Raw genomic sequence first — 112,986 nt, 5'->3', positions numbered from 1 at the left:
GAAACAGCGGGACGTAGTCATTAGAGCGTTCCGGCGTCACGGCAAGGCCGATCCAGGCGAGATATCTGGGATCGAACAAGGATGAGCGAAGCAGGCCGGGTGGCCCGAAATTATCGGTCATCCAGGCGGCAAAGAGCGCGAGCGTGGCGATGAGGGTGAAGGCGAGCGGCAGCCTCAAAAAAACGACGCCGATGAGCGTGAGCACCGCGATACAATGCAGGATGCCGAAATAGATCCACTCGTTCGGCATCGCGATGCGCGTGGCGATCGAGATGAGCGCGGCTGCCGCGGCGATCATGCCGAAGCGCTTCCAGAAGGAGGGCCAGCGAATCTCGGGCGTGCTCGAGAGCACCAGGCTGATGCCGACGATGAAGAGAAAGGTCGTGGCGATTGCCCGGGCATAGATCTTCAGCCAGCCGGTTTCGGCCGTGCCCGGCGCGAGATAGCCCATGAACTCCATGTCCCAGCTGAAATGGTAGCTCGCCATGGCGATCAGCGCGACGCCGCGCGCCGTATCCAATAGGCCGATGCGCGGCGGTTTTGCCGCCGCATCGGTTTCCCTTGCCGGCAATATCATCAAAGTCCCTCGGGCAAATCACGTCCGTCGCTCGACGGCATATCGCGGCGAATAACAGAAAGGTGGAGATTTGATGGCGGGCCAGCATCCATGATTGCCAGTCGCGCCTGCGAGAAAAATTGCCGGCGTGTCAGCACGAAGATGACGATCGCCGTCGTCAGCATGAAGACATAAGGGTTGATGAACCAGCCGAGATAGCCGATCGACAGGAAGATCGCCCTGAGGCCCTCGTTGAAATTGCTGCCGGCAATGACGTTCATGCGGATGACGCGTTCGGCCGCCCGCTCGGCGGCGATGACGTCGCGCTCGGTGTCGCGCATCATCGGGATCGAGCCGAAGAGAATGGTGCAGTAGTTGAACAGCCGGTAGGACCAGCCGAATTTGAAGAAGGCGTAGCCGAAAAGCGCTGCCAGCCCGCCCACCTTCATCTCGAAGACGGCATGGCCCCCATGGAAGACGAAGGGCAGGTCGGCGAAGACGGCGTCGACCTTCTCCGTCGCGCCGAGCAAAGCAAAGCAGCTGCCGATCGCGAAGATCGAGGTCGAGGCAAAGAAGGCGGTGCCGTTCTGCAGGCCGGCCATGATCTGCGTGTCGATCATCTTCAGGTCGCGGCGCAGCGAATTGTAAATCCATTCCCGGCGCCGTTCGGTCATCGCATGGGTCAGGCTGGTGCGTCCGAAGAAGGTGCGGCCGTGCAGCAGCCAGGAATAGCCCATCCAGACAAAGGCAAAGAAGGCCAGAGCGATATAATCCGCCGTCGTCATCAGTGATTCAGTCTCCGCATGAACGCGGCCATTATGCCGCAAGTCGGATTATGCCGCATGGCCGAGTTCGGCGGCTTTACGTGAGCTTTCGGCCATGCGGCAGTTCGGCATAATCGAGCCGTCTGGAAACAACAAGGCTTGGCGGATAGCCGACCGGCATCTTCTGGAACTAACGACAGCAATACGGTCTTCCGTCAGCTTGCGGATTCGGGGCGGCAACCCAAAGAAGGAGAAAAGGACGGCGCTATCCCTCCAGCGCCTCAATCATCCCCACCCGTGTCGCATGCCGGCCGCCCTCGAAACGAGCGGTCAGGAATGCATCCACGATATCGAGCGCCAGCCCTTCGCCCACCACGCGCACGCCAATCGAAAGCATGTTGGCATCGTTGTGCTGGCGGATCATGCGGGCCGAGAATGTGTCTGCGCAGACGCCGCAACGGATTCCCTTTACCTTGTTCGCCGCCATCATGATGCCCTGGCCGGTGCCGCATAGGATGATGCCAAACCGGCAATCGCCGGAGGCGACGAGACGCGCCGCCGCTTCGCAGTGCTGAGGATAATGTGTGCTCTCCGGCGTTGTCGGTCCGATGTCGACCACTATCCAGCCTTGCGCCGTGATATGACCGGCAATAGCCTGTCGGAGTTGAGTGGCGGCGTGGTCGCTGGAGAGGGCGATGCGGTTGGTGGCTGTCATGGAGAAGTGGTCCCGTTTTCCAAAGCAATTTGCCGTCCTGACGATGCACGCTAGCGCCACACCAGTCTAGAGGTGCACGAGCAGGGCGCCGCGTTAACCGCTTGTAAAGTCGTGATGGCCAATTGTTCAGGGCTGAACCTGAACTCCGAATTCAAAAGTGACCCATGAGTCGGCCGGATTACATCCCGAGTCTCGATGGCCTGCGCGGTGTCGCTGCGCTTCTGGTCGTTGGAGCCCATATTGGCCTTATCTTTCCAATCACAGCTCCGCATCTCGTGACGATGGGCGACGAAGCTGTCGGTTTGTTTTTTGCTCTCAGCGGCTTCCTGATGGCTCATCTCTACGGCTCACGGCCGGTCACGAGAGAAAACGTGCTGGATTTTCTTGTGAGCCGCTTTGCCCGCATCTATCCGGTTTATCTGGCGGCCGTCGTTCTCGTGGCGATGCTGTCGAGCTTGCAAAATCTGGATTTTGTTCAGCCGATCGTTAGCGGCACGGATTTTGTGCGTCATATCTTTCTTCTCGGCTCGAGTGGTGTTTTCTGGTCGATACCACCCGAGATCCAATTCTATCTGCTCTTTCCCGTCCTGTGGCTTTGCTTGGCTCAGCCGCACCGCCATAGCGGCATGATTGTGGGCCTCGCCGTGGTCGTCGTCGTTGATGGCCTGGTTGAATTGCCTGGCCCGGGAATCCTGCTCGCCTCCAAGCTCCCGTACTTTCTTTTCGGGGCACTGGCCGGAATGATGCATTCCCACTGGAACAGCTGGATTCCATCTGCCCTCACAGGCATTTTAACACTTTTCCTTCTGGCGGTGTTTTTCACTTACCGGCATATCTTGCCCGGCTTTTCCCCGGAATTTTGGAGCCTGCAAAGTGCGGTGGCCGCGGCCGTCATTGTCGGGCTCGTGGCTCGACAGCCTCCCATCGCTGCCCGTGTCCTGGCAGCCGCACCAGTACGGTTTTTCGGAAAGATCAGTTTTTCACTTTATCTTTTCCATGTCCCCATCATGTTCCTGGCGCGTCTGACTTTTGATGCCTTGATGCCCGAACCGGCGCTCATCATGGTGACGCTTTTCGTTGCGGCAGTCGGGGCATGGTTCATCCACGAGACGATCGAGGTTCCAGGCCGGCGGCTGCTGGTCCAGCTATGGCAGGATAATCGCTCGCGTCTGGTTTGGCGCGAAACTCCGGTCGGCCAAATGGACCGCGCGATCCTCGACCTGCAAGAGGTCGAAAAGCGCCTGCTGAGCGGCGCAACGTCAGCCATGGCCGATCAACGACAAATCTCGACGACGGCTGAATCCTGGGATGGAGCCGACGGCGCGGTCGTTCAAGATAATCGCGACGAGAAGCTTCGCGCATAGCTCAGCTAAGTTCTTGGGCTAGTCCGATGAGAAGCCCTCCAGGCCCGCGGATGTAGCAGAGCCGATAGATGTCTTGATAGTCCACGACTTCGCCGACGAGCTGCGCGCCGCGCTTGCTGAGCCTTTCAAGCGTCTCTTTGATATCGTCAACGGTGAACATGACGCGGAGGTAGCCGAGCGCGTTGACCGGCGCGTTGCGGTGATCTGCGACGACAGGCGGCGTGAGGAAGCGGGAGAGCTCGAGCCGGCTGTGGCCATCCGGTGTGCGCATCATGGCAATCTCGACATGCTGATTGCCCAGTCCAGTGACACGCCCCGCCCATTCTCCTTCGATCGCAGCCCGCCCTTCGAGCTCGAGGCCGAGCTCGCGAAAGAAATCAATCGTCTCTTCGAGGTCATTGACCACGATTCCTACGTTGTCCATCCGTTTGAGCGGCATGTGTCCAATCTCCCAATCTACAAGGTGTCGCCTAGCATCGACGTCAGCAGGACATTGGAAGTCGGAGCAGACTGTCAAGATAAGGCAACCAGTTCTTCCTCCGCCTAGCCTTCATTGAATGCAGCAATGATTGGTAAGGCGGGCCGCTTGGTTTAGCGCACGACCCCGAAAATCGGATTCGATTTTCGGAAAGGATTATGCGCAAGCTCAAAGTGCTAGAGTGTCCTATTGGACGGGTGGCGCTCCAGTGTGCAGTCCGAATGTCGCACCGGCTCCATGCGATGTCGGTGCGCCGCACGGATTCGAAACCGGCCTCGCTTAAGCTTGCATCCTCATCTTCAGAAGGCGCCCCCATGTTTCTCTCGGTATTCGATGTCTTCAAGATTGGTGTCGGGCCGTCGAGCTCACACACGATGGGTCCGATGTCGGCCGCCAACCGGTTTCTCGAGCTGATCCTCTCGAACGAATGGCCGCGGCCGTCATCAGGCGCGCAGGTCACAGCCATCAAGGTCAGCCTGCACGGCTCGCTCGCCCATACCGGTATCGGACACGGCACGGGCAGGGCTGTCATTCTCGGGTTGATGGGCGAGGCGCCCGACAGCGTCGATCCCGACAAGATGGACGGCATCGTCGACACGGTGGAGCGCACCGGCCGCATCACGCCGGATGGGCATCCCGCCTATCAGTTCCAGCCGAAAACCGACTTGGTCTTCGACAAGAAACAGCCATTGCCCGGCCATGCAAACGGCATGGTCTTTTCCGCCTATGACAGGGACGGCCGGCTGCTCGTCAAGCGCATCTACTATTCGGTCGGCGGCGGCTTCGTCGTCACCGACACCGAGCTGGAGCAGATGCGGGCGAAGAAGAACGCGGCTGGCGGCACGCGCGTACCCTATCCCTTCTCCACCGCCAAGCAGATGCTCGAGATGGCGGAGCGCTCCGGCCTGTCGATCGCGCAGATGAAGCGGGCGAACGAAGAAAGCCAGCGCAGCCCCGAGGAGCTCGATCAGGGGCTCGACCGCATCTGGGAGGCGATGCGTTCCTGCATCGAGCGCGGCCTCAAGGTCGAGGGCATCATGCCGGGCGGTCTCAACGTCAAGCGGCGCGCGCGCAGGATTCACGACAAGCTGGAAGAGGAATGGCGCAGCAACCGCATCAACCCGTTGCTCGCCAACGACTGGCTGAGCGTCTATGCGATGGCCGTCAACGAGGAGAATGCAGCCGGCGGGCGGGTCGTCACGGCGCCGACCAACGGCGCGGCCGGCGTCATTCCGGCAACGATCCGCTACTACGAGCATTTCCACGAGGACTGGGACCAAAACGGCATCCGCGACTATCTGCTGACGGCCGCTGCCATCGGCGGGATCATCAAGCACAATGCCTCGATCTCGGGCGCTGAAGTTGGCTGTCAGGGCGAGGTCGGCTCGGCGGCGGCGATGGCTGCCGCAGGCCTTGCCGCCGTCATGGGCGGCACGCCGGAGCAGATCGAGAACGCCGCCGAAATCGCGCTCGAACATCATCTCGGCATGACCTGCGATCCGATCGCAGGCCTCGTGCAGGTTCCCTGCATCGAGCGCAACGCGCTCGGCGCCGTCAAGGCCGTCACGGCGGCCTCGCTTGCCATCAAGGGCGACGGCCAGCATTTCGTGCCGCTCGACGCCTGTATCGAGACGATGCGCCAGACCGGCCACGACATGAGCGAGAAATACAAGGAGACCTCGACCGGAGGTCTTGCGGTTAACGTCGTTGAATGCTGAGTTTGTGGACGCTTGAAGCTTGGTGCTTGACGCTCGCTGCCAAAAGGATTTCAACGGCAGCATGGCATTGCATCTCATCAAACTCTGCGTCGGCGCCGACTCGATCGACGATCTGCGCGAATGGGTGGCGGAACGCTCGCTGCGCGCCATCGCCGCCGGCCTCGAGCCGCATTCGGTGCATACGACGCGCATGGCGCCGAAACGCATGGAGGAGCTGCTTGACGGCGGTTCGCTCTACTGGGTGATCAAGGGGCAGGTGCAGGCGAGGCAGAAGCTGCTCGACATTGAGACCTTCACGGACGGCGAGGGGATTTCACGCTGCCGCCTGATGCTCGGCCCGGAGGTCATCGAGACGGCCGTGCAGCCGAAACGTCCCTTCCAGGGCTGGCGTTATTACACTGAGGACGACGTGCCGCGCGACCTGACAAGCCTTGGCGCCGGCATTGCCGAAATGCCCGCGGACCTTCGCCGCGAACTCACGGACCTTGGCCTGCTCTAATCCCCGAAATCGGAGTCGATTTCCGGAGGGGATCATGCGCGGATAGAAGGTGACAGCGTGCCCTTTCGGGCACGCGGCGCTCTGCAGTTCAGCGCAGGCGCAACTGTACCGGCGCGCTGCCGTCCGGCGAGGTCACATGCAAATGGATGCGGGCTTCGGGCTGAGAGTAACGCCAGGCACGGGCGCCATGGCACAGCAGCAGATTGATGAGATCCCGGGTCTTCGGAGACTTGGCCTTCGGCCGTTGCAGGCCGATCTCGGCAAGGCGCATAGCCGCCTCGTGCAGCGGATGCAGAGATGAGCGCCCTTTGGCCATGCGGCGGTCGGCTGGCACTCCTGGAAAATTCTCATTGATCGCCATTGTTTTCCCCGTACGCAATACTGATCGAGTTCAAGAACGGTGGCCGGAAACGCAAACACCGATTCCGGCCGTCACCAATGCCGCCGGCCATCTTGCAGGCAGCATCGAATAGCTCATTGGGCAGCCGCCCAGCACTTGATGCCGGCCTTCTTCAAGGCCTTGCAGGCGTTGACGGCATCTCGCTGATCGTCGAAGCCGCCAAATCGGGCGCGGTAAAGCTGGTCACCACCAGCGGCGTAGGCGACCGCGAAAGGCTTCGCCGAAGCCAGCGCTCTACCGCCCTTGCTCTTGGCGCTCTCCAGGAGATCCATGGCCATCTGCCGGTTCGGCGAGACGCCGACCTGCACGACCCAACCGCTGGGACCATTGCTGGTTGAAGCGGCGCCAGTCGAAGTCGGAGTGGTCGAGGCGGTGGTGACCTCATCGACCGAGGTGTCGCCCTGTTCCGGCGGCATATAGGCGGGCGCCGGCGTCGGCACGGCAACCGACGCCTGCTGCTTGAAGGTCATGGTCTTGACTTTGGTCGGCGCCGGCATCGGCTGGGCTACCAGCGGATTGTCGGATTTCGACTGAGCGGTCTCGGCATAGGCGACCTCGGTCTCGGCGACCTGATAACGCGTATCCGGCAGCGGGCCTTTGTGCGGCAGGCTGAGATCGGCGGCGGCGGCCGAAACCGGCGGCTGCGCTGCGGTGATGGTCTTTGCGACCTGCTGTTGGGCCATTTGCGGCTGAGCTTTCTGCTGGACCTTCTGCGGCTGGACCGGAGCGGGTGTCTCGATCATCGCCGGGGCAGGGGCTGCCTGGGCAATCAGCACCGACGATCCACCCCGGCTCGATGCCTTCGGCAGATAGGTGGCGATCAGATTGCGCATCTGGGCATCGCGGGCGGGCGTCGAGGCGCCGCCGAGCACGACGCCGACGATCGACTTGCCGTCGACCTGCACCGAGCTCACCAGATTGAAACCGGCAGCGCGGGTGTAACCAGTCTTGATGCCGTCGACGCCGCGCACCGAACCGACCAGGCGGTTATGGCTGCGGATCGTGCGGCTGCCGAACTTGAAGGCGCGGGTGGAGAAATAGCCGTAATATTGCGGGAAATGCTGGCGAAGGGCGATGCCGAGGCGAGCCTGGTCGCGCGCCGTCGTCATCTGCGCCGTATTCGGCAGGCCGTTGGCGTTGCGATAGGTGGTGCGCGTCATGCCAAGCGCATGCGCCTTGGCGGTCATCAGCTGGGCGAAACGATCCTCGCTGCCGCCGCCCAGCATTTCGCCGAGCGCGGTTGCGGCATCATTGGCCGACAGGGTGACGAGACCGAGAATGCCCTGCTCGACGGTGATCGTGCCGCCGGCGCGGACGCCGAGCTTGGTCGGCGCCTGGGCTGCCGCATGAGCGGAGAAGGGGACCGGCGTATCGAGGCGGATGCGGCCCTGCTCCAATGCCTCGAAGGTCATGTAGATGGTCATCATCTTGGTCAGGGAGGCGGGGTATTGCAACCGGTCGGCATTCTCGCTGTAGAGAACGTTGCCGGTCTTGGCGTCGACGACGATGCCTGCATATTTCGAATTCGCCGCTTCTGCGTCGGCATTCACTGAATCGACCAGGACGATCGTGACGGCCACCGAAAGGATCGCCAGCAGCTTTGCCAGAAAGTTGCCGGATCGGGACGATGATACGGAGGAGACTGACCTTGACACTATTCCACTCTTCTCTTGCATTTCAGATATTTGGCATTTCAGATTTTGGCAGGAACCGCACACCTCCCGCCGCACAGCTCGTCTTCTAAAATTACTGGTTGGGCGTTACCAATCCGTTTATGATGAATCGTTTATTTCGCTGTCCGGGGAGCATTTTAGGGACTTGTCGCAGAACGGTTCACAAGACGCGTTTCCACAAAGGTGCGGATAGCGGCATCAATATGTTCCCAGTCGTCGAGATGGCTGCTCGAAAAGCGGTAGAGAACGCTGAGATCCCTGCCGACCTTGATATCGCGCTGACAATCTCCGCTCGCCGCCTTGTCTGGGGCTGAAGGCAAAATGCAGCGCACGACGTAATCCGGCCCGCCCTCGACGGGCGCCGTCAGCAGTACCTCGTCGCCGTAACCCGCATCGGCGCGAAGACGATGCAGCGTCAGCCCGTTGCGGAAGGGCGCGGCCGGTCCTTCGAGCAGATGCGAATAGATCGGTTCCAGCCGCCCGGACATGTCGCGCGACATGGTGCCCTGGGTAACCTGCAGGAAGATCAGCCCGGAGGATTGGGCGACATCGTCGAATCGAAGGTGGTTTTCCTTGCCGTAGCCCTGCATCTCAGGCCAGGCGAGGTAGAGATCGACGCGTTCGGCGGCGCCTTCATGCCTTTGACTCGGAAAGCGGATGGCGTTCTCGGGGAATTTCACGGTGTCGCGGCCGATGGCCAGCATGATTTCAGCCGTGCTGTCGGTGTTGCCGGCAAGCGAGATGTGCCGGCCGAACCAACGGCCGCCGATGCTGATGGCAACTGTCAGGACCGCCAGGACAGCGATCGCCGCCATCGTGCGGAGGAGAAACCCCGTTGAAAAAAGCGGCTGCTCGTCGGGTGCGCTGTGCGCGGCATGGCTCATGGCGGTTCTTCGCGTTTCGGTCCGCCGCAGGAAGAACATGAGCCGCCGGTGCCGATGATGAATCTCATCGTCATGATCGAGCCGGCAAGGTTAACAATTCGCTAAGATGCTGGTGAGGTAAGGCTTTAAAAGAGGGCGAGCCGTTCCCGGGACGGCGGGAACGGCTCTTGGGCACCGGTCGGGGACGGGATGTGGGGACTGACCGGGCCGCAGGCAGCAGCCGGCATTGGCCGGCAGGCTGTTCTTACTTGACGCTACCGACCGCGACAGCGCGGCCGTCCTGAAGCTTCGACCAGCGGGCCGGATCGTCGGCCGACTGGCGCTTCAAATAGGTGTATTCGGTATCCGACCACAGCAGCACCTTGTTGCGCATGTTGTCGAGGATGAAGTCGCCGTGATCGGTGCGAACCGTCAGTACGGCATGGCCTTCGCCATTCGGCTGCAGCACGACGGTGATCAGCGTGTCGGACGGCGAGAAACCGTCGTCGATCAGCATCTTGCGCTTCAGCAGGGCGTAATCCTCGCAATCGCCGACGGTGCGCGGATAGGCCCAGCGCTCCTCGACACCGTAGATCTGCTCGTCCGTCATCGGCTGGATCGTCGAGTTGACGGTGTAGTTGACCTTGAGAATTTCCTTCCAGCGGTCCTCGGTGAGGATGGCCGGTCCGGCATCGCCGCCGACTTCGACACATTCCGTCGGATTCGCCTTGCAGAATTCGTAATGTCCGATCGGCGGGCTGGCATTGCCTGCCAGGGCCATGCTGGCGGGCATCGCCTGTCCCGAACCCGTCATTGCCATCAGGATGGCACCAGCCAGAAGGCCGCCTTTCAGGATATTCGCAGTTGTCATTGCCGTCTCCCCGTAAGTTGAGGTGACAATGGCACAGACGTTTTTATCTCACGGAAAATTACGTAATAGAATTAAAGGCTTAGTTGATTCAAATGCCGATAAAACTTGGCTAAAAACAAACTTGAATGCGACTAAAATTCGATGCGGATTTGTCTCGAATTCGATTAAAATTGTAATCCACGCAACAAGGCTTTCGCCCGTGAAAAGGTTGCGTTGCCGTCCTCATGTTAAGGATTTTCGTTGAGCCGGATAAATTCCAGCGACCGGCCGGTGACGGGCGGTCGACCGTCGACGCCGCCGGAATCGACCGATCCGACCGGTTCAAAAGCGGAATATCGCTCGGATTGCCGATCCTGGCGGAGAAATTATTTTTGCTAGATATCGCGAAATCGATCGGTGGCGGCGACGATCGCCGCGCTCATATCGGGATTTGCGGTGGAATGGGCAGCATGCGGAAGGATGCTGAGTTCGCTTTGCGGCCAGGCGCGGGCGAGTTCCCAGGCAGTGACAAGCGGCGCCTCGATGTCGAACCTTCCCTGCAGCAGGATGCCGGGAATGCCGGTGAGCCGCGTGGCATTCTTCAAAAGTTGGGCGTCCTCCAGCCAGGCGCCGTTGCTGAAGTAGTGGGTGATGATGCGGGCGCGCGTCAGCAAATAGGCGGGGTCGGCCCAGCGGCGCGGCAGGCCTTGGGGATCGGCGAGCAGAATCGAGGCCGCCTCCCAATTATGCCAGTCGCGCGCCGCCTTGAGGCGCGTCTCCGGGTCCGGATCGTTGAGGAGACGATGATAGGCGGCAACCATGTCCTCATCTCGTCCCTGCGTGCCTGGGGGAGCCGCCTGGCGGAAACGGTGCCATTCTTCCGGAAAAAGCGGCGCCATGCCGCGGTTGAGCCAGTCGATTTCCGAGCGCCGGGTGGTGGTCACGCCTGACAGGACGATCGCCGCGACGCGGTCCTGATGGGTTTCGGCATAGGCGAGCGCCAGCGTCGAACCCCAGGAATTGCCGAAAAGAAGCCAGGTGTCAATGCCGAGACAGGCCCGCAGCCGTTCGATATCGGCGACGAGATGCCAGGTGGTGTTGAGGGAGAGATCGGTTTGCGGATCGGCAGCGCTCGGCAGGCTGCGGCCGCAATTGCGCTGATCGAAGAGAATGATTCGGTAGGCATCGGGATCGAAATAGCGCCGCGCCGTGGTCGAACAGCCGGAGCCAGGGCCGCCATGCAGCACCAGCGCCGGGCGGCCCGCCGGATTGCCGCAGGCCTCCCAATAGATCAGGTTGCCGTCGCCCGTATCGAGCAGGCCGTGATCATAGGGTTCGATTTCGGGATAAAGAGCGGACATCGGTGCGCCTGCGGTCGAAGTGGACCTTATCCATCATATTGCTGACCAAGGGAAGACGGGCAAGCGCGGGGCACTCCCGGACGCAAAATCACTGCACAATTTTGGGCGACCTCATTGGGTGCAGATCGGTGTCGCAGCTTGTTCCACTCATAATACTATCTAGCGACTGGGTGGAACGACTTGCGACAGGATTTCGCGCCTGCTTTCCAAAGCCAGATTCGTTGCCGCTTGCAAATCTCTTGCCGTGACGTGCAGGCTTTTCAACACGACCTGACCGGGTGTGCACCGGATCTGGCAATCGCGTTCGGTGGAGTCCGTCGAAAATTGCGCCCCGCCGCGGAATCCCCGGCAAGGCAGCGCCATTTTCCGCGGCTTTTAAAGGAATTCGCGCAGCGTCTCGCGGGACTGGATCGACAGGAATTCGATTGCCACACCTTCGACGAAGTGGCGCACGACGCGACCGCGCATGTTGCCGAGGCGCACCGCCGTTCCGATCGAAGGGCGCATCTCGACGTCGACGGCAGCGCCGGACAGCGAAAGGTCCATGATGCGGCAGGAATAACGCGTGCCGTCCTCGAGCGTCAGCTCGGTCTTCGTGTCGCGTGGCGTCAGACGGTCGTGGCGGCGATCTTCCGGCAGGCCGAGTTCGTGCTTGTTGGCAAGCCAGGTGAGCTGGGCTGCGAGCTTCTCGCGTTTCCGGTCGGTAGCGTTGATCGACATAGTGAAGCCACGGCCATCGATCGTCTGGACATAACCTTCGACGCGGCCGAGATGGTCGATATAGGCGACGACGCGTTCGTTGGCGCGCGGCCGGCCGGGGCAGGTGACGTACATGTCGCCAGGCGACATGTCGATCACCATGCATTCGAATTCCTCGTAGTTCGCAAGCATCAGCCGGCCCTGCATGTTGATGGGCACGCGCTGAAAAACGCCCTGTTCAGGGCGCGGCGCAGGTCGTTGCGTCTGAGCTGGCTGGAACGAGTGCATCAAAGAGCTTCTTCATCAAAATCGCAGAGACCGATCTTTACCCGCAATCCATTAACAGAAGGTTGTTTCGCCCCGTCCCGACATAGCGGAAAACGAGTATATCAAATGTCCTAAAATGGGACCCTCAGCGCGCCTCCACGCTCAGCAGCTGCGACACCATGCGGCGCATGACCTGGCCGAAATGGATACTTTTGCCAGCGACGATCTTGTTGATGGGGCGCAGTTCGGCCGGTGCTGCCTTGGCGAACTTTCCGGGCAGCAAGCGGCTGCGGTCGAGCGCCAGGAATTCGAGCGGTACGATCTCCAGCCAGCTCGCGGCCGCTGCCGGCGCGATCGCGCCGAGCAGCCGGTCGCAGGCGCCGTCCGGCGAACGCAGCGGCATCATGATAATCTCGAAGGAGGCTTGATGACCGACGGTGCTGTAGCCGGTGGCGTTGAACAGGGCCGGCATGGCATGGTCCATGACGCCCATCGCAGTGCGTTCGATGTCCGTGTGCTGACCATTTGCCCAGAGAGACGAAAAACGTTCGCTGCGCAGATCACGCCCGAAGAGATCGCAGATGCGGGTGCCGGCGAGCCGGAAACCGATGTCTCCGCCGTCGCGCCTCTCAAGAATGAACAGATTCTGGAGCAGGTGGGGGACGGCGGAGGGTTCGACCTGTGATTTCAGCGGCGCATCGGCAGCGCCGCGGATACGGTTCCAGTAGTCAAAAATTTCGATGGTCGTTTGCACACGCATTTCACACCAACCTGTCCCATTCCGGAGCATTTTCGGGCAGTCATTGCCCGTACAGACTCTACCTTGCGGATTTCATGCCAAATCACGGCGGTTAAGGTTAAGAGATGGTTTCGGTTGAGATGCAGTGCCTGTCGTGACACTGTCCCGCATCGCTTCGACTTTCGAAGTTCAGCACAACCTGCCCGGGCCCAAGGTCTTTCCTGGAGCTCCCGTCCGCCGCCCGGCACTTCGGGCGGCTTTTTTTTTGACAGGCGCTCCTGTATGGCTGTGGCCTCAACGAGGCGAAACACAGATGAATGAGCAGACGGCCGAGCCGCATAAGGCGCCCGAACCTCCCGAGGTCCAGCCGCCGGCACGGCTACCGCGCGAACCGGTCTTCAACCTTCCACCGGCACTGCTCTTCAGTCTTTGCCTGCTGGCCGTGATTTATGCGGTGCAGGAACTCGTGCTGTCCGACGATGCGCTGAACTGGCTGTTCTTCACCTTCGGCTTCGTTCCCGCCCGTTATGTGATTCCGCTGTCGCAGCAGGGACCGGAGCTGTTCTGGACGCCGGTCACCTATTCGCTGCTGCACGGCAGCGTCCAGCATATCCTCTTCAACGCCTTCTGGCTGATGGCCTTCGGCGCGCCGGTCGTGCGCCGCATCGGGACGCTACGCTTCGCGCTCTTCTGGATTTTTTCCGCCATTGCATCAGCCGCCCTGCACGCGGTCCTGAACTGGGGGGACGTGTCGCTGCTGATCGGGGCATCGGGCGTCATCTCCGGGCTGATGGGCGCCGCCTGCCGATTCGCCTTTCCGGCCGAGCGGCGGCCGATGGCGCCGGCGCATCTCAATGCCCGGCTTTCTATCGTCGAGGCGCTGAAGAGCCGCACCGTCATCATCTTCATGCTGCTCTGGCTGGTCGGCAATGCATTAATTGCAGTCGGCATCCCGCTCGTCGGCGACAGCGACCAGCCGATTGCCTGGGACGCACATATCGGCGGCTTCGTCTTCGGCTTCTTGCTGTTTTCGCTGTTCGATCGGGCGCCGCGCCCGCCTGTGATGGAACCTGCCGGAACGGAGAAGGATGTGTTGCAATCCTGAGCCGGGCAGTGCACGATCTACCTATCCGCGATGGGGGGAGAAACCGCCGCGGATGCCTGTGACAAGTGTTTCACGGACATAGGAGGTTCGAATGACCAGTTCAGTCAAAGCAATCCTCGACCTGAAGGGCAGGGACGTCGTCACCGCCGGGCCGAACACCACCGTCGCCGAGGCGGCCGCCATCCTCAGCAAGAAGAAGATCGGCGCCATCGTCGTCGTCGGCATGGAGAATCGGATTTCGGGGATGTTCACCGAGCGCGACCTCGTGCATGCGATCGCCAAACACGGCAAGGACGGCTTGGACCAGGCGCTGGCCCAGGTCATGACCGCGAAGGTCTACCGCTGCCATGAGGAGACGACCGTCAACGAGCTGATGGAGCTGATGACCAGCCGCCGTTTCCGTCACGTGCCGGTGGAAAGCAATGGCAAGCTTGCAGGCATCATTTCGATCGGCGACGTGGTGAAATCGCGCATTGCCGAAGTCGAGCGTGAGGCCGAGGAAATCAAGGCCTATATCGCCGGCTGAGGTTTTCGCCGGCCATGCTCGACCGATGTCGTTGTCGCAAAACCGCTGCAGGCTTTGGGACGCCCTGCATCAGGGGTGGCTGGCGTAGACTTCCTGCATGCGTTTGATCTCGGGGAGCCGGGCTCTGGCTTCCTCGTAGCCGCGTTCGATCGCCTCGCCAGCCCGGTGGAATTCCGAAAGCCCGATATAGCTGAGACGCGGCTGCAGCGAGATATCAGGCGGGTCGCCGGCAAGGCGGGCGCGGGCAATCCTGTCCTGGATGATGTTGAAGGCCTGCACCATGACGCCGGTCATGCCGAGGCGCGCATAGGGCGCTTCTTCCTGTTTCTGCACTTCCTGGGCTGACAGGCTGGCATTGTGCCGGACGACGGCCGAGCGGCCGTAGAGATCGTAATTGAGATTGACGGCGACGACGAGCGGCTGCTCGTAGGCGCGGCAGACGGAGACGGGGACGGGATTGACCAGCGCGCCGTCGACCAGCGTGCGGTGATTGCTGCGCACCGGCTCGAAAATGCCGGGCAGGGCATAGGAGGCGCGCAGCGCCGTAATCAGCGAACCATTGGCGATCCAGACCTCATGGCCGGTATTGACTTCGGCCGCGACCGCGACGAACGGCCGATCGAGATCCTCGACGTTCAGGCCTTCGAGATGTTCCTGCATGCGCTTGGTCAGCCGCATGCCGCCGAACAGGCCACTGCCGCCGATGGTGAGATCGAGGAGACTTGCGATGCGGCGCATCGTCAGCGAGCGCGCGAAGCTTTCGAGTTCATCGAGTTTGCCGGCGAGATAACAGCCGCCGACCAGCGCGCCGATCGAGGTGCCGGCAATCATGCCGATCTCGACCTTTGCCTCGTCGAGTGCGCGCAGCACACCGATATGGCCCCAGCCGCGGGCGGCGCCGCCGCCGAGCGCGAGCGCGATCTTGATTTTCTTTTGAGGCGCCGGAGGCGGGAGCATATCGAGCGTGGTCGACATGCCGGAACCAGAACCCTCGCCTTCAGAGCTTTGACGATGCAGACTCCAGCTCAACATGGCGCTCTCCCCTCCCAGCAGAACACTTGATTTCCGATAGTGTGCCCGATCAGTTTCCAAATGGTATATAGAAGCGGTTTCTGGCGCAATAAGGAGCAAATGCCGGGAAATTCGGGCTATTTTCCGTAGACATCCTGCGGATCGAAATGAAGCTCGTCGTCAACGATATCAAGCATCGGTTTTCCGTCTCGAAGCGTGATCGTCCGGTAGAAGCAGGAGCGGCGGCCGGTGTGACAGGTGGCGTCGTGACCGGCCACCTCGACCTTCAGCCAGATGGCGTCCTGATCGCAATCGGTGCGGATTTCCTTCACCGTCTGGAGATTGCCCGAGGTCTCGCCCTTCTTCCAGAGCTTGCCGCGCGAACGGCTGAAATAGTGGGCCGTGCCGGTCTGGATGGTCAGCGCCAGTGCCTGGGCATTCATGTGCGCCACCATCAGCAACTCGCCGTCGCCGGCGTCGGTGACGATCGCGGTGATCAGGCCGCGGTCGTCGAAATGCGGCGTGAAATCGCCGGCGTCTTCCAACGCCGACTTGTCCTCGGATGGTTGATTGAAGATCAGTTGACTCATCGCGGCCCTCCTGAGGGAGCCGTATCAGCGGCTCCGCACCATGGTCATGAAACGGGCCTGATCGGCCGGCTCGGTCTTGAACGTTCCCGTAAAGGTGGTCGTCAACGTGGTCGAGCCCTGCTTCTGAACACCCCGCATCGCCATGCACATATGTTCGGCCTCGATCAATACGGCGACACCGCGCGGATGCAGCGTATCGTCGATTGCCCGGGCGATCTGCGCGGTCATCGTTTCCTGCGTCTGCAGGCGGCGGCCATAGATCTCGACGACACGGGCAATCTTCGACAGGCCGAGCACACGCCCGTCCGGCATGTAGGCAACGTGGGCCTTTCCGATGATCGGCACCATGTGGTGTTCGCAATGCGAGTAGAACGGAATATCCTTGACGAGGACCATGTCGTCGTAACCGGCGACCTCCTCGAAGGTGCGGCCGAGCACGTCTTCCGCCGCCATGTCGTAACCGGCAAAAAGCTCGCGGTACGATTTGACGACGCGGGCAGGCGTTTCGAGCAGACCTTCACGCGTCGGGTCGTCACCGGCCCAGCGCAGCAGAACGCGAACGGCTTCCTCCGCCTCCTGCTGGGAGGGGCGATCCGAATCTCGGTTCGTCTGCGGAAAGTTCTTTACGATGGCGTCCATGAACAATGGTCTCCTGGTCCGCACCGCGGACCCATCTGTCGGAATCGCCACTGGTCAATCCCATGCGGGAATTCATGCACCTTTGGCAGGCTCCGGGGCTTTCAGGGCAAGTTCAGCCCGTCCGGCACGGTTTCCCAATCAAACTTACACGAGGCCATTGCATTTTAATGGCCTTCGAACGACATACATATAGGAAGACGGCCATCGTATGTAAGTATCCTCAGACGACACGGTGTGTTTTTTGTTTTGACGACAATAACACCCCTGCAGAGGCCGATCCGCAGCGATTTTGGAGCGGAAATCCAATATGGACGACATCTATAACAGCAAAATCCTCGAATTCGCCGGCAATATTCCGTTGACCGGCACGCTTGATGATGCCGATGCGAGCGCCCAGGCCCATTCCAAGCTCTGCGGCTCGAAGGTGCGGATCTGGCTGAAGATGGACCGCGATACCGTGACCGGTTTTGCTCATGACGTGAAGGCCTGCGCGCTCGGCCAGGCCTCGTCCTCGATCATGGCCCGCCATGTCGTCGGCGCCACGTCGGACGAATTGCGCCAGGCGCGCCAGGACATGCTCGCCATGTTGAAGGCGGATGGGGCGGGGCCCCAGGGACGCTTCGAAGACATGCGCTATCTGCTGCCGGTGCGCGACTACAAGGCCCGCCATGCCTCGACGATGCTGACCTTCGATGCGGTCGTCGATGCGATCGGGCAGATCGAGGCGAAACGGGCGGAAGTTGTCGAGGCATAACGGAGATGTGCGAGTTCTGCGCCCCGCAGGCTGACGATGAGGACGACGATGGCGCCGCCGGACCGGACAAGCCGCGTGAAAAGGCCGCACGCACTTCCCGCAATTATACCGGTCCTTTCCGCAAGACTCCTGACCGCCTGCTCGGCATGGGGCTCATCCGCCTCTACCAGCTGACGCTTTCCGGCTTCATCGGCAATTCCTGCCGACATATCCCGACCTGCTCCGAATATGGCTACGAGTCGATCGCTCGCCACGGCCTTTGGGCCGGCGGCTGGATGGCGCTGTTTCGCGTCGGCCGCTGCGGCCCGGGCGGCACCAGCGGCCTCGACCAGGTGCCGGAGATGCTCGGCGACAGCTTCCGCTGGTGGACGCCGTGGCGTTATCTCGCCCTCGGTCGGAAGGGACGGCCGGCGCTATGAGCACCTTCATCGCCCTTCTGCACAGCATCGTTCTGACGCCCGAGCGCCGCGTCATCATGGAAGATTTGCGCGCGTTGGCGGAAGAGCTCGGCTATCGCGAGCCCCGCACACTGGTTTCAACAGGCAATCTCGTCTTCGAGGCCGATGACATGCGGCCGCACGAACTCGAGGTCCACCTGGAAGAGGGCTTCGAAGAAAAGTTCGGCAAACATGTCGATATCATCGTGCGCAGCGACTGCACCTGGATGGCGCTTGCCAGCACCAATCCCTTCAAGGACGGCAACGCTGATGAGGTTATCGTCCGGGTGATGCGCCTGCCCGTCGACCCGAAGAAGGTGGAGGCACTGAAACCGCTGATGACGGAGGGACAGCGCATCGCTGTCGTCGGCGGCGATCTCTGGATCGATTTCGCCGGCAAGCCGAGCCAGTCCAAGCTGCTTTCGGCGCTGACGACCAAGCGGATCGGCGTCGGTACGATGCGCAACTGGAACACCGTGTGCGGCCTTGCCGAAATGATCATGTAGCCGGGGCTTCGTCTTTACTCGCGCAGCAAATCTGAGTATCAGGCGGCAGCGCATCCAAGGACGGAGGCGCTGTCGTTGCAACCACCCGCATTCGTTGGCGGGACTGGACAAGGAGAATTTCGATGTCCCAAGCTATTTCCCTGACATTTCCCGATGGTTCCGTGCGCCGCTACGATGCCGGCGCAACCGGCCGGGATGTCGCTGAATCCATTTCCAAGTCGCTCGCCAAGAAGGCAGTGGCCGTTGCTATCGACGGCGCCGTGCGCGACCTTTCCGATCCTGTGACGACGGGCAGAATCGAGATCATCACCCGCAATGACGACCGCGCGCTGGAACTCATCCGCCACGACGCGGCGCATGTCATGGCCGAAGCGGTCCAGGAGCTGTGGCCTGGCACCCAGGTGACGATCGGCCCGGTCATCGAAAACGGTTTCTATTACGACTTCGCCAAGAACGAGCCCTTCACACTCGACGATCTGCCGAAGATCGAAAAGAAGATGAAGGAGATCATCGCCCGCAACGCCGCCTTCACCAAGCAGGTCTGGTCGCGCGAGAAGGCGAAACAGGTCTTCGCCGACAAGGGCGAGCGGTACAAGGTCGAGCTCGTCGACGCGATCCCGGAAGGGCAGGATCTCAAGATCTATTACCAGGGCGCCTGGTTCGACCTCTGCCGCGGCCCGCACATGGCCTCGACCGGCCAGATCGGCTCTGCCTTCAAGCTCTTGAAGGTGGCCGGCGCCTACTGGCGCGGCGACAGCAACAATCCGATGCTGAGCCGCATCTACGGCACGGCCTTCGCCGAGCAGTCGGAACTCGACAACTACCTGCATATGCTTGCCGAAGCCGAAAAGCGCGATCACCGCCGCCTCGGCCGCGAGATGGATCTCTTCCATTTCCAGGAAGAGGGTCCTGGCGTCGTCTTCTGGCACGGCAAGGGCTGGCGTGTATTCCAGACGCTGGTTGCCTATATGCGTCGCCGGCTTGCCGGCGAATATCAGGAAGTCAACGCGCCGCAGGTGCTCGACAAGTCGCTGTGGGAGACCTCCGGTCACTGGGGATGGTACCGCGACAACATGTTCAAGGTGACGGTTGCCGGCGACGACACGGACGACGACCGCGTCTTCGCACTGAAGCCGATGAACTGCCCCGGCCATATCCAGATTTTCAAGCATGGGTTGAAATCCTACCGCGAGCTGCCGATCCGGCTTGCCGAATTCGGCAATGTCCACCGCTACGAGCCGTCGGGCGCGTTGCACGGGCTGATGCGCGTGCGCGGTTTTACGCAGGACGATGCGCACATCTTCTGCACCGACGAGCAGATGGCCGCCGAATGCCTGAAGATCAACGACCTGATCCTTTCGGTCTACAAGGATTTCGGCTTCGACGAAGTCACGATCAAGCTCTCGACCCGGCCGGACAAGCGCGTCGGTTCGGACGAGCTCTGGGATCGCGCCGAAAGCGTGATGATGGGCGTGCTGGAAACGATTCAGCAGCAGTCCAACAACATCAAGACCGGCATCCTGCCGGGCGAGGGCGCCTTCTACGGTCCGAAGTTCGAATATACGCTGAAGGATGCGATCGGCCGCGAATGGCAATGCGGCACGACGCAGGTCGACTTCAACCTGCCGGAACGCTTCGGCGCCTTTTACATCGACAGCAACTCCGAAAAGACGCAGCCGGTGATGATCCATCGCGCCATCTGCGGCTCGATGGAGCGCTTCCTCGGCATCCTGATCGAGAACTTCGCCGGCCACATGCCGCTCTGGGTATCGCCGCTTCAGGTGGTGGTCGCAACGATCACTTCGGAAGCCGATGCCTACGGGCTTGAAGTGGCCGAGGCGCTGCGCGAGGCCGGTCTCAACGTCGAGACCGACTTCCGCAACGAGAAGATCAACTACAAAGTCCGCGAGCATTCGGTCACCAAGGTTCCTGTCATCATCGTCTGCGGCAGGAAGGAAGCCGAGGAGCGCACGGTCAACATTCGCCGTCTCGGCAGCCAGGAACAGGTTTCGATGGGGCTCGACGCTGCCGTCGAGAGCCTTGCGCTCGAAGCGACACCGCCCGACATTCGTCGCAAGGCCGAAGCAAAGAAAGCCAAGGCCGCCTGAAATAACCGGGATCTGACAGCGCCGTACGCGGCGCTGTCGGAAATCTGATATATAATCGCAATATTGTCGCCACGAACGGGGAGCGGGTTATCCCGAGGCCGGAGTGCGCTTCAAAGAATTATCCTATGCCAATGATCGAGATCCGCGCCTGAAGCGCTGGTTGATCCGCTCGATCGAGGGGCTGTCGGGCCGTGACCGCTATGTCAGACTCTACGACGTCTGGCGCAGCGACATCATCGGCAGGAGCGACCGCGTGTTCGCCAGAGCGCTCGATCTCATCGACGTTTCGGTCGAGGTTAAGGGCGACTGGCCGCTCGAACCCGTTCCCACCGAGCCGATCGTCATCGTCGCCAACCACCCCTTCGGCATTGGCGACGGCATCGCCGTGCTGGCACTTGCCGAACAGCTCGGCCGTCCCTTCAAGGTGCTGATCCACAACGATCTCTTGAAGATGCCGGAGATGGCGCCCTATTCACTGCCGATCTCATTTGCGGAGACCAAGGAGGCGATGACGCTGAACTTGAAAAGCCGGCACGAGGCGGTGCGGCTGCTCAAGGAAGGCACGACCATCATCGTCTTTCCGGCGGGCGGCGTTGCGACCGCCAAGAGGGGTTTCGGCCGGGCCGAGGATCTGCCGTGGAAGATGTTTCCGGCAAAACTCATCCAGGCGACGCATGCCAGCGTGCTGCCAATCTATTTCGAGGGTCAGAACGGCCGGCTGTTTCATCTGGCTAGCCGGGTGTCGATGACGCTGCGCTTGTCGCTGCTGATCGGCGAGTTCCGCCGGCTGTCCGGCAGCACGATCACGGCACATGTCGGCAAAGTGCTGACCTGGGAGGCGCTGAGCAGTGGTGCCGATCGGAAGGGTCTGCTTGCCCGCCTCTATGGAGCGGTGTTCTCGATGGCGCCGCCGAAAAGTACCTTCCAAACGTCTCGGCTGAGCCGAAACCGCTCACGGTAAAATCAATCGAGGCTGGTGTCGTCACCGCCCGGCTGCGGCACGAGCTGTTCGTAGGAGGGCAGCGGCTCCACCGGAGCCGGCTGGACGCCTGGCGGCGGCGGCGTGCCGACTGGCACTTGTTGCACCGTGCGGGCAGCATCCACCGGCGGCTGCGGCTGCTGGTCCTTCATCAGAACCTCGACATCGGTGTTCCTGCCGGCGACGACGGTGAAATCGCGCTGGTAGATCTTGTCCTTGTTGCGGGCGACGGCGGAATATCCGCCTTCGGCGAGAACCATGGTCGGGAAGGCGCTGACGCTTTCGCCGACGCTGTCGCCGGCGGCCGTCAGGATCGACCATGCCGTATCGGCGATCGCCTCGCCACCGGCATCGGAGACCAGCTTGAAGGTGATCTGCGCGGCGCGATGCTGGATCGTCGCCTCGGTCAGCTTGCCGGCCTCGACCTGGATGTCGGCGCGGATCACGGCGTTGACGCTGCCATATTCGGAAACGATGTGATAGGTACCGGCATTGAGGCGGACGATGGTATTCGGCGAAACATCGGCCATGACGAGGCCGCGCTCGCCATCGTCGCGCACTTCCGAAGAATAGATCGAGAAGCTCAACTGGTCGGGGCGGATGCGGGCGTCGGTGCCGGAGACGGCATTGAGCAGCAGGCCGCCGGCATCGAGCACCATCACCTGCTTGTCGACCTCGCCTTCAGCAGGCACGGTCAATTTCTTGGTGACGCCGGCGCGGCCGAAAGAGACGTTGACGAAATAATCACCGGGCGCGAGCTGGAAGGCGGCAGGTCCGCCCTTGGCGCTGGCGATCAGCGGCAGTTTGCCATCGGATCCGGCGATCGGGCTGAAGACGTACCAGGATAGGCCTTCCTCAACCGGCGTGCCGTCCGCCGTCAGCTTCGCTTCCATCGGGACGTCGCGCAGCTTGACCCCTTCGGGCACCGCGCCGGGCGCGATGAAGGCATCGAGCTTCGGCATCTTCGGCGTCGATTCAAGCTGTTTGAATCCCTTGAAGGCATCCTGAGCGCCGGCGCCGAGGGGCATCAATACCATCAGGGCAATGGCAAGGCCGATGCGTGCAAAAGGCAAAATGCCAAACATCTGTTTCGTGAACCGATTGACTTCTGAAATCGCAAAGGCCACTTCAAGACCAACGCGATGGCAAATTCAAGACCCACCCTTTGCAGCAGCATAAATAATGAGAGCCTCTCCCGCATGAAATCCGATATCAAGCTGATCGACTACCTCGCCGTGCGCCGCTCCATCCCCGCTTTCCAGATGTGCGAACCAGGCCCCGAGAAGGCCGAGATCGAGGAGATCCTGCGTCTCGCCTCGCGTGTTCCCGATCACGGCAAGATCGCCCCCTGGCGCTTCATCGTCTATCGCGGAGAACAGCGCGTGCGTCTCGGCGAGGAGCTTCTGACGCTGGCGATTCAGACAAAGCCCGAACTTTCCGAAGAGATGATTCAGGTCGAGCGCAGCCGTTTCACCCGCGCGCCCGTGGTCGTCGCCGTCGTCAGCAAGGCAGGACCGCATATCAAGATCCCGGAATGGGAGCAGTTGATGTCAGCCGGCGCGCTTTGCTTCAATGTCATTCTCGCCGCCAACGCCAATGGTTATGTCGCCAACTGGCTGACGGAATGGTTCGCCTATGACGAGCGCGCCTATCCGCTGCTCGGCGTCGGGCCTGATGAAAAAGTGGCGGGCTTCATCCATATCGGCTCGACGACATTTCCGGTAATCGAGCGGCCGCGGCCGGAGCTTGCCGACACCGTGACCTGGGTCGGCGGAGACGATTGATGTTCTATACCACCGACAGCAACCGGCACGGGCTTGCACATGATCCTTTCAAGGCGATCGTGTCGCCGCGCCCGATCGGCTGGATCGGTAGCAAGGGCAGGGATGGCTCGATCAATCTCGCGCCTTATTCTTTTTTCAATGCCGTCGCCGATCGGCCGAAGCTGGTGATGTTTTCTTCCGCTGGACGCAAGCACAGCCAGCGCAATGCGGCCGAGACCGGCGTCTTCACCTGCAATTTCGTCAGCCGCGATCTCGCCGAGAAGATGAACCTCTCCTCGGCGGCGCTGCCCTACGGCGACAGCGAATTCGACTTCGCCGGCCTGACGCCGAAGCAGGCCGAACTGATCGACGCGCCCTATGTCGGCGAGGCTTTCGCGGTGCTCGAATGCAAGGTCACGGAGGTCATCGAGCCGAAGACGCTGTCGGGGGAACCGTCCGAAAACGTGCTGGTCTTCGGCGAAGTGGTCGGCATCCGCATCGACGAAGCGATCGTCAGGGACGGCCGCCTCGACATGTCGATCGCCCGACCTGTCGCCCGTATGGGCTACATGGATTACAGCGAAGGCAGCGATGTTTTCGAGATGATCCGGCCGCAACTGCCACCAATTGAAGGCTAACCGCAAGGCATACAAAGGCTTAAGAAATATGGTGAACCAATCTTAAACCTTTTGCCGCTACCGTCGCAGCATTGAATGGAACGCGAAAGAATCGCGTTCAAGTGCTGGGGCGTCGCGTGATCGTAGAAGCTTTTCTTCGTTGGGTCGAAACGGCCAAGACAGGCGACCGGGCCCGGGCCGCAAACGCGCTCGGGCGAGCCTATCTGCAGTCCGAGATGACAGGGGATGAGCGGGCGGCAGCCGAGATGGCAATGACGTTTCTTCTCGACGATCCGTCGCCGCGCGTGCGGCTTGCGCTTGCCGAGGCGATTGCCTGGTCGCCCGATGCGCCACGCAGCCTGATCCTTTCGCTTGCCGAGGACCAGCCCGAGGTCGCCTGCCACGCGGTGACCTGTTCGCCGCTTTTGAGCGATGCCGATCTGGTCGACCTTGCCGCGCGCGGCAATGGCGCCACCCGCATGCTGATCGCAGCAAGGGCGCATGTGACACGTCCAGTTTCCGCGGCCCTTGCCGAGGTCGGTGACGAGGAAGAGCTGCTCTGCCTGCTCGAGAATGACGGTGCAGTGATTTCCAGCCTGTCGCTGAAACGCATCGCCGAACGGCTCGGCGACTGCTGCGATATCCGCAATCTGCTTCTCGACCGCAGCGACCTTCCGGCCGATGCCCGCCAGTTGCTGACCCAGCATGTCAGCAATGCGTTGATCGGGCTGCCGCTGGCGCAGGCGGCGATCGGCCTGCAGCGGCTTCAGCGCATCAGCCGCGAGGCGACCGAGGCTGCCATCGTTTCGATCGCCGGCGATATCGCCCCACGCGAAATACCCGACCTCGTCCAGCATCTGCGCCTCAACGGCCGGCTGACGCCATCCTTCCTGATGCATGCGCTCTGCGCGGGCAAGGTGGACTTCTTCGCCGGCGCGATCGTCGATCTGACCGCGTGCAACGAGCGCCGTGTGCGTTCGATCCTGGCAACCGGGCGGATGCATGCCGTGCGTGCGCTTTACGAGTCCGCCGGCCTGCCAAGGGATATCAGCGTCATCTTCGTCGAGGCGACGATGCTGTGGCGCGACGCCGCCAGAAAAGGGCCGGGCAGCGTGCTCGGCAATGTCTGCGGCCGTCTTCTCGAAAAATTCCGTCATCACGACGCGCATGGCGCGATCGGCGAACTGCTCGACATGGTGGAAAAGCTTAGTGTCACCGAGCAGCGACAATCGGCCCGCGTCTATGCGGCGCTTGCGGCGGCCTAATCAGCGAGCCGCGTCACCACCCAGGAATAACTGGCGGATACGAAGTGCACGGGTTTGGTCAGTGTGTCCCTGACGCTTTTGCCTGAGGGCAGATGGGCGCGGACCTGTCCGGCAATACCTTCAGCAAAACCGGCGATCCGTCCTGCGGGTTCCTCGGGCGCTGCGACAGCGACCTCGGATGCGGCGGCAGGCACGGGCGCCGATTCCGGCGGCTCGGCGGCGGCGATGGCTTTCGGCGCCTCGCACACCGCGATCACCGAGGGATAATTGACATTCACATAGGTCTTCAGCCGTCGTTCGGCTTCCGCGTCGCAAGCGGCAACGGTTTCCCAGCGTTTATCGACCGTCGCGACATAATTGCACTGGCTGATGGAATCGTCGCAGCCGAGAATGGTCATCGCGATCAGCACCGCTTGCATATTCTGCTTCCTTGATTATTGAGCACATCATCGTCTTAGAGGGCGCAATTCCAACCGAATGAAGGCAACGGTATTAACTCTTCGTCATGTCGGGAAAAATTGTGCCCCGCGCCAGCAGAGGGAGCCACATGTCTGTCACCATCGCCCTTGAACCGCCGCGCCAGGAGGGCGTCATCCGCCTTCTCGATCTTTCCGATGCCTATGCGCAATCGCTCTATCCGGCTGAAAGCAACCATCTGGTCGACCTCTCCTTGCTGGAGAAGCCTTCGGTGAGCTTCCTCGTTGCGCGCAACGGCGATGCGATCGTCGGCTGCTGCGCACTGGTCGAGGCCGGTGACGGCACGGCGGAGATCAAGCGCATGTTCGTCGATCCCGAGGCGAGGGGACTGAGGATCGCCAGCGGCCTGATGAATGCGCTCGAAGCAATCGCAGGGGGAAAGAGGCTGACGGCAATCCGGCTCGAAACCGGCATCTACCAGCCCGAGGCGATCGCTCTCTACCGCAATTTCGGATATCGGGAAATCGAGCCCTTCGGCAGCTATCTGCCGGACCCGCTCAGCCTGTTCATGGAAAAGCACTTGGGCTAGCCGGTCTGCGAAACCATGTTCAGCCTTCGGCGACGCGCGGCATGGTTTTCGGCGAACCGGGGACCGGCGGCGGGGCCTGTTCATCGATGATGATCTGCGGTCCGGTTTCGCTCTTGTCGGCGTTGCGGGCCTCGTGGATCCACTCGCGCCAGATGGCGACGATCAGCGCCATCAGCACCGGGCCGATGAAGAGGCCGAGGAAACCCATCGTCTTGACGCCGCCGACGAGGCCGAAGAAGGTCGGCAGGAAGGGTAGCTTGATCGGACCGCCGACGAGCTTCGGCCGCAGCGTCTTGTCGACGATGAAGAGCTCTACCGTACCCCAGACGAAGAGACCGATGCCGGCGACATGCGAGCCGCTCGCCAGCAGATAGATGGAGACCAGCGTGAAGGAGAGCGGCGCACCGCCCGGTATCAGCGCCATCACGCCCGTCAACACGCCGAGCGTCACCGGCGAAGGCACGCCGGCAATCCAGTAGGCAAGGCCGAGCACGATGCCTTCGCCGATCGCGATCAGCGTCATGCCCATGACAGTGGAGCTGATCGTCGCCGGCACGACGCGGGAAATGCGCTCCCAGCGGTTCGGCAGGATGCGCTCGCCCAGCATGTCGATCTGCTTGGAGAAGGAGAAGCCGTCGCGATAGACGAAGAACAGCGCGATCAGCATAAAGAGCAGCGTCAGCAGTAGGTGGAAGGCGCCGCCGCCGGCCGCAAGCACGGCGCGATAGATGTTGCCGATATTGGCGCCGCTGACCGCCTGGATGACTTCGCCCAGGGCGCCGGGACTGCCGATATATTTCGTCCAGACTTCATCGAGATAGGCGCCCGCCCAAGGCAGCGCGACAATCCAGTCGGGTGTCGGAGCGCCGGCGCGGTTGGCATGGATTGCCCAGGCGACCCAGGTGCGCACTTCGCCCGTCGTATAGGTCACCGCAAGCCCGATCGGGATGACCAGGAAGGTGATGATCATGATGATGGCGATGGTCGCGGCGATCGTCGTATTACCGCCGACGCGGGCAAGAAGCTTGCGGTAGAGCGGCCAGCTGGCGAAGCCGATGACGAGGGCTGCGAGCACCGGCACGAGGAAGCCGTAGAAGAAATAGACGCCGGCAGCGACGACCAGGACCAGCAGCCAGCGCGCCGCCGAAATGGAGGGAATCAGCGGCGTGCGCGTCTGCGCCGACGATCCGAGCCATCGCGGTTCATGATTGCTTTTCTGACGGTCGAACACACCCACGCGCGCCTCTTCTTTTTCTTGTACTCTGGTTATGGGCCATCAACCCGGCGGTTTCAAGGTCCGCACCATGAAAGCGTATACAAACCGTCGCTATTCGACCTCGGATCCGAGCGTCTTACTGCTGCGGGCGGTTGAGAACCTTGAAGGCATAGAATTGCGTCTTCTGGCTGGTCGAAAAATTATTGTCGGAGCCGAGAATGAGAACATCGGTGCCGTCCTTGGCCTTGCCGAGCGACATGGCCTCGATATTGTCGGGAACGAGGCCGATTGCCCTCAAATCGAGGACTTGGCTCTTGCGGGCGGGAACGACGCGCTGGTCGTTTTTGGCCAGGGACGCGATGGCGGATACATCGGTGGCATCAGTCAGATCCATCATCATGATCTTGATGCTGTTGCCGAAGCCCTGGGCATAACTGCGTTCGACGGCGAGCAGGCGGTGATCGTCGAGGGCAAGTATTTCAGACATGCCGTTGTCATTACCGTCGTCGGCCTTGGCGGCGGCCTGCGGGATCGGCGAGACCGGGTAGACATACTCGGCCTTCGGCTCGCCGGTTGCGCCGTCGTAACGGACGATGCGCGACAGGCTGCCTGACGTCAGCGAGGGGTTCGGGCCGTCCTGATAGAGAGCGGCTTCGACACCGACGAACACATCGCCGGAGGGCGCGACGGCGAGATCCTCGAAAGCGAGATTGTCGCGGATGCCGGTCGACTTGTCTGCGGTCGGCGCAAAGCCCTCCGGCAGCTTGAATTCGCGGACGAAGGAACCGTCCGGCGCAGCGACACGGACGAAGGGCGCCAGCAGCGCCTTGCCGTCGCCTTCGCTGCCCCAATAGATGCCGTCCTTGCCGAGGCGGATCGATTCCGGATCGACGGTCCGGGCAGCGAAGGGCTCGCCGTTCTTGTCCTTCAACGTCACCTGCTTGACGACAGAAACGCTCTTGAGACCGGATGCGTCGAGATCGACGTTGAGTTCATAGAAGCGGGCCGGGCCTCTTTCCGAGCGGTCGTCGCTGATGGCGAGATAGTGGCCGGTGGCGGCATCGAAATCGAGGCCGGAAATGCCGCCAAATTCGACGCCGTTTTCCATGTGGCCGGTGGGGATGACGAATTCACCGAGATAGGAGAGCGAAATGCCGGCAGCGCAATCGCCGAAGGGGCAGGTGGTCTCGAAGGTGGCGCCGATATCGGTGGCGCTGGCGGAGACGGTGCTGGACAGGAGAACGAAAGCGGCAGCCGCGAGAAAACGCTTGGTCATGACAAATATCCGGCAAGGGTTGAAAACGGTTCAAACGGGCGCAGCTCCTCCCCGAGGGGAAGGCGCGCCGACCGCTTCATGCGCCGGTTGTTTAACGGAGTTGTTACGATTCTTCGTCAGTTCGGTGAAATCGTGAATGCTAAAATGCGGCGCGCCGAACCCGACCGTTTGGCGCGCTCGACCTAATACCCTAAATATCGAGGTTCTCCGCGAAGGCCGCGCGGTCCTGGATGAAGCGGAAGCGGGCTTCCGGCTTGGTGCCCATCAGATCGTCGACGGCGGCGCGCGTGCCTTCGAAATCCACCTCGTCGATCAGCACCTTGAGCAGGGTGCGCTTGGACGGATCCATCGTGGTTTCCTTGAGCTGGGCGGGCATCATCTCGCCGAGACCTTTGAAGCGGCTGATCTCGACCTTGGCCTTGCCCTTGAACTCCGTCTGCATCAGCTCGGCGCGATGATTATCGTCGCGGGCATAGGCGGATTTCGCCCCTTGGGTGATTTTGTAGAGCGGCGGCACGGCGAGGAAGAGATGGCCGCCGCGCACCAGCTCCGGCATCTCCTGATAAAAGAAGGTGATGAGCAGCGATGCGATATGAGCGCCGTCGACGTCGGCATCGGTCATGACGATGATGCGCTCGTATCGCAGGTCTTCGTCGCGATATTTCGAGCGCGTACCGCAGCCGAGAGCCTGGACGAGATCGGCGAGCTGCTGGTTGGCGCCGAGCTTTTCGCGACCGGCGCTGGCGACGTTGAGGATCTTGCCGCGCAGGGGAAGGATCGCCTGGTTGGCGCGGTTGCGCGCCTGCTTGGCCGAACCGCCTGCCGAATCGCCCTCGACGATGAAGAGTTCGGCACCCACGGCGGTGTTCTGCGAGCAGTCGGCGAGCTTGCCGGGCAGGCGCAGCTTGCGCACCGCCGTCTTGCGGTTGACTTCCTTTTCCTTGCGACGGCGCAGGCGCTCCTCGGCGCGCTCGATCACCCAGTCGAGCAGCTTGGCCGACTCGTTCGGATTGTCGGCAAGGTAATGGTCGAAGGGATCGCGGAGCGCGTTCTCGACGATGCGCTGCGCCTCGACGGTCGCAAGCCTGTCCTTGGTCTGGCCGACGAATTCCGGCTCGCGAATGAAGACCGACAGCATGCCGACCGCCGAGATCATCACGTCGTCGGTGGTGATCTGCGCGGCGCGCTTGTTCTGCGTCAGCTCGGCATAGGCCTTCAGGCCCTTGGTCAACGCAATGCGCAGGCCGGCCTCATGTGTGCCGCCTTCGGTCGTCGGAATGGTGTTGCAATAGGAATGAACCTGCGGATCGCCGCCATACCAGGTGATCGCCCATTCCATCGAGCCGTGGCCGCTCACCTTCTCCGTCTTGCCGGCAAAGATCTCGCGGGTGACGGTGAACTCCTTGCCCATCGTCGCCTGGAGATAGTCCTTCAGGCCGCCGGGGAAGTGGAAGACGGCCTTGTCAGGCACTTCGGAGCCTTCAGGCAGCACGCCCTGTTCGCAGCTCCAGCGGATTTCGACGCCGCCGAACAGATAGGCTTTCGAGCGCGCCATTCGGAAGACGCGGGCGGCATCGAACTTCATGTGATCCCCAAAGATCTGGGGGTCTGGATGGAAGCGCACGCGGGTGCCGCGGCGATTATGGACGTCGCCCAACTCTTCGAGCCCGCCCTGCGGCAGGCCGCGGGAGAAGCGCTGGCGGTAGAGCTTGCGGTTTCGCGCCACCTCGACCTCGAGGTCGTCGGAGAGCGCGTTGACGACCGAGACGCCGACGCCGTGCAGGCCGCCCGAGGTCTCGTAGGCCTTGCCGTCGAATTTGCCGCCGGCATGCAGCTTGGTCATGATGACTTCGAGCGTCGACTTGCCGGGCACCTGCGGATGGTTCTCGACCGGGATGCCGCGGCCGTTGTCGGAAACCGTCAGATAACCCTCGAGGTCGAGATAGACCTCGATGAAATTGGCGTGCCCGGCGACCGCCTCGTCCATCGCATTGTCGATGACTTCGGCAAACAGGTGATGCAGCGCCTTTTCATCGGTGCCGCCGATATACATGCCCGGACGCATGCGCACCGGCTCAAGTCCTTCAAGGACGCGAATCGACGAGGCACCGTAATCATCCGAGTTCGAGGCGGCGGGCGCCGGGCGCGCCGAGGCTCCGGCAGCCGGGGGTGCTGCGGCGGCGGGCGCAGCCGTCACCGGCGGCCGTTCGGCGGGCGCGGCAGGCTTCTGCGCCTCCTCGCGTTTTTCAGAGAGGGGCATTCCGGAAAAGAGGTCGTTGCTATCGTCCATGGAGCCGTTCAGATCTTCATCCTGTCTTAGGTCTGGCTTGGGCGGGCATCCGCCGCCGACCCAAAATCACCGCATTTCATGCCACGTTTGCGAATCAGGCAGATTTTGCCAGAAAGCACATCTATACGCGACACCGCCTGTTTTGGCGGGCTTTTCCCAAATGATTTGCGTTGCCGGGCGCGGAATGGCAAGCGGCGGCGGGCTTCAGGAACCATCCGAATGCGAATGTCCACAAGTCATTGCACCATCTTCACCGCAATTGCGGCGTTTTTCTTGTCCGCGGCCATCCTCTCCGCTGTTGGCCCGGCGCAGGCAGCCGATGCTTTGCCGCCTTTCAAGGATGATCTGTTTTCGAAGCAGGCCGTGCTGCAGACGGGCGATGACGGCGCCTTCGAGGTCATCGACTATGACGAGATGCGAGATATCAACGGCCGCGACCAGATCCCGCAAAAGCGGGTGCAGCAGAAATATGTGGCGCTCGGCATCCGCAAGACCCAGGCGGACGAAACGCTGTCTGTCGACGGCATCAAGCTCGATGTCACCAGGGTGGGACCGGCCGGGAATGCCGCCTTCACGGTGATTTTCATCCATGGGCGCGACGGTGACCGGCGGCTCGGCGCCAACGACTACAGCTTCGGCGGCAATTTCAACCGGCTGAAGAACCTCGTCGCCGGCAATGGCGGCGTTTATTATTCGCCGACGGTCAAAAGCTTCGACAGCAGCGGCGTTGCGGCGATCGCCGGGCTGATCCGCTATGCCAGCGCGCAATCACCCGGCCGGCCGATCATCCTTTCCTGCGCCTCGATGGGCAGCCAGGTCTGCTGGGGCATTGCGCGCGACAGCGACAGCGTCAAGCGGCTGAGGGGCATGCTGATCATGAGCGGGGTGACCGATCCCGATTTCACCAGGAGCGCCTTCTACAAGGCAAAGCTGCCGCTCTGGTTTGCCCATGGTAGCCGCGATCCGGTCTATGCCGCCGCCGACCAGCAGGCGCTGTTCGAAAGCCTGCACAAGGCAAAATATCCGGCGCGTTTCACGCTGTTTCAGACCGGCAATCACGGGACGCCGATCCGGATGATCGACTGGCGCAGGGTGTTGAACTGGATTCTCGCCGGCTAGAGTGCATCGGGCCGATGCGTGGATTCTAAATGCTACCCTGACGTGTCTGAACAGACGCGCGGCGCTGTAGCGGACGATTTTCGGCAGAAATATGCGCGGGATCGCAGAGATTCCCCTTACGTCAAGGGCATGATGCTTTTCTTTGCTGCAAGCTTTTGATATTGCCCAAGGCATAAGCAGATTGTGGAAGGCCAGCATGACACCTGATGTGCGCCCGCTTGTGGCGGGAAACTGGAAAATGAATGGCATGCGTGCCTCCCTGGATCAGATCAAAGCGATCGCCGAGGGTGTTCGCCCGCCGCTGGCCGATAAGGTCGAAGCGCTGATCTGCCCGCCGACGACGCTGCTGTATGTGGCGACGGCGCTGTGCACCGACAGCCCGCTGGCGATCGGGGCTCAGGACTGCCATCAGAAGCCATCGGGCGCGCATACCGGCGACATTTCGGCCGAGATGATTGCTGATTGTTTCGCCACCTATGTCATCGTCGGCCACTCCGAGCGGCGCACCGATCATGCCGAAACCGACCATCTGGTCCGCGCCAAGGCGGAGGCTGCCTTTGCTGCCGGGCTGACGGCGATCATCTGCATCGGCGAAACGGCGGATGAGCGCCGGGCAGGCCAGGCGCTCGACGTCATCAAACGCCAGCTTTCCGCCTCCGTTCCCGATAGCGCGACTGCCGAAAATACGGTCATCGCCTATGAACCGATCTGGGCGATCGGCACCGGTGTGACGCCGACATCAGGCGATGTCGAAAAGGCGCATGCCTTCATGCGCGCAGAGCTGGCGACCCGCTTCGGCGATGGCGGCCGCAAGATGCGCCTTCTCTACGGCGGCTCGGTCAAGCCGGCCAATGCGGAAGAGCTGATGGGCGTTGCCAATGTCGACGGCGCGCTGATCGGCGGGGCGAGCTTGAAAGCGGCCGACTTCCTTGCCATCTACCGGGCCTATGAGGCGCTGCTCGCCTGAGACATTTTTTATTCCTGGGTTTATTCCCGGGTTTATTCCTGGCCGAAGGGCTTGGAATAGATGAAAGCCTCATGTAAAGAGCCGCCAGAATTCTTACTTATGTCCGTCTCGAGGCGGGCAGGACTGGACCCATGCAGACCGTATTGATTGTCATCCATCTCATGATCGTGCTCGCCCTCGTTGGCGTCGTGCTCATCCAGCGCTCGGAAGGCGGCGGCCTCGGCATCGGCGGCGGTTCGGGCTTCATGTCGGCCCGCGGCACGGCCAATGCGCTGACGCGCACGACCGCGATTCTTGCGACTCTGTTTTTCCTGACCTCGCTCGGCCTCGGCATACTGACGCGTTACCAGGGCCGTCCGAGCGATATTCTCGATCGCATCCCTGCAACAGGCGGCCAGGGCAACGGTATTCTCGATTCGCTCGGCGGCGCGCAGGCTCCGGCAAATCAGCCGGCCGGCAACGGTGTTCCGAGCAGCGGGGCTGCAACGCCCGCACCACAGGCTCCCGCCGCTCAGACGCCGGCAACTGGGGCTCCGGCAACTCAGGCCCCGGCAGCCACCGCACCTTCAACGACTGCTCCGGCAACGACTGCCCCGGCAACGCCCGCAGTTCCGGCCGCGCCGGCACCGGCTCAGCCGTCCGGCGTCCCGACGGGACAGTAAGCCGGTCTTCGACATAAACCGCCGGCAGGCCCTCGGGTCTGCCGGTTTTCTTTTGTTTAGATTCCTGCGCCACGCATCGAAAGTTCTGGAAAAGAATTTTTGGGCTGGTGGAATCGTTTTTGAAAAGGTATCCGGTGACTCCCATGGCGCGATACGTATTCATCACTGGCGGCGTGGTTTCCTCTCTCGGAAAAGGAATTGCGGCCGCGGCTCTCGGAGCGTTGCTGCAGGCCCGTGGATATCGGGTCCGGCTTCGCAAGCTCGACCCCTATCTGAACGTGGACCCGGGCACGATGAGCCCGACCCAGCACGGCGAGGTCTTCGTCACCGACGACGGCGCGGAAACCGATCTCGATCTCGGTCACTACGAACGCTTCACGGGGCGTTCGGCGACCAAGACCGACAACATCACCACCGGCCGCATCTACAAGAACATCATCGACAAGGAACGGCGCGGCGATTATCTCGGCGCGACGGTGCAGGTCATCCCGCACGTTACCAACGAGATCAAGGATTTCGTCACCGAGGGTAATGGCGATTACGACTTCGTCATCTGCGAGATCGGCGGCACGGTCGGCGACATCGAGGCGATGCCGTTCATGGAGGCGATCCGCCAGCTCGGCAACGACCTGCCGCGCGGCACCGCCGTCTACGTCCACCTGACGCTGATGCCCTACATTCCGGCGGCCGGCGAACTCAAGACCAAGCCGACGCAGCATTCGGTCAAGGAACTGCAGGCGCTCGGCATTCATCCCGATATCCTGCTGGTGCGCGCCGATCGCGAAATTCCGGAAGCCGAACGCCGCAAGCTCTCGCTGTTCTGCAACGTTCGCCCGTCCGCCGTCATCCAGGCGCTCGACGTCGCCAACATCTATGACGTGCCGATCGCCTACCACAAGGAAGGCCTCGACGACGAAGTCCTTGCCGCTTTCGGCATCGAGCCTGCGCCAAAGCCGCGGCTCGACCCGTGGGAAGAGGTCTGCAATCGCATCCGCACGCCGGAGGGCGAGGTGACGATCGCGATCGTCGGCAAATATACCGGCCTCAAGGATGCCTATAAGTCGTTGATCGAGGCGCTGCATCACGGCGGCATCGCCAATCGCGTCAAGGTCAACCTCGAATGGATCGAATCCGAGGTCTTCGAAAAGGAAGATCCGGCGCCCTATCTCGAAAAAGTACACGGCATCCTCGTGCCCGGCGGCTTCGGCGAACGCGGTTCGGAAGGCAAGATCCACGCTGCCCGCTTTGCCCGGGAGCGCAAGGTGCCGTATTTCGGCATCTGCTTCGGCATGCAGATGGCGGTCATCGAGGCGGCGCGCAATCTCGCCGACGTCTCCGGTGCCTCCTCGACTGAATTCGGCCCGACGAAAGAACCGGTGGTCGGCCTGATGACCGAATGGGTCAAGGGCAACGAGTTGCAGAAGCGCACGGCAGCCGGGGATCTTGGCGGCACGATGCGACTCGGCGCCTACAAGGCGGCGCTGAAGAAGGGCACGAAGATCTCGGATATCTACGGTTCCACCGATATTTCCGAGCGTCACCGCCACCGCTACGAGGTCAATATCGACTACAAGGACCGGCTCGAGAACTGCGGCCTCGTCTTCTCCGGCATGTCGCCGGACGGCGTGCTACCGGAGACGATCGAATATCCCGATCATCCCTGGTTCATCGGCGTGCAGTACCACCCGGAACTGAAGAGCCGACCGCTCGACCCGCATCCGCTGTTTGCCAGCTTCATCGAAGCGGCGACGGAACAGAGCCGCCTCGTCTGACGTATGCCAACACCAGATCGCGTTGTGTCAGGCGCGATCTGGATAACATTCGTGCTCGCGCTATCTCGCCGGCATGACCCCTTCACGCAGCACGACCGTCTCACGCTTCATCGCGGCACCACGCGAGCGCATCTACCGTGCCTTCCTCAATGCGGAGGCGGTCGCCACCTGGCTTCCGCCTGATACGATGAAGGGCATCGTCCATGCCTTCGAGGGCAGGGAAGGCGGCGCCTTCAGCATGTCGCTCGTCTATCCCGATGACGAGGCGTCGCAGCCGGGCAAGACCTCTGACAAGATCGACAAGTTCCAGGGCCGTTTTGCACGGCTCGTGCCTGACGAGAACGTCGTCTGGGCGACGGTCTTCGATTCCGAGGATGAAGATTTTTCCGGCGAGATGACGGTCAGCACGACATTGTCGCCCGCCGATGGAGGCACCGATGTGACGATGGTCTGCGACAACATCCCCTCCGGCATTCGCCTTAAAGACAATGAAGAAGGCTGCCGCTCGACGCTCGACAACCTCGCCGCCTTCGTCGGCGGTTGACGATCGCCGGCAAGGACATGCCCCTGCCGGCGAACTCAACGTTTACGCAGCGGCCGGCAGCGGCCCGATATAGACCGAGCGCGGACGGATCAGCCTGCCTTCGAGCGCCTGTTCGCGCGCATGCGCCAGCCATCCGACAGTGCGGCCGATCGCGAAGACGCCGGTGAAGGCCTCACGCGGAAAGCCCAGCGTTTCGAGCAGCAGCGCGGTATAAAACTCGACATTGACGTCGAGCGGCCGGTTCGGCTTGCGCACCTTCAGGATCGCCAATGCAGCCGTCTCCACGGCTTCCGCCAGAGCGCCGCGGGCGCTGTTCACCTGTCCGGTTGAGATCAACGGCTTCAGCGCTCCCTTCAGCGCATCGGCGCGCGGATCGCGGACGCGATAGATGCGGTGGCCGAAGCCCATCAGCCTTTCGCCGCGGTCGAGCGCTTCGCCGAGCCACGAGTAAGCATTCTCCGCCGTTCCGATCGCATCCAGCATGTCGAGCACGGGACCGGGCGCGCCGCCATGCAGCGGCCCCTTCAAGGCGCTGAGCGCCGCCAGCACCGAAGAGGTGAGGCCGGCCTGCGTCGAGGCAATGACGCGTGATGCGAAGGTCGAGGCATTGAGGCCATGGTCCGATATCGTCACGAGATAGGTGTCGAGTGCCGCTGTCTGCTCCCTGGTCGGCAATTTTCCGGTCAGCATGCGCAGGATATCGGCTGCCTGCGACAGCGAGGCGTCGGGCGCGATCGGTCTTTTGCCGCGTTGCTTGCGAAGGATCGCCGGCAGGAAAACTGCGGGCGCAGCCAGAAGGCTGAGAGCGGTATCGAAATCCTCGCCGTCGGGCAGCCGGGCGATCAACGCCCGCATCGCATCAACAGGAGGCAAAGCGAGAAGGGCGGCATCGGCGGCCTTGATATGGCCGAAAATCCTCGTTCGCGCCTGCGCCAACCAGTCGCGCAATTCCGCTTCGTCGAAGCTTTTTTCCATCAGCCCATCCAGCAACAGGGCGGCGACGCCTTCATAGGTGCCGTCTGCAACCAGGTGATCCAGCGATACACCGCGGATGATCAGTCGTCCCGCTTCGCCATCGACATCCGAAAGCTGCGTTTCGGCAGCAATGACATCTTCCAAGCCGTTTTTCATATCGTTTTCTCCTTTACGACCGGGATGATCGGACCTAGTCTCATTGACGTCAATCTTGATGCAATTGATCAATGTGAGGTTCCGATGTCGTGGCTGACTGCCGAGGAGGCGCTGCGGGCGTTGAAGACCAAGCCGCAGACGCTCTATGCCAATGTCAGCCGCGGGCGCATCCGCGCCAAGCCCGATCCTGCCGACCCGCGCCGCAGCCTCTACCAGGCTGCCGACGTACAGCGGCTTGCCGAACGCCATGCCGGCCGCCGCAAGACCGAAACCGTTGCTGCCGAGGCGATCCGCTGGGGCGATCCGGTTCTGTCCTCGGCAATCTCCACCATCATCGGCGGACGGCTTTTCTACCGCGGAAAGGATGCCGCCGATTTCGCTGAAGTCGCGACGCTGGAGCAGACGGCGGCACTGCTCTGGAACGGCGCGGAAACACTCTCCTCCGGCAGCGAGACCGGACATGCCTGTCCGTCGCTTCAGGCTGCCTTCCTGGCGCTGGCGGGGCGGGTGACATCGGATCTGCCGTCGCTCGGCCGCTCGCAGGCAGCACTTCGCCGCGAAGCAAGTGGCGTTCTCCGCACCATCGCCGATGCACTGGCGCCGAGGCCTTTCGACCAGCCGCTGCATCTCAGGCTTGCGGCAAGCTGGCAGCGGCCGGATGCTGCCGATTGCCTGCGTCGCGCGCTGGTGCTGCTTGCCGATCACGAACTCAACGCCTCGACCTTTGCGGCGCGGGTCACAGCATCGGCGGGTGCAGCCCTTTCGGCCGTCGTGCTGTCCGGTCTGGCGACGCTGACAGGCCCGCTGCACGGTGCTGCCTGGCAGGGCATCGACGCCTTGATCGAGACCGCTTCCGCCCTTGGGGCGGAGCAGGCGATCCGCCGCACGCTTGCCCAGGGCAATCGCCTTTCGGCCTTCGGCCATCCGCTCTATCCCGATGGCGATGTCAGGGCCTTAGCGCTACTTTCGCACTTCCCCCTGCCGCCGCAGTTTGCCGAGCTCCGGGAAACCGGCGAGGAGATGGTCGGCGAGAAGGTCAACGTCGATTTCGCGCTTGCCGCAATGGCCGCCGCCTTCGATCTCCCGAGGGAGGCGCCGATCATCATCTTCTCGCTTGCCCGTTCCGCCGGTTGGCTAGCGCATGCGATGGAGCAGATCGACAGCGGCGAATTGATCCGGCCGCGGGCGCGTTATACCGGACCGGCGCCTGAAACGGATAGTAGAACGTAAGAATTCCGCCGGCGATTGCGCCGGTTTGCTTTTTTTGCCTAGGGAAATATTTGAATTCGGCTATCATCCCTTACATGGAAGAAGACGGTTGGCGGGTGCTTTCCAAAAGAGCTGTTCCGCACGGTCAAGGGGACTTTCCATGAATACGACGTTTCGCAGCCTTTTTGCCGCCGCACTCGCTCTCGGCCTCATTCCGCATGGGGCGGCCTTTGCGCAGTCTGCCGGCTGCACGGTATCGCGTGATGCCGGCGCCCGCCAGGTGCTCAGTTGTCCCGGCGGCGTCACGGTGACGGCAGAGGCCGGCGCCGCCTACAGCCTCGTCGACCGCAACCGTGACGGCAGCCCCGATTCGGCATCGCTGCGCCGCAAAGCCATTCTCGTCGATGTCGACAGCACCCAGCACGCCGGTGGTTTCCAGGTCGTGACGCCGCAGGCGATCGCTGCCGTGCGCGGCACCCAATGGGCTGTCGATGTCGCAGGCGACAAGACCTCGGTGCTGGTCGTCAGAGGCAGCGTCGCGGTTCGCCGGCCGTCCGGCGAGCCGGTGGTGCTATCGCCGGGCGAAGGCGTCGATGTCATTGGTGGAACCGAACCCCTCGTCGTGCGTCGCTGGCCGGCGCCGCGCGCCGCCGCCCTACTTGCCCGCCTCGGCCAATAAATCCCATGAACCATCGTCTGTTGACCGTGATCGCGCTGCTGCTCGCCGGTCTTTGGGCGGCTGCTCTCGGTTATACCCATCTCAATGCCGGAAGCGGCCTTCTCGACCGGATGGAAGCCTCGCTTGCCGATATCCGCAGCGCCATCGTCGGGGTGAAAACACCGCCTCCCGTCCTCTCGATCGTTGCGATCGACGACCGCACCGCTAGGGCGCACGGCTATCCGCTCGATCGGGCGACACTTGCGCGCCTCGCCGGCGCGATCACCACGTTGAAGCCGAAGGCTTTGGCGATCGATATTCTGCTCGTCGATCCGGGGCCGGAGGCGGGTGATGCGGCACTGACGACCGCGCTTCGCCAGGGGCCGAGCGTGATTGCGGCCGCGGCCACTTTCGCGCAAAGCAGCCAGCGGGTCACGGATGTGGCCGGTGATCCGCTTGCCGCCATCCCTGAGGCAAACCAGCTTCTCTTGCCGCTTCCGCGCTTTGCCGAGGCAGCTGCGGTCGGCATCGTCAATGTCGCAACCGACCAGACCGGCACGCCGCGCTTCATTCCGCTGATCTCGCGTTCCGCAGACCGGCTGGATCCGGCTTTTCCGCTGCGTGTCGCGTCGGTGGCGCTCGGCGTCGATCCCACCATCGAACCCGATGCCATCATGCTCGGAAAGCTGCGTATTCCCACCGATATCGGCCAACGCCTGCCGGTGACCTTTTATGGCGGGCATGGCAGCATCGCCACCTTCAGCGCCGCCGATGCGCTGGATGGCAAGCTTTCGGCGGATGCGGTCACTGGTCGCATCGTCGTCATCGGTTCGACGGTGACTGGCGGCGGCGACGTCTTCCCGACGCCGTTCGATCCTGTCATGCCCGGCGTCGAGGTAATGTCGACGGCGATCACCCATCTCGTCACCGGCGACGGCATGGTGCGCGACCATAGGATAAGGCTGATCGATGCCGGCATTGCCGTCGGTCTGACGCTCGTGCTCGTTTCGCTGGTCGCCTGGCGCCGCAGTACGGCAGGCTACATCATCATCGTGCTGACGCTGATCGTCTGGGCGATGATCAACCTGTCGGCCTTTGCGCATGGCTACTGGCTGAGTGCGGCGCTGCCGATCGCCGCAGCGCTGCCGCCGGCGCTGATCTTCGCGGCGGCCGAACTCTGGCTCGACCGCGGCCGCGCCCGCCATTTCGCCGAGCAGAGCGCGCTCCTGCAGCGCATCGAGGCGCCCGGCCTCGGCGAGTGGCTGGCGCGCGATCCGAATTTCCTTGCCGCGCCGGTGCGCCAGAACGCCGCCGTCATCTTCATCGACCTCTCGGGTTTCACCGGCCTCAGCGAAAATGTCGGGCCAGTGGCGGTCAGCGAGATGCTGAGCGGCTTCTTCGAACTGATCGACGAAGAGGCGCGCGCCCACGGCGGCGCCATCACCAGCTTCATGGGCGACGGCGCGATGATCTTGTTCGGCTTGCCGGAGCCGGCCAATGACGATGGCGCCCGCGCCGCTGCCTGCGCGGTCAGCCTCTGCGAGCGCACACGGGCCTGGCTTCAAGCCCATGCCGGCTTTGCCCCGAAGAAGATCGGCTTCAAGGTCGGCGCCCATTGCGGCCCGATCGTCGCCTCGCGATTGGGCACCGGCGACCGGCAGCAGATCACGGCGGCGGGAGACACCATCAATGTCGGCAGCCGGCTGATGGAGGTGGCCGCCCGCCATGGCGTCGAACTGGCGCTGAGCGCCGAAATCGTCCGCGCTGCCGGCCCCGATAGCGTGCTCACACAGTCCGGCCGCATGGAGGGACCGTTGGAAACGGCGCTGCGCGGCCGGGCAAGCCGCATCGACGTCTGGCTGTGGCGTAGCCGTACGCTTTGACAATCGCCGCGGGAGCGGCTAGGAACGGCGCAAATACCCCGCCGGCTGGCTCCGGCCATGGCGCAGCAACGCGCCTGACAGCTCCGAAAGATCGAATCCATGACAGAATTTAACGGCGTCGTCCCGGCGATCGCCAAGGCGTTGCAGAAGCGCGGTTACGCCGAACTCACCCCGGTGCAGAAGGCGATGCTCGATCCGGCGCTTGCCGCTTCCGACGCGCTGGTCTCGGCCCAGACCGGTTCCGGCAAGACCGTCGCCTTCGGCTTGGCGCTGGCGCCGACGCTGCTCGAAGGCAGGGAGCGCTTCGGCAATGCCGGCGCGCCGCTCGCCATCGTTATCGCCCCGACGCGCGAACTTGCCCTGCAGGTGAAGCGCGAGCTCGAATGGCTCTTTGAGATGACTGGCGCGGTGATCGTCAGCTGCGTCGGCGGCATGGACATCCGCAGCGAGCGCCGCTCGCTCGAACGCGGCGCCCATATCGTCGTCGGCACGCCTGGCCGCCTCTGCGACCATATCCGCCGCAGGGCTCTCGACATGTCGGAACTGAAGGCTGCCGTGCTCGACGAGGCCGACGAGATGCTCGATCTCGGCTTCCGCGAGGATCTCGAATTCATCCTGGATGCGGCACCGGACGAACGCCGGACGCTGATGTTTTCAGCAACGGTGCCGGCTGCGATCGCTAAGCTCGCCAAGAGCTACCAGCGCGATGCCGTGCGCATCAGCACCGCGGCCGAGGAAAAGCAGCATATCGACATTGAATATCGCGCGCTCATGGTGGCCCCGAGTGACCGCGAGAATGCGATCATCAACGTGCTGCGCTATTATGAGGCGACCAACGCCATCGTCTTTTGCTCGACGCGCGCTGCCGTCAATCATCTGACCGCGCGCTTCAACAACCGCAATTTCGCCGTGGTGGCGCTGTCCGGCGAGCTGACGCAGAATGAACGCAGCCATGCGCTGCAGGCGATGCGCGACGGGCGCGCCCGGGTCTGCATCGCGACCGACGTTGCCGCCCGCGGCATCGACCTGCCCGGCCTCGATCTCGTCATCCATGCCGACCTGCCGACCAATCCGGAAACGCTGCTGCACCGCAGCGGCCGTACCGGCAGGGCCGGACGCAAGGGCATCAGCGCCATGATTGTGCCGCTGAATGCACGGCGCAAGGCAGAGCGCCTGCTCGAGAATGCCGGTATTTCGGCTGCCTGGGCGCGACCGCCCTCGGCCGAGGAGGTAAGCGAGCGCGACGACGAGCGGCTGCTCGCCGATCCGATCTTCAACGAAACGCCGCAGGAGGAAGAGCAGGGGCTGGTACAGCAGCTTCTCGCCAGCCACGGCGCCGAAAAGCTTGCCGCCGCCTTCCTACGTCTTTACCGCACCAATCATTCGGCGCCGGAAGATCTCATCGAAGTTACCGTGCAGGACGAGCGCAGCCGCAAGCGCCGCGACAATGCCGAGCCCTACGAGCCGGCGCAGAGGGGACCGCGCGAGGATTTCGGCGCCAGCGTCTGGTTCTCCGTCTCGGTCGGGCGCAAGCAGAATGCCGAGCCGCGCTGGCTGATCCCGATGCTCTGCCGCAACGGCAATGTGACGAAGCGCGAGATCGGCGCGATCAAGATGCAGCCTGAGGAAACCTTCGTGGAGATCGCCGCGGCGAGTGCCGAAAGCTTCCAGGCGGCGATTGGACCGAACAAGGCGCTCGAACGCGGCATCCGTGTGACCAGGCTTTCCGGCACGCCGGATTTCAGCCGGGCGCCGTCGCCGAAGCCTTATGCCGGCAAGCCATCCCGTGACGAGCGGCCGGACGATACGTTCCGCGGCGAGCGGCCGAAGAACAAGTTCGGCAAGGGTCCGGGCGGCGGATACGCCGCAGCCGACAATGCAGGCCAGGAGAGACAGGATAGCAAGCCCTGGAGCAAGAAACCGGGCAAACCCGCCTTCGATGGCCCGAAGTCCGACAAGCCGAAATTCGAAGGCCCCAGATCCGAAGGCCCCAAATATGAGGGCAAGGGCGGCGGCGCACCGAAGAACAAGTTTTCAAAGAAGAAGCCCGGCTGATTTTGCCGGCAGCCCTTCGCTGGTTCGGCGGAGGGCTTTGGGTCGTATCCCTGAGGGAGGCAAGGATGGTGATGGAAACGGCGATTCTCAGCGTCCCGGTTTTCAGTACGCTCTGCAATGAGGCCTTCCGGCTGCGGCGCGCCGTTTTCGTGCATGAGCAGAAGGTTCCCGAAGCCGAGGAATTCGATGCCGACGATCTCCGCGCCCATCATCTCGTCGCCGTCACGGCGGGCGAGGTCTCCGGCACGCTGCGAGTCATCTACGCCGAGGAACATGTGAAGATCGGCCGGGTTGCGGTTGCCGGCCGATGGCGCGGCCAGGGCATTGCGGCCGCAATGATCGGGCAGGCGATGGAACTGCATCGCGCTGCCCGCGACAACCGCTTCTATCTTACAGCACAGGCGGACAAGCTGCCGCTCTACGAGCGTTTCGGCTTCGTCGCCTATGGCGCTGAATTTCTTGACGGTGGCATGCCGCATCTTGCCATGAAGAATTACTGAGCTTCGTCGGCAGGAGCAGACGTCGATGAAACGCCCCGGTATGCCGAACCCCGATCCGGCCGCCTTCATCAAGGCCAACCTGCCGATATCACCGGTTCCCTCCATCCCCGAGATCCGGCTCCATACTGCAGGGCCTGCGAGCGGGCTCTGGCGGCTTGCCGGTCGTGGAGAGGCCGATTCGCCGCCTTACTGGGCCTATCCTTGGGCCGGCGGCGCGGTGCTTACCCGCCATCTGCTCGATCGACCGGAAATGGTGAGCGGCCGCCGGGTGCTCGATCTCGGCGCCGGCTCCGGGCTCGTGGCCATTGCCGCGGCGAAGGCCGGAGCAGCCACGGTGACCGCTATCGACATCGATGCCAATGCCATTGCCGCGATCGGCCTCAACGCGGCGATCAACGGCGTGGATATCGTAGCCCGGGCCGCCGATATCATCGAGGGGCCGCCACCAGAGACAGATCTCCTCGCGGTCGGCGATCTGTTCTACGACCCCTCGCTTGCCCTGCGGGTGATGGCCTTTCTGCGGCGTTGCCAGGCCTCCGGCATCGAGGTGCTGATCGGCGATCCCGAGCGGGCCTATCTGCCGCAGGACAAACTTAGGCGAATCGCCACCCATGCGGTTGCGGATTTCGGCGGGGGCACTGGCGGCGGTGCCGTGCCGGCTGGCGTCTTTGCGCTCTCCGACAAAGCTGAAGGCGAGATTATGCCAGGAGGTCAGGCCGCAACAGCATGACCGGGCAGGGCGCTCCGGCCGGCAATTCCGGCGCATGCGGCGGGCGGATGACGAGGCAATCGGCTTCGGCGAAGACCTTCATCATCGAGGAATCCTGCTTGCCGAAGGGTTCGGCGAGCCAGTGGCCGGCGGCGGATTTCGAAAGTTTCGCCCTGATATAGTCCTGCCGGTGGTCGTTGGCGCGCAGAGTGACGGCCGCCTCCACCGTTGCCTCGCGCCGCACCGGCGGCAGGGAGGCGAGCTTGCGGATCAGCGGCTCCAGGAAGAGCAGCGAACAGACGAGGCTGGAGACCGGATTGCCGGGCAGGCCGAGCACATGCGTCTCGCCGAAGCTGCCGACCATCAGCGGTTTGCCGGGGCGCATGGCGATGCGCCAGAAATCGAGCTGCATGCCGGCCTCGATCAACGTCGCCTGCACCAGATCATGGTCGCCGACCGAAGCGCCGCCGAGCGTGACGATCACATCGACCTTGGCATCCCGCGCCGTGTCGATCGCCGCGGTGATCCTGGCCTTATCGTCAGGCACGATGCCGAGATCGAGCACATCGGCGCCGGCTTTGCGGGCAAGGGCTGCAATACCAAACGTGTTGGATGCGATGATCTGCGATGGGCCGGGCGTGCTTCCGGGCGGCAGCAATTCGTCGCCGGTTGCGAGGATGGCGATCAGCGGGCGCCGCAGCACCTCGACATGAGGCCGGTTCATGCCGGCGGCAACCGTCAGCCGCGAGAAATCGAGCACGGTGCCGGCCGGCAGCACGGCTTCGCCTTCGGCGAAATCCTGGCCGCGGGGACGCACATGCTGGCCCTGCCGCACAGGGAAATTGGTTCTGATTCCGCCCTCGATCTTCTCGGCATCCTCCTGCAGCAGGACGCTATCGGCGCCTGGCGGAACAGGCGCGCCGGTGAAGATACGGACGGCCTCTCCCTGGCCAACGCTTCCCTCGAAGGCGTGGCCGGCGGAAGACGTGCCGATGACCTTCAGCTCGGCGCCCGGCTCCGGCGCGTCTTCGCGGCGCAGCGCATAGCCATCCATGGCGGAGGCATTGAAGGGCGGCTGGGTCAGGCCGGCCGTCAGATCGACGGCCAGGACGCGGCCCTCAGCCTCGGCAAGCGGCAGCGTCTCGGACGCAGCAATGGGCTTTGCGCTGGAGAGCAAGCGGTTCAAGGCCTCGGCAACCGGGAGAAGGTTCATCTTGCCTCCGGATGACGGAAATCGCCGGATTTTCCGCCGGACTTTTCAAGAAGTCTGATGCCGCCGATCTCCATTGCCTTATCGGCCGCCTTGGCCATGTCGTAGATCGTCAGACAAGCGACCGAGACGGCGGTCAACGCCTCCATCTCCACACCGGTCTTGCCGGTCAGCTTGGCGGTCGCCGTAACGCGCAGACCGGGCAGGGCGGCATCTTCCGCGATCTCGACCGTGACCTTCGTCAGCATCAGCGGATGGCAGAGCGGGATGAGGTCGGCGGTACGTTTTGCCGCCATGATGCCGGCAAGACGCGCCGTGCCGATCACATCACCCTTCTTGGCATTGCCTTGGCTGATGAGAGCGAGCGTTTCCGCCGCCATCTTCACATGGCCCTCGGCAGTGGCGATGCGCACCGTCTCGGCCTTATCGGAGACATCGACCATATGCGCCTCGCCGGAGGCACCGATATGAGTGAGGCCTGGCTTTTGGCCGCTCATATCATTCGGCCGCGATGGCGGCTTCGCCAAAGAGCAGCGCGCGGGTGGCGGCGGCGACGTTCTCTTTGCGCATCAGGCTTTCGCCGACAAGGAAGGTATTGATGTCGACGGCCTGCAGGCGCTTGCAATCGGCATTGGTGAAGATGCCGCTTTCGCCGACCAGCAGCCGGTCGTCAGGCACCATGGGAGCAAGCGCCTCGCTGACCGTCAGGCTGACCTCGAAGGTACGCAGATTGCGGTTGTTGATGCCAATGAGCGGCGAGGAAAGCTTCAGCGCCCGCTCCATCTCTTCGGCGTCGTGGACCTCGACCAGCACGTCCATGCCGAGGCCGAAGGCTTCGTCCTGCAGGCGTTCGGCTTCATCGTCGGACAGCGAGGCCATGATCAGCAGGATGCAGTCGGCGCCCCAGGCGCGGGCCTCGTGCACCTGATAGGTCTCGAACATGAAATCCTTGCGCAGCGCCGGCAGCGCGCAGGCCGCGCGGGCGGTTGTCAGAAATTCCGGCGCGCCCTGAAAGCTCGGCGTGTCGGTCAACACCGAAAGGCAGGCGGCACCGCCGGCCTCATAGGCGCTCGCCAGCGATGGTGGATCGAAGTCCAGGCGAATGAGACCCTTCGAGGGGCTCGCCTTCTTGATCTCGGCGATCAGGCCGAAGCGGCCGGCGTCACGCTTGGCAACGAGCGCCTTGTGGAAGCCGCGCGGCGCGGACTGGCCGGCCTGCATCGCCTTGAGATCGGCAAGCGACACTGTCGCCTTGGCAGCGGCGATCTCCTCGCGCTTGTAGAGTTCGATCTTCTTCAGGATATCGGTCATCGGGCAATCCTAGTCGATATCGTTGGAAACGGCGATGAGTTTGTCGAGGGCGAGCGCAGTGGCACTGCTATCCAGCGAATGCGTGGCAAGCTTCATGCCGTCGCGGATCGTTTCGACCTTACCCGCGATGACGAGCGAGGCGGCGGCATTGGCGAGCGAGATATCTCGATAGGCATTCTTGGCGCCGCCGAGCACCTCGCGAAGGGCTGCGGCATTGGCGACACCGTCACCGCCCTTGATATCGGCGAGCACGCAAGGGCTGACGCCGAAATCGGCGGGCGAGAGCTCGAAGGTGCGGATCTTGCCGTCTTCGAGTGCAGCGACTTTTGTGATGCCGGTGGTGGTGATTTCGTCGAGGCCGTCGCCATGGACCACCCAGACGCATTCGGAGCCGAGATCGCGCATGACTTCGGCAAGCGGCACCAGCCATTGCGGCGAGAAGACGCCGAGCAGCTGGCGGCGGACGCCGGCCGGACTGGAAAGTGGCCCGAGCAGATTGAAGATCGTGCGCGTGCCGAGCTCCACCCGCGAGGGGCCGACATGGCGCATGGCGGAATGATGCAGTTGCGCGAACATGAAGCCGACGCCGGCTTCGGCGATGCAGCGAGAGATGGTCTCTGGACCGACGTCGAGCTTGACGCCGAGTGCCGCCAGATTGTCGGCCGCGCCCGATTTCGAACTCAGCGCCCGGTTGCCGTGTTTGGCGACGGGAACACCGGCGCCGGCGACGATCAGCGCTGCCAGCGTCGAGATGTTATAGGTGCCGCTGGCATCGCCGCCGGTGCCGACGATGTCGATCGCATCGGCCGGCGCCTCGACGGTCAGCATCTTCGAGCGCATTGCGGTGACGGCGCCGACGATCTCATCGACGGTTTCGCCGCGCACACGCAACGCCATCAGGAAGCCGCCGATCTGCGAGGGGGTCGCCTGGCCCGACATCAGGATGTCGAAGGCGGCGCGGGCCTCGTCACGCGTCAGCGGCTCGCGGCTTGCGGCCTTGGCCAGGAACGGCTTCAGATCGGTCATAAAGCCTCCTAGCGGACCGTCGCCTGTTCGGCGAGCGTCTGGTTGATCTGCGCCCCGTACTGCGTCTGCAGCAGGTTGACCATCTGATCGAGAATATCATCGCCGGCGGCATTGGCCATGGCGGTGATCTGGGCATCGCGGTTGTTCAGCACATCGCCGGTCGGCTGGGTGTTGACCTCGTTGACCTTCAGCAGGATCTGCGTAGAGGGATCGGCGCCGACAGCACTTGCGACCGTATCGACCGGGCCGGAAAAGGCGGCGGTGACGCCGGCTCGGCCGAGGACCGCATCATCGGTGGAGCGGGTGATGCCACTCTTGCTTTCGACGGCAATGCCGAGCGGCGTTGCGATATCGGCAAGTGCCTTGCCCTTTTGCGCCTCGGCCTTCAATTCATCGGCCTTCTTGGCGAGCTCGGCCTTCTGCTGCTCCGCCGTCCAGTCCTCGACCGCCTTTTCGCGCACCTCGGCGACCGGGCGCTCGCGGTCCGGCGTGATTTCGCGGACGTTGAACCAGACATAGCCGTCATTGCCGATCGAAAGCGGCGGCGCATCGACGCCGACCTCGGTCTTGAAGGCTTCGCCGAGCAACTGCTGCTTGGCGGGGAGATCCTTGACCTCCTTGCCGTCCTTGTCGGCGCCGGTCATATCGACGGCGTCGACGGCCACTGCGGTGAGCTTCAGCTGGCCGGCAATATCCTCGAGCGTGGAACCGCCTGCGCGCAGATCCTCGATGCGATCGTGAACGTTGATCACTTCCTGAGAGGCGTTGGAGAGCGCCAGCTGTTTGCGGATATCCTCCTTCACCTCGTCGAAATTCTTCGTCGTTTCAGACTTGATGTTGGTGACGCGCAGGATGACGGGGCCGAAGGAGCCATCGACGACAGGCGTCGTGCCGCCATCGCGCGAAACTGCAAAGGCCGCATCGGCAACGGCCTGGTCGGGAACCTTGTCCTTGGTGAACTCGCCGAGCAGCACATCACTTGCCGTCTTGCCCTGGTCGGAAACCAGCTGGTCGAAGCTGGTGCCGCTCTTCAGCGCCGTTTCGGCGGCGGTGGCAAGATCCTTGCTGGCGAAGGTCAGCTGCTCGATGGTGCGGCTTTCCGGCGTGCGATAGGTATCCTTGCTCTTGTCGAAGGCTTCGTGGATCTGGTCGTCGGTGACGGTCGCGGCATCGGCGATATCGGCGGGCTGCAGCTTGAGATAGACGAGCTTGCGGTATTCGGGCGCCCGGTAGCGCTGCTTGACGCCTTCGAACCACGTCGCCAGCACGTCGTCGGCAGGCGCCTTGATCGGCTCGATATTGGCGTTGGTCAGCAGCAGGTAGTCGATGCTGCGGCTTTCGTCGCCATAGAGCTTCATGGCATCGACCAGCGTCTTCGGCGCCGTGAAACCGTTGGAGATGGCATCGACCACCTGGCTGCGGACAGCGACCTTGCTGCGCTCCTTGATGTAATCGTCCTGGCGGATGCCGGCATTGCGAAGACGCGAGACGAAAAGCTCGCGGTCGAACTGGCCGTTGACGGCCTTGAAAGCCGGATCGTCGGCAATCAGCTGGGCGAGGCGATCCTGCGACAGGCCGAGGTTCATGTCTTCGGCGAGCTGGTCGAGCGAGGCGCCGGCGACGAGCTGGGCGAGCACCTGCTGCTCGATGCCGAAGGCGCGGGCCTGCTCGGGGGTGAGACGCGTGCCGAACTGCTGGCTGACGCTTGCCACCTGGCGCTGATAGGCGAGGTGGAATTCGTTGACGTCCACATGCTGATCGCCGACGGTCACGACCGTAGTGCTGTTGCTGCCCGTGATCAGCGACCGGGAGACACCCCAGATGCCGAAGGACGCGACGAGCAGAAGCATCAGCAGCTTGGCGACCCAGGTCTGAGCGGCTCTTCTCAGGATGTGGAACATAGAAACGCAAACCTCGCAGTATCATTGACCCGCGCGCGGGCGGACATTCGACGTTCCTTAAAACAAACCCGACAGGAAATGAAGGGTTTGTCGCGCGAAAAGCTGCACAAGGCGGCCGCTCAGCCGCGGCGGCTTTGCGGCGAACAAAAGATCGGTTGCGTCGGAACCTTTCGGGCCGCCATTTCGTTGAAGCGGCATCCCATGAAACAGGAGCAGACCATGGCAGAATTGAAAACCGCCTCCGCCGAATCCACCGCCGCGCGCGTCAAGGCTGACATAGCAGCAGACGATCTGTCGGCACAGGTCGCAGCCCTTCGCAACGATCTCGCCCGGCTGACGGAAAGCGTGGTGGCGCTGGGGCAGGGGGCGAAGTCGGCGGTGACCGACGAGGCCTCGCTGATGACGGAGCGGCTGCGCGACAAGGTGCGCGAAGAACCGCTCGTGGCACTCGCTGTGACGGCAGGCATTGCCTACGTGTTTGGCCTGCTCAGCCGCCGCTGAACCGAAATTCAGAGTGCAGAAAAGCCGGGCGCCATCAACGCCCGGCTTTTGGTGTTTGCATCAGTCATTGAAAGGAACTGTCAGCGGCGGACGACGCGCCCGATCGCGATCAGGATGCAGGCCCCGACGAAACCGGTGATCAGATAACCCAGCCAACCGGCGAGCGGCTGGATGTGCAATAGACCCAGGACCCAGTTAGCGACGATAGCGCCGACGATGCCGAGCAATATGTTCATGAGCAAACCCATGCTGCTGCTCATGGCCTTTTCCGCCAGCCATCCAGCGACACCGCCGATAATGATAGCTGCAATCCAACCCACGCCTGCGTTTTCCATGGTTATCTCCCTCCTGGCAAAACGAGTCACAGAATGCACGAAACGAAAGGAAGTTCCACTCCCAGTTACTGAGATTGCTTGCAGGTTCAGCAACTTATGTGACTCACGGCTGCAACATGGTGACCGGAGAGTACAGCGCGTGGGCGGCAATCTGGAACAGGAGGCCGGCAATGGCGAGCATTGCGAAGCTGAACGGCATAATCAAGCTTTTGCTAAACATCTTTCCTCTCCCGTATTGTGTAAAGCATAAGCGGAAGCTGACGGAGCGCAACAATATTGTTAACGGATAGTTAAGGCTGGCAATTAATTAAAATTCAATACATTCACCGTTTCCGTAATACTTTCGGGTGACGAGACGTTTCTTCTGCAGCCTTGCCGTGTCAGCTGACGATCATCTGCGATCTTGCGCTCCAGGCCTTCCGGTCTGCGACGCCTCGTCGACATTGGCTACAGAAGCAGCGGCACCCGAAGATGCAATCTCTGCGGATCGCAGACAAGCGGGCCGGAAATGGCCGGCTCTATTCCAGTGATCACACGCGGCCGGCGGGCAATCAGGTTCGATGAACGATCAGCATGAAGAAGAGGAAAGACGCCGTCGCGACCGTTGCGGCGAAGGCAATCTGATAATCCATGTCGTTAACCCCCGGTTTGGATGGCTCGCATTAACGCCTGCGGCGTCGCGGGGTTCCATGCCGGCAGTTCGCGCTTGTTACCTGCGGATTGATTTTGCCGAAGAATGCGTCATCTTCCCTAGAACAGGATGATTTTAGGCCCAGTCAGCCTAAAATCCTATTCTAGATTAAGAGTTAGAGCATGATGTCGTCCGAAAACCGCTCACACTTTTCGGCATCATGCTCTGAATTGCAATTCAATCGGGGAAAACACTTGATGTCAAAAGCTGCAATCGCCATCGCCTGCGTCTGCCTGCTGACACTTTCCGGCTGCGGCAACACCGCATACGGGCTGAAGAAGGATGGACAGGAAGCGAGCCACGCAATGGACAACGCGACACATCGGGTGCTTTCCGCCGGCGCCAAGAAGTGATGCAGGCGACGGAATAAAAAAGCCCGCCTGGGGTGAGGCGGGCTTAGGATAACAGGGAGAATGGACGGATAGACTCCGCCTCCACTAATAAAGCACTTCCTTAATCGTGTGGCTTTACGTCATTCGACGTAACTGCGACCGGCAACGATCCGATGCGACCATGATTCGGAATCGAATCAGAGATACCGGGACCGAATCAATGGTATTGGATCGGGTCAGAAGTTGCCCCAGTTTTGAGCGCGGGCACGGGCGCGAATAATCCGGTATTCGCGACCGCCATAGAGCGAGCCGATTGTCAGCAGAAGCGTCAGAACGTCCCAGATGATATGCATGTTATCCTCTTAGGTTGGACGGTTCCGCCGTCGATCGGTGAAGATACAATAGCAATCTTTCGGATGTGCTTATATGACAAGAAATCGGGATGAGCGGAGAAGCGGGCAGGGCGCTTCCGCAAAGGAGAGGCGGCATCGCCGTCTTGGAGCAGCAAAGTGAACAGATTACCGGACGGCGGCTCATGACGATTTTCTCCGTCCGCCACATCACGTCCTATCGTTACGTCAGGGAGGTCGAATTCGGCGAGCATCGCTTGATGTTCCGACCGCGCGACAGTTTCGACCAGCGGCTGATCGAAGCGTCGTTGACGATCTATCCTGAGGAAAGTCATGTGCGCTGGATCCACGATGTTTTCGGCAATTGCGTGGCGCTCGTCGATATTTCGAGGCCGGCGTCCGAGCTTCGTTTCGAAACCTGGATCACGCTCGATCATACGCCGCAGGTCGCTCTGGATCTTAAGGTGGACGACGAGGCCCTGACCTATCCATTCTCCTACGACAAGGATGAGATTGCCGATCTGACGCCGGCGATGCAGCGCCATTATCCAGATCCGAACGACGAGGTCGGACGCTGGGCGCGCCAGTTCGTGCGCCTTGGGCGTCCGACCGAGACCGGGCACCTGCTAATGACGCTCTGTTACGCCATTCGGGAAAGCTTCGTCTATGCGCGCCGCCAGGAACATGGGACGCAGACGCCGGTCCAGACCTTGCAGCTTCGTTCCGGGACCTGCCGGGATTTCGCGCTTCTGATGATGGAGGCGGCACGCGTCCTCGGCCTCGCGGCACGGTTCGTCACGGGTTATGTCTATGTTCCCGACCGGGACGGCTCCACCGTACTCGGCGGCGGCTCCACGCATGCATGGTGCCAGATTTATCTTCCAGGCGCCGGCTGGACGGAGTTCGATCCGACCAACGGGATCGTCGGCAACCGCGATCTCATTCGTGTCGCCGTTGCCCGCGATCCGCGCCAGGCAGTCCCGTTGAGCGGCAGTTATGACGGGGATGGGAAGGATTTCGACAGCATGACGGTGCAGGTGAACGTCACCACAAGGCCATATGGCTAGCCATGCGGTGACGGTCCTGGGCTTGCGGGAACCGGGTCGCGCGATCAGCGTTCCCTACTCACCTCTGCCAAAGCAGAGACGCGATAAGGAAGCCACAATGAAGATACGCGCCGGGTTTCATCTGGGCTACGAATGCATGCAGCCAACGCCGATGCTGCTCGTCCTCAATATTCACCCCTCCCGTCGTGCCGATCTTCTCAGCGACCAGATCCTGACTTTCGACCGGCCGATCGAGGCCTGGGGCTATACCGATGTGTTCGGCAATGCCTGCAGCCGGATCGTTGCCCCGCCGGGGCTGACAACGATCTCCACGGAATTCGAGATCTACGACCGCGGCCAACCCGACATCGTTCCCGACGATGCTGTCCAGCACGCCATCAATGACCTGCCCGACGATGTGCTGGTCTTCCTGCTCGGCAGCCGCTATTGCGACACCGACAGGCTTGCAGATTTCGCCTGGGCTAGGTTCTCGTCGACGCCGCTCGGCTGGGCGCGCGTCCAGGCGATCTGCGATTTCGTCCATGACCATATCACCTTCGATTACCTGAAGGCCGACGTCCTCAGGACCGCGCATGGTGGCTTCACCGACAAGGCGGGCGTCTGCCGCGATTTTGCCCATCTCGCCATCGCACTTTGCCGATGCATGAATATCCCGGCCCGATATTGCACCGGCTATCTCGGCGATATCGGCGTTCCGATCGATCCCAATCCGATGGACTTCAGCGCCTGGTTCGAGGTGTTTCTCGGCGGCCACTGGCATACGGTCGACGCCCGCCACAACACGCCGCGCATCGGCCGGATCCTGATGGCGACCGGCCGCGACGCCACCGACGTCGCCATGTCGACGGCCTTCGGCCCGGCAACGCTTTCCCGCTTCGAGGTGATCACCGAGGAAGTGCCGCCGGAGCCGGTGAAAGCCGATTGATTGGGGGCGGCCCTTCATGCGTCGATAGCGAGCACCGCGGGCAAGGATGACCCTATGCCTTCTTCAGGAATTCCGTTTTCAGCACCAGGCCTTTGACCTGCTTGGTGCTGCATTCGATCTCGCCCGGATTGTCCGTCAGGCGAATGCCCTTGACCAGCGTTCCACGCTTCAGCGTCTCCGAGGTTCCCTTGACCTTGAGGTCCTTGATCAGCGTCACGGAATCGCCATCGTGAAGCTGCGTTCCGTTGCTGTCCTTTACAATGATGTCGGCCATAATGTCCCCGCGGCTATTCAAAGTGCTACAGCGTCCTTTGCGCGTCTGAAAGGCGCGCGGCGCTGTCGTGATCCCGGACGGGAAATCATGTTGGCATGGGATAGTCAATGCGAAGGGGCCAGTCAGTCCGATCTTCATACCCTACGCGGCCTTTCTTCAGCATCCCAAGGGTCTGCATTGATCCCTTATCGGCGCCGCCCAGCGCGCGGCGATAAATGAGCCCGGTACTCATCCGCCGTAGCGAAGCTCAGACCAAGGTCCGACCTGTCCCGGACTTCATGCCGATACCAAAGCTTCGACCGCTGTCATAGATTTTGCGCCGGGGCGAGTTTGCGGAGTTTTTGCTGTGACTAAAATTATCGTCGCGGGGATGGTACTGGCACCGCTTATCTTCTGGGGTTCTGTCGGCGTCCTGATATACTCGTATCTCTCGTGAAATATTCTTCCGTGGCCGAGGTGCTGAATGATCATTCGCATCGGCCGGTGCGGCATCATGGAATGAGGTGGTCGATCCGCGCGAAAATCGGAAAGCTTCTATTCCAGTTGTCATGGTTCCAACTCGGGAACAGCGATCAGTCGGCCGGAATCAAGTGGATCGACGACGACGAAAATTCGACGTCGGGATCAGTTCGATTGGCCGCGGAAGATGGCAACGGCCGCAGCGACCAATGCGGCATTGTCGCTCGCAATCGTCCCATCCGGGAGGTGTTTGCCGTCTTCCAGGCCGACGCGGGTGGAATAGTGCCGCTCGCGCGCCGATCTGACGAAGGGCCAGACCGTCCTGTCGAAACCATGCAGAAGGATCGGCCGATTGACGCCGCTGCGCTCGAGCACCTCGATGATGCCATCGCTGATATCCCCTGCGCGCTGCAGATCCTGCTCGTCGTCGAGCTCGATCAACAGTCGAAAGACCCGCTGATGATCTTCGAGGCTGGTGTAGCGCTCCGCATCGGCCACCGATGCCAGCCCGACTTCGATGCCGACGCCCTTCTGGCGGAGCAGCTGGATGACGCCAGGCGCATCGTCCTCCGACAGGTTCACCGACGCATAATCCGGCAGGACGGACCAGCGGCGGATGGCTTCCCGCGTTTTCTCCCGATCGCCTTCGACCCAGGCGCCTGTGGAGACGCCGATCAGCGTTCCTGGACAGACCCGGCGAATCGCACCGACCGTGTCGTCGACGGCGGCAAGGCTCTCCTTGCCATCGGCTCCGCGCGGATGAACATGGAGCTCCGCGGCGCCGGCAGCGACTGAAGCCGCGGCATCGCGCACCATGGTATCGATCGTCAGGGGAAGGAGCGGATGGAAATCGCTCGGACGTGCGCCGTTGATGCAAGCTTGAACGATCATAAAAAGAGCCTCGCGCTTGTTGGACCGCTTAAGACACCGGGCATCCCAAATTTGGAAACTCGAAGACTTGAGGTGCTGCTGTGACAGTCATTCCCCTTGTCGCCGTGTGATGTCTGGACGTCTTGGCGACGCCGGCCAGAGGACGGCCACGTGATCTCGTGGCAGCGACCTGACGTCAATCTGCCGCCCGACCCCATTCTTAAGTTAATGGCGGTCGCGTCCTGCTGCAGCCTGTATATCATCTCATTGTCAACGGAAAGGAGCAGGCGCAAGGTGCGGAGGCGGTTCGCAATACTCAATCAGCAATTCGGTGAGGACCCGTATCTTCCGTGCGGGATGCTGACCTGGCGGGCGGATGACATATGCAGCCGCCGGGGGTGGTGGATAATGCGTCATGACCGGCACAAGCGCGCCGGAGGCTATATATTCATGGGTAAGGCAATCAGGCAGGTAAGCGATCCCTAGTCCTGCTGCCGCGGCGGCGACGAGAGCAGGGCCGTTGTCGGCCTTAAAGCGCCCCTGCGGACGAACCGTGATGATCTCGTCGCCATCCATGAGTTGCCAGGCTTCGGTGCCCTGCATGAGGGCCTCATGAGCGACGAGTTCCTCCGGCGTCTCGGGCGACCCATGCGCCTTGATGTAGTCCGGGCTGGCGACGAGCTTCCCATAGAGTGGTCCGACGCGTCTTGCGATCAAGTTGGAGTCCTGAAGATAGCCAACCCGTATCGCACAATCATAACCCTCTGTGATGAGATCGACGAAGCGATCACTGTAGCACGTGTGGATTTGGAGCTGGGGGTGGCGGCGCGCCATTTCCGCGAGGATGGGAGCGAAGTGAGTCTGGCCGAAAGAAAGCGGCACGGCAACTCGCAAGCGGCCGCGAAGGTCACCGGCGGGTAGGATCGTTTCCTTGGCCACGTCGATCTCGGCACAGACTCTCGCTGCATAATCTCGGAACGTGGCCCCTGCTTCCGTGAGAGCGGCGCCCCGGGTGGTCCGTGCAAGAAGCTGGACACCAAGTTCTGCTTCAAGCCGGAAGAGCCGCCGACTGACGATTGACTTGGAGACGCCGAGCCGGAGCGCAGCAGGCGAGACTCCCCCGGCATCAGCCACTTCCACGAAGGTCTGCAGTTCTTCGATGTCCATTTAGCGTTCCCCTTTCCGCGACACAGCTTGCCATAAAAGGGTGCTACCGCATCCCGGATAGGAACGGCAATACTGCTTGCAGGCAACGTCGCCCCTGGCGCATGTCTCCCGCAAAACCAATGCCGCTCATGGGCGGCAGCAAAGGAAGTAATAATGACCTTTCGTAATGGCCTTGCTTCGCTTCTTCGTCCCGAAGATTCGGTACTCGTTCTGATCGACCACCAGCCTTACCAGCTCACGAACCTGAACAGCCACGATCCGCAGGCGGTGGTCAACAATTCGACGGCCCTGGCGAAGGCCGCGAGAGCTTTCGGTGTTCCCACCATCCTGACGAGCGTGATCGCCGATCGGGGCGGTCTGATCTTCCCGCAAATCACCGATGTCTTCCCGGGCCAGGAGGTGATCGACCGGACGTTCATCAATACCTGGGAAGACAGGAAGGTCGTGGACGCGGTCAAGGCGACCGGCCGCAAGCAGCTGATCATCGCCGGCCTGTGGACCGAGGTATGCGTCGCGATGCCGGTGATCCAGGCGCTCGGCGAAGGCTGGGATGTGACTGTTATCACCGACGCGTCGGGGGGCACGTCGGTCGAGGCCCACGAGGTCGCCATCCAGCGCATGATTGCGGCTGGCGCGAACATGATGACCTGGCTGGCGTTGGCGTCCGAATGGCAGCGCGACTGGGCTCGGACCGAGCACGCCGCAGAGTTGACGGAGGTGCTCAAGCAGCATGCCGCTGGTAGCGGTATCGCGTACCTGTGGGAGCAGCAGCTGCTCAACACGCCTGTGCCTCGCAACGCAGGATGATCTAAGGGGGGATGCAGAGATTCTCGAACGACGCGTTGCGAAGGCTGATTGCTTATCGAGCCTCTTCATCCCCTCTCAATCGGAAGGCCGTCCATGCCTGGATGCTCGCGGTCGGCATGTTGATCGCGTTGCAGGCACCGGGTCAGCCCTAGCAGGATGGCACGGCTTACGCTGGGGACTACGTTAATGATGCCCTTCGGTTCGACGCTGGCGGAAGCATTGACTCCCTGCACCGCAACGAGCTTGGCGTCTCCATCATCACGGGCTTCATCGGGGATCGCCTCATCGCGGACGGATGGTAGTCAACGCGACCATTCCACCCACCCACACAAGCGCCGGCGCGATCACCACCCGCGACCATACCAGCGGCGCGCCGGCCGGTGTTTTCCGGGAAGCGCGCAGCCGTTCATCGGAGGTTAATGCTAATTAACCCAGAATCGCAGCCTGAAAGGATGCGCCGATGAAAATGCTTTTTTCCTCACTTGCAGCCATGATCTTGGCTGCATCTTTCGCCCTGCCGCTAAACGCCGCGCCGATCGTCGTGCCGAACGCAGTACATATGCACACCCCCGACGTCGAGCAGATCAAACACCGTCGCCACGGTAATGGACACGCGTATGGCCACTGGAAGAGAGACCGGTACGCTTACCGCGACTGCCGGTATTACGGCTCGTGCTATCGTCCGCGGTACTACGGCAGTCGCAACTATTACAGCAGCCGCGACTATTACGGCTATCGCGACTATTACCCCTATCGTCGTCGGTCAGGTGTGACCGTGTATTTCGATTTTTAGTCGGCAGTGCCACGGACACCAACATTGGCGCCCCACAGTGCGCCTTCGGCCTCACGAGTTGCGCTGCCAGGAGATTAAGGGCAGGGATGGGGATTATCGGCAGTAGCCACAGAACGGTCTTGGATAAAAAGAAAGGGCCGGGCGAATGCTCGCGCCGACCCTTCTTTGATTGCGTCAGCACGGTGCCAGTACATCCGTGGTCACCAGCAAAAGCCATCTGATAGATTGAATTTATGCGCCTCGTGAATTTTTGCAAGGATTAGAGGGTGCTGATTTAGGGCTAGGTGAGGGAGGCGCAATAGCCACTGTACGACGAGAAGTACGACACGCGCTCTAAGGGCGCTAGTTGCTTGGCCGATCCGTCCAATCGATCATCGGGGCGACCGCAAACGGAAGCCCTTCCATAGCGCGCCGATGCCACTTAGATGGAACCTGCCGTTATGATAAGCGCGTAATTCTTGGCAGAAAATCTGAAACTACCTAACAAAATCAATGATCTATGGCGGAAGAGGTGGGATTCGAACCCACGGTACGGTTTCCCGCACGCCGGTTTTCAAGACCGGTTCCTTAAACCACTCGGACACTCTTCCATCTGATTGAAAGGTTGAGACATCAACATTCTGTTGATTTCCACCAACCGGCCTTTGCGGCCGATTTGCTACCCAATCACTCGATGGCTGGCTTTTTAGCAGCTTTGATCGCAGCGTCAACTTGCTCTGCAGCGTTTGTCGGCATCCTTGGCGCGGCGTGCGAACAAATTCGAGCGTGAACCGAGGCAGGCCGGTTCCGCACATTGGAAATGACTCGCGTTCTCCTCGGCTTGAGCGTTTACTGTGCTGTTCTGGCGGAGGAAACAAACCATGGCCATGTATCTCACGCGCTTCAGCTACACGCCCGAGACGTGGGCGCGGATGATCGAAAACCCCGAGGATCGCCGAGAGGCGGCGCGTAGTTACATTGAATCCGTGGGCGGAAAGCTCCATGGGTTCTGGTACGCCTTCGGCGAGCATGATGGTTGGAATCTGTGGGAGGCGCCTGACAACGTATCGATGGCGGCTGTCGCACTTGCGATCGGCGCAGGAGGCGCGCTCAGCTCCATGGAGACCACTGTCCTCCTCAGCGTCGAGGATACGATCGAAGCCTTGGAAAAGGCGAAGTCGATTCGGTATCGTCCACCGGCAGCGTAGGTGGTGCGTCCACCGTTTTCCATCCATGTAGAAGATGAGCGTTTCGCGTATCTCGTTCCCGGCGCAAGCTTTCTGTGAATTGGGCCGGCGACATAAGAGCTTTAGTGTCCGTCAGATCCAAGGCCCTTCGGACCGTTGAGTTGGTTCATATCCTCGCTGAGAGATCGAACTGCCTCCATCGTCACGGCGAGTGCTGACATCAGGATTGCGATGTCGTTGTCGTTATCCAGCTGGGAAAGCGCGCGAGATCTGGCGTGCAACTGCTGGCTGATCGTGTCGAGCTGCATGATGGTTTTATCGTGCATGGTGATCCTCCAAAGGTCTAACCTTCAAAGCCCGCGGCGGCCATTTCGTTCCCAGCCGTAGCGTCAAATACGCGATCCACGTTGCATCACATCCAATCGGCGATGTGACCTAGCCATTCGGTTTGCGCAAGGGGGGAGGCGCAGGTAGGGATTTTGGGGATCGTAGGATGCCTTCGGCTCACCCTTGCCGGGCTTTACCAGATTGGGCACCAGTTTTCCCTCAGGCCCGAAAATATAGTCGATGCCGGCGCAGAGATGGGCGAGGGAGCGGTAGTTGAAATATTTGAACCAGTCGTCGGCGAGGAAGACGGCTTCGTCCCACGTCCTTCCACGGAGGCGGCTATATCCGGCCCGCTGCAGAAAGGCTTCGCCTGTTCTCCTATCGACGGCGGCGCCGAGGCATAGGTTGCCGGCGATCAGCGACAGCCGGAGCACCTTGAGGGTTTCGGCATCCTTGTTCGGTAAGGGTTTCAGGGCCTCGGCAAGATAAAAATTCGTCTGCGGCTCGTTGGTCATCGTCTTGCGCCAATAGGCGGGAATTTCATCCGCGGCGGCGCCGACGGCCGATGAGGCTGATATCACGACCAGCACGATCAAGCTTTTGAAAATTCGACCCATTCTTATACCCCCAACCCGCGTCGAGAGTGCATAGCGTCATATCACGGGGATAGGCAAGGTGGTGTCGCGCCGCCCCGCTGCCGCTCGTCAAATACGCGCAGGCCGTGTTTCAATATGGAGCTTTGGGGGCGTCCGGATGTTCACCATATGCCCCGCATCGGCACGATGATTTCTGGCTTCATTGCGGCGATGGAATGGCAGGCAGGGAGGGGTCGCGTTAGTGACTTGTAAACCATAATCATTAGAATTGTCGCTATCGCCGCGAAATTGTTCGTAAAATTGCCACGAACTTAGCAAGATTAAAGCCTCATTAGGCGGGCGGGAATAAGGCGTTGTTGGCCCAAGATGGGGCAAGGTTCCTTAACCATAACGATCTTTGAGCGGCGTGGGGCACATGAAACTGGAATACGGGGCGGCGTCTTTCGCAACGACAGCACGGTGGCTGGCAATCTCGGCGATGTGCGCGACGGTGGCAGCGTGTGGCACGACGCAGGCAGTGCCGAAGAAAAAGGCCCACGGCAAAGAATATTTCTCCGAATCCGAATATGGCGTCAAGGCGAGCCCGCGGGTCGCCACCGGCAACAACATCCCCAAGGGCGGCGGCCGCTACATCGTCGGCAACCCTTACGAGGTGAAGGGCAAGTGGTATTACCCGAAGGAAGATTTCGCCTATAACAAGGTCGGCGTCGCCTCCTGGTATGGTTCGGCCTTTCATGGGCGCCTGACGGCGAACGGCGAAGTCTACGACCAGATGCATCTTTCCGCCGCGCATCCGACCTTCCCGCTGCCGAGCTATGCGCGCGTTACCAATCTCGAATCTGGTTCCTCCGTCATCGTGCGTGTCAATGATCGCGGCCCCTATCACGAAGGTCGCATCATCGACCTTTCCAACAAGACGGCCGACATGCTCGACTTGCAGCACAGCGGCACCGGCAAGGTGCGCGTGCAATATGTCGGCCGCGCCCGCATGGACGGCCACGACATGCCCTATCTGATGGCGTCCTACGCGCCGAAAGGCAGCCGCATTCCCGGCGTCAATCCGGAAGGGCAGATCGCAACCGGCGTGATGGTTGCCTCCAACAGCCGCAAGATCACCCGCGACCAGCTGCAGAGTTCGGAAGACTACGAGACGCCTGCCAACGTGCCGGTGCCGATGTCGGCGACCTCCTATGCCGGCTCGACGCCGAGCGCACGCTACAATGCCGCACCCGCCGCAGCACCCGTTCTGGCACCGGCTGCCCATGTTCTGGTCGCGCCATCGGCGCCGTCCTTCAACAATGGCGCGCAGGCCATGGACCAGATGATCGTGCTGCCGGAGATCGGTCCGATGCCCTATGAGCGGCCTCAGAATTCGCTGGCGCTCGGCTATCAGAACGAAGAGGTGAAGACGGTGACCGTCGATCTCGCCTTCGATGCGGTGATGGTGCGCAATGACGGGCTGACGCAGGATTCGATCCTTGCCGCGGCCAAGCGTCATCAAGCCAAATCCGCCGCGCGCTGAGCATGGCATTGCATCGGATTCTCCCTCGCTCTAACCTCCCGACATACGCCGCTCCATAAATGGAAATTGCGATGCTGAAGCCCGCGCTTCGCCTGCTTGCATGCCTGATGCCGTTCGTCACCGGCGCGTTTGCAGCCGATGGCGGTGCCGCCGGTTTCGCCACCAAGGCGGCGCAGGCCTATATGATCGAGGCTGCCACCGGCACGGTGCTTCTCGCCAAGAATGAGGACCAGGACTTTTCGCCGGCTTCGCTTGCCAAGCTGATGACGATGGATCTCGCCTTCGAAGCGGTGACAAAGGGCCAGATCACGCTCGATACCGAATATCCCGTTTCCGAATATGCCTGGCGGACGGGCGGTGCGCCGTCGCGGACGGCAACGATGTTTGCCAGCCTCAAATCGCGCGTGCGCGTCGAGGACCTGATCAAGGGCGTCGCCATCCAGGGCGCCAATGATAGCTGCATCATCCTCGCCGAGGGCATGGCCGGAAGCGAGCAGCAATTTGCCGTGTCGATGACGCGGCGTGCCCGCGAGCTCGGCATGGAGAAGGCCGAGTTCGGCAATTCCACCGGCCTTCCCGATGGCAAGAGCAAGGTGACCGCACGCGAGATGGTGACGCTCGCCGCCGCCCTTCAGCAGACCTATCCGAATCTCTATCCCTATTTTGCGCAGCCGGATTTCGAGTGGAACAAGATCTTCCAGCGCAACCGCAACCCGCTGCTCGGGCTCGATCTCGGCGCCGACGGGCTTGCAACCGGCTTTACCGAGGGCGAGGGATATTCGATCGTCGCTTCGGTCGAGCGCGACGGCAGGCGGCTGTTTCTGGCGCTTGCTGGAATCGCCTCCGACAAGGAGCGGACGGAGGAGACCAAGCGGGTGCTCGAGTGGGGACTGACGGCCTTTGAGAACCGGCAGATCTTCGCTGAGGAGGAAGTGATCGGTGCCGCCAGCGTCTATGGTGGCACGTCGCGCACCGTCGATCTCGTCGCCAAGGCGCCGGTCAGCGTCTATATTCCGATCAGCAATCCCGACCGGCTGTCGGCGCGTATCATCTATCACTGGCCGCTGACGGCGCCGGTCATGCCGGATACCCAGGCGGGCACGCTGAGGATTTTCGCCGGCAGCCGGCTACTCAGGGAAGTGCCGCTTTATACGGTGCAGGCAGTCGGCGAGGGGTCGCTCAGCAGCCGGGCGGTCGACGCCATGCTGGAACTCGGCGAATCGCTGTTCTTCTCCTGGCTCTGGGACAAGTCCGCGCCCGGTTGAACATTCGGTTTCCAATGCAATTTGCCGGGAAAGGTGAATATGTCGCCGCGGTGAAAGGTTTTCCTCCCTGATATCTTCGGATAGATAGAAGGAGCGGGGCGCGTGCGGCGCCTGGAATGCGGGAAATTGTCATTGTCATCCGGTACGGGATTGTTCGTTACGTTTGAAGGCGGGGAAGGCGCTGGGAAATCCACGCAAATCCGTCGCCTCGCAGAGGCGCTGAAGGGCGAAGGTCACGACGTGCTGGTGACGCGCGAACCAGGCGGTTCGCCGGGTGCCGAGGCTGTGCGCCACGTGCTGCTGTCGGGCGCTGCCGAGGCCTTCGGCACGCGGATGGAGGCGATCCTCTTTGCGGCGGCGCGCAACGACCATGTCGAAGAGGCGATCCGGCCAGCCCTTGCATCAGGCAAGGTCGTGCTCTGCGACCGCTTCATGGATTCCTCCCGCGTCTACCAGGGTATTACCGGCAATCTCGAGCCCGATTTCATCGAGACACTGCAGCGCATTGCCATCAACGGCGTCATGCCGGATTGTACCGTGATCCTCGACATCCCCGCCAAGGTCGGGCTGGAGCGGGCGCAGAAGCGCGCTGCCGCCGACGGTCCCGATCGCTTCGAAAAAGAGCGGCTCGAAACGCACGAGAAACGGCGCGAGGCCTTTCTCGATATCGCCGCCCGCGAACCGGAGCGCTGCCACGTGGTCAACGCCATGCAGACGGAGGAGGCGATCGCCGCCGAGATCCTGGCGATCGTCAAACAGCTGCTGTCGCCCGCAGGCCGTTTGCGAATGCCGGAAGCCGCCCATCATGAGTGAAGCCCATTATGAGTGAGGAAAGGCCCGGACTGCTCGACGGCGCCATTTGGCCGGGGGAAAATACCAGGCTGTTCGGCCATGAAGAGGCGGAGGCGTTCCTGGCGCAGTCCTACCGGTCCGGCAAGGGCCACCACGCCATCCTGATCGAGGGGCCGGAGGGCATCGGCAAGGCGACGCTCGCCTTCCGCTTCGCCAATCACGTGCTCTCGCATCCTGATCCCGAGACAGCGCCGGAGACGATCGGCGATCCCGATCCTGCCTCTCCCGTCAGCCGGCAGATCGCTTCCGGCGCCTCGCATAATCTGCTGCACCTTGCCCGGCCGGTAGACGAAAAGACCGGCAAGGTGAAATCGGCAATCACCGTCGACGAGGTGCGCCGCGCCGGCAAGTTCTTCTCGCAGACGTCTGGCACCGGCAACTGGCGGATCGTCATCATCGATCCTGCCGACGACATGAACCGCAATGCAGCCAACGCCATCCTGAAGATCCTGGAAGAACCGCCGAAGCGGGCGCTGTTCCTGGTGCTCTCGCATGCGCCGGGACGGCTGCTGCCGACGATCCGCTCGCGTTGCCTGCCGCTGAAACTGGCGCCGCTTGCCGACGATGAACTCGTCGCGGCCCTTGCCCATCTCGGCATTTCAGGCGAGAGCGGGGCAGTGCTTTCGGCCGCCAAGGGCAGCGTCGGTGAGGCGCTGAAACTCCTGAACTACGGCGGTGGCGAGATCATTGCCGCCTATGACGAGATGCTTGCCGCCGAGGGGCCGACGGCCCGCAAGGCGATGCATCGGCTGGCCGACGCGCTTTCAGGCAGGGAAAGCGACACGATCTTCGATTTCTTCGTCAGCCATGTCGGTGACGACATCATGAACCGCGCCCGCGCGGCAGCGGGCGAGGGGCAGATCGCCGCGGCGGAGCGGCTGGCGCGGCTCTATTCCGAGATCACCGAGCGGCTCACCATTTCCGATGGCTACAACCTGGACCGCAAGCAGACGATCATCAGCATTCTCGCCGATATCAAGCAGCCAGGCCTTTAAAGCGCGTCAGCGCTGACACTTTCGGCACCGTGCTCTGATCAGCCGGTCAATAGCTTCAATGCGACGACAGCAAGCGTGGCGGCAAGGACGATGCGGATGGTGCGTTCGTGCAGCTTCGGCGCCAGAAGGCTGCCGATGATGATGCCGGGGATAGAGCCGATCAACAGGGCAAGCAGCATCGGCCAGTCGATCTCGCCGATCAGCCAATAGCCCGTACCGCCGATCAAGGTGAGCGGTACCGCATGGACGATGTCGGAGCCGACGATCTCGCGCACATCGAGCCTGGGATAAAGGATCAGCAGGATCGTCACACCCAGCGCGCCGGCGCCGACCGAGGTCAAGGTGACGAGGACGCCGAGAACGAATCCGAGAATGACGGTGAGGGCGAGGATGGTCGTCGGCTTCGGCGGCGTTCGGTCGCCGATGGCGCGGCGTGCCAGCTCGAGGATCGGGCCTCGGAAGACCAGCATGATCGCGGTCATGACGAGAAGCCAGCCGAGCGCCGTGGTGATCGTATTGGTCACGCCGATGCTTTTGCGATCGACGCCGGCCAGCAGCCAGAGCATCAGCAGGGCGGCCGGCAGGCTACCGGCTGCGAGGCTGCCGACGATCTTCCAGTTGACCCGCCCATGCATGCCGTGAACGGCCGTACCTGCCGTCTTGGTGATCGCCGCATAGAGAAGATCTGTGCCGACGGCGGTGGCGGGATGGACGCCGAAGAGCAGCACCAGCACGGGCGTCATCAGCGAGCCGCCGCCAACGCCGGTGATGCCGACGAGAGCGCCCACAAACAGGCCGGAAAGCGAATAGAGCGGCTGGAATGTCAAACAAGCGCCCCTGACGGCGCGCGGCGACGACCATTCCGGTAGATGAAAACTGGCACTTCGTTCTGTCCCGCCCTCTTTTCCATGACCGGTAGATTGCGGCAGAAGCTGAGTCAAGTTCACGCCCCAGCGTCCCGGAAATCATTGGCGGCGGTAAAACTTGATGTTTCGCTTGACGGTGACATGCGCTAAGAGCGGCTGACCATTTTTATAGAGTTAGCCGGACATTGGCCGCCATGACAGACAAGACACCCTTCTACATCACCACCGCGATTTCCTACCCCAACGGCAAGCCGCATATCGGCCATGCCTATGAGCTGATCGCGACGGATGCGATGGCGCGCTACCAGCGCCTCGACGGCAAGGATGTGTTCTTCCTGACCGGCACCGACGAACACGGCCAGAAGATGCAGCAGACGGCGCGCGCCGAGGGGATCACCGCGCAGGCGCTCGCCGACCGCAACTCCGGCGAATTCCAGGCGATGGCGACGCTGCTCAACGCTTCGAACGATGATTTCATCCGCACCACACAGGAGCGTCATCACGAGACGTCGCGCAACATCTGGAAGCTGATGGCCGACAATGGCGACATCTACAAGGACAGCTATGCCGGCTGGTATTCGGTGCGCGACGAGGCCTATTACCAGGAAAACGAGACGGAGCTGCGCGCCGACGGCGTGCGCTACGGGCCGCAGGGCACGCCCGTCGAGTGGGTGGAAGAGGCAAGCTATTTCTTCAAGCTCTCCGAATACCAGGAGAAGCTGCTTGCCCATTACGAGGCAAACCCCGACTTCATCGGTCCAGCCGAGCGCCGCAACGAGGTGATCTCCTTCGTCAAGTCAGGCCTCAAGGACCTCTCGGTCTCGCGCACGACCTTCGACTGGGGCATCAAGGTGCCCAACGATCCCGCCCACGTCATGTATGTCTGGGTCGACGCGCTGACCAACTACATCACCGCGACCGGATATATCGAGGACAGGAACGGCCCGCGGGCGAAATACTGGCCGGCCGACGTGCACATCATCGGCAAGGACATCATCCGCTTCCACGCCGTCTACTGGCCGGCCTTCCTGATGTCGGCGAAGCTGCCGCTGCCGAAGCGGGTGTTTGCCCACGGCTTCCTGCTCAACAAGGGCGAGAAGATGTCGAAGTCGCTCGGCAACGTCGTCGATCCGGTCAATCTGGTGAACCATTTCGGCCTCGACCAGGTGCGTTACTTCTTCCTGCGCGAAGTGTCCTTCGGCCAGGACGGCAGCTATAGCGAAGAGGCGATCGGCACCCGCATCAACTCCGACCTCGCCAACGGCATCGGCAATCTCGCCAGCCGGTCGCTGTCGATGATCGTCAAGAATTGCGACGGCAAGATCCCGGAATGCGGCGCGCTCAGCGACGAGGACAGAGCGATGCTGGCTGAGGTCGACGCGCTGCACGCCTCGACCCGCGAGGACATGGGCAAGCAGCAGATCCACCGGGCGCTCGCCTCGATCATTTCGGTCGTTTCCGAGACCGATCGTTATTTCGCCGGCCAGGCGCCGTGGGCGCTGAAGAAGACCGATCCGGAGCGTATGGGCACCGTGCTTTACGTGACCGCCGAAGTCGTGCGCCAGATCGCCATCCTGCTTCAGCCCTTCATGCCGGAATCATCCGGCAAGCTGCTCGATCTTGTCGCGGCAGCTGCAGACAAGCGCGATTTTGCTGCCCTCGGCGAAGCCGGCCGTCTGGTTGCCGGAACGGCCCTCGAAGCGCCGACGCCGGTCTTCCCGCGCTACGTGGCTCCGGAGGCTTAAGGCCGTGCTGATCGACACGCATTGCCATCTTGATTTCGCCGACTTCGAGGCGGAGCGGGACGAGATCGTCGCGCGTGCGCATTCGGCTGGTGTTGCCCAGATGGTGACGATCTCGACGCGGGTGCGCAAGCTCGAGACGCTGCTTGCCATCACGGAGAAATATCCCTCGGTATTTTGCTCCGTGGGCACGCATCCAAACAATGCCGACGAAGAGCTGGATATCCAGACGGAAGAGCTGGTGCGACTCGCCAATGTCCATCAGAAGGTCGTCGCGATCGGCGAGGCCGGTCTCGACTATTTCTACGATACGCAAAAGCCTGAGGACCAGCAGACCGGCTTTCGGCGCCATATCGCGGCGGCGCGGGAAACGCAGCTGCCACTCGTCATCCACAGCCGCAGCGCCGACGAGGACATGGCTGAGATCCTGACCGAGGAAAGCGGGAAGGGGGCCTTCCCCTTTATCCTGCACTGCTTCTCGGCAGGCCCCGAGCTTGCCAAGACCGGCGTCGCGCTCGGCGGATACATCTCCTTCTCCGGCATTTTGACCTTCCCGAAATCGGAAGAGCTGCGAGAGATCGCCAAGACGGTCCCGCATGAGCGGCTGCTTGTGGAAACGGACGCGCCCTATCTGGCGCCGAAGCGCTGGCGCGGCAAGCGCAATGAGCCGTCCTATGTCGTTAACACGGCAGAGGTGCTCGCCGATACGATCGGCCTTTCCTATGAAGAGGTCGCGCGGATTACGACGGAGAACGCTTTCCGCCTGTTCTCGAAGATGCCGAGGATCTAGCGGCGTGCTCTACCGGCGGCGTTTCACCATTCTGGGCTGTTCGTCGTCACCGGGCGTGCCGCGCATCACCGGCGACTGGGGCGCCTGCAATCCCGACAATCCGAAGAACCGGCGCACGCGCGCCGCCTTCATGGTGCAGCAATTCGCACCGGATGGCGGGGTGACGACCGTTGTCATCGATACCGGGCCGGATTTCCGCGAGCAGATGATCAGGGCAGGTGTCGATCATGTCGATGCCGTGCTCTACACCCATCCGCACGCCGACCATATTCATGGTATCGACGATCTGCGCGGCTATTTCCACAATACGCGCCGCCGAGTGCCGATCTTTGCCGACCAATTTACGATGGACAGGCTGCGCGAAGCCTTCGGCTATTGCCTGGAGACGCCGCCGGGCAGCAATTATCCGCCGATCGTTCTGCCGATCGTCATCGAAAATCTCGATGAACCTCTGGAAATCCACGGCCCCGGAGGCACGATCACGTTTCATCCGCACATCCAGCAGCACGGAGACATCCACTCGCTCGGATTTCGTATCGGCGATGTGGCTTATTGCAGCGATATCAGTGACTTCCCGCCGCAAACTGTCGAGAAGCTTAAAGATCTCGACGTGCTGATCATCGACGCGCTGCAATATACCTATCATCCGAGCCATCTGTCGCTGGAACAGTCGCTCGACTGGATCGGCCGGCTGAAGCCGAAACAGGCGATCCTCACCCATATGCACACGCCGCTCGATTACGACGTGGTGATGGCTGAGACGCCGGACCATGTGGTGCCGGCGTATGACCAGATGAGCTTCGAGATCGGGGTCAGAGCCAGGGCCTGAGCTCCGACACTGCTTGCAGGTCACTGCATATAAGGCAGAACCTCGACGGCGCCGCGGTGGATCATGTCAAGCGAGACATAGAGGATGATCAGCAGACCGACATAGGCGATCCAGCGATGGTTGTTGAGCAAGCGCGCGATCAGGTTTGCGGCGATGCCCATCAGCGCGATCGACAAGGCAAGACCGATGACCAACACGCTCGGATGTTCCCGTGCAGCACCCGCAACGGCCAGAACGTTGTCGAGCGACATCGAGACGTCGGCGATGACGATCTGGGTCGCCGCCTGGAAGAAGGTCTTTCTCGGCGCGCCTTCGGCACCCGCCGCTTCGTGGTTCCCGCCGTGACCGGCGCGAAGCTCGCGCCACATCTTCCAGCAGACCCAGAGCAGCAGCAGGCCGCCGGCCAGTAGCAGACCGACGATCGCCAGCAGATAGACTGCGACGCTGGCAAAGAGAATACGCAGTACGGTTGCGGCCAGAATGCCGACGACGATCGCCTTGCGGCGTTGCGTGGCCTCCAGGCCGGCAGCGGCAAGGCCGATAACCACGGCGTTGTCGCCGGCGAGAACGAGGTCGATAGCGATGACCTGCAGCAAAGCCGTCAGACCGGCTGCCGTAAAGATGTCCATATGAATTGTCCCCAATGCGTCAAAGCCGTGCTAGCGTTTCGAAGGTTTGACGTCAACCGCTGAGGGATTTCGCAGCCGGCGCAATTTGTGGCTCCCCGCAGGTGATGGCAGACGTCAATGTTATGGAACCGCAGGCGATACGACAGAGCATCGCCATTCCCTTGGAACATTCAACTCAGCCACCGGTTCTTCAGGTCAGGAAACCAGACGTCAGCCAGACTTCGGCCAGAGGTTGGACAGACTTCGGATTGACGGCTGGATCTGCACACCGAGAGGAGAGCCAAATGAGCAGCATTTACAACGATACCAACCCGTCCTTTTCGGGCCCGACAGGCGGCAGCAGCCTTGCTGCATTCTTCGACAGCCGATCGGAGGCCGAATCCGCCGTCTCCCGTCTTGAAGACGCGGGCGTGCCGGTTGCGAGAATAAGGCTGATGCCCGGATATGAGGCGGACAGAAAAAATGCCGGCGTCATGAGCGACGACCGCAGCGGCTTCTTCGACGCGCTGGCAGACTTCTTCTTCCCCGATGAGGATCGTGCGGTCTATGCAGAAGGGCTGCGGCGAGGCGGCTTCCTCGTCCAGGTCAATGATATCGATGACGCACTTTATGAGACCGTCCACGATATTCTGGACGACGAAGGCAGCATCGACATGGATGAGCGGGCAGATCTCTGGTCGTTGGAGGACAGACAGCAAGGCGCGTCCAATACCGGTTTTGCGGGAGCGGCCCAGGGCGGCAAAGCCTCGGAAGACCTCGCCGTGTCCGAGAGCGCATTTGATGATGCGCGCCCGGTGGCGATGCGGGATACCGCGCATGGAAGCGCCAAGGTGCGAGCCTATACCTTCCTCGATCCTGGCGCCGACCCCGGCTCCAAACAATCGGACGATGCCGATCGGCAATCGCAGAGCCAATCGCAAGGCGGATCTCACCAGAGCCAGGGTTTCCGGCGCGACCACTGATGTCATGAGGCCCGGCCGCAATGCCGGGCCCCATTTCCTCTCGCTCATTTATTCGAGGATACGTCCATGCAATCATCCATCAACCGCCACGGCCTTCCGCCTGACCCCGACGAACTGATCGTGGAAGGCGATCCACCCTTTGCCGATGCCGCTGAGCAGACCGCGCGTGAAAAGGCCGACGAGAGCCTGAACGCCCTGCAACATGAGGTCAGGCTGCTGAATGCCCGCATAGGCGTGCTGCGCGAGGACGCCGAAGCGGCGCTCAAAGCCAAGGCGACATCGGTCGATGCAAGCGCCCATGTGCAACTCGGCGACTATCCCTGGCTGAAACTTGCTGCGGCGATCGGCGCAACCTTCATTGCAGCCAGGCTGGTTCGGCGTCTTCCGCTCGGCGTCCTGCTTGCGGGATTTGCCGGCCATCACTCCGAGGCGAGACGGCTGTGACGGTTTGACCGTTCTGATTGCGATCGCCGCCGAATTGGCGGTTGATGGCGAATTCACGATGGAAAAGGCCCCGAGCTCACATTCCGTCCTATCGGACGAAATGTGAGCTCGAAGGAACAGCCTGCAGCGGGGTATCCAGGAGCAAAACCACCGCGCGGAACGCAATCAATGCATCTGCACGACGTCTGAAGGCATCGACTCGGCAAGCTCTTTGAGAATCGCTTCAAGCGCATCGGCCGTCGTCTGCAGGCCGGATGACCGCGCAATTTTCAGTGCCGCACTGCAGTGAGCAGACAATTCGTCTTGCTGGATATCATCATTCGTCGGGAACACGATGCCCGCATACTGCGATGGATTTCCGGCTTCATCCCTGAAGCAGCGGCCGAAGGCAGCCACGGCTACTATTTGTCCGCTTCGATCAAATACCCGATAGTTACAGCGATACGGATCTCCGGTGATCACCGATTCTGAAATTGCCTTGGCCACAGATGGCTTGTCGTCCGGGTGAATCCGGTCGAGGTATCGTATGACCGGCAGCCCAGTGAGGGTCTGTTCCGGATCAAGCCCAAAGAGGTTTGCCAGCGCCGAATCCGCATAAACCTTGTCGGTCGCCAACTCCCAGGTGAAAATGCCAGGCTCTTCGGCAAGAGAAAATTCGGACGTTCCGAAAGCCCTGTCGACAAGGTTCATTCCGCATCCCCAGTCTGCGCGCCAATGCTGCCGGGTGGTTACCTCACCTGGCTCTTGAAAGAATACGACGCGCTCGATCAACGACAGGGCGGTCGACCATTTCACCCCCGATTTTAACCGCGTTTCCATCAGACGCAACTGCAAGGACATTTCGCGCCCAGCTTGCTTGGCAGAAACCAATGCTTGATGGGTTCGATCCATGCCGGATGAATGGTAAGCTTGCCACCTGAGCCCCGCGCGGGAGGCGGCCTGAGACCCCCACGCGCAGCCAGCAGCGTCGTTTTCTTGACGCGCACGGCGAAGGTGTGCTCCACCTCGGCTTCGACGTTCCAGAATGCGACGAAGCTGACAAGACCGGCGCGAAGGGTTGACGGAAATCATGACGAAAATCGATCTCAATTCTGATCTAGGGGAGGGATTTGGACCTTGGCGCATGGGCGACGACAAGGCGATCCTTGACGTCGTCACCAGTGCCAACATCGCATGTGGCGGCCATGCCGGAGATCCGGCGACCATGGTGGAGACCCTTGCCCTGGCAAGCGAGCGGGGTGTCGTCGCGGGGGCCCATCCGGGCTTTGCAGATCGCGAGGGCTTCGGGCGACGCCTGATCCCCTTGAGCATCCGGGAGGTGGAGCAGCTTGTCGCGACGCAAACAGGGGCGCTGATGGGAGCTGCGGCTCTGGCAGGCGCCCGAGTCCGTTACATCAAGGCGCACGGCGCACTCGCCAATTGGGCGGCCGACGAACGGCCGGTCGCCGACGCCATCATTCGTGCGACCCGAGCGGTCTCACCGGAACTTGCCATACTGGCGATCTCCGGGACAGAGCTGGAGCATGCGGCCCGCGATGCCGGGATGACCGTCTTCAGCGAGATTTTTGCCGACCGCGGCTACCTCTCCACGGGTCGGCTCGTTCCGCGCAACTTGCCGGGAGCGATGATCGATGATCCCGTGGAGGCAGCTTCGAGATTGATCGAGTACCTGTTCAGCGGCCTCATGCCGACGGTCGACGGCGTTCCGATCACTCTCGATGCGCACTCGATCTGCGTTCACGGGGACAGCCCAGGAGCGCTCGCCATGGCCGTCCACGTGCGCCGGGAACTGCAAAAGGCAGGCATCGAGGTGGCACCATTCCTCCAACCGACAAAGGAAAACAGGTGATGGCCAAAGGCTATCTTATCGCCCAGGTTACCGTCACCGATCCGGACGCCTATGGGACCTGCGCGCGGGCAGCGGATGCGGATTTCATCCTGATCGAAGGCGCCGACTGATTTGTCACAGGACCCGTCCGCATCGTCCGGCAGCGTTCCGAACTACCGTCCCGTGGGCGGCCACGCGGTGCTCGTCGAATTCGGCGCGACCATCGATAAGCGGATCCACGATCAGGTCGTCAAGCTGGATGCCGCCTTGAAGGCGGCACCCTTTCCAGGATTCGTCGAAGCCGTTCCGGCCTATGCCAGCATTCTCGTATGCTTCGATCCGCTCGTGGCCGATCACCGGACGACGGAGGCGGCCATTGCCGAGCTTCTGGCGGCTGAGGTTCCAGAGACGATTGGAGCGATGCGCGAAGTCGACGTCTGCTACGATCCTGATTTTGCGCCCGATCTTGACACCGTCGCCGAGGCAAGTGGATTATCGCCGGAAGACGTTATATCCGCCCATCTCTCCGGCGACTATAGCGTCTTCATGTACGGCTTCGCCCCAGGATATGCCTACCTTGCAGGCGTGCCCAAAGCCATTCAGCAACCGAGGAAGCCGGCGCCTATTCGCGGCATCGCTGCCGGAAGCGTGCTGATCGCCGGTCCGCAGTGCCTGGTGAGCACGCTCACCATGCCGACCGGCTGGTGGATCATCGGCCGCTCGCCGACGAAGATCCTCGATGCCGCGTCCAACGACCGTCCGTTCCTTTTCGACGTCGGCGACGCGGTGCGTTTCCGCCGCATATCGAGGGCCGAATTCGACGCGAGGTGCCTCGCATGAGCGAAGCCGTCCTTGCAATCAACTTCGCGGGTCCTCACGTCGCGATCCAGGACGAAGGACGTCACGGATTGATGCGGTATGGCGTTCCGGCCTCCGGTCCGATGGACAGGACCTCGTTTGCCGCCGCCAACGCCGCCGTCGGCAATCCTGCCGGTCAGCCGGCAATCGAAGTCTCCATGGGCGGCCTGGTTCTCGACTGCATGTCGGGGGAGGTTACCTTCGCCGTCGCCGGAGGGGGATTCATCGTAGAGCATGCCGGCGACAAGCGCGGCGCATGGATGGTCGCCACCTTGAGGGCCGGGGAGCGGCTGGCGATCCGTCCGGGACACTGGGGAAGCTGGACGTATCTGGCCTTCGCCGGTCATATCGAGGCGAAGACCTGGCTGGGCAGCATGTCGACGCACAGTCTCTCCGGCCTCGGCGGCGGGCGCCTTGCAGCCGGACAGACGCTCACTATAGCCGATACGAACGTGCGGGATGATCGAAATGGTCCGATCACATGTCCGGTCATCACAAGACCGCGATCCGAGCTGCGTGTGGTGGTCGGTCCGCAGGATCGGTTCTTCTCGAAAGAAACCTTGTCGAATTTCCTTTCGTCGCCTTTCCGCCTGAGCGACGCTTATGACCGCATGGGCGTACGCCTCCAAGGTCCGTCGCTTGCGCCAAGTGCGGCGCTGGACATGCCATCGGAAGCGATCGTGCGGGGCTCGGTACAGGTCGCCGGAGACGGTGTTCCCACCATTCTGCTGGCCGACCACCAGACGACTGGAGGGTACCCGAAGATCGCCACGGTGGTGGATTCGGATCTGGACGCCTTCGTCCAGCTGCGCCCACGCGACCATGTCGGTTTCCTGGCCCTGACGCCGCAGCAGGCGATCGAGCAAATTCGGCTTCGGGCTTCGACGACCTCCCGTTACCTCGCGGCGGTCCGCGAGGGGACTTGGAAGACCCGAATATAGGCTGATGAACTGAAGGGCAGGGCGGCGATAGACGCTTGGAGCTGCCGTCAGCTCGAAGTACTGTTCAGGAAAATCCAGTTTCAGTTCGGGGGCACCATGGATTTTCTAAATGTCGCGGCGATCGTTTTCTTCGTTCTCGTCTGGGTGGCGGTCGAGCCTCTGATGGCAGCGGGGTGGCCGAGAAGGAACGACAGCCTTTCCGTTGATATGGTGCGCGTTCGCACGGCCTGGATGCGGGAGGTCCTGACCCGAGACAACAATTTCATCGGCGACGCGGCGATCCTCGGGCACACGATCAATTCGGCGTCCTTCTTCGGCTCCGCCAATCTCATCGTCATCGTTGGGCTGAGCGGCGCGCTGTTCATGGAGCCGAACTATGGATCGGGTGGCCTGATCACGATGTTTGCGGCTCAGGACCCCGCGTGGTTTTTCCAGTGCAAGGTCCTCCTGATCATGGCGACGCTGCTGCGGGGACTATCCGATTTCATCTGGGCGGTCCGGCAGATCAACTACTGTCTGGCGGCGATCGGGGCCAGCCCATCCCGGGATGAAGACAGGGACATCGCCGGTTGGACGAACGCCCTGACCCTGGTTTTGAACCCTGCGCTTCGATCATTCAGCGTCGGTGTCCGGTCTTACTACTTCACCGTCGCAGCTGCCTTCTGGTTTATCGGGCCAATCCCTTTCGCTGTTGCGACCATCCTCAGCGTCGGCGTCTTGATCTGGCGTCAATCCTGGTCGGATGCTGCAAAAGGGATCATGGCCATACGGAAGCTGCTTGACTAGGACAGGATGATTTAAGGCGCGGCCGGCCAAAATTTGAATCCTGTTCTAAATTTAAGAGTTAGAGCATGATGTCGTCCGAAAACCGCGCGCACTTTTCGGCATCCTGTTCTAGAGCCAAGCCTTAAGCTGGGCTGAACAGAAGCGACATCTTATTGGCGGTGTACGATGGATCGTCTCGAAGCGATGCGCATGTTGCTGGCCGTCGTCGACGCCGGAAGCATCTCTGCCGGCAGCAGGAAGCTCAACGCGCCGTTGCCCAGCGTCAGCCGCAAGGTGGCCGAACTTGAGCGACATCTTGGGGCAAACCTTATCATCCGCACCAGCCGCAATCTTCAGCTGACTGATGCCGGGCGCGACTATGTCGACGCGGCCCGAAAGATCATGGCGGATCTCGAGGAGGCCGAGCGAAGGGCGTCGGGGGAATACCAGACGCCCCGAGGCGTGCTGACGATCACGATGCCGATCGAATACGGCAGCCGATACGTGCTGCCCGTTGCGCTAAGCTTCATGGACAAATATCCCGAGGTATCGCTGAACCTTCTGTCGCTCGACCGCACGGTCGATCTCGTGTCCGATCAGGTGGACATCGCGATCCGTCTCGGCGACCTCGCCGACAGCGCCCTCCATGCCGTCAAGATCGGCGAATTCCGCCTGCTGACCTGCGCGAGCCCTGCCTATCTCGAGCGGCACGGCATGCCCGAGCGTCCCGGCGATCTCATCGATCGCGACGGGATCATCTTCAACAAGCGGACATTCTTCTGGACATTCGACGTCGACGGTACGGCGATCGAGGCGGTGCCCCGCAACCGGCTGGAGGTGAATACGGCGGCGAACTGTGTTGCGGCGGCGGTGGGCGGGGCGGGGATCGCGCGGCTGTTCGACTATCAGATTCCCGACGAGCTGGCGTCCGGCGCGCTCATCCCCATCCTTCGCGATTTCGACGGGCCACCACAGCCCATTCATATCGTCTACGCGCGACAGGGGCTTCTCGCGTTGAAGGTACGGGCTTTCGTCGACTGGGTATTGCCGCGGCTGCGGAATATCCGCGAAGATAATCAAATATTATCTGAATGATGCGCGGATTTATTCAACTGTTTGTTCCGGGCTCTGAAGGTGCGGGAAGTGCCCGATGCCGGGCAGGACGTCGAGTTTAGCGCCGATCTTGCCGGCGAACTCGGTGCCCATCTCGCTTGTGATATAGAGGTCCTTCTCGCCCCAGATCACCTTCACGGGCGTCTTCAGCCGGGTGAGGTTGGCCTCGAGATAGTGCTGATCGCGGGTGAAATTCGCGTAGTAATGGGCGAAGGCATCCGCTGAAGTCATCCCGTCAAGGCTCCACGAACGGGTCATGTCCTGCTGGACGTGAGCCGGCAGATCGAATTGCTCGGCGCGCGAGAGGCCGCGCCTGTGCACGTTCTGAAGGATCTCGTCGCTCGTCTTGTTCATGTAGGCGCGGGTCGGCGAGGCGGTCGGTTCGGCTTTGAGATTCTGCAGGTTCTCCCACATGTATTGCGGCCGGTCGAACGGCGCGAAGTCGCCGACGATGATCTGCCTGGCGATCGTCGGCTCGTCGAGAGCAAGCAGCAGAACGGGGAGGGCAGCGATGTCAGTCGAGTAGATCACGAGGTTCGACCGGTCGATGCCTGCCCGCTCGATATAGGCCTTCAACACTTGGGCGTAGTCCCTCGGCGCATAGGAGAAGCGTGCCAAAATCGGGCGTGACGACTGCCCGTAGCCCGGCCAATCGAAGGCGTGGACGTCGTAGTCGCGAGCAAGCGTTGTCGCGATGCCCTTCCAGACCATCAGCGTTTCCGGAAACCCATGCAGAAAAAGCACGGTGCCTTTTGGCGCGGGGGCGCGGACAATCGTCCTCCTCAGTGTCAGGACTTCGTCGATCTCGATGAAGTCGACGGCGTCTTGCGCGGCTTGCGTAGAAGCGAAGGCTTCAGCCGTGTGGGAAGACGGAGTTGCTGCGACTGACGCAGCACTTACGGTTTTGTCCTTAGACATAGGATGTCCTTTCTGACCGGCGGTCAGCCAAAGCCCAAAAGCCGGCTGTCTCCACAAATAATTGAGCATGGCGTCAGCCCGCGGTAGCCGGAGAAAGTGAGAGGCACCCTCTCGACGGCGGCAGCGCTGCAACCCGCTGCCCAAGGCTGACATCTGAACGAGAGGGTGCCTCTCACTTTCGCGAGGTGCCGGCCGTCCGTCGACCCGCCCAAATATCCACCAGCCGCCGATTTGAGACAGCTCGTTGGCGTTTGCTTGCGGAAGGCAGAGCGTCGGCCGCGACAATATAAGGAAGAACTGATATGACTGACATTACCCAAAGCAGACAGGTTGCGGCCGCCCCCGACAAGGTCCGCGGCCTCCCGGGACACGCCACTGTCGGCACGAACGATCTGGATGCCGCCTCGGTATTCTACGACAAGCTTCTGGCCGTGTTCGGGATCGGACGAGTCCTCGTCCAGCCCGACCGAGCCATCTACTACGGTCATCGCACGCTCGAATTCGGCATCATCAAGCCGTTCGATGGCCGCCCTGCCGCCGTCGGCAACGGTGGAATGATTGCTTTCGAAGCGCCGTCCCGTTCAAAGGTCGACGAAGCCCATGCAACTGCATTGGCGGCGGGTGGCTCGGACGAAGGGGCTCCTGTTCCGCGTGGCGAGAACGGCACGGGTCCTTACTGCGCCTATTTTCGCGATCCCGAAGGCAACAAGTTTCTGATCTTTCGTTCCGGCGCGGACGCGGCCTGACGTTTTCGGCATTGAAGCGGGCAGGGGGCATCTTTTCCTCTCCTCGACACCACCAAAGGACATGGCATCATGGCAATGCTAAACGTTTTGAAACACCGCGACGTATCCCGCCGCTCGCTGCTGTCAGGCTTTGCCGCGGCCGGCATAACCGCCGTTCTCCTTCCGCGCGCGTCCGACGCCGCTGATGTTGTCGGCGTCGCGTCCGAGGAGATCCGACCGTTCAAGGTTGAGGTCTCCGAGGCGGCGCTCACCGATCTCAGGCGGCGTCTCGCCGAGACCCGGTGGCCCGACGGTGAAACCGTCATCGATCGTTCGCAGGGCGTCCAGCCCGACAGGCTGAAGGAGCTGGTGCGCTACTGGCAGTCGTCCTACGACTGGCGGAAGGCAGAGAGCAGGCTGAATGCCTTTCCGCAGTTTCTCACCACTGTCGATGGACTGGACATCCATTTCATCCATGTCCGCTCCCGTCATGAAAACGCGCTACCGCTGATCATGACCCACGGCTGGCCAGGTTCGGTCTTCGAGCTGCTTAATGTCATCGGGCCGCTCACGGATCCGACGGCGCATGGCGGCACGGCGGATGACGCCTTCCATCTGGTGATCCCTTCGATTCCAGGATTCGGTTTCTCGGGGAAACCTGCAGCAACAGGTTGGAACCCCCAGCGGATAGCGGCTGCCTGGGACGTCCTGATGAAGCGACTGGACTATGACCGCTATGTCTCGCAGGGCGGCGACTGGGGCGCGATCATCAGCGACACCTTGGGTCGCCAGGCGCCCGAAGGGCTGCTCGCGATCCACGTCAACCGGGTCGAGCGTGCCACGACGTTTCCATCGGAGGCAGCGCAGGCTCTTAAAAATGGAGGGCCGGCTCCCGATAGCTTGTCTCAGGATGAGAAGGTCGTCTTCGACGAGGCTCGGGACTTCCTCAACAATGGCTTCGGCTATGCAGCGATCATGAGCACGCGGCCGGAGACGATCGGTTACGGTATTGCGGATTCTCCGGTCGGCCTCGCCGCCTGGCTTTACGACAAGATCGCCGACTGGGTGTATACACGCGGCGATCCCGAACAGGCCCTTGGCAAGGATGCCATCCTCGACAACATCACGCTGTACTGGCTGACGAACACCGGCCCTTCCAGCGGTCGCATCTATTGGGAAAACGTCATGTCGGGCGCAAAACTCACGCCCGTCCAAGTCCCGGTCGCCGTCACGGTGTTTCCCGGTGAGGTCTACAAGCCGCCAAAGCACTGGCTGTCGAAGGCCTATCCGAAGCTTATCCACTACAACCGCGCCTCCAAGGGCGGTCACTTCGCTGCCTGGGAGGAGCCAGAACTCTTCAGTCAGGAGATCCGGGAGGCCTTCAGAAGCTTGCGGTCTTAACGCCGACTAGAACAGGATGATTTTAGGCCGTGTCGGCCTAAAATCTGAATCCTGTTCTACATTATATAGTTAGAGCATGATGTCGTCCGAAAACCGCTCACACTTTTCGGCATCATGCTCTGGCCTTTGGTTCGCAGTCTGCGTCCCCGAGACCGGTTCGTCGATTGACGTTGGTCGTGCAACGCTTCACAAAGTCCGAAGTTTCGACCAACCCAGCAAACGCGACGACACCGTCGCGGGGACCACGGCCACATGCGCATCATCGACGACCGTCATCCCCGCCGCGGAGTGTGCGCATTCCTGACGGTGGTATTTTCAACGCTTCTGCTGGCGAGTGCAAACGCCGCCTCAGCGGCTGAGCCGACCAATTCCTCGGCACCGATCCGGGTTATTATCGAATTGCCGAACGATGATTCCGGACGAGCGCTGGTCAATCGGATCGTTCCGGGCAATCAGGAACCGGCGCAGCCGATAGCAGTCTCGCAAGAGGCGGCACCGGCGTCGATTGCCACGTCACTACAGGATTTGCGCCAGAGGTTGCTCACACTCGTCGATGCCGTTCCGACGCTGCCTGGGCAGATCCAGTCGGCGATCCGGGTCTTCCAAACGGATGATCGTATTGAACCGGTCGGCCTGATCTTGGCGGTCATACTTTTCGTCGCAGGCGGGTTCATTGCGCAGCGCCTTGCCTGGTGGTCAGGGCGAGGGCTGCTCCATTTTGTGCTGAACGCGCCCGCCGACACCGTCCGGCAACGGATCAAGCTCCACGCCGCCCGGCTTTCCATGGGTCTTCTCGCCTTGGTCGGCTACCTGATCGGAAGCCTCGGCGCGTTTATCCTCTTTCCATGGCCTGCCGTGTTTCGCGATATTGCACTCATTCTGCTATCAGCCGCGCTCATGGTGCGCCTTGGCGTGCTCGTGGGCCGCATTGTCATCGCGCCGGGCGCCCGCCTGCCGCATATGCGGCTTCTGACGCTTGTCACCTCGCTTGCCTGGTTCTGGTACTACTGGCTCCTCGGAATCGTCGCAGTGCTGGCGGCTGGCTGGGGCACCATCGAAGTGATCGGGACGATCGGGGCTTCACCCATCTTGGCCGATCTCTTTACCGCAGCATGGCTTGGTGTCGTTTCAATCGCTTTGATCGTTATGATCTGGCTGCGGCATTTTCGTTCTGACGGGCCGCCCGTGAGCCGGCTGGTCTGTGTCGGCTTCAGCGCGAGCATCCTGCTATCGTGGCTGTTATGGGTATCCGGGCTCCGCGGTGCATTCTGGACAGCGGTCGTCATCACGCTTCTGCCCCTTACCGTTTCGGTGGCTCATGATATCATTCGTCGCATTATACAATCCGGCGACCAGCAGGCGGTCGAAGATCCGGCCATCGTCGGATGGTCTGTTGTCATCATGCAAACGCTGCGGAACGGCCTCATTGTGGTCGCCGCGCTTCTCATTGCCCGCGCGTGGAATGTCAATCTCAGTGATCTCGCCGCAGCCGAAACGGTGACCACGCGTTTGATCCGCGCCGGAATCCGCATTGTTATCGTGCTGCTGGTGACCGACGTTATCTGGAAGCTTGCAAGCACGTTGATCGACAGCCAGATGGCGGTGGCGTCGCGAAGCGAGCAGGGGGGACATCACGACGGACCCGACGCGCGCCGGCGTCAGCGGTTGAATACCCTCCTTCCCATTCTTCGCAATGTGCTGTTCCTGGCGATCGGCGCTGTCGGCTTCCTGATGATCCTGGATGCCGTTGGCATTCAGATCGGACCGCTGCTGGCAGGCGCTGGCGTCGTCGGCATAGCCGTCGGTTTCGGTGCCCAAACACTCGTCAAGGACATCATCTCCGGCGTCTTCTATCTGTTCGACGATGCTTTTCGCATCGGCGAATACATCCAGGCGGCAAAATATAAAGGGACGGTCGAAGGTTTCTCGCTGCGATCGATCCGCTTGCGCCATCACCGCGGTCCGGTCACCATCGTTCCCTTCGGCGAACTTGGAGCGGTGCAAAACCTCAGCCGTGACTGGGTCATCGACATCATCACGCTCACCCTGAACTATGACAGCGACCTTGAGGAGGTCCGCAAGACCATTAAGCGCATCGGCGTTGAGCTTCTGGAGGATGCCGAACTCGGACCCAACATCATCGAGCCCTTGAAAATGCAGGGGATCGAGCAGATGGCGGATTATGGTGTGCAGATACGGCTGAAGTTCATGACGAAACCCGGCGAACAGTTCGGCGTTCGCCGAAAGGCCCTTGCCATGCTCAAGAAGACATTCGCGGAAAAAGGCATCCAGTTTGCAACGCCGACCGTTCATGTTTCCGGCGGTCCCGCCGATGCAGCGGCAACCGCCGCCGCCTCGGAGCTGCAAAGACCACCGAAAGTCATCCCGACACTTGAGGAATAGCAACGGCGAGTCCACGTGCGAGCTTTCCATCGAATCCCGTCAATGCTCAACACTCTGACCCGGACGTTGTCGTCAAGCGCGCGTCGTCCGAGACACAGGTTTCTAAAAGAATCTGTTGGCTGGGATCGGCCGCTCAACGAGGCACGTCTGCAGACAAACTCGCCGATGTACTGGATCGTCCAGGCGCAAATTCGAGCGGGGCGATTTTAAAAGAGTGGGCTATAAGATGGATGACGAAGGTATGCCATTGTAATCAAACGGCATCCTCATGTTCCATAATCTATCTTATGCGATATATGTTTGTAGCCGGGTGGGTTCAAGGATGAAGCGCGACTTGCAATAGATAACAACGATTTATCCCTGCAAGGAACGAGATATGAAGCGCACCTACTCCCAGATCGATATGGAGGAACGCCGCAAGATTGCCCGCTGGCGCACGGCTGGGATCAGCGTTGACGTGATCGCCGAGAAGCTGCACCGGCATCGCTCAACCATTTTCCGTGAGCTGCGCCGCAATACGTTCGAGGATCGTGAGATGCCGGACCTCAACGGTTACTACTGCGTGATGGCCAATGACATGGCGCGAGAACGGCGTGCCAAGCTGCGCAAACTTGCCCGGTTCTCGCAGCTGCGCCAATCGGTGATCGAGCGCATCATGCATGGCTGGTCGCCACAACAGATCGCTGGCCGATTGCAGCTTGAGCGCCATCCGATCTCCGTCAGCCATGAGACGATCTATAAGTTCGCCTATTCCTCGGACGGTCACGCGATCAAACTGTGGCGACACCTGCCGGAGCATCGTGCCAGACGCAGGCCGCGCCACGCCAGACGCCGCCATGGCAGGCGGTTCACCCCGGATGTCAACATTCTCTACCGGCCAGACGCCGTCGCCGAGCGCAAACAGTTCGGGCATTGGGAATGCGATCTCATCCAGTTTCGCAAGAAGTTCGGAAAGGCCAACGTGACGTCGCTGGTCGAACGGGTCAGCCGATTTGCCGTCTTGCTGCGCAACAATGACCGGCAATCGAGGCCGGTGATGGACGGCCTGATCCAGGTGCTGCAATCCCTGCCCCACCTCGCCCGCCGCTCGATCACCTTCGATCGTGGCACGGAGTTCACTGACTGGCCTTACCTGCAGGCCAGCATCGGAGCGCAGACATGGTTTTGCGATCCGCAATCCCCGTGGCAGAAGGGCACCGTCGAGAACACCAATAGACGGGCCAGGAAATGGCTTTCGAGAGAGGTCGATCCACTGTCTCTCAGCGACCGCGATCTGACCGAGATCTGCAACCGCCTGAACGCAACGCCACGCAAATGCCTCGGCTACAAAACACCGGCAGAAGTCTTCCGCCAGAAACTCCTCGCCCAAATCCGGCGCACCGGTTAGCCTCTCAAAGCCCGCAGGTCGCGGTTCAGCATGAACTCACCCCGCAAAGTTGAAGTGTCCTGTTTCTGCAAAGTTGGAATGTCACACTCCCCGGGTTTGATGACCTGGGAGATTGCGGATGGGACTGATAGCGATGAGCGAGCGCGACCTGCAGCGGATCGAGATTCTATCGAAAGTGATCGCCGGCCACATGACGATGGTGTCGGCGGCGCATGTGCTTGATCTGAGCGAGCGCCAAGTGCGTCGTCTGCTGGAGCGGATCAACACGGGTGGTGCGGCGTCGATCCGGCACAAGGCGATCGGCCGGCCGTCGAACAACCGGATCAGTGACGGTGTTCGAGATTACGCGGTGACGCTGGTTCGCGAACGCTATGCAGACTTCGGGCCGACATTGGCGGCTGAGAAGCTTTCCGAGCGAGATGGATTGCGGGTGTCGCGCGAGACGTTGCGCGGCTGGATGACAGGGGCCGGACTTTGGCTGTCGCGCAAGCAGCGGCGGACGTTCCATCAGCCGCGCTTGCGGCGTGAAGCCTATGGCGAGCTGGTGCAGATCGACGGGTCCGAGCATCGCTGGTTCGAGGACCGCGGTGATCCATGCTCGCTGCTGGTGTTCGTCGACGATGCGACGGGCAAGCTGATGCAGTTGCGGTTCGTGCGCTCGGAAAGCGCCTTCAGCTATTTCGAGGCGCTGGCGCTTTACCTGCGCGATCACGGCGCGCCTGTGGCCTTCTACTCCGACAAGCATTCGGTGTTCCGGGTGGCGAAGAAGGACGCCAAGGGTGGCCAGGGCATGACCCAGTTCGGGCGGGCGCTTTGTGAGCTAAACATCGAGATTCTTTGTGCAAATTCCAGTCAGGCCAAAGGTCGCGTCGAGCGGATGAACCGGACGCTGCAGGATCGGCTGGTCAAGGAATTACGGCTGGCGGATATCGGCGATATGGAGACGGGCAACGCGTTTTTGCCGGGCTTCATGGAGGACTACAATGCCCGGTTTGCGATTGTCCCTGCCCGGTCCGATGACCTGCACCGGCCGATAAATCTTGCGTCGGACCGGCTGAAGGAGATCCTGTGCAAGCGTGAGCAGCGCTATGTCGGGTCGCAGTTGACGTTTTCGTTTGAGCGCCAGCGGATCATGCTGGAAGAGACCGAGGTGACGCGTGGCCTGGTTGGCCGCTATGTCGAGACCTATGCCTATGCCGATGGCCGGCTGGACGTGCGCTGGAAAGGTCATTCCCTGCCCTACAAGGTGTTCGACAAGGACCAGCGGGTGACGCATGCGGCGATCACCGAGAACAAGCGGCTCGGCGATGTCCTGGCCTATATCAAGGAGCGTCAGGAGCAACTGCCGGCGCCCAAGGTCAGGACCAACAGCGAGAAGAATGGCTACACGCCGCGGGGCCGCAAGCCGGGTCGGAAGACGGATTTCATGAACGATCCCGCCGTCATTGCCCGACGGCGACAAGCGCTCTCTGGCCTCGATGCGGCGGAATGACTGGCTGCTCCAACTGTCAAAGCTAAAGCCGAAGGGGAGCATCTCACCCGCCCCCTCCCTTCCCTTGCAACCCGGTCCAGCCGGTCCGGTCGGGGGCTTGCCTAAGCGCAAGTGGACATGCCGAGTGTCGCATTTCTAAATAGCTGAAGACGCGCCCAAAGTGACACTTCTACTTTGCACACAAACGGACATTCCAACTTCCCCGCCACAATGTTTGTAGCCGGGTACATTCTATTTCCAAGTGCGACATGCCAGTAATTTCAATGGCTTCACTTTGGAGATTTTGGCATGTCTCGATGCTATACGCAGATCACCCTCGCCGATCGCCGACGCCTGCATCACATGGTGGCGGCAAAAGTTCCGGTAAACGAGATGGCACGTCAGCTTGGCCGTCATCGTTCGACGATCTATCGCGAGATCCGACGCAACACGTTTCGCGATCGCGAACTACCGGACTATGACGGTTATTACAGCACCGTTGCGAACGATACTGCCAAGGACCGACGTCGCCGGCTGAGAAAGCTGCGGCGCCACTCGACGTTGCGCACAGAGATCATCAACCAGTTGGAGGCTCGCTGGTCGCCGGAACAGATTGCCGGACGCCTGCTGTCGGACGGCCTCAGTCGTATTCGCGTTTGCAAGGAGACAATCTATCGCTTCATCTACAGCAAGGAAGATTATGGGCTTGGTCTCTATCAGTATCTACCAGAGGCACGCCGAAAACGTCGCCCAATGCGCTCCAGGAAGCCGCGCGACGGTGCGTTTCCAGCCACGCACCGCACATCCCAACGGCCTGATTTTGTTGGAGATAGATCACGGTTTGGCCATTGGGAGGGCGACCTCCTCATCTTCGATCGCCCACTCGGGCATGCCAATGTCACCACTCTCGTGGAGCGCAAGAGCCGCTATACCGTTCTCATCAAGAATCCGAGCCGGCACTCGCGCCCAATCATGGACAAGATCATCAGAGCGTTTTCTCCTTTACCGGCGTTCGCGCGTCAAAGCTTCACATTCGATCGCGGTACCGAGTTTGCCGGGTTTAGGGCTTTGGAAGAAGGGATCGGTGCGTGCAGTTGGTTTTGCGACCCAAGTGCGCCTTGGCAAAAAGGGACCGTCGAGAACACCAACAAGCGCATTCGACGCTTCCTGCCAGGCACCACAGATCTGGCAGTTGTGTCGCAACGCGACCTTCTCCACCTCACGCGTCATGTTGTCGGGCGAAATGAGAAATTGACCCCCTAACGAAACGAAGAACTGACCCCTCGTATCAAAACGAGGAGAGATGGATGACGAACGAGATTTCGACGCATCCTGCATTGTCGCGAACGATGCAGGACGGGGATATGCTTCAGGCTGATGAGGTGGTGGCAATGTTGCGGCTGCATGAGCTGGGTTGGGGCGCCAAGCGCTTATCGAAGGAATTCGGCTGTGCCCGTAATACGGTTCGGCGATATCTACGAGAGGGCGGCGCAACACCTTTCAAAAGGCCGGTTCGTCGAACTGCTTTCGATGGACTTGATGACTGGCTACGCGAGCGCTTTTTCCGGCACGATGGCAACTCAGATGTAATCCGTCAGGAGTTGGCGAGTGAGCACGGCATCATCATCGGCCTGCGCTCAGTGGAATTGAGAGTTCGTCATTGGCGGCGGGAATTGAAGGCGCAGAAACGTGCGACAGTTCGCTTTGAGACGGCTCCTGGCCATCAAATGCAGATCGACTTTGGCGACACGAAGGTGTGGATCGGGGGCGAGCGGGTTCGCATCCACGTGTTCGTCGGAACGCTCAGTTACTCGCGTCGTTTGCACACGCGTGTCTCGCTCAGGGAGCGCCAAACGGACTGGTTCGAAGGAATGGAAGGCGCTTTCCTGCGGTTCGGGGGAATTCCCGCGGAAGTGCTGATCGACAATGCCAAGGCTCTGGTCGAGCATCATGATGCGGTGACGCGTGAGGTGAGATTCAATGAGCGTCTGCATGCCTTCGCTCGGTACTGGGGCTTCATGCCACGGGCTTGCGCACCATATCGAGCCCGCACGAAAGGCAAGGACGAGCGCGGGGTTGGTTACGTCAAGAAGAACGCAATCGCTGGTCGCCGCTTCGAGAGCTGGGCCGCATTTGAGGCACATCTAGATCGGTGGACACGCGAGGTTGCCGATCAGCGCGAGCACGGGACCACCGGCATCAAACCGGCAGATCGGTTTGGCGATGAGGCGAAGGCGCTACGCCCCCTGGCGGGTCGGGCACCGTTTGGACAGTTGCGGGATCTCGTTCGCAAAGTTCAGTCAGATTGCGCCGTCGACCTCGACACGAACAGCTATTCGGTTCCCTGGCGCCTGATCGGCGAGAGTGTTCAGGTAGTGGTGTTGGCTGGCCGCGTCATCATACGACATGCCGGCCAGGTGGTGGCCGATCATGCGGTTTGCGCAGGACGGCGACAACGGATCGTAGACCGGGCTCATTTTGTCGGCGTGGCCGGAGCAGATGGACTGGTGCGAGCCATCGCACCCGTTGAGCTTCCGCTTCCCGCTCTTTTGCGTCCGCTTGCGGAATACGAAGCTGTCGTCGGAGGAGGATGGTGATGGCAAACGTTGACCACGACTTGCTGATCGCAACTCTCGATCGGCTGAAGTTGACGGCAATCCGCGACCAGCTCGATACGCTGCTGGATGAGGCGGCCCGTTCAAAGATGAACCTGCGTGAAGCGTTAGCGTTCCTGGTGTCGCGCGAAATCGCACGGCGAGATGAGCGGCGCATCTCCATGTCAAGCAAGCTGGCACAGTTCCCTTTCGTGCGTGAACTGGACGGCTTCGACTTCGAGGCGCAGCCATCGCTGGATCCAGGTCAGATCAGGGAACTGGCAACTTGCCGCTGGATCGCCCACGGCGATACGGTTCTGTTCCTCGGGCCGCCTGGAACGGGAAAGACCCATCTGGCCGTGAGCCTCGGCCGCGAGGCGATCCGTCAGAATTACAACGTTCAGTTCGTCACGGCAGCTACCTTGGTGGCGATGCTGGCCAAGGCCCACAGCGACGGCACGCTCGACAAACAGCTGACACTCCTGTCGCGACCGAAGCTGCTGATCATCGACGAACTGGGCTATCTTCCCTTCGAGGCCAACGCCGCCCATCTGTTCTTCCAACTTGTATCCCGGCGCTATGAGAAAGGTTCGGTCCTGATCACCTCAAACCGCTCCGTCGGCGAATGGGGGAGTGTTTTTGGAGACCCCGTCGTAGCCACCGCAATATTGGACAGACTGCTTCACCATTCGACGGTGATGACCATCCGAGGGGACAGCTACCGGCTTCGCGAAAAGCGCCGCTCCGGTCTTCTGCAGAAGACCGGAGCGGCGCTCGAAACCAACGAAACCACAAACAAATGACGGGGGTCAGTTCTTCAATTCGGCAAGGGGGTCAATTCTTCGCTTCGCTTGACACATGTCAACGATCAACCGCGCAAATGCCTCGGATACAGGACGCCGACCGAGGTGTTTATGGCGCATTTGCACGAAGATAGGTGATCCCCTACTCTGCAAAACAGGCGTGATGCACTTGGGTTAGCTTTTCCAGCCGCAAAGTTGAAGTGTCCTGTTTCTGCAAAGTTGGAATGTCACTCTCCCCTTGTTTGATGACCTGGGAGATTGCGGATGGGACTGATTGCGATGAGCGAGCGTGATCTGCAGCGGATCGAGATTCTATCGAAAGTGATCGCCGGCCGGATGACGATGGTGTCGGCGGCACATGTGCTTGATCTGAGTACGCGCCAGGTGCGTCGTCTGCTGGAGCGGATCAACACGGGTGGTGCGGCGTCGATCCGGCACAAAGCGATCGGCCGACCGTCGAACAACCGGATCAGCGACGGTGTTCGGGATTACGCCGTGACGCTGGTTGGCGAACGCTATGCAGACTTCGGACCAACCTTGGCGGCCGAGAAGCTTTCCGAGCGAGATGGATTGCGGGTGTCGCGCGAGACGTTGCGCGGCTGGATGACAGGGGCCGGACTTTGGCTGTCGCGCAAGCAGCGGCGGACGTTCCATCAGCCGCGCTTGCGGCGTGAAGCCTATGGCGAGCTGGTGCAGATCGACGGGTCCGAGCATCGCTGGTTCGAGGACCGCGGTGATCCATGCTCGCTGCTGGTGTTCGTCGACGATGCGACGGGCAAGCTGATGCAGTTGCGGTTCGTGCGCTCGGAAAGCGCCTTCAGCTATTTCGAGGCGCTGGCGCTTTACCTGCGCGATCACGGCGCGCCTGTGGCCTTCTACTCCGACAAGCATTCGGTGTTCCGGGTGGCGAAGAAGGACGCCAAGGGTGGCCAGGGCATGACCCAGTTCGGGCGGGCGCTTTGTGAGCTAAACATCGAGATTCTTTGTGCAAATTCCAGTCAGGCCAAAGGTCGCGTCGAGCGGATGAACCGGACGCTGCAGGATCGGCTGGTCAAGGAATTACGGCTGGCGGATATCGGCGATATGGAGACGGGCAACGCGTTTTTGCCGGGCTTCATGGAGGACTACAATGCCCGGTTTGCGATTGTCCCTGCCCGGTCCGATGACCTGCACCGGCCGATAAATCTTGCGTCGGACCGGCTGAAGGAGATCCTGTGCAAGCGTGAGCAGCGCTATGTCGGGTCGCAGTTGACGTTTTCGTTTGAGCGCCAGCGGATCATGCTGGAAGAGACCGAGGTGACGCGTGGCCTGGTTGGCCGCTATGTCGAGACCTATGCCTATGCCGATGGCCGGCTGGACGTGCGCTGGAAAGGTCATTCCCTGCCCTACAAGGTGTTCGACAAGGACCAGCGGGTGACGCATGCGGCGATCACCGATGACCTTGCCCCCAAGTTTTATCCAGTTTTGAGTTCGCTCCAGCGGTTTTTGGTTGCTGTTGTTGGTTCGGTAGCGGCGGGTTGCGGTGCGGAGCCATTTCGGCTGCGCAGCACCGCATCACGTCGCGGGTTGAGTGTCTGAGCGAATTCGGCCGGTGTCAGCCAGCCAAGGCCTGAATGCGGGCGTTGATCGTTGTAATCACTACGCCAGTTTGAAAGCGCGGACCGGGCGTGAGCAAGCGACGAGAACAGAGTTTCATTCAAGAACTCGTCTCGCAGCCGCCCGTTGAAGCTTTCGATAAAAGCGTTCTGGATAGGCTTGCCAGGCGCAATGTAATGCCAGTCAACTTTGGTCCGGTCCGCCCATTGCAGGATCGCGTTGCTGGTGAACTCGCTGCCGTTGTCGCTGACGATCATCCTCGGCTTGCCGCGCTCCTCGATAATCCGGTCAAGCTCCCGTGCGACGCGAAGACCGGAAAGCGATGTATCGGCGACGAGCGCCAGGCACTCCCTCGTGCAATCATCGACGACGGTCAGAATCCGCAACCTGCGCCCATCGGTGAACTGATCCGACACGAAGTCTAGCGACCAACGATCATTGGCCACCATCGGCACCAGCATCGGCGCTCGCGTGCCTATCGCTCGCTTGCGACCGCCGCGCTTGCGCACCGTCAGTTTCTCCTCCCGATAGAGCCGGAAGAGCCTCTTGTGGTTCACGAGGTGACCCTCCCGCCGGAGCAGCACATGAATGCGTCGATATCCGAAGCGGCGACGTTCATGCGCCAACGCCTTCATTCGCTCGCGAAGCTCATGATCATCGTCGCGCCTGGTCTCGTAACGGACCGTCATTCGGCAAAAACCAATGGCTTTACACGCCCGCCGTTCGCTCATCTCATGATGGCTCATCAGATGCGCGACAACTTTCCGCTTGGCCGCGGGCGTCACCACTTCTTTCCCAAAAGGTCTTTCAAGGCAGCATTGTCGAGCATCGCATCCGCCAGAAGCCGCTTCAGCTTCGTGTTCTCGTCCTCAAGCGTCTTCAGCCGCTTGGCCTCGGACACCTCCATGCCGCCGTACTTGGCCTTCCATTTATAGATGCTGGCATCGCTGACGCCATGCTTGCGGCAAAGCTCCGAGACCGGCGTGCCTGCCTCGTGCTCCTTCAATATGCCGATGATCTGTTCGTCTGTGAAACGATTGCGCTTCATCCTCTGGTCCTCTCAATGGGCCAGAGCTTACTTCAAAATGGATTATTTCAACGGGGCAAGGTCACTGATCGAACTGCATCAGATTTCGGTCGCTAAGGAGACGCTGCGGCAATGGATGACCGAGGCCGGCATATGGGTCTCGCGACGCGAGCGCAAGAAGCCGGTTTTCCAGCCGCACGGCCGGCGCGATTGTTTCGGTGAACTGATCCAGATCGATGGCTCGGTGCCCCTCACCCGCCCGATCTGATCTTGCAAAACGGATTGTCTCAACGGGCCAAGGTCATGACACGCATGGCCCCATGCACTGACCTAGTCCTGATTGGCAACCACTGGCAAACTGCCTTCGTTCGAAAGACGGGTTTCGGTCTGCCGGGCGGCAAAGACGAGGCGGCGCTTTGCGCGGATCGCGTGCCATTGTTGGTCGATCAGGACGCCGATGAGGATCACGCCACCCATGACCGCGAAATTCAAAGACGAGGGTATACCCAGTAGATTCACGAGATTCTGCAACTCCTGGAGCAGGACCGTTCCCAGCACGACGCCGACGATCGACCCCTCGCCGCCGCGAAGCGAAAAGCCGCCGAGTACGGCAGCGGCAATCGCGTAGAGTTCGTAGAACTGGCCATGGCTCGCCGGCGAGATCGAGCGCGTGTACATGGCGAAATAAATTGCCGATAGCGCCGTCAGCAGCCCGCAGATGACATAGGCCGACATGACCATGCGGCCGGTACGGATACCGGAATAGCGGGCGGCCTCCTCGTTCTTCCCGATCGCGTAAAGATAACGCCCGAAGACAGAGCGATGCAGCATAATCCACATGACCACGGCAATGATGACGAGTGCGATGAAGGTGTTGGGAACGCCGTAAAACCGTCCGGCGGTCAGGAATTCGAGGTCTGGGAAATTCTGGCCGAAAGCAAAGCCCGCCGTCCCGTCGGCCGTATAGAAGCGCGCTGCCCCGCGATAGATCAGGAGGCCGCAGAGGGTAACGACGAAGGGTTGCAGGTTGAGCCGGGTGATCAGCCAGCCGTGGACGGCACCTATGACCGCGCCGAGCACGAGAATGAGCGGCAGCGCCAGCATCCATGACATATCCTGGACCGCGATGAAATCGACGAACAGCACGCCGAGAAGCGCTACGAGCGAACCGACGGAAAGTTCGATACCGCCTGTGATGATGACAAAGGCCTGGCCGATCGACAGGATGCCGAACAGCCCGATCAGGTTGGCAGTGTTGGCCAGGTTGATCGGCAGCAGGAAGCGCGGGTTGATGATGGCGACGACGATGCCCACGACGACGATCAAAAGCAGCAGTCCGAGATCTTTTTTGATCATTCGAGATCCATCCCCCGATACTTATTTCTATTGGCCGCAGCCCCTATTTTACCCTTTTGCCGACGGCAAGCAAAAGGACGCTTTCCTGGCTGATTTCGTCCTCTTCCAATATGCCGGCGATCTGGCCCTCGTGCATGACGGCGATGCGGTCGGAAACGCCGATCACCTCTTCCATGTCGCTGGAGATCATCAGGACCGCGACTCCGGCATCGGCAAGCGCTCGCATCAGGCCATAGATCTCGTTCTTCGCGCCGATATCGATGCCGCGCGTCGGCTCGTCGAAGATCATCACCCTCGGGCTCATCGACAACCATTTGGCAAGCACCACCTTCTGCTGGTTGCCGCCGGATAGAGTGCCGGTTCGCGTCGAAACGGAGGGCGCCTTGATACCGAGGCGAACGCGCTGCTTTTCGGCCGCCGCCCTCTCCCGCTCAGCAGAAAGCATGAAGCGGCTGGAGAGCTTGGGGAGATCGGCAAGGGTTACGTTCTGGGCGATCGGGAAATCAAGAAGAATGCCGTTGCGCTTGCGATCCTCCGGTACCAGGAAAATGCCACGAGCGACGGCGTCCCGGGCAGACCTGATCGCAATTTGCCGCCCGTCCTGCAGAATGGCTCCGCCGTAGCTCCGGTCAATGCCGAAGAGCACCCTTGCAAGCTCGGTGCGGCCCGACCCGACGAGCCCTGCAAGCCCCATGATTTCTCCATACCGGATTTCCAGATCAACGGGACGGCCGGGATAGGCCTCGGTGCGCACGCCGCTTGCCTTCAGTGCAACCGAGCCGGGCGAGCGCTGCGGTTTTGCGGTCCGGGCCGCAAGCACGCGTCCGATCATCAGCTTGACCATCTGGTCGTGGCCGATGTCTTTCTTGGCGAGCGTGCCCACAAGCGTGCCGTCGCGCAGAACTATGACCCGGTCTGCCACGCGCTCAACCTCGTGAAGGCGATGCGAGATGAAAATTACGCTGATGCCATCGGCTTTCAGCGATTTGATAATGCTCAGGAGCCGCTCGGTTTCGGCCAGCGGCAGGCTGGACGTGGGTTCGTCGAAGATGACGAGCCTGGCGTTGATGGACAGCGCCTTGGCGATTTCCACCATCTGCTGCTCGGCAAGGGAAAGCGATGCCACGGGTGTGTCGGCGGAAAAATGAGCCCCTACCCGCTTCAAGAGCGGCTTCACCATGTCTCGCAGTCGATCGCGATCGACGAGCTTGAAAGGTCCCGCCTTCAGCGGTTCGCGGCCCAGAAAGATATTGGCAGCAACGTCGAGATTCTCAAAGAGATTGAGTTCCTGGTGTACGAAGGCGATGCCGGATGCGATGCTCGATTCCACAGTGAGGAAACGAAGCTCTGCGCCGTCGAGCAGGATCGTGCCTCGGTCGGGTGCGATCACGCCGCCAAGAATCTTCATCAGCGTCGATTTTCCAGCCCCGTTCTCGCCGACGAGGCCAATGACCTCTCCCGGCATGATGTCGATCGACAGGCCCTCAAGCGCAACGACGCCCGGATAGGTCTTGCCAACGCCGGAAAGCGACAGGAATGGCGTTGCAAGCGCGTCCGGTGACGGGATGTCGGAGCTGTGGTTCATCGCCTGTCCATGGCTGCTAATGCTGTCGGCATGAGACATCTTTCGCGGCGGCGGCAAGTGCCTCCGCCGCGAAGGAGGGTTATTTTCCAGACATAGCCTTCAGGCTGGCGGCATACTTGTCAACGTCATCCTTGCCGATGATCACCGTCGGGATGATGATCAAGCCGTTGCTGGGAACGCCTGATTTGTCGCCCTTGAGATAGGACGCCATCAGCTTCATGCCCTGATAGGCCCACTCGAACGGCTGCTGCACGACGGTCGCTGCGATCGTGCCTTCCTTGACGCCGCCGAGCGTGATCGGATCGTCATCAAAGCCGACGACGGTGATCTGGCCGAGTTTACCGGCGTCGCGCAGCGCTTCATAGATGCGCGGCGTATTGTAGGAGTAGAAGCCGACCATGCAGGTGACGTCGGGGCTGGCCACCAGCGCGTCCTCGACGTTCTTCTTTGCGCGCGTCTGGTCGATATCGTCGCCGCGTACATCTGTCAGCTCGATCTTCGTGCCCTTCAGGCCGTCCTTCATGCCCTGGATGCGTTCTTTGGCATTGTCGGCGCCCAGCAGACCGACGAAACCGATGCATTTGCCGCCGTCAGGCATCGCCTTCTTGGCGATTTCGGCGGCCTGCATGCCGGCGTCGATATTCGATGAGCCGATATAGGCGACGCGGTTGGTCTGCGGCGCATCACTATCGGTCGTGAAGAGAGCAGTCTGCGAGCCGATCTTGTTCAAGCCGTCCGTCTGGGTCTTGGGATCGACCGCGGAGACCATGACCCCCTTGACGCCGGCACTGACCAAGTCTTCCATAAGCCGTTGCTGAACGGCAACCGATGCCTGCTCAGGGTACTTCAGCTCCATCTGGTAGTCTGGCATCTCGCTCTGCGCCTTCTTCACGCCCGCCTCTGCGGCTTTCCAGAAGTCGGATGCGCCATTGACGACAAATGCAAGTGTCGGCTTGTCGGCAGCATGCGATACGGCAATCGGCGCCGCGCTCAGCATCAACCCGGCGAAAAACAAGGCTGCATTGCGTTTCAGCTGTTTCATAATACACCTCCCGAGGGGCCGCAGTTGCACGGGCCCGTTTCCGATTTACGGCCGGCCGGATGCGCCCCCTCCCAGGGCCGTCGCAAAGCGACGAGTGCATAGGTTCCGATCGCCCCCTGACGGTATACAAGAATTTTAATTAGTAAATAGTATTATCAATGCAGATCAAAACATTTCATCGCGCAGTGGTTATGATGGCAATTTTGTACTGGCATTGGCCAATAACTGATAGTGTTGCAATAATTCATGCAATTGCCAGCGCTTTCAGATAGATGCTAATATTAATTAGCAAAAACGACGATCGATCACCCTGACCGGTTATCCCAAGCAGAGACAGTTTCCACGAATGCGAAAACCCAAGACCCAAAATAAGCCTGTGCGCGTGACGATGATGGACATCGCGGCGGCGGCTGGCTGCTCGCAAGCGGCCGTCTCCTTCGTCCTCAACGACACGCCCGGTACCCGCATCTCACAGCAGACGCGCGATCGCGTGTTAGAGGCGGCGCGCGCGCTCGGTTACATGGAGAAGACCTATACGACGAAGGCCTCCTATTCGGGACTGGACAACGTCATCGGTTTCGCCGTGGATCAACTCGCCACCAGCCCGGAAGCGATCGTTGCGATCGAAGGCGCGCGGCAAGCCTCCTGGAACGCCGGCAATGTCCTTCTGGTAACCCAGACGCTCAGTGACCCCGTCATGGAGCCGAGGGCAATCGAGGCGTTGACGAACGGAGGCATATCGGCGCTCATATATATGACGATCTATACCCGCCAGGTGGAGCTTCCATCCTATGTCAGCAAGCTCAACATCCCGACGGTCCTGCTGAACTGTTATACGGCGGACCATGCCTTTCCCGCCGTGGTGCCGAGCGAGATCGCGGGAGGGCAGAGCTCCACCCGGCATCTGATCACGCACGGACACCATCGTATCGCGACGATCACCGGCGAAATCTGGATGCAGGCGGCGCAAGACCGGCTGACAGGGTATCGCCGCGCGCTGGCGACCGCCGATATACCCTTCGATCCGGAGTTGGTCATTGAGGGCGACTGGTCGGCCGGTGCCGGCTATGCCGCCACGATGAAACTGCTTGCTCTGAAAGAGCCGCCCACCGCGATCTTCTGCCAGAACGACCGCACTGCTATCGGGTGCTACGAAGCGCTCAAGGATGCAGGGCTTCGCATTCCCCAGGACATGTCGGTGGTGGGTTATGACGACGAAGAAATTTCACGACATCTCGTACCCCCGCTGACGACTTCGGTCCTTCCACATCTTGCCATGGGGCAATGGGCGATCGAACATCTCAACCCGGAAAGTGTGCCCGGCAAGCGCTATCCAATTGCGAAGCTCGAATGCTCGCTCGTTAAGCGTCATTCCGTCGCCGCGCCGCGGGCCGAGGCGCGGCAGATCCTCGATGGCGCACATACCTCGTCATAGAACTTGGGTTCGCGCCGGGACCGACGCCGGCGGCTAGCTCGGAAACCCTGATCGGGGCGCGCTGGAAGACGTGGTCGAAATCGCTTAGTGGCGATCGTACGGGCAGAGTTTGCCTTGTCGATAGGTTGCGAACGGGTTGCCCCTGCCCTTGCCTCGTCACCGACCAACCAACCGATCCAGTGTTCTCAACCACAGATACAATCTACGCAGAGACGACGTTGACGACGTGTAGATTTGGAGCTAGCTCTACTGCCCATGAAAATCGCAGTGGTTCTCGTAGTGGTGATATCGCGCATGGGCAGGACGATCTGATCGTCCGGCAATAGCCACCCATGCGCCGAAAACAGGTCCCTGACGGGGCCTTTTTTTATGCCCCGTCGCACCCATCACCTCACTCACGACGGAACCCAGATATGACCGGCGAGACAGCCAACTCTTCTCTAAACAACCCCTCTGATCGTCGCATGAACGGCGGCGAGATCGTTCTGCAAGCGCTGCGCGACAACGGTGTCGAACACATTTTCGGTTATCCCGGCGCCGCGGTGCTGCCGATCTATGACGAAATCTTCCAACAGGAGGACATCAAACATTTCCTGGTGCGCCATGAGCAAGGCGCCGGCCACGCAGCCGAAGGCTATGCCCGCTCGACGGGAAAGGTCGGCGTCATGCTGGTGACATCGGGACCAGGCGTTACAAATGCGGTTACGGCGCTGCAGGATGCCCTTATGGACTCCGTTCCGCTCGTCTGCCTCGCCGGCCAGGTGCCGACAAGTCTGATCGGCACGGACGCTTTTCAGGAATGCGATACGGTCGGCATCACCCGCCCCTGCACAAAGCACAATTTCCTCGTCCAACACATCGACGATCTCGCCAAAACGATCCATCTGGCTTTCCGGATCGCGGCGGCCGGTCGGCCCGGTCCTGTTCTCGTCGACATGCCGAAGGACGTGCTCTTCGCCAGCGGGACCTACGTCTCACCTGACAAGGTAGCTCCGCTGCCGAGCTACCAGCCGGCAATGCAAGGCGATCAAAACGCGATCCGAGCGGCGGTCGCATTGCTGGCCGAAGCCCGGCGCCCCATCATCTATACCGGCGGCGGCATCATCAACGCCGGACCGGAGGCATCGAGATTGTTGCGCGAGTTTGCCGACCTCACCGGCTTTCCCGTAACGTCCACCATCATGGGGCTTGGAGCCTACCCCGCCACCGGGCCGAACTGGCTGCGGGTCGCCGGACAGGACGGCTCGCATGAAGCCAATATGGCAATTGGCGATTGCGACCTGATGATCGCCATCGGCGCGCGGTTTGACGACCTTGCGACCTCGCGTCCCCAGGAGTTTTCGCCTCACTCGAAGAAAATCCAGATCGATATCGATGCCTCGTCGCTCAACAAACGCGTTCTCGTCGACATCGGCATTCGGGGCGACGCCGCGCATGTGCTGGCGGACATGATCCATGCCTGGCGGTCGCTTTCCACCGTGCCCGACCAGAAGCGGTTGCGGGCGTGGTGGCTGCAGATCGATCATTGGCGAGCCCACCATTCGTTTTCCTACGAGCGGCTGGACCATGCAATCATGCCGCAACATGCCCTGGAGCGCCTGCATGCGCTGACAAAGCCGCACGACCCCATCATCGCCACGGAGATCGGTGAGCAGATGTGGGTGGCGCAGTTCTTCGGCTTCGACAGACCCAATCGCTGGATTACCTCAGGGGGATTGGGGACGATGGGCTTCGGTCTTCCTGCCGCGCTGGGCGCGCAGCTCGCAAATCCCGGGCGCCTTGTCATCGACATTGCCGGCGACGCGTCGGTGCAAACGACGATGAAAGAGCTGTCGACGGCGATACAGCATCAAGCGCCGATCAAGATCTTCATCTTGAGCGATGAGCATCCGGGCATGGCGCGAGAATGGGATCCCATGCCGGATGGCAACAGTCGAGCTCGCTCTTATTCGGCCTCACTGCCCGATTTCACCAAGCTCGCGGAAGCCTATGGCGCCGTCGGCCTTCGTTGCGAGAGCCCCAGCGAACTGGATGCCAGGATCGAGGAGATGATCAACGTGGACCGGCCGGTGCTCTTTGACTGCCGGGTTGCAAGGCTCGCCGACGCCCATCCGCAGTGACGGCGGATGATCGAACACCCCAAACAGCAAAAGCCGTGCAATCCTGCGGCAGCCGCACCGGTAAGTCCATCCGTTCGTGAATGCTCATGACGCCAAGATCGCCGTTCTCAAGCTGCCGAAGCTGTCACCAGATCCGCCGCTTGTTTAGTGCTTGCGGGCCTGGGGCAGCAGGTTCATGCTTGTCCCCTGTCTGAGGCCTGCTGGTTGCGGCTGAAATAGCCGTACATCGGGGTTTCGTGAGATTCGTCCGATGGAGTGTAGCGGCTGCGGGTTCGATATTCAGAGCGGTTTTGCTTTCTGTCCGCGATGCGGCGCAAAGCAACCTATTACCTGCGCCGCCTGCGGCTATGCTTGTCAGCCCGATTTTGCCTTCTGCCCCCGATGTGGTGCGTCGATACCAGGCACAGCGCAGCCCGTATCGAAGCCGAAGATCGAGGCGGTCCTGTCTAAATCGGAGGGCGACGCCGACCGGCGGCCGGTGACCGTGCTCTTTGCCGATCTCTGCGGCTTCACGACTCTGAGCGAGCAGATCGACCCTGAAGTCATGCGGGTACTGCAGAACGAATTGTTCGAAGAGATGACCCAGGCGGTCGAGGCTTATGGCGGCTTCGTCGACAAGTTTGTCGGCGATGCGCTGCTGGCGCTGTTCGGCGCGCCGGTCGCTCATGAGGACGATCCGGTCCGGGCGCTTGGTGCCGCACTTGATATGATCGGTCGGGCGACGCAGGTTGGCGAGCGCTGGCACGCCCGCGCCGGCGTCCCGCTGCGTCTGCATATCGGCATCAATAGCGGCCCTGTCGTCACCGGCGGCTTCGGTGCGGTCAGTGCAAAATCCTATTCCGTGACCGGCGACACGGTGAACACCGCCCAACGCCTGCAATCCATGGCGGGCGAAAACGATATCCTTGTCGGGCCGCTGACCTATCGCCTCACCCGCCATGCCTTTGCCTTCGACAGTCTCGGCGCGCAGGCGTTGCGCGGCAAAAGCGGAAACGTCCTTGTCCATCGGTTGACAGGGCTGTCGGAAGCGCCGCATACGGCGCGCGGGCTCGAAAGTCTCGGCCTTCAGGCACCGATGATCGGACGGGATACGGAAATGTCGCGGTTGCTGACATGCCTCGACCTTGCCTGCGGCGGTGCGGCGCAACTTGTCCGCCTGATCGGCGAAGCCGGCATCGGCAAGTCGCGGCTGGTCAACGAATTCGTCGCAATTGCCGGCAGGGCTGCCCGTTTCCAGGGCCTCGCCATCCGCAAGGCGACCTGCTCACCGCTCGGCGAACAATCCTATGGCACGCTCGGCGCGGTCGTGCGCAGCGCCTACGGCATCGGCGAGCGGGACGATCTCGAGAGGGCGCGGCAATTGCTGGCAACGGGGTTCCGCGCGCTCGATCTGACGCAGGAGGAGATCGAGGGACTTTTGCCGCTCTTTCTGCATGTCCTCGGCCTCGGCGATCCCGATGGCGCTTTGCGGTACATCGAGCCGGAGCAGCTGCGGCGGCAGATCTTCTATGCCGTCCGCACCGTCTTCGAGCGGCGGCTGGCGCAAGGTCCTCTGCTGCTTGTCATCGAGGACCTGCACTGGGCGGACGTCGCCTCGCTGGAAGTGCTTCGCTTCATGATGGACCGGCTGGAGCGCAGCCGGTTGATGCTGCTGGCGATCTACCGGCCGACATCACAGACCGACCCACTGGACTCCAATCGTGTCAGCGTCACCGTGCAGCGTCTTGCCCCACTGTTTGCGGCCGACGGGCAGAAGCTGCTTGCTGCGTTTTTCGGCGAGGATCATGGCAAGTTGCCGGTAACGATGCGCAAGCGCATCCTCGACCGCGCCGGCGGCAATCCGCTTTTCATCGAAGAAATCCTTCGGGTGCTGATCGACATGGGCACGTTGCACAATGACGGCCAGCGCTGGCATGTCGCAGCGGAAGACACGGATATCGATATCCCGGTGAACCTCCAGGCCCTGTTGCTTGCCCGCGTCGATCGTCTGCCACAGGACATCAGACGGTTGGCGCAAGAGGCGGCGGTGGTCGGCCCGAAGTTCGATACCGCCCTGCTCCGCACCATCGCCACAGACCCGGCCGCCATCGATGCTGCATTGGATCATCTCTGCGATGCCAATATCATCGAGGAATTGCGCGGGCCCGATGCCGGGCAATCGCCGGGCTATCGCTTCAGCCAGACCCTGATGCACGACGTCATCTACCATAATCTCCTGCTGCAACGGCGCATGGAGCTTCATCGACGGATCGGTCAGGTTCTGGAACGTCAATATGGCGCAGCACCCGACCGGCCCGAGCATCTGGCGCAGCTCGGCCATCACTTCAGCCTGACCACCGAAAAGGCCAAGGGGGCCACCTATCTGATGGCGGCGGGCGATCTGGCGCGCAAGGTCTACGCCAATGACGATGCGATGCGCCTCTACCGTCAGGCCCTTGCGGCCCTCGCAAACGAGGCGGAGGTGACACCAGAGCAACTCGCGCTGCTGGAGCGTCTTGCCGATCTCTGCGGTCCCGCGGGCCTCCGCGACGTTGCCTTGAACCATTATCAGCGAGCGCTGGCGATCCACCGCAATAACAACCCTATCGCCGCAGCGCGGATATTGCGCAAGGTCGGCCGTTTGCATCTCGATGCAGGGCGCCGCGATCAAGCGGAGACACACTTGGCCGAAGCCGAAGCGATAATCGCGACAATCGATGCGCCGGTCGAACGTGCACATGTCCTGCAGGAGCGCGGGCATCTGGCCTTCCGCATGGGGGATCAGGCCGCCGCCGCCGAGTGGGCGACGCAGGCACTGCAATGCCTGCAAACGCTGCCGATCGACGGGACGACCGAGGCCGGACGGGAGACAGCGCGAGCGATGGCGGAGGCGCTGAACACCAAGGGTGCGGCCTTTGCGCGGCTAGGACGTCGCCGCGAGGCCGTGCAGGAAGTGGAGCGCAGCCTCTCGGTCGCCGAAAAGGCCGATCTGCAAAGTGCTGCCTGCCGCGCCTATTCCAACCTCGGCGTTCTCTACACGATTGTCGATCCGGCCAACGCCATCAAGATCTGCCGGCGCGGACTGGAGCTTGCGACCCGTATCGGCGATCTCGGCTTCCAGGCGCGCCTTCTCGCCAACCTCGCAGTTGCCTGCTGCACCTTCACCGATCGCTGCGCCGCCGAGGGTGTTCCGGCTGCGGAAAAGGCTGTCGAAATCGACCGTGCGCTCGATCAGCGCGACCATCTCTCCGTGCCGCTGATCGTGCTGGGCCAGATTCATCAATGCCACGGACAGCCAAAGCTAGCTCGTAAGTATTACGAAGAAGCCCTTGAGGTTGCGAAGGAAATTGATGAACCGCAACTGCTGTTTCCGTGCTATGATGGCTTGGCGACACTCAGCCTTGAGCATGACGACATGGACGAGGCAGAACGGTATTTCACGCTGGCACAGGATGTGTGCATCCGCCACAACCTCGATCCAGGCACGCTCGTCGTCTTGCCGTTTCTCGACTGACCTGTCCTCGTTGCAGTGATCGCCGGAGATCGATTTGGCAAATCGATTCAAAGACATAAATGGAGGAACGAAACATGCAGGAGAACCACGCCGCAAGACCATTGCAGCCGGGAGATCGCGCGCCGAACGTGGTGCTGGATGCGATCACCCGCCAGGGCAAGGTCGCCATCGACGATTTTCGCGGCCAGAAGCCGGTGCTCGTCGGGTTGTTCCGCGGATTGCATTGCCCGTTCTGTCGCCGGCAAATTGCCGCCATGGCGGAACTCACCGACGCATTGCAGGAGAAAGGCATCGACAGCCTGACCGTCGTCAACACGCCGATCGAGCGTGCCCGTCTCTATTTCCGCTACCATCCGCTTCCCAATCTGCTGGCGGCCTCGGACCCGGAACGGGTATCGCACAGGGCCTTCGGCCTGCCGAATCTTCAGTTCACCGAGGCCGAGAATGACTGGCCGCACAAGATCAGCATGGATGCGGTGACGTCGATGCGCATCGACATGCCGGGCGAGCTTCCAGCGCCCATGGACCTGATGGCAGCGATGGAATTCCTCGACAAGGCGGATGGCTATGAATTTACCGAGGATGACAAGCAGATGAACGCCACCGGCCACGGCCAACTCGTCGGCGAATTCCTGCTCGATCGGGATGGCGTCGTGCGCTGGTGTTTCACGGAAGTCGAGGAGGATGGCCGCCATATGTTCGGCGGTCCTGCCCCTCGGGAAGTGATGTCGGCAGCGTCGAACATGGCTGTTTGAAGCGCATGAGGCGTGCTTGAAAGGTCGGACGCTTGAACAAGGCGAGCAATTCCCGGTCCCGCATGATCGCCCTTATTCCATCCTGAATTTGGCGTGGCAGGTCGTGCAGGTCTGGAGCATGAGGTGGAACGCGTGTTCCGCCGGCATTGCCAGCAGCTCCTGCTCGTTGCGGACGTGAGTACCGAAAGGACCGCCGCCCATGGCCTCTCCGGGCTTCATGCGCATGCTGGCAGTCATCGGCCCGGGGTTTTTCTGCGCGGCGGCATCCAGTGCGACGGCGTAGTCGCGCAGGTCGTTGGCGATACGGTCGAACCGGTCGCGCTCGTTAAGGATGTTCGGCCCGGCCTTCGACTGCAGATTGGCGGTCTCGGACGCGAAGTGTCCCGAGAGAACGATGCCCGACCTTTCGCGGATCGTGTCGGCAGCCCTCCTGAACTCGGCAGCGTTGTAGCTCGTCGGATCCTTGAACATGCCAGAGATCGTCTTTGCCGCCGCGGCCATGGCCTTCATGTCCGCCTGCCGAAGAGCCACGACATCCTCGGCTGCCGGCAAGGGGACTGCCGTGATCAGCACAGCTTCCACGACGGCGAGCAGTCCGAATATGTTCACGAATATGGTCCGTCCCATAAAGCTGCGTTCCGAATCCAAGATCATGCCGCTTGCTTACCGATATCCGTTCTCATCTGGGCAGCAAAAGGGCGAACGCCCTCTCCGATCACACCGCCATCTTGCGGCAGCTCTCGGCGCGCTATGCGCAGACTTCTGTGGCGGCTTGGCAACGGCCCGATCAGGAAGCGTTAACCGCCGCCGATTAGTCTGCGGCTCTCGCTGGGAGAGGATTGATGAAAGGTGGCTATTCGCTGGCCCAGATAGGGCTTCACTGGCTGATCGCCCTCATGGTGCCAGTCCAGTATCTGACGGGTGGCAGCATCGGGAGAATCCACCACGCCGTCCACATGGGGATGACGCCATCGCCTTGGGACGTCGTCCAACACCAGCTCCACAACTATGCGGGAATGGCGATCGGCCTGTTGATGGGCGTACGCCTGGTTCTTCGTGTCCTTCACCCGCCCGAGACCGGCGCGCCCGGCACATGGACCGGGCGAGCCGCCGCGACGCTTCATCACGCCTTCTACGCCGCAATCATCGGACAGGCCTGCATGGGATTCGTCGCGAGCTACTTCTGGTTCGGGATTGCGCCGTACCACGTTGTCGGGTCGAGGATCATCCTGGCGATGGTCGCGCTGCATCTCGCCGCGGCGATCTGGCACACGCTCGTCGTCCGTGACGAGACGGTCGACCGGATGCTGCTGCCGCGCCGGAAGCGGTCAGCCGACAATCTGTAAAGTGGCCAAAGGGACGGATGTTGGAGCGCCTCCTCGCTGACTGGAAACCAGCGCCGGCCCCGACTGCATCGGCAATATCGTCACCGCCCTCGCCCCTCTCCTCACCTTCCGATCGAACCAATTCCGGCTGCCTTGCGTGATGTTCGCCACATAAAGGACCCGAACATCGAGGACAAAGAGGTCGGCAATTGAAATCGAGCTGCTTTGCATGTAGCTCGTTGGGTAATGGGCAAGATGTACCGAATCATATTGAGCAAGCTGCTCCTGATGATGCGGCTGGTGATCATCGTATCACTAGTGGGGTACTCGCTGTCGAATGCCAACGCCGCGATGCACGGCTCCTCGTTTCCCAAGCTGGACGTCGTCGCCTCGGACCTGACACCGTCCCACGAGGGCCACGACACGGCGCAGACGGCCCGTCACGACCACTCGCATGGCGACACTTCCAATGATGCCGATGGCGTATCGAAGCTGGTCAAGCAGGAATGCTGCAAGGATTTCTGCGGCGGGCTTGGCATCATTTGTGAAGGTCCCGACGCCGGCGGACCCATCGTGAATTCCATTCGGGAATTTATTGACGACCGGACGACCCTTGGGGAACTTCCACCTCTCCACCGTCCCCCCAATATCTGAATAGAGACGCGCCCGCTCGATCGGGTCCAGTCGGTCGCCTGCCCTGCATTCGGGCGGGCGCACCGTAGGCTATCTCTTATTCGGAAATTTCATAATGAAACCCTCGCTCTTCGTGGTGGGGCTGCCGCTTCTTGTCGGCAGCTGCGCATCCACGCTTCCTCCCGACGTGGTGGCGTCCCCCGCAGCGGTCGAACAGCCGTCCGCGCGCCCGGCCGCATACCGGTCGCCGATCTCGGGCTACGTCACCAGGCAGCCCGTCGATCCCAAGCCATGGCGTAGACAGAACGATCTGCAGTCTCCAGCGAATGGAGACGCCTCATGATCGAGCCTAGAAGAACAATGGTGGCGCTGATATTCCCGCTGGTGTTGAGCGGCTGCGCCACGGACGCCGACTATTCCAGCAAGGAAGCGGGCTTCACCGCCGTTTTCAACAAGACCGCCACTGTCACGGCGAAAGAGACCGTCCGGATCCAGAACCAGAACCAAGCCCGGTCGGCGGCCGCGCAGGTGAGAAGTCTGCTCGCACGAAGGAAGACCCTCGACGTCGAAACATCCGTCCAGATCGCGCTGCTCAACAACAAGGGTCTGCAGGCCGCCTACGCCGATCTTGGCGACAGCGCCGCTGACGCCTGGCAGTCGACGATGTTCCTCAACCCGACCGTCTCCATCGGCACGACCGGCATGGGGACGCCGGAGCTGGGGGCGTTCAAGACGATCGAGGGAATGATCACGACGAACATCCTGGCGCTCGCCACGAGGAACAGGGATATCGCGATCGCCGACACTCGCTTTCGGCAGTCGCAACTGACCGCGGCCGTGAAGACGCTTCAGGTCGCCGCCGACACCCGGCGGGCCTGGATCGGCGCGGTCGCGGCCTGGGAGAACGTCGGGCATCTGCAGCGCGCGCAGGAGGCGGCGGACGCCGCTTCCGAGCTCGCGGAGAAGCTGGGCGAGACCGGTGCGATGACCAAGGGCACCCAGGCCCGCGAACATGTGTTCGTTGCTGAACTCGCCGGAGAGACAGCGAAGGCCCGGCTGGCGGCCCGTCTCGCCAAGGAGGAGTTGACGCGGCTGATGGGCCTCTGGGGCACTGACCTGGACTACCAGGTTCCCAACGGCCTGCCGCCGCTACCCAAGTCCGTCGTCAGGCGAGACACCATCGAGGCCGAAGCACTCCGAAATCGGATAGACCTCCAGGTCGCAAAGCTCGAACTCGAAGCCACTGCCAGATCGTATGGCCTGACCGAAGCAACGCGCCATGTCACCGACCTCGAAATCCTGACGGGCTTCGAAACGGAACGGGAAATCGAGGACGACGAGAAAAAGACCAGGACGACCGCTCAAGTCGAACTGGAGTTCGCAATCCCGATCTTCGATACGGGCAAGGCCCGGATGCGCAAGGCTGAAGTGGCATACATGCGGGCGGCGAATCTGCTGGCGGAGAAGGCCGTCAATGTCCGGTCGGAGGCGAGATCGGCATACCAAGCCTACCGCTCGAACTACGATATCGCGCGGCACTACCGCAACGACGTCGTACCGCTGCGCACCAAGGTCGAGGAAGAATCCCTGCTGACCTACAACGGCATGATCTCGAACACCTTCGAGCTGCTCACCGACACCCGTGACAAGATCAACTCCATCCTGCTCTCCGTCAACGCAAAGCGCGACTTCTGGCTGGCCGAAGCCAACCTCGCGCCTGCGATCTACGGCGGCGGCGCGACGAAGGCGTCGGCAGAGACCGAGGTCGCCGCTGCTTCCGAAAGCAGCGCTGGCGGCGGTCATTGAGAAAGGACACACCATGTTCAACAGACGACAACTTTTTGGAGCCAGCGCCACTCTGCTCACCGCAGCCGCCTGGACGAAGACGTCGGCGATGGGCCTGCCCGACGCACCGACAGTGGAATCGGCGGACATGCAGCCGCCACTCCACCCGGCCTCCGGTCCGGACTATCAGCCGGTGGTCACCCTCAATGGCTGGACCCTGCCCCACAGGATGAACAACGGCGTCAAGGAGTTTCACCTCGTCGCCGAACCAGTCGAGCGCGAGATGGCAGACGGCATGACCGCCTATCTCTGGGGCTACAACGGACAGTCTCCGGGGCCGACCATCGAGGCGGTCGAAGGCGACCGCGTCCGCATCTTCGTGACGAACAAGCTGCCGGAGCACACCACCATCCACTGGCACGGGATGCTCGTGCCATCGGGCATGGACGGCGTCGGCGGGCTGACGCAGCCGCACATTCCGGTCGGCAAGACCTACGTCTACGAGTTCGGCCTCGTGAAATCCGGCACCTTCATGTACCACCCGCATTCCGACGAGATGGTGCAGATGGCCATGGGCATGATGGGCTTCTTCGTCGTCCATCCCAAGGATCCGACGTTCATGCGCGTCGACCGCGACTTCGTCTTCCTGCTCAACGCCTACGACATCGATCCCGGCTCCTATGTACCGCGGATCATGGAGATGACCGATTTCAACATGTGGTGCTGGAACAGCCGCGTGTTTCCGGACATCAGCCCGCTGGTCGTTTCCAGGGACGACAGGGTGCGGGTACGGGTCGGCAACCTCACCATGACGAACCATCCGATCCACATGCACGGCTACGATTTCGAAGTGACATGTACCGACGGCGGCTGGGTGCGGCCGGAAGCGCGGTGGCCGGAGGTCAGCATCGACATCCCGGTCGGCGCGATGCGTGCCTACGAGTTCGATGCCAAGTACCTCGGCGACTGGGCGATCCACTGCCACAAGTCGCACCATACGATGAACGCCATGGGTCACGACATCCCGACCTTCATCGGTGCGGACAAGTCGAAGGTCGCCGAGAAGATCAGGAAGCTGCAGCCGGAATACATGCCCATGGGCACCAAAGGCATGGCCGACATGGGCGAAATGGAAATGCCCATCCCCGAGAACACGGTTCCCATGATGACCGGCTGGGGGCCGCATGGTCCGATCGAAATGGGCGGCATGTTCTCGGTCGTGAAGGTCCGCGAGGGCATCTCGGCGGACGACTACTCCGATCCCGGCTGGTACGAAAACCCACCGGGAACACAGGCCTGGGAGTGGACCGGCGAACTACCGGACGCGACCAGGACCAAAGACGCGAAGACGCAAATCACGCCGAAGCCGACAAACGGCTGAGGCCTAAAACTCCCACGTCAAAAAGGATCTACGCATGAAGAACTTTGTAATGGCACTGGCGCTGTTCGCCCTCGCAACCCCTGCCCTGGCTTCCGGCAATCACGCCGGCGGCCACGGTGAAAAAATGGCTGTTGGAGAACCCGGCGACAGGGCCAAGGCGACGCAGACGGTCCGCGTCACGATGAAGGAAACCGAAGACGGGAGGATGATATTCACCCCTGCCGTCTTCAATGTCCGCAAGGGGCAGACAGTCAAGATCGCGATCAAGAATGCCGGAACCGTCGACCACGAATTTGTGCTCGATCAGGAGGACAAGATTCTGGAGCACAAGAAGGTCATGGAGAAGTTCCCCGAGATGGAACATGCCGATGCCAATTCCATCCGCCTTCCGGCCGGTCAATCCGGCGAGATCGTCTGGAAGTTCACCACCGACGGCGAGTTCAAGTTCGCCTGCCTGATCCCCGGCCACTACGAAGCCGGCATGCACGGCGACGTCACCGTCGCTGGGAAATAATCCGCAAAAAAGGAGCCACGAACGTGAAAACTGCCATAATCAAAATCAGCCTAGCCGCCCTGCTCTCTGCCAGCGCGGCCTTCGGTGCTTTCGCCCAGGAATTCACCAAGGGTGTCGTCAACAAGGTAGACGCCAAGGCGAAGAAGGTCACCATCAAGCATGAGGATCTGAAGAACCTCGACATGCCTGCGATGACAATGGTCTTCCGGATCGAAGACTCGGCTCTGCTCGAAAGACTGAAGGAAGGCTCGAACATCGAGTTCGTCGCCGAACGCGTGAATGGCAAGCTGACCGTCACTGAAGTAAAATAGTGGGCTCCTGCCGCCCGGCCCCGATCCGGGCGGCAGGACATCAAGGAGTGGAGACGATGTACAGGAGAAGCTTCATTACAATGGCGGCATCCGCCCTGGCGTTCTTTGGCAGAGGGGCACACGCCGCCGCGCCGGCGAAGATGACGGTCTACAAGGATCCCAGCTGCGGCTGCTGTCATGAATGGTCGAAGGCAATGGCGGCAGCGGGATTTTCGGTCGACGCCCGCGACACCGACGACCTTGCAGCGCTCAAGGCGCGGTTGGGCGTGCCGGCTGACGTGCAGGGATGCCACACCGCCGTCATCGAGAAATACTACCTCGAGGGACACGTGCCGCTCGAGGCCGTCCGACGCCTGTTGCAGGAGCGGCCGCCAGTCCGAGGGCTGGCCGTGCCGGGCATGCCACCTGGCTCCTTGGGAATGGGCGACGATCCGCAGGCGTCCTATGCGGTGTATGCGGTCCCCTCGGGAACCGGCGCGCCATACGTATTCATGGAGGTTCGTCCCCGGAAGGCCTGATGCCCTCGATCAATCAAGGCCGAGATGCCGCTCAGGAAACTGGAGCAGTGCAGAGCGCTGCCCAGAGATCATGCTTCCAGTCGGTTCCCGACCGCGCCGACACGTCAACCGTATAGTCGGCGGAATTGATCCGCACCATGGCGGGCGAAACGCAGCGCACGCTCGCCTCGTGTCTTCCTCCGTCCCGATAGATCACTGTCCCGCCACCGTCGAATTCCGAGAGTGTGATGACGACGTCGAAATCAAAGGCGGGATCGCGGGCGGGCCCGCCCCCCGCCAGACCGAGACTGACCGAGCGGCTGCCGCCGAACGAAGCGGTGTGGAAGACGACATGCCCAGACGCCGCCGACATGGATACGGACTGCACGCAAAGGATCAGAGACAGAAGGACTCGGCGCATTTTCCCCTCCCGTGGTCAATGCATCCTGATCTTATCATATCCGCGGAGGCTCTGCGACGATGCAGAGCCTCCGCGGGCAGGTCTTCCGGTATCGATGACGCGGGAGACGACCGGCCCGCCGTCTTTGAGGCGTGCCGGTGCTACTCGGGAAGACCGGCCTTGCGGTAGCCATCGACGAAATGCGCAAGCGTCCGAGCATCGCGGAATGGCTCGGTCGCAGCCCAGTGGGGGGTTGAAAAACGCGGGTTGGCAACAAGGAACAGTTCGACCTCGGCGCGCGCCTCGTCGAGCCGGCCGAGCTGGGCAAGGCTTGCCGCCAGGAAACGGCGTGAGCTCGTGCGATAGGTCTCGTCGCTGCGCAGCGTCTCGACAGCGGCTTCGTATTGGCCGGCGGCATATTGCGCCTGCCCGAGCGTCAGATAGTACCAACTTGCCGGAAACGGGTTCAGCCGGAAGGCCTTGGCGATATGCTCGAGGCCCTCCCCGACCCGCCCGGCCAGGACCGTGATGTCTGATAATGCCGCAAAGGTGTCGGCCTCGTTCGGGTCAAGCTCGATCGCCTTGGCGAATCCCGCATCCGCCTCGGCAAAGCTGCGCTCATAGGCCAGCAGGTAAGCCAGGACCCAGCGACAGCCGGCGTCGTTGGGGTCGATCGCGACGGCCTTGCGCGCCAGCTCCAAAGCAAGGCTTCGGGTGGGTTGCGTTGGTCCGGCTGAATGCACCTCTCCCATCCAGTGGTTCATGGCAAGCCAGCGATAGGCCTCGGCATAGTCGGGATCGAGCGAAATCGCGCGCGTCAGCATCAGATGCGCTTCCCGCGCCGCCTGCGGCGTGTCATCCATCAGCTTGCGCGCCCGCACGCAGAGATCGTAAGCCTCGAGATTTTTGGGCCGGTTTCGCGGCGGCGGTGCGCGCAGCCGGCCGAGCAGCGCCTCGATGATCTTGGCCGTCACCTCATCCTGAACAACAAAGATATCGTCCAGGCTGCGATCGAAGCGTTCCGCCCATAGATGATCGCCACTTGCCGCATCGACCAGCTGAGCGTTGATGCGCACGCGCGCCTCGACGCGTCTTGCGCTGCCCTGCAGCAGGTAGCGCACGCCGAGTTCCTCGGCGATCTCGCGTACATCCCTCGCCTTCCCCTTGTAGGCGAAGGCCGAGTTGCGGGCGATCACGAACAGGCCCGGCATCCTGGAAAGGTCGGTGATCAGGTCTTCGGTCAGCCCGTCCGCGAAGGATTCCTGCTCGGGATCGTTGCTTATATTCACGAAGGGCAGCACTGCTATCGATGGTTTGTCAGGCAGCGGCAAAGCTTTTCGCCTCACGCCGCCAAGCTGGTTGATGGCCCCTGTGAAGCGGTAGCCGACGCGCGGCACCGTGGAGATCCATTCGCCGCCGTCGCCGGCCGGACCGAGCAGCTTGCGCAGCTGCGCGATCTGGACGGTGAGGTTGCCTTCCTCGACCGCCCTGCCCGGCCACGCCGCATCCATCAACTCGGCCTTGCCAAGGATTTCGCCGGGCCGCCCGACGAGTGCGGCAAGCAGCTTTACCCCGCGGTGGCCAACGGCAACGGGATCGTCGTTCCGAAGAAGCGTTCCCGCAGCCGGATCAAGCACGAATGGTCCAAAGGCAAAACGCGTTCCCTGCATGAGGCGCATCCTAGAGTCTTTAAAGCTTGGATGGAACTGTTCGTCCGCTTAGGCCGCGTGGCATCGAGGGGTGGCTACTGGCCGGGACGGAGCCTCGTCTGGGCAAGGTCGCCTAGAAGCGAAAACGCATCGCATCATGCACTGCTTGCTGCCAGAGGAAGCAGGGTTTCAATCTTGCCGGACGATGGCGCCGACCGCATTGACCAGAAGGCGTGCGGCGGTCAGGGCCGACAGGCCGTCAATGTCGGCAGGAGGATAGAGCTCGACAAGGTCGAATCCTGCGATTCTGGCCCGCCTGCCGAGGCCCGCGATCAGGTCGATCACCTCAGTGTAGGTGAGGCCGCCGGGCGTACGCGCCACCACGCCCGGCATGATGCTGGGATCGAGGCTGTCGCAGTCGAGGGTGACGACGACCCGCGCTCCTTCCGGAATATGCCGGAGAGCTGCTTCGGCCCCCTCGGCATGAATCTCGCGGGCGGTCACGAAGCGGCTGCCGTGGGCCCGCGCCGCTTCGATGTCGGCGAGGCGTGCGCTGCCGACGCTGCGGAGGCCGACCTGGACCATGCCGGCGACATGCGGCATCTCGCTCGCCCGACGCATCGGGCTCGAATAGCCGTGGCGCTCGCCATGCACCTCGTCGCGCCAGTCGATATGGGCGTCGATCTGCAGGATCCAGACCGGCCCGTGATCCGCAAAGCCGGCGAGGAAGGGAATGGTCACGGAACAATCGCCGCCGACTAGGATCGGTACGGCGGGCATTGACAGGACATCGCGCGTCTTCGCCTCGATCCGGGCACGGTTGCCGGCATTGTCATGCAGGGTGGTTGGAATGTCGCCGGCGTCGATGCAGGAGACCGGCCCGCCACCGAACAGCGGGCCGCCGAGATCGAAATCCCAGTGCTCGACGAGCCCGGCATCTTCCTGGCTCGCAGCGCGGATCGTATGAGCGGCCAGGGCATAGCCGCTGCTGTCCTTGCCGGGATAGGTGCTGCCGTGAGCGGCTGCGAAGATCACCACACGGGGCGAACGCCCATCGGCAAGGTGAGCGGGAAGGCCGAGAAAGGAAGGTGAAGCGGTCATTCCAGATGATCCTGATGATGTCCGGCGGAGTTTTGGTGGTGATGGCTTGCGGTCGGGGCAAAATTTGATGCTGACCTGTTTAGTCCCTTTGGACGTTTTTGAGAACTTTTTGGAAAAACTTAAGTACGACGCTCCCCGCCTCCTGCAGAATTCATCCTCCTTGACGTTGAGGCTTACCCGGACCACCAACCATACGGTCTGACGAGGACATCTGCATGACTGCCGAAAGCATCACATCACCGCGCGTGGATCGGATCCCCTGGGCAGCAATGGCGGGTATCATCGCGACCGTCACGGTGTTCGCCGTGGCACAGGGGCTGACCTATCCGCTGCTGAGTTTCATCCTAGAGCGGCAGGGAACGACATCGGGCCTGATCGGCTTGTCGGCGGCGATGACGCCGCTGGGTTTCATTATATCAGCGTCGTTCATTCCGGTGCTTTCGCGGCGTGTCGGCGGAGGGCGGCTTGCGATCCTGTGTTCGATCCTGGCCGCCCTCACCCTGTTTGCAATTGCCTGGATGCAAGAC

The 112,986-nt window shown here is 61.6% G+C and carries 110 protein-coding genes, 1 tRNA gene and 2 pseudogenes (2 of these 113 cut by a window edge); 69 read left to right on the top strand and 44 right to left on the bottom strand.

What is annotated here, in order from left to right; all coding sequences use genetic code 11:
* The 3 genes from J3P73_RS12930 to rpiB all read right to left on the bottom strand — a co-directional run.
* Positions 1–577: the 5' portion of a heparan-alpha-glucosaminide N-acetyltransferase gene (locus tag J3P73_RS12930; RefSeq protein ID WP_018072194.1), read on the bottom strand. It extends 413 nt beyond the left edge of the window; only the first 577 of its 990 coding nucleotides appear in the window; the start codon lies at positions 575–577; its stop codon lies off the left edge, out of view.
* Positions 577–1,341 carry a DUF599 domain-containing protein gene (locus J3P73_RS12925; RefSeq protein WP_018072193.1) on the bottom strand — a complete coding sequence of 255 codons (765 nt, stop codon included), beginning with the start codon at positions 1,339–1,341 and terminating at the stop codon, positions 577–579. Before J3P73_RS12925 ends, J3P73_RS12930 begins: the two co-directional genes overlap by 1 nt.
* A gap of 244 nt (positions 1,342–1,585) precedes the next feature.
* Entirely contained in the window at positions 1,586–2,035 is a 450-nt protein-coding gene (gene rpiB, locus J3P73_RS12920) for a ribose 5-phosphate isomerase B (protein WP_207579644.1), read from the bottom strand.
* Between the two features lie 164 nt (positions 2,036–2,199).
* Between rpiB and J3P73_RS12915 the strand changes: the two genes are divergently transcribed.
* On the top strand, positions 2,200–3,399 hold the full coding sequence (locus tag J3P73_RS12915) for an acyltransferase family protein (protein ID WP_024322678.1): 1,200 nt from the start codon (positions 2,200–2,202) through the stop codon (positions 3,397–3,399).
* 1 nt (position 3,400) lies between these two features.
* On the opposite strand, the gene J3P73_RS12910 is transcribed toward J3P73_RS12915, so the two are convergent.
* Complete coding sequence (locus tag J3P73_RS12910) at positions 3,401–3,838, bottom strand: VOC family protein (RefSeq protein ID WP_018072190.1); 438 nt, start codon at positions 3,836–3,838, stop codon at positions 3,401–3,403.
* A 353-nt stretch (positions 3,839–4,191) separates the two neighbouring features.
* Here J3P73_RS12910 and J3P73_RS12905 point away from each other — a divergent pair, with 353 nt between their 5' ends.
* The gene (locus J3P73_RS12905) at positions 4,192–5,595 is read left to right on the top strand and encodes an L-serine ammonia-lyase (protein WP_020397548.1); all 1,404 of its coding nucleotides are present in this window, start codon (positions 4,192–4,194) and stop codon (positions 5,593–5,595) included.
* A 61-nt stretch (positions 5,596–5,656) separates the two neighbouring features.
* Positions 5,657–6,094 carry a DUF1489 family protein gene (locus J3P73_RS12900; protein WP_003559632.1) on the top strand — a complete coding sequence of 146 codons (438 nt, stop codon included), beginning with the start codon at positions 5,657–5,659 and terminating at the stop codon, positions 6,092–6,094.
* Positions 6,095–6,182: 88 nt separating this feature from the next.
* On the opposite strand, the gene J3P73_RS12895 is transcribed toward J3P73_RS12900, so the two are convergent.
* The 7 genes from J3P73_RS12895 to J3P73_RS12865 form a co-directional block, all read right to left on the bottom strand.
* Complete coding sequence (locus tag J3P73_RS12895; protein ID WP_018072187.1) at positions 6,183–6,455, bottom strand: hypothetical protein; 273 nt, start codon at positions 6,453–6,455, stop codon at positions 6,183–6,185.
* Between the two features lie 113 nt (positions 6,456–6,568).
* Positions 6,569–8,170, bottom strand: coding sequence for a D-alanyl-D-alanine carboxypeptidase (locus J3P73_RS12890; RefSeq protein ID WP_024322677.1), 1,602 nt, complete (start codon positions 8,168–8,170; stop codon positions 6,569–6,571).
* Positions 8,171–8,304: 134 nt separating this feature from the next.
* Complete coding sequence (locus J3P73_RS12885; RefSeq protein ID WP_130691822.1) at positions 8,305–9,090, bottom strand: hypothetical protein; 786 nt, start codon at positions 9,088–9,090, stop codon at positions 8,305–8,307.
* A gap of 205 nt (positions 9,091–9,295) precedes the next feature.
* Positions 9,296–9,901 (bottom strand): transglutaminase-like cysteine peptidase, encoded by a 606-nt coding sequence (locus J3P73_RS12880; RefSeq protein WP_130771531.1) that lies wholly within the window; start codon positions 9,899–9,901, stop codon positions 9,296–9,298.
* A 374-nt stretch (positions 9,902–10,275) separates the two neighbouring features.
* The gene (gene pip / locus J3P73_RS12875; RefSeq protein WP_130771530.1) at positions 10,276–11,241 is read right to left on the bottom strand and encodes a prolyl aminopeptidase; all 966 of its coding nucleotides are present in this window, start codon (positions 11,239–11,241) and stop codon (positions 10,276–10,278) included.
* Between the two features lie 375 nt (positions 11,242–11,616).
* The gene (locus J3P73_RS12870; RefSeq protein WP_018072182.1) at positions 11,617–12,228 is read right to left on the bottom strand and encodes a PilZ domain-containing protein; all 612 of its coding nucleotides are present in this window, start codon (positions 12,226–12,228) and stop codon (positions 11,617–11,619) included.
* 124 nt (positions 12,229–12,352) lie between these two features.
* Positions 12,353–12,997 carry a PAS domain-containing protein gene (locus J3P73_RS12865; RefSeq protein WP_080654777.1) on the bottom strand — a complete coding sequence of 215 codons (645 nt, stop codon included), beginning with the start codon at positions 12,995–12,997 and terminating at the stop codon, positions 12,353–12,355.
* A gap of 262 nt (positions 12,998–13,259) precedes the next feature.
* Between J3P73_RS12865 and J3P73_RS12860 the strand changes: the two genes are divergently transcribed.
* Positions 13,260–14,051 carry a rhomboid family intramembrane serine protease gene (locus J3P73_RS12860; protein ID WP_018072180.1) on the top strand — a complete coding sequence of 264 codons (792 nt, stop codon included), beginning with the start codon at positions 13,260–13,262 and terminating at the stop codon, positions 14,049–14,051.
* Positions 14,052–14,142: 91 nt separating this feature from the next.
* Entirely contained in the window at positions 14,143–14,577 is a 435-nt protein-coding gene (locus tag J3P73_RS12855) for a CBS domain-containing protein (protein ID WP_018072179.1), read from the top strand.
* A 69-nt stretch (positions 14,578–14,646) separates the two neighbouring features.
* Here the strand turns inward: J3P73_RS12855 and J3P73_RS12850 are convergent, their stop codons facing one another.
* The 3 genes from J3P73_RS12850 to folE all read right to left on the bottom strand — a co-directional run bounded on the left by J3P73_RS12850 (position 14,647) and on the right by folE (position 16,817).
* Positions 14,647–15,609 (bottom strand): patatin-like phospholipase family protein, encoded by a 963-nt coding sequence (locus J3P73_RS12850; protein WP_018072178.1) that lies wholly within the window; start codon positions 15,607–15,609, stop codon positions 14,647–14,649.
* Positions 15,610–15,725: 116 nt separating this feature from the next.
* Positions 15,726–16,178, bottom strand: coding sequence for a phosphoribosyl-AMP cyclohydrolase (hisI, locus tag J3P73_RS12845; RefSeq protein ID WP_017960562.1), 453 nt, complete (start codon positions 16,176–16,178; stop codon positions 15,726–15,728).
* Between the two features lie 24 nt (positions 16,179–16,202).
* A complete protein-coding gene (folE, locus tag J3P73_RS12840) occupies positions 16,203–16,817 on the bottom strand; it encodes a GTP cyclohydrolase I FolE (protein ID WP_130691816.1) in 615 nt (204 codons plus the stop codon).
* 307 nt (positions 16,818–17,124) lie between these two features.
* Between folE and J3P73_RS12835 the strand changes: the two genes are divergently transcribed.
* The 5 genes from J3P73_RS12835 to J3P73_RS12815 all read left to right on the top strand — a co-directional run bounded on the left by J3P73_RS12835 (position 17,125) and on the right by J3P73_RS12815 (position 21,583).
* Entirely contained in the window at positions 17,125–17,571 is a 447-nt protein-coding gene (locus J3P73_RS12835; protein WP_018495798.1) for an iron-sulfur cluster assembly scaffold protein, read from the top strand.
* 5 nt (positions 17,572–17,576) lie between these two features.
* Entirely contained in the window at positions 17,577–17,990 is a 414-nt protein-coding gene (yidD, locus tag J3P73_RS12830; RefSeq protein ID WP_207579643.1) for a membrane protein insertion efficiency factor YidD, read from the top strand.
* The gene (locus J3P73_RS12825; RefSeq protein WP_130691814.1) at positions 17,987–18,514 is read left to right on the top strand and encodes a DUF1697 domain-containing protein; all 528 of its coding nucleotides are present in this window, start codon (positions 17,987–17,989) and stop codon (positions 18,512–18,514) included. The genes yidD and J3P73_RS12825 overlap by 4 nt, the downstream gene beginning before the upstream one ends.
* Before the next feature lie 122 nt (positions 18,515–18,636).
* On the top strand, positions 18,637–20,622 hold the full coding sequence (gene thrS / locus J3P73_RS12820) for a threonine--tRNA ligase (protein WP_130771529.1): 1,986 nt from the start codon (positions 18,637–18,639) through the stop codon (positions 20,620–20,622).
* A 103-nt stretch (positions 20,623–20,725) separates the two neighbouring features.
* Positions 20,726–21,583 (top strand): lysophospholipid acyltransferase family protein, encoded by an 858-nt coding sequence (locus J3P73_RS12815; protein ID WP_075225569.1) that lies wholly within the window; start codon positions 20,726–20,728, stop codon positions 21,581–21,583.
* A gap of 2 nt (positions 21,584–21,585) precedes the next feature.
* Here the strand turns inward: J3P73_RS12815 and J3P73_RS12810 are convergent, their stop codons facing one another.
* Entirely contained in the window at positions 21,586–22,686 is a 1,101-nt protein-coding gene (locus J3P73_RS12810) for a hypothetical protein (RefSeq protein ID WP_130691808.1), read from the bottom strand.
* 114 nt (positions 22,687–22,800) lie between these two features.
* On the opposite strand from J3P73_RS12810, the gene J3P73_RS12805 reads away from it, so the two are divergent.
* The 3 genes from J3P73_RS12805 to J3P73_RS12795 all read left to right on the top strand — a co-directional run bounded on the left by J3P73_RS12805 (position 22,801) and on the right by J3P73_RS12795 (position 25,246).
* Positions 22,801–23,385 carry a nitroreductase family protein gene (locus tag J3P73_RS12805; protein ID WP_024322669.1) on the top strand — a complete coding sequence of 195 codons (585 nt, stop codon included), beginning with the start codon at positions 22,801–22,803 and terminating at the stop codon, positions 23,383–23,385.
* On the top strand, positions 23,385–24,002 hold the full coding sequence (locus J3P73_RS12800) for a flavin reductase family protein (RefSeq protein ID WP_018072171.1): 618 nt from the start codon (positions 23,385–23,387) through the stop codon (positions 24,000–24,002). Before J3P73_RS12805 ends, J3P73_RS12800 begins: the two co-directional genes overlap by 1 nt.
* 101 nt (positions 24,003–24,103) lie before the next feature.
* Positions 24,104–25,246 carry a DUF2336 domain-containing protein gene (locus J3P73_RS12795; protein ID WP_018072170.1) on the top strand — a complete coding sequence of 381 codons (1,143 nt, stop codon included), beginning with the start codon at positions 24,104–24,106 and terminating at the stop codon, positions 25,244–25,246.
* Here the strand turns inward: J3P73_RS12795 and J3P73_RS12790 are convergent.
* Positions 25,243–25,665, bottom strand: a complete 423-nt coding sequence (locus J3P73_RS12790; RefSeq protein WP_018072169.1) for a hypothetical protein — start codon at positions 25,663–25,665, stop codon at positions 25,243–25,245. The genes J3P73_RS12795 and J3P73_RS12790 overlap by 4 nt on opposite strands.
* Before the next feature lie 128 nt (positions 25,666–25,793).
* Between J3P73_RS12790 and J3P73_RS12785 the strand changes: the two genes are divergently transcribed.
* Positions 25,794–26,252: a GNAT family N-acetyltransferase gene (locus tag J3P73_RS12785; protein ID WP_130771527.1), complete on the top strand. Its 459-nt coding sequence runs from the start codon at positions 25,794–25,796 to the stop codon at positions 26,250–26,252.
* A gap of 19 nt (positions 26,253–26,271) precedes the next feature.
* Here the strand turns inward: J3P73_RS12785 and J3P73_RS12780 are convergent, their stop codons facing one another.
* From J3P73_RS12780 to parE, 3 genes are all read right to left on the bottom strand, one after another.
* Positions 26,272–27,489: an AI-2E family transporter gene (locus J3P73_RS12780; protein WP_130691804.1), complete on the bottom strand. Its 1,218-nt coding sequence runs from the start codon at positions 27,487–27,489 to the stop codon at positions 26,272–26,274.
* A 115-nt stretch (positions 27,490–27,604) separates the two neighbouring features.
* Positions 27,605–28,744 (bottom strand): esterase-like activity of phytase family protein, encoded by a 1,140-nt coding sequence (locus tag J3P73_RS12775; protein WP_024322666.1) that lies wholly within the window; start codon positions 28,742–28,744, stop codon positions 27,605–27,607.
* A 190-nt stretch (positions 28,745–28,934) separates the two neighbouring features.
* Positions 28,935–31,034: a DNA topoisomerase IV subunit B gene (parE, locus tag J3P73_RS12770; RefSeq protein WP_024322665.1), complete on the bottom strand. Its 2,100-nt coding sequence runs from the start codon at positions 31,032–31,034 to the stop codon at positions 28,935–28,937.
* Between the two features lie 219 nt (positions 31,035–31,253).
* Here parE and J3P73_RS12765 point away from each other — a divergent pair, with 219 nt between their 5' ends.
* From J3P73_RS12765 to J3P73_RS12745, 5 genes are all read left to right on the top strand, one after another.
* The gene (locus J3P73_RS12765) at positions 31,254–32,153 is read left to right on the top strand and encodes a phospholipase (RefSeq protein WP_024322664.1); all 900 of its coding nucleotides are present in this window, start codon (positions 31,254–31,256) and stop codon (positions 32,151–32,153) included.
* A 196-nt stretch (positions 32,154–32,349) separates the two neighbouring features.
* Positions 32,350–33,120, top strand: a complete 771-nt coding sequence (tpiA, locus tag J3P73_RS12760; protein WP_024322663.1) for a triose-phosphate isomerase — start codon at positions 32,350–32,352, stop codon at positions 33,118–33,120.
* Positions 33,121–33,251: 131 nt separating this feature from the next.
* Positions 33,252–33,782: a preprotein translocase subunit SecG gene (gene secG / locus J3P73_RS12755; RefSeq protein ID WP_024322662.1), complete on the top strand. Its 531-nt coding sequence runs from the start codon at positions 33,252–33,254 to the stop codon at positions 33,780–33,782.
* Positions 33,783–33,925: 143 nt separating this feature from the next.
* Positions 33,926–35,554 carry a CTP synthase gene (locus J3P73_RS12750; RefSeq protein ID WP_018072161.1) on the top strand — a complete coding sequence of 543 codons (1,629 nt, stop codon included), beginning with the start codon at positions 33,926–33,928 and terminating at the stop codon, positions 35,552–35,554.
* A 73-nt stretch (positions 35,555–35,627) separates the two neighbouring features.
* On the top strand, positions 35,628–36,098 hold the full coding sequence (locus tag J3P73_RS12745) for an SRPBCC family protein (protein ID WP_024322661.1): 471 nt from the start codon (positions 35,628–35,630) through the stop codon (positions 36,096–36,098).
* A 42-nt stretch (positions 36,099–36,140) separates the two neighbouring features.
* Here J3P73_RS12745 and J3P73_RS12740 read toward each other — a convergent pair whose 3' ends face one another.
* Positions 36,141–37,229: a citrate synthase/methylcitrate synthase gene (locus J3P73_RS12740; RefSeq protein ID WP_024322660.1), complete on the bottom strand. Its 1,089-nt coding sequence runs from the start codon at positions 37,227–37,229 to the stop codon at positions 36,141–36,143.
* Between the two features lie 84 nt (positions 37,230–37,313).
* Between J3P73_RS12740 and J3P73_RS12735 the strand changes: the two genes are divergently transcribed.
* From J3P73_RS12735 to J3P73_RS12710, 6 genes are all read left to right on the top strand, one after another.
* The gene (locus tag J3P73_RS12735; protein ID WP_024322659.1) at positions 37,314–38,459 is read left to right on the top strand and encodes a citrate synthase; all 1,146 of its coding nucleotides are present in this window, start codon (positions 37,314–37,316) and stop codon (positions 38,457–38,459) included.
* Between the two features lie 139 nt (positions 38,460–38,598).
* Positions 38,599–39,117 carry a FecR domain-containing protein gene (locus tag J3P73_RS12730; RefSeq protein WP_024322658.1) on the top strand — a complete coding sequence of 173 codons (519 nt, stop codon included), beginning with the start codon at positions 38,599–38,601 and terminating at the stop codon, positions 39,115–39,117.
* A 5-nt stretch (positions 39,118–39,122) separates the two neighbouring features.
* A complete protein-coding gene (locus J3P73_RS12725; RefSeq protein ID WP_130681688.1) occupies positions 39,123–40,979 on the top strand; it encodes a CHASE2 domain-containing protein in 1,857 nt (618 codons plus the stop codon).
* A 99-nt stretch (positions 40,980–41,078) separates the two neighbouring features.
* The gene (locus J3P73_RS12720; protein ID WP_130771524.1) at positions 41,079–43,034 is read left to right on the top strand and encodes a DEAD/DEAH box helicase; all 1,956 of its coding nucleotides are present in this window, start codon (positions 41,079–41,081) and stop codon (positions 43,032–43,034) included.
* A gap of 65 nt (positions 43,035–43,099) precedes the next feature.
* Positions 43,100–43,534: a GNAT family N-acetyltransferase gene (locus J3P73_RS12715; RefSeq protein ID WP_130691545.1), complete on the top strand. Its 435-nt coding sequence runs from the start codon at positions 43,100–43,102 to the stop codon at positions 43,532–43,534.
* 25 nt (positions 43,535–43,559) lie between these two features.
* On the top strand, positions 43,560–44,264 hold the full coding sequence (locus J3P73_RS12710; RefSeq protein WP_130691795.1) for a class I SAM-dependent methyltransferase: 705 nt from the start codon (positions 43,560–43,562) through the stop codon (positions 44,262–44,264).
* On the opposite strand, the gene J3P73_RS12705 is transcribed toward J3P73_RS12710, so the two are convergent.
* Genes J3P73_RS12705 through J3P73_RS12685 form a run of 5 tightly spaced genes read right to left on the bottom strand, consistent with a single transcriptional unit; the run spans position 44,233 to position 49,691 of the window.
* The gene (locus tag J3P73_RS12705) at positions 44,233–45,456 is read right to left on the bottom strand and encodes a molybdopterin molybdotransferase MoeA (RefSeq protein WP_130675130.1); all 1,224 of its coding nucleotides are present in this window, start codon (positions 45,454–45,456) and stop codon (positions 44,233–44,235) included. The genes J3P73_RS12710 and J3P73_RS12705 overlap by 32 nt on opposite strands.
* On the bottom strand, positions 45,453–45,950 hold the full coding sequence (gene moaC / locus J3P73_RS12700; RefSeq protein ID WP_130655592.1) for a cyclic pyranopterin monophosphate synthase MoaC: 498 nt from the start codon (positions 45,948–45,950) through the stop codon (positions 45,453–45,455). Before moaC ends, J3P73_RS12705 begins: the two co-directional genes overlap by 4 nt.
* Position 45,951: 1 nt before the next feature.
* Positions 45,952–46,764, bottom strand: a complete 813-nt coding sequence (trpC, locus tag J3P73_RS12695) for an indole-3-glycerol phosphate synthase TrpC (RefSeq protein WP_130655591.1) — start codon at positions 46,762–46,764, stop codon at positions 45,952–45,954.
* A gap of 9 nt (positions 46,765–46,773) precedes the next feature.
* Positions 46,774–47,790, bottom strand: coding sequence for an anthranilate phosphoribosyltransferase (gene trpD, locus J3P73_RS12690; protein ID WP_130655590.1), 1,017 nt, complete (start codon positions 47,788–47,790; stop codon positions 46,774–46,776).
* Between the two features lie 8 nt (positions 47,791–47,798).
* Complete coding sequence (locus tag J3P73_RS12685) at positions 47,799–49,691, bottom strand: peptidylprolyl isomerase (RefSeq protein WP_130655589.1); 1,893 nt, start codon at positions 49,689–49,691, stop codon at positions 47,799–47,801.
* A 219-nt stretch (positions 49,692–49,910) separates the two neighbouring features.
* Here J3P73_RS12685 and J3P73_RS12680 point away from each other — a divergent pair, with 219 nt between their 5' ends.
* On the top strand, positions 49,911–50,192 hold the full coding sequence (locus J3P73_RS12680; protein ID WP_024322644.1) for a hypothetical protein: 282 nt from the start codon (positions 49,911–49,913) through the stop codon (positions 50,190–50,192).
* 80 nt (positions 50,193–50,272) lie between these two features.
* Here the strand turns inward: J3P73_RS12680 and J3P73_RS12675 are convergent, their stop codons facing one another.
* The gene (locus J3P73_RS12675; protein WP_018072140.1) at positions 50,273–50,527 is read right to left on the bottom strand and encodes a GlsB/YeaQ/YmgE family stress response membrane protein; all 255 of its coding nucleotides are present in this window, start codon (positions 50,525–50,527) and stop codon (positions 50,273–50,275) included.
* Positions 50,528–51,415: 888 nt separating this feature from the next.
* Here J3P73_RS12675 and J3P73_RS12670 point away from each other — a divergent pair.
* The 3 genes from J3P73_RS12670 (at position 51,416) to J3P73_RS12660 (ending at position 53,892) form a co-directional block, all read left to right on the top strand.
* Positions 51,416–51,571 carry a hypothetical protein gene (locus tag J3P73_RS12670; RefSeq protein ID WP_024322643.1) on the top strand — a complete coding sequence of 52 codons (156 nt, stop codon included), beginning with the start codon at positions 51,416–51,418 and terminating at the stop codon, positions 51,569–51,571.
* A gap of 514 nt (positions 51,572–52,085) precedes the next feature.
* Positions 52,086–52,967, top strand: coding sequence for a transglutaminase family protein (locus J3P73_RS12665; RefSeq protein ID WP_018072137.1), 882 nt, complete (start codon positions 52,086–52,088; stop codon positions 52,965–52,967).
* A 97-nt stretch (positions 52,968–53,064) separates the two neighbouring features.
* Positions 53,065–53,892, top strand: a complete 828-nt coding sequence (locus J3P73_RS12660; protein ID WP_024322642.1) for a transglutaminase-like domain-containing protein — start codon at positions 53,065–53,067, stop codon at positions 53,890–53,892.
* 52 nt (positions 53,893–53,944) lie between these two features.
* On the opposite strand, the gene J3P73_RS12655 is transcribed toward J3P73_RS12660, so the two are convergent.
* From J3P73_RS12655 to J3P73_RS12645, 3 genes are all read right to left on the bottom strand, one after another.
* Positions 53,945–54,166, bottom strand: a complete 222-nt coding sequence (locus J3P73_RS12655) for an alkylphosphonate utilization protein (protein WP_018072135.1) — start codon at positions 54,164–54,166, stop codon at positions 53,945–53,947.
* A gap of 624 nt (positions 54,167–54,790) precedes the next feature.
* The gene (locus J3P73_RS12650) at positions 54,791–55,516 is read right to left on the bottom strand and encodes a 3-keto-5-aminohexanoate cleavage protein (RefSeq protein WP_024322641.1); all 726 of its coding nucleotides are present in this window, start codon (positions 55,514–55,516) and stop codon (positions 54,791–54,793) included.
* A 249-nt stretch (positions 55,517–55,765) separates the two neighbouring features.
* Positions 55,766–56,662 carry a LysR family transcriptional regulator gene (locus J3P73_RS12645; protein ID WP_024322640.1) on the bottom strand — a complete coding sequence of 299 codons (897 nt, stop codon included), beginning with the start codon at positions 56,660–56,662 and terminating at the stop codon, positions 55,766–55,768.
* 153 nt (positions 56,663–56,815) lie between these two features.
* Between J3P73_RS12645 and J3P73_RS12640 the strand changes: the two genes are divergently transcribed.
* Together J3P73_RS12640 and J3P73_RS12635 are read left to right on the top strand one after the other, a co-directional pair.
* The gene (locus J3P73_RS12640; RefSeq protein WP_024322639.1) at positions 56,816–57,469 is read left to right on the top strand and encodes a hydrolase; all 654 of its coding nucleotides are present in this window, start codon (positions 56,816–56,818) and stop codon (positions 57,467–57,469) included.
* Between the two features lie 460 nt (positions 57,470–57,929).
* The gene (locus J3P73_RS12635; protein ID WP_024322638.1) at positions 57,930–58,262 is read left to right on the top strand and encodes a hypothetical protein; all 333 of its coding nucleotides are present in this window, start codon (positions 57,930–57,932) and stop codon (positions 58,260–58,262) included.
* Positions 58,263–58,762: 500 nt separating this feature from the next.
* On the opposite strand, the gene J3P73_RS12630 is transcribed toward J3P73_RS12635, so the two are convergent.
* Positions 58,763–58,852, bottom strand: a tRNA-Ser gene (locus J3P73_RS12630).
* A gap of 270 nt (positions 58,853–59,122) precedes the next feature.
* Between J3P73_RS12630 and J3P73_RS12625 the strand changes: the two genes are divergently transcribed.
* The gene (locus tag J3P73_RS12625) at positions 59,123–59,449 is read left to right on the top strand and encodes a GYD domain-containing protein (protein WP_011652042.1); all 327 of its coding nucleotides are present in this window, start codon (positions 59,123–59,125) and stop codon (positions 59,447–59,449) included.
* Positions 59,450–59,550: 101 nt separating this feature from the next.
* Here the strand turns inward: J3P73_RS12625 and J3P73_RS12620 are convergent, their stop codons facing one another.
* Both J3P73_RS12620 and J3P73_RS12615 read right to left on the bottom strand, forming a co-directional pair.
* On the bottom strand, positions 59,551–59,754 hold the full coding sequence (locus J3P73_RS12620) for a hypothetical protein (protein WP_075225591.1): 204 nt from the start codon (positions 59,752–59,754) through the stop codon (positions 59,551–59,553).
* Between the two features lie 63 nt (positions 59,755–59,817).
* Complete coding sequence (locus J3P73_RS12615) at positions 59,818–60,372, bottom strand: hypothetical protein (protein ID WP_226307127.1); 555 nt, start codon at positions 60,370–60,372, stop codon at positions 59,818–59,820.
* A gap of 394 nt (positions 60,373–60,766) precedes the next feature.
* On the opposite strand from J3P73_RS12615, the gene J3P73_RS12610 reads away from it, so the two are divergent.
* From J3P73_RS12610 to J3P73_RS12595, 4 genes are all read left to right on the top strand, one after another.
* Positions 60,767–61,873, top strand: coding sequence for a septal ring lytic transglycosylase RlpA family protein (locus J3P73_RS12610; protein ID WP_075225592.1), 1,107 nt, complete (start codon positions 60,767–60,769; stop codon positions 61,871–61,873).
* A 71-nt stretch (positions 61,874–61,944) separates the two neighbouring features.
* The gene (locus tag J3P73_RS12605) at positions 61,945–63,138 is read left to right on the top strand and encodes a D-alanyl-D-alanine carboxypeptidase family protein (protein ID WP_024322609.1); all 1,194 of its coding nucleotides are present in this window, start codon (positions 61,945–61,947) and stop codon (positions 63,136–63,138) included.
* Between the two features lie 132 nt (positions 63,139–63,270).
* Positions 63,271–63,951: a dTMP kinase gene (gene tmk / locus J3P73_RS12600; protein ID WP_018072121.1), complete on the top strand. Its 681-nt coding sequence runs from the start codon at positions 63,271–63,273 to the stop codon at positions 63,949–63,951.
* Between the two features lie 8 nt (positions 63,952–63,959).
* Positions 63,960–64,985: a DNA polymerase III subunit delta' gene (locus J3P73_RS12595; protein WP_024322607.1), complete on the top strand. Its 1,026-nt coding sequence runs from the start codon at positions 63,960–63,962 to the stop codon at positions 64,983–64,985.
* A gap of 38 nt (positions 64,986–65,023) precedes the next feature.
* Here the strand turns inward: J3P73_RS12595 and J3P73_RS12590 are convergent, their stop codons facing one another.
* Complete coding sequence (locus J3P73_RS12590; protein ID WP_018072119.1) at positions 65,024–65,812, bottom strand: sulfite exporter TauE/SafE family protein; 789 nt, start codon at positions 65,810–65,812, stop codon at positions 65,024–65,026.
* Between the two features lie 233 nt (positions 65,813–66,045).
* Between J3P73_RS12590 and metG the strand changes: the two genes are divergently transcribed.
* From metG to J3P73_RS12575, 3 genes are read left to right on the top strand one after another with little or no spacing between them, the layout of a single operon-like run.
* The gene (metG, locus tag J3P73_RS12585; protein ID WP_018072118.1) at positions 66,046–67,596 is read left to right on the top strand and encodes a methionine--tRNA ligase; all 1,551 of its coding nucleotides are present in this window, start codon (positions 66,046–66,048) and stop codon (positions 67,594–67,596) included.
* A 4-nt stretch (positions 67,597–67,600) separates the two neighbouring features.
* Positions 67,601–68,383, top strand: a complete 783-nt coding sequence (locus J3P73_RS12580; RefSeq protein WP_018072117.1) for a TatD family hydrolase — start codon at positions 67,601–67,603, stop codon at positions 68,381–68,383.
* 4 nt (positions 68,384–68,387) lie between these two features.
* Positions 68,388–69,212, top strand: a complete 825-nt coding sequence (locus J3P73_RS12575) for an MBL fold metallo-hydrolase (RefSeq protein WP_018072116.1) — start codon at positions 68,388–68,390, stop codon at positions 69,210–69,212.
* A gap of 20 nt (positions 69,213–69,232) precedes the next feature.
* Here the strand turns inward: J3P73_RS12575 and J3P73_RS12570 are convergent, their stop codons facing one another.
* Positions 69,233–69,841 carry a TerC family protein gene (locus tag J3P73_RS12570; RefSeq protein WP_018072115.1) on the bottom strand — a complete coding sequence of 203 codons (609 nt, stop codon included), beginning with the start codon at positions 69,839–69,841 and terminating at the stop codon, positions 69,233–69,235.
* A 284-nt stretch (positions 69,842–70,125) separates the two neighbouring features.
* Here J3P73_RS12570 and J3P73_RS12565 point away from each other — a divergent pair, with 284 nt between their 5' ends.
* Positions 70,126–70,803, top strand: a complete 678-nt coding sequence (locus J3P73_RS12565) for a hypothetical protein (RefSeq protein ID WP_018072114.1) — start codon at positions 70,126–70,128, stop codon at positions 70,801–70,803.
* 66 nt (positions 70,804–70,869) lie between these two features.
* Complete coding sequence (locus J3P73_RS12560) at positions 70,870–71,247, top strand: hypothetical protein (RefSeq protein ID WP_024322605.1); 378 nt, start codon at positions 70,870–70,872, stop codon at positions 71,245–71,247.
* A 165-nt stretch (positions 71,248–71,412) separates the two neighbouring features.
* Here the strand turns inward: J3P73_RS12560 and J3P73_RS12555 are convergent, their stop codons facing one another.
* On the bottom strand, positions 71,413–71,937 hold the full coding sequence (locus tag J3P73_RS12555; protein ID WP_018072111.1) for a PAS domain-containing protein: 525 nt from the start codon (positions 71,935–71,937) through the stop codon (positions 71,413–71,415).
* A gap of 379 nt (positions 71,938–72,316) precedes the next feature.
* On the opposite strand from J3P73_RS12555, the gene J3P73_RS12550 reads away from it, so the two are divergent.
* The 5 genes from J3P73_RS12550 (at position 72,317) to J3P73_RS12530 (ending at position 76,734) form a co-directional block, all read left to right on the top strand.
* Entirely contained in the window at positions 72,317–73,096 is a 780-nt protein-coding gene (locus tag J3P73_RS12550) for a LamB/YcsF family protein (RefSeq protein ID WP_024322603.1), read from the top strand.
* A gap of 111 nt (positions 73,097–73,207) precedes the next feature.
* The gene (locus J3P73_RS12545) at positions 73,208–73,915 is read left to right on the top strand and encodes a 5-oxoprolinase subunit B family protein (RefSeq protein ID WP_197726829.1); all 708 of its coding nucleotides are present in this window, start codon (positions 73,208–73,210) and stop codon (positions 73,913–73,915) included.
* Complete coding sequence (locus J3P73_RS12540) at positions 73,903–74,874, top strand: 5-oxoprolinase subunit C family protein (RefSeq protein WP_130655579.1); 972 nt, start codon at positions 73,903–73,905, stop codon at positions 74,872–74,874. Before J3P73_RS12545 ends, J3P73_RS12540 begins: the two co-directional genes overlap by 13 nt.
* A gap of 96 nt (positions 74,875–74,970) precedes the next feature.
* Entirely contained in the window at positions 74,971–75,660 is a 690-nt protein-coding gene (locus J3P73_RS12535) for a DUF599 domain-containing protein (RefSeq protein ID WP_024322600.1), read from the top strand.
* Positions 75,661–75,825: 165 nt separating this feature from the next.
* Positions 75,826–76,734 carry a LysR family transcriptional regulator gene (locus tag J3P73_RS12530; protein WP_130691793.1) on the top strand — a complete coding sequence of 303 codons (909 nt, stop codon included), beginning with the start codon at positions 75,826–75,828 and terminating at the stop codon, positions 76,732–76,734.
* A 9-nt stretch (positions 76,735–76,743) separates the two neighbouring features.
* Here the strand turns inward: J3P73_RS12530 and J3P73_RS12525 are convergent, their stop codons facing one another.
* Positions 76,744–77,670: an alpha/beta fold hydrolase gene (locus J3P73_RS12525; protein ID WP_207579642.1), complete on the bottom strand. Its 927-nt coding sequence runs from the start codon at positions 77,668–77,670 to the stop codon at positions 76,744–76,746.
* Positions 77,671–77,972: 302 nt separating this feature from the next.
* On the opposite strand from J3P73_RS12525, the gene J3P73_RS12520 reads away from it, so the two are divergent.
* From J3P73_RS12520 to J3P73_RS12480, 9 genes and pseudogenes are all read left to right on the top strand, one after another.
* Entirely contained in the window at positions 77,973–78,416 is a 444-nt protein-coding gene (locus tag J3P73_RS12520; RefSeq protein WP_024322597.1) for a VOC family protein, read from the top strand.
* Between the two features lie 69 nt (positions 78,417–78,485).
* On the top strand, positions 78,486–79,796 hold the full coding sequence (locus tag J3P73_RS12515; RefSeq protein WP_024322596.1) for an epoxide hydrolase family protein: 1,311 nt from the start codon (positions 78,486–78,488) through the stop codon (positions 79,794–79,796).
* A gap of 252 nt (positions 79,797–80,048) precedes the next feature.
* On the top strand, positions 80,049–82,199 hold the full coding sequence (locus J3P73_RS12510) for a mechanosensitive ion channel domain-containing protein (RefSeq protein ID WP_130771521.1): 2,151 nt from the start codon (positions 80,049–80,051) through the stop codon (positions 82,197–82,199).
* Between the two features lie 376 nt (positions 82,200–82,575).
* Positions 82,576–83,586 (top strand): IS30 family transposase, encoded by a 1,011-nt coding sequence (locus J3P73_RS12505; protein ID WP_017968913.1) that lies wholly within the window; start codon positions 82,576–82,578, stop codon positions 83,584–83,586.
* Between the two features lie 118 nt (positions 83,587–83,704).
* Complete coding sequence (locus tag J3P73_RS12500) at positions 83,705–85,078, top strand: ISNCY family transposase (protein WP_130764843.1); 1,374 nt, start codon at positions 83,705–83,707, stop codon at positions 85,076–85,078.
* Between the two features lie 288 nt (positions 85,079–85,366).
* Entirely contained in the window at positions 85,367–86,320 is a 954-nt protein-coding gene (locus tag J3P73_RS12495; RefSeq protein WP_207579990.1) for an IS30 family transposase, read from the top strand.
* A 44-nt stretch (positions 86,321–86,364) separates the two neighbouring features.
* Positions 86,365–87,654, top strand: a complete 1,290-nt coding sequence (istA, locus tag J3P73_RS12490) for an IS21 family transposase (protein ID WP_130718813.1) — start codon at positions 86,365–86,367, stop codon at positions 87,652–87,654.
* On the top strand, positions 87,654–88,454 hold the full coding sequence (istB, locus tag J3P73_RS12485) for an IS21-like element ISSme2 family helper ATPase IstB (protein ID WP_130693048.1): 801 nt from the start codon (positions 87,654–87,656) through the stop codon (positions 88,452–88,454). The genes istA and istB overlap by 1 nt, the downstream gene beginning before the upstream one ends.
* Positions 88,455–88,718: 264 nt before the next feature.
* Positions 88,719–89,894 (top strand): annotated as a pseudogene (locus J3P73_RS12480) (ISNCY family transposase); the annotation flags it as partial.
* A gap of 14 nt (positions 89,895–89,908) precedes the next feature.
* Here J3P73_RS12480 and J3P73_RS12475 read toward each other — a convergent pair.
* A protein-coding gene (locus tag J3P73_RS12475; RefSeq protein WP_130655348.1) for an IS3-like element ISRle4 family transposase occupies positions 89,909–91,098 on the bottom strand; the annotation gives its coding sequence in 2 pieces (ribosomal slippage) (positions 89,909–90,849 and positions 90,849–91,098; 1,191 coding nt in all).
* 64 nt (positions 91,099–91,162) lie between these two features.
* Between J3P73_RS12475 and J3P73_RS12470 the strand changes: the two are divergent.
* Positions 91,163–91,321 (top strand): annotated as a pseudogene (locus J3P73_RS12470) (ISNCY family transposase); the annotation flags it as partial.
* An 86-nt stretch (positions 91,322–91,407) separates the two neighbouring features.
* Here the strand turns inward: J3P73_RS12470 and J3P73_RS12465 are convergent.
* The 3 genes from J3P73_RS12465 to J3P73_RS12455 form a co-directional block, all read right to left on the bottom strand.
* Positions 91,408–92,433, bottom strand: coding sequence for an ABC transporter permease (locus J3P73_RS12465; RefSeq protein ID WP_018069520.1), 1,026 nt, complete (start codon positions 92,431–92,433; stop codon positions 91,408–91,410).
* Positions 92,434–92,476: 43 nt separating this feature from the next.
* Complete coding sequence (locus J3P73_RS12460) at positions 92,477–94,018, bottom strand: sugar ABC transporter ATP-binding protein (RefSeq protein ID WP_024322021.1); 1,542 nt, start codon at positions 94,016–94,018, stop codon at positions 92,477–92,479.
* A 79-nt stretch (positions 94,019–94,097) separates the two neighbouring features.
* Positions 94,098–95,060: a sugar-binding protein gene (locus J3P73_RS12455; protein ID WP_018069522.1), complete on the bottom strand. Its 963-nt coding sequence runs from the start codon at positions 95,058–95,060 to the stop codon at positions 94,098–94,100.
* 346 nt (positions 95,061–95,406) lie between these two features.
* Between J3P73_RS12455 and J3P73_RS12450 the strand changes: the two genes are divergently transcribed.
* The 4 genes from J3P73_RS12450 to J3P73_RS12435 all read left to right on the top strand — a co-directional run bounded on the left by J3P73_RS12450 (position 95,407) and on the right by J3P73_RS12435 (position 102,863).
* Positions 95,407–96,495 carry a LacI family DNA-binding transcriptional regulator gene (locus tag J3P73_RS12450; protein WP_130675120.1) on the top strand — a complete coding sequence of 363 codons (1,089 nt, stop codon included), beginning with the start codon at positions 95,407–95,409 and terminating at the stop codon, positions 96,493–96,495.
* A gap of 413 nt (positions 96,496–96,908) precedes the next feature.
* On the top strand, positions 96,909–98,615 hold the full coding sequence (gene ilvB, locus J3P73_RS12445; RefSeq protein WP_130691789.1) for a biosynthetic-type acetolactate synthase large subunit: 1,707 nt from the start codon (positions 96,909–96,911) through the stop codon (positions 98,613–98,615).
* Between the two features lie 250 nt (positions 98,616–98,865).
* Positions 98,866–102,108, top strand: a complete 3,243-nt coding sequence (locus J3P73_RS12440; protein ID WP_130691787.1) for an adenylate/guanylate cyclase domain-containing protein — start codon at positions 98,866–98,868, stop codon at positions 102,106–102,108.
* Between the two features lie 74 nt (positions 102,109–102,182).
* Entirely contained in the window at positions 102,183–102,863 is a 681-nt protein-coding gene (locus tag J3P73_RS12435; protein ID WP_018069530.1) for a peroxiredoxin-like family protein, read from the top strand.
* A gap of 72 nt (positions 102,864–102,935) precedes the next feature.
* Here J3P73_RS12435 and J3P73_RS12430 read toward each other — a convergent pair whose 3' ends face one another.
* The gene (locus J3P73_RS12430) at positions 102,936–103,490 is read right to left on the bottom strand and encodes a cytochrome c (RefSeq protein ID WP_130691785.1); all 555 of its coding nucleotides are present in this window, start codon (positions 103,488–103,490) and stop codon (positions 102,936–102,938) included.
* 215 nt (positions 103,491–103,705) lie between these two features.
* Between J3P73_RS12430 and J3P73_RS12425 the strand changes: the two genes are divergently transcribed.
* The 8 genes from J3P73_RS12425 (at position 103,706) to J3P73_RS12395 (ending at position 109,330) form a co-directional block, all read left to right on the top strand.
* Positions 103,706–104,209, top strand: a complete 504-nt coding sequence (locus J3P73_RS12425) for a cytochrome b (protein WP_130691783.1) — start codon at positions 103,706–103,708, stop codon at positions 104,207–104,209.
* A 225-nt stretch (positions 104,210–104,434) separates the two neighbouring features.
* Complete coding sequence (locus J3P73_RS12420) at positions 104,435–104,842, top strand: hypothetical protein (RefSeq protein WP_197726828.1); 408 nt, start codon at positions 104,435–104,437, stop codon at positions 104,840–104,842.
* A gap of 94 nt (positions 104,843–104,936) precedes the next feature.
* The gene (locus J3P73_RS37540) at positions 104,937–105,164 is read left to right on the top strand and encodes a hypothetical protein (protein WP_018494615.1); all 228 of its coding nucleotides are present in this window, start codon (positions 104,937–104,939) and stop codon (positions 105,162–105,164) included.
* The gene (locus J3P73_RS12415) at positions 105,161–106,627 is read left to right on the top strand and encodes a TolC family protein (protein WP_130691781.1); all 1,467 of its coding nucleotides are present in this window, start codon (positions 105,161–105,163) and stop codon (positions 106,625–106,627) included. Before J3P73_RS37540 ends, J3P73_RS12415 begins: the two co-directional genes overlap by 4 nt.
* Positions 106,628–106,640: 13 nt before the next feature.
* Entirely contained in the window at positions 106,641–107,987 is a 1,347-nt protein-coding gene (locus J3P73_RS12410; protein WP_024322010.1) for a multicopper oxidase family protein, read from the top strand.
* Positions 107,988–108,021: 34 nt separating this feature from the next.
* On the top strand, positions 108,022–108,501 hold the full coding sequence (locus J3P73_RS12405; RefSeq protein WP_018069537.1) for a cupredoxin domain-containing protein: 480 nt from the start codon (positions 108,022–108,024) through the stop codon (positions 108,499–108,501).
* Between the two features lie 23 nt (positions 108,502–108,524).
* Entirely contained in the window at positions 108,525–108,812 is a 288-nt protein-coding gene (locus J3P73_RS12400) for a copper-binding protein (RefSeq protein WP_018069538.1), read from the top strand.
* Between the two features lie 56 nt (positions 108,813–108,868).
* On the top strand, positions 108,869–109,330 hold the full coding sequence (locus J3P73_RS12395; protein ID WP_018069539.1) for a DUF411 domain-containing protein: 462 nt from the start codon (positions 108,869–108,871) through the stop codon (positions 109,328–109,330).
* Between the two features lie 31 nt (positions 109,331–109,361).
* Here the strand turns inward: J3P73_RS12395 and J3P73_RS12390 are convergent, their stop codons facing one another.
* The 3 genes from J3P73_RS12390 to J3P73_RS12380 form a co-directional block, all read right to left on the bottom strand.
* Positions 109,362–109,730 (bottom strand): hypothetical protein, encoded by a 369-nt coding sequence (locus J3P73_RS12390; RefSeq protein ID WP_024322008.1) that lies wholly within the window; start codon positions 109,728–109,730, stop codon positions 109,362–109,364.
* 140 nt (positions 109,731–109,870) lie between these two features.
* Complete coding sequence (locus J3P73_RS12385; protein ID WP_130691779.1) at positions 109,871–111,379, bottom strand: winged helix-turn-helix domain-containing tetratricopeptide repeat protein; 1,509 nt, start codon at positions 111,377–111,379, stop codon at positions 109,871–109,873.
* 168 nt (positions 111,380–111,547) lie between these two features.
* Positions 111,548–112,459: an agmatinase gene (locus tag J3P73_RS12380; protein WP_130689631.1), complete on the bottom strand. Its 912-nt coding sequence runs from the start codon at positions 112,457–112,459 to the stop codon at positions 111,548–111,550.
* Between the two features lie 215 nt (positions 112,460–112,674).
* Here J3P73_RS12380 and J3P73_RS12375 point away from each other — a divergent pair, with 215 nt between their 5' ends.
* On the top strand, positions 112,675–112,986 hold the start of the coding sequence (locus J3P73_RS12375; protein ID WP_018069544.1) for an MFS transporter. It continues 855 nt past the right edge of the window; 312 of the gene's 1,167 nt are visible here — the first part of the coding sequence; its start codon is at positions 112,675–112,677; the stop codon falls past the right edge of the window.

It is taken from the genome of Rhizobium ruizarguesonis, from assembly GCF_017357285.1.
Taxonomy (GTDB): domain Bacteria; phylum Pseudomonadota; class Alphaproteobacteria; order Rhizobiales; family Rhizobiaceae; genus Rhizobium; species Rhizobium ruizarguesonis.
Note: the sequence above shows the minus strand (reverse complement) of the source record. Positions and strands in the feature narration are given on the sequence as shown.

Bases quoted from the DNA above. Each gene is read 5' to 3' on its own strand.
- J3P73_RS12925 (WP_018072193.1), bottom strand. From the start codon at position 1,341: ATGACGACGGCGGATTATATCGCTCTGGCCTTCTTTGCCTTTGTCTGG.
- rpiB (WP_207579644.1), bottom strand. From the start codon at position 2,035: ATGACAGCCACCAACCGCATCGCCCTCTCCAGCGACCACGCCGCCACT.
- J3P73_RS12915 (WP_024322678.1), top strand. From the start codon at position 2,200: ATGAGTCGGCCGGATTACATCCCGAGTCTCGATGGCCTGCGCGGTGTC.
- J3P73_RS12910 (WP_018072190.1), bottom strand. From the start codon at position 3,838: ATGCCGCTCAAACGGATGGACAACGTAGGAATCGTGGTCAATGACCTC.
- J3P73_RS12905 (WP_020397548.1), top strand. From the start codon at position 4,192: ATGTTTCTCTCGGTATTCGATGTCTTCAAGATTGGTGTCGGGCCGTCG.
- J3P73_RS12900 (WP_003559632.1), top strand. From the start codon at position 5,657: ATGGCATTGCATCTCATCAAACTCTGCGTCGGCGCCGACTCGATCGAC.
- J3P73_RS12895 (WP_018072187.1), bottom strand. From the start codon at position 6,455: ATGGCGATCAATGAGAATTTTCCAGGAGTGCCAGCCGACCGCCGCATG.
- J3P73_RS12890 (WP_024322677.1), bottom strand. From the start codon at position 8,170: ATGCAAGAGAAGAGTGGAATAGTGTCAAGGTCAGTCTCCTCCGTATCA.
- J3P73_RS12885 (WP_130691822.1), bottom strand. From the start codon at position 9,090: ATGTTCTTCCTGCGGCGGACCGAAACGCGAAGAACCGCCATGAGCCAT.
- J3P73_RS12880 (WP_130771531.1), bottom strand. From the start codon at position 9,901: ATGACAACTGCGAATATCCTGAAAGGCGGCCTTCTGGCTGGTGCCATC.
- pip (WP_130771530.1), bottom strand. From the start codon at position 11,241: ATGTCCGCTCTTTATCCCGAAATCGAACCCTATGATCACGGCCTGCTC.
- J3P73_RS12870 (WP_018072182.1), bottom strand. From the start codon at position 12,228: ATGCACTCGTTCCAGCCAGCTCAGACGCAACGACCTGCGCCGCGCCCT.
- J3P73_RS12865 (WP_080654777.1), bottom strand. From the start codon at position 12,997: ATGCTCCGGAATGGGACAGGTTGGTGTGAAATGCGTGTGCAAACGACC.
- J3P73_RS12860 (WP_018072180.1), top strand. From the start codon at position 13,260: ATGAATGAGCAGACGGCCGAGCCGCATAAGGCGCCCGAACCTCCCGAG.
- J3P73_RS12855 (WP_018072179.1), top strand. From the start codon at position 14,143: ATGACCAGTTCAGTCAAAGCAATCCTCGACCTGAAGGGCAGGGACGTC.
- J3P73_RS12850 (WP_018072178.1), bottom strand. From the start codon at position 15,609: ATGTTGAGCTGGAGTCTGCATCGTCAAAGCTCTGAAGGCGAGGGTTCT.
- hisI (WP_017960562.1), bottom strand. From the start codon at position 16,178: ATGAGTCAACTGATCTTCAATCAACCATCCGAGGACAAGTCGGCGTTG.
- folE (WP_130691816.1), bottom strand. From the start codon at position 16,817: ATGGACGCCATCGTAAAGAACTTTCCGCAGACGAACCGAGATTCGGAT.
- J3P73_RS12835 (WP_018495798.1), top strand. From the start codon at position 17,125: ATGGACGACATCTATAACAGCAAAATCCTCGAATTCGCCGGCAATATT.
- yidD (WP_207579643.1), top strand. From the start codon at position 17,577: ATGTGCGAGTTCTGCGCCCCGCAGGCTGACGATGAGGACGACGATGGC.
- J3P73_RS12825 (WP_130691814.1), top strand. From the start codon at position 17,987: ATGAGCACCTTCATCGCCCTTCTGCACAGCATCGTTCTGACGCCCGAG.
- thrS (WP_130771529.1), top strand. From the start codon at position 18,637: ATGTCCCAAGCTATTTCCCTGACATTTCCCGATGGTTCCGTGCGCCGC.
- J3P73_RS12810 (WP_130691808.1), bottom strand. From the start codon at position 22,686: ATGTTTGGCATTTTGCCTTTTGCACGCATCGGCCTTGCCATTGCCCTG.
- J3P73_RS12805 (WP_024322669.1), top strand. From the start codon at position 22,801: ATGAAATCCGATATCAAGCTGATCGACTACCTCGCCGTGCGCCGCTCC.
- J3P73_RS12800 (WP_018072171.1), top strand. From the start codon at position 23,385: ATGTTCTATACCACCGACAGCAACCGGCACGGGCTTGCACATGATCCT.
- J3P73_RS12790 (WP_018072169.1), bottom strand. From the start codon at position 25,665: ATGCAAGCGGTGCTGATCGCGATGACCATTCTCGGCTGCGACGATTCC.
- J3P73_RS12785 (WP_130771527.1), top strand. From the start codon at position 25,794: ATGTCTGTCACCATCGCCCTTGAACCGCCGCGCCAGGAGGGCGTCATC.
- J3P73_RS12775 (WP_024322666.1), bottom strand. From the start codon at position 28,744: ATGACCAAGCGTTTTCTCGCGGCTGCCGCTTTCGTTCTCCTGTCCAGC.
- parE (WP_024322665.1), bottom strand. From the start codon at position 31,034: ATGGACGATAGCAACGACCTCTTTTCCGGAATGCCCCTCTCTGAAAAA.
- J3P73_RS12765 (WP_024322664.1), top strand. From the start codon at position 31,254: ATGCGAATGTCCACAAGTCATTGCACCATCTTCACCGCAATTGCGGCG.
- tpiA (WP_024322663.1), top strand. From the start codon at position 32,350: ATGACACCTGATGTGCGCCCGCTTGTGGCGGGAAACTGGAAAATGAAT.
- secG (WP_024322662.1), top strand. From the start codon at position 33,252: ATGCAGACCGTATTGATTGTCATCCATCTCATGATCGTGCTCGCCCTC.
- J3P73_RS12750 (WP_018072161.1), top strand. From the start codon at position 33,926: ATGGCGCGATACGTATTCATCACTGGCGGCGTGGTTTCCTCTCTCGGA.
- J3P73_RS12745 (WP_024322661.1), top strand. From the start codon at position 35,628: ATGACCCCTTCACGCAGCACGACCGTCTCACGCTTCATCGCGGCACCA.
- J3P73_RS12740 (WP_024322660.1), bottom strand. From the start codon at position 37,229: ATGAAAAACGGCTTGGAAGATGTCATTGCTGCCGAAACGCAGCTTTCG.
- J3P73_RS12735 (WP_024322659.1), top strand. From the start codon at position 37,314: ATGTCGTGGCTGACTGCCGAGGAGGCGCTGCGGGCGTTGAAGACCAAG.
- J3P73_RS12730 (WP_024322658.1), top strand. From the start codon at position 38,599: ATGAATACGACGTTTCGCAGCCTTTTTGCCGCCGCACTCGCTCTCGGC.
- J3P73_RS12725 (WP_130681688.1), top strand. From the start codon at position 39,123: ATGAACCATCGTCTGTTGACCGTGATCGCGCTGCTGCTCGCCGGTCTT.
- J3P73_RS12720 (WP_130771524.1), top strand. From the start codon at position 41,079: ATGACAGAATTTAACGGCGTCGTCCCGGCGATCGCCAAGGCGTTGCAG.
- J3P73_RS12715 (WP_130691545.1), top strand. From the start codon at position 43,100: ATGGTGATGGAAACGGCGATTCTCAGCGTCCCGGTTTTCAGTACGCTC.
- J3P73_RS12710 (WP_130691795.1), top strand. From the start codon at position 43,560: ATGAAACGCCCCGGTATGCCGAACCCCGATCCGGCCGCCTTCATCAAG.
- J3P73_RS12705 (WP_130675130.1), bottom strand. From the start codon at position 45,456: ATGAACCTTCTCCCGGTTGCCGAGGCCTTGAACCGCTTGCTCTCCAGC.
- moaC (WP_130655592.1), bottom strand. From the start codon at position 45,950: ATGAGCGGCCAAAAGCCAGGCCTCACTCATATCGGTGCCTCCGGCGAG.
- trpC (WP_130655591.1), bottom strand. From the start codon at position 46,764: ATGACCGATATCCTGAAGAAGATCGAACTCTACAAGCGCGAGGAGATC.
- trpD (WP_130655590.1), bottom strand. From the start codon at position 47,790: ATGACCGATCTGAAGCCGTTCCTGGCCAAGGCCGCAAGCCGCGAGCCG.
- J3P73_RS12685 (WP_130655589.1), bottom strand. From the start codon at position 49,691: ATGTTCCACATCCTGAGAAGAGCCGCTCAGACCTGGGTCGCCAAGCTG.
- J3P73_RS12680 (WP_024322644.1), top strand. From the start codon at position 49,911: ATGGCAGAATTGAAAACCGCCTCCGCCGAATCCACCGCCGCGCGCGTC.
- J3P73_RS12675 (WP_018072140.1), bottom strand. From the start codon at position 50,527: ATGGAAAACGCAGGCGTGGGTTGGATTGCAGCTATCATTATCGGCGGT.
- J3P73_RS12670 (WP_024322643.1), top strand. From the start codon at position 51,416: ATGTCAAAAGCTGCAATCGCCATCGCCTGCGTCTGCCTGCTGACACTT.
- J3P73_RS12665 (WP_018072137.1), top strand. From the start codon at position 52,086: ATGACGATTTTCTCCGTCCGCCACATCACGTCCTATCGTTACGTCAGG.
- J3P73_RS12660 (WP_024322642.1), top strand. From the start codon at position 53,065: ATGAAGATACGCGCCGGGTTTCATCTGGGCTACGAATGCATGCAGCCA.
- J3P73_RS12655 (WP_018072135.1), bottom strand. From the start codon at position 54,166: ATGGCCGACATCATTGTAAAGGACAGCAACGGAACGCAGCTTCACGAT.
- J3P73_RS12650 (WP_024322641.1), bottom strand. From the start codon at position 55,516: ATGATCGTTCAAGCTTGCATCAACGGCGCACGTCCGAGCGATTTCCAT.
- J3P73_RS12645 (WP_024322640.1), bottom strand. From the start codon at position 56,662: ATGGACATCGAAGAACTGCAGACCTTCGTGGAAGTGGCTGATGCCGGG.
- J3P73_RS12640 (WP_024322639.1), top strand. From the start codon at position 56,816: ATGACCTTTCGTAATGGCCTTGCTTCGCTTCTTCGTCCCGAAGATTCG.
- J3P73_RS12635 (WP_024322638.1), top strand. From the start codon at position 57,930: ATGAAAATGCTTTTTTCCTCACTTGCAGCCATGATCTTGGCTGCATCT.
- J3P73_RS12625 (WP_011652042.1), top strand. From the start codon at position 59,123: ATGGCCATGTATCTCACGCGCTTCAGCTACACGCCCGAGACGTGGGCG.
- J3P73_RS12620 (WP_075225591.1), bottom strand. From the start codon at position 59,754: ATGCACGATAAAACCATCATGCAGCTCGACACGATCAGCCAGCAGTTG.
- J3P73_RS12615 (WP_226307127.1), bottom strand. From the start codon at position 60,372: ATGGGTCGAATTTTCAAAAGCTTGATCGTGCTGGTCGTGATATCAGCC.
- J3P73_RS12610 (WP_075225592.1), top strand. From the start codon at position 60,767: ATGAAACTGGAATACGGGGCGGCGTCTTTCGCAACGACAGCACGGTGG.
- J3P73_RS12605 (WP_024322609.1), top strand. From the start codon at position 61,945: ATGCTGAAGCCCGCGCTTCGCCTGCTTGCATGCCTGATGCCGTTCGTC.
- J3P73_RS12595 (WP_024322607.1), top strand. From the start codon at position 63,960: ATGAGTGAGGAAAGGCCCGGACTGCTCGACGGCGCCATTTGGCCGGGG.
- metG (WP_018072118.1), top strand. From the start codon at position 66,046: ATGACAGACAAGACACCCTTCTACATCACCACCGCGATTTCCTACCCC.
- J3P73_RS12570 (WP_018072115.1), bottom strand. From the start codon at position 69,841: ATGGACATCTTTACGGCAGCCGGTCTGACGGCTTTGCTGCAGGTCATC.
- J3P73_RS12565 (WP_018072114.1), top strand. From the start codon at position 70,126: ATGAGCAGCATTTACAACGATACCAACCCGTCCTTTTCGGGCCCGACA.
- J3P73_RS12560 (WP_024322605.1), top strand. From the start codon at position 70,870: ATGCAATCATCCATCAACCGCCACGGCCTTCCGCCTGACCCCGACGAA.
- J3P73_RS12555 (WP_018072111.1), bottom strand. From the start codon at position 71,937: ATGAACCTTGTCGACAGGGCTTTCGGAACGTCCGAATTTTCTCTTGCC.
- J3P73_RS12550 (WP_024322603.1), top strand. From the start codon at position 72,317: ATGACGAAAATCGATCTCAATTCTGATCTAGGGGAGGGATTTGGACCT.
- J3P73_RS12535 (WP_024322600.1), top strand. From the start codon at position 74,971: ATGGATTTTCTAAATGTCGCGGCGATCGTTTTCTTCGTTCTCGTCTGG.
- J3P73_RS12530 (WP_130691793.1), top strand. From the start codon at position 75,826: ATGGATCGTCTCGAAGCGATGCGCATGTTGCTGGCCGTCGTCGACGCC.
- J3P73_RS12525 (WP_207579642.1), bottom strand. From the start codon at position 77,670: ATGTCTAAGGACAAAACCGTAAGTGCTGCGTCAGTCGCAGCAACTCCG.
- J3P73_RS12520 (WP_024322597.1), top strand. From the start codon at position 77,973: ATGACTGACATTACCCAAAGCAGACAGGTTGCGGCCGCCCCCGACAAG.
- J3P73_RS12515 (WP_024322596.1), top strand. From the start codon at position 78,486: ATGGCAATGCTAAACGTTTTGAAACACCGCGACGTATCCCGCCGCTCG.
- J3P73_RS12510 (WP_130771521.1), top strand. From the start codon at position 80,049: ATGCGCATCATCGACGACCGTCATCCCCGCCGCGGAGTGTGCGCATTC.
- J3P73_RS12505 (WP_017968913.1), top strand. From the start codon at position 82,576: ATGAAGCGCACCTACTCCCAGATCGATATGGAGGAACGCCGCAAGATT.
- J3P73_RS12500 (WP_130764843.1), top strand. From the start codon at position 83,705: ATGGGACTGATAGCGATGAGCGAGCGCGACCTGCAGCGGATCGAGATT.
- J3P73_RS12495 (WP_207579990.1), top strand. From the start codon at position 85,367: ATGTCTCGATGCTATACGCAGATCACCCTCGCCGATCGCCGACGCCTG.
- istA (WP_130718813.1), top strand. From the start codon at position 86,365: ATGACGAACGAGATTTCGACGCATCCTGCATTGTCGCGAACGATGCAG.
- istB (WP_130693048.1), top strand. From the start codon at position 87,654: ATGGCAAACGTTGACCACGACTTGCTGATCGCAACTCTCGATCGGCTG.
- J3P73_RS12465 (WP_018069520.1), bottom strand. From the start codon at position 92,433: ATGATCAAAAAAGATCTCGGACTGCTGCTTTTGATCGTCGTCGTGGGC.
- J3P73_RS12460 (WP_024322021.1), bottom strand. From the start codon at position 94,018: ATGAACCACAGCTCCGACATCCCGTCACCGGACGCGCTTGCAACGCCA.
- J3P73_RS12455 (WP_018069522.1), bottom strand. From the start codon at position 95,060: ATGAAACAGCTGAAACGCAATGCAGCCTTGTTTTTCGCCGGGTTGATG.
- J3P73_RS12450 (WP_130675120.1), top strand. From the start codon at position 95,407: ATGCGAAAACCCAAGACCCAAAATAAGCCTGTGCGCGTGACGATGATG.
- ilvB (WP_130691789.1), top strand. From the start codon at position 96,909: ATGACCGGCGAGACAGCCAACTCTTCTCTAAACAACCCCTCTGATCGT.
- J3P73_RS12440 (WP_130691787.1), top strand. From the start codon at position 98,866: ATGGAGTGTAGCGGCTGCGGGTTCGATATTCAGAGCGGTTTTGCTTTC.
- J3P73_RS12435 (WP_018069530.1), top strand. From the start codon at position 102,183: ATGCAGGAGAACCACGCCGCAAGACCATTGCAGCCGGGAGATCGCGCG.
- J3P73_RS12430 (WP_130691785.1), bottom strand. From the start codon at position 103,490: ATGGGACGGACCATATTCGTGAACATATTCGGACTGCTCGCCGTCGTG.
- J3P73_RS12425 (WP_130691783.1), top strand. From the start codon at position 103,706: ATGAAAGGTGGCTATTCGCTGGCCCAGATAGGGCTTCACTGGCTGATC.
- J3P73_RS12420 (WP_197726828.1), top strand. From the start codon at position 104,435: ATGGGCAAGATGTACCGAATCATATTGAGCAAGCTGCTCCTGATGATG.
- J3P73_RS37540 (WP_018494615.1), top strand. From the start codon at position 104,937: ATGAAACCCTCGCTCTTCGTGGTGGGGCTGCCGCTTCTTGTCGGCAGC.
- J3P73_RS12415 (WP_130691781.1), top strand. From the start codon at position 105,161: ATGATCGAGCCTAGAAGAACAATGGTGGCGCTGATATTCCCGCTGGTG.
- J3P73_RS12410 (WP_024322010.1), top strand. From the start codon at position 106,641: ATGTTCAACAGACGACAACTTTTTGGAGCCAGCGCCACTCTGCTCACC.
- J3P73_RS12405 (WP_018069537.1), top strand. From the start codon at position 108,022: ATGAAGAACTTTGTAATGGCACTGGCGCTGTTCGCCCTCGCAACCCCT.
- J3P73_RS12395 (WP_018069539.1), top strand. From the start codon at position 108,869: ATGTACAGGAGAAGCTTCATTACAATGGCGGCATCCGCCCTGGCGTTC.
- J3P73_RS12390 (WP_024322008.1), bottom strand. From the start codon at position 109,730: ATGCGCCGAGTCCTTCTGTCTCTGATCCTTTGCGTGCAGTCCGTATCC.
- J3P73_RS12385 (WP_130691779.1), bottom strand. From the start codon at position 111,379: ATGCAGGGAACGCGTTTTGCCTTTGGACCATTCGTGCTTGATCCGGCT.
- J3P73_RS12380 (WP_130689631.1), bottom strand. From the start codon at position 112,459: ATGACCGCTTCACCTTCCTTTCTCGGCCTTCCCGCTCACCTTGCCGAT.